At 66.8% G+C, this 113885-nt stretch carries 101 protein-coding genes and 1 tRNA gene (2 of these 102 cut by a window edge); 28 read left to right on the top strand and 74 right to left on the bottom strand.

The window, feature by feature from the left end; all coding sequences use genetic code 11:
- The 4 genes from ACV22V_RS03420 to ACV22V_RS03405 all read right to left on the bottom strand — a co-directional run.
- Positions 1–134, bottom strand: the start of a protein-coding gene (locus ACV22V_RS03420) for a glycosyltransferase family 4 protein (protein ID WP_448012980.1). The gene continues 2332 nt to the left of window position 1, outside the view; only the first 134 of its 2466 coding nucleotides appear in the window; its start codon is at positions 132–134; the stop codon falls past the left edge of the window.
- Positions 131–1597 (bottom strand): flippase, encoded by a 1467-nt coding sequence (locus ACV22V_RS03415; protein WP_448012979.1) that lies wholly within the window; start codon positions 1595–1597, stop codon positions 131–133. Before ACV22V_RS03415 ends, ACV22V_RS03420 begins: the two co-directional genes overlap by 4 nt.
- 43 nt (positions 1598–1640) lie before the next feature.
- A complete protein-coding gene (locus ACV22V_RS03410) occupies positions 1641–3833 on the bottom strand; it encodes a hypothetical protein (protein WP_448013020.1) in 2193 nt (730 codons plus the stop codon).
- A 104-nt stretch (positions 3834–3937) separates the two neighbouring features.
- Positions 3938–4141, bottom strand: coding sequence for a hypothetical protein (locus ACV22V_RS03405; protein ID WP_448012977.1), 204 nt, complete (start codon positions 4139–4141; stop codon positions 3938–3940).
- A gap of 185 nt (positions 4142–4326) precedes the next feature.
- On the opposite strand from ACV22V_RS03405, the gene ACV22V_RS03400 reads away from it, so the two are divergent.
- From ACV22V_RS03400 to ACV22V_RS03390, 3 genes are read left to right on the top strand one after another with little or no spacing between them, the layout of a single operon-like run.
- A complete protein-coding gene (locus ACV22V_RS03400) occupies positions 4327–5391 on the top strand; it encodes an acyltransferase family protein (RefSeq protein ID WP_448012976.1) in 1065 nt (354 codons plus the stop codon).
- 35 nt (positions 5392–5426) lie between these two features.
- Positions 5427–6473, top strand: coding sequence for a GDP-mannose 4,6-dehydratase (gene gmd / locus ACV22V_RS03395; protein WP_059524769.1), 1047 nt, complete (start codon positions 5427–5429; stop codon positions 6471–6473).
- Positions 6460–7434 (top strand): NAD-dependent epimerase/dehydratase family protein, encoded by a 975-nt coding sequence (locus tag ACV22V_RS03390; protein WP_448012974.1) that lies wholly within the window; start codon positions 6460–6462, stop codon positions 7432–7434. Before gmd ends, ACV22V_RS03390 begins: the two co-directional genes overlap by 14 nt.
- Before the next feature lie 96 nt (positions 7435–7530).
- Here the strand turns inward: ACV22V_RS03390 and ACV22V_RS03385 are convergent, their stop codons facing one another.
- The 18 genes from ACV22V_RS03385 to leuC form a co-directional block, all read right to left on the bottom strand.
- Positions 7531–8721 (bottom strand): O-succinylhomoserine sulfhydrylase, encoded by a 1191-nt coding sequence (locus ACV22V_RS03385; protein ID WP_059525647.1) that lies wholly within the window; start codon positions 8719–8721, stop codon positions 7531–7533.
- Between the two features lie 258 nt (positions 8722–8979).
- Positions 8980–10512 (bottom strand): amidophosphoribosyltransferase, encoded by a 1533-nt coding sequence (gene purF / locus ACV22V_RS03380; protein ID WP_059524765.1) that lies wholly within the window; start codon positions 10510–10512, stop codon positions 8980–8982.
- 51 nt (positions 10513–10563) lie between these two features.
- Positions 10564–11058, bottom strand: coding sequence for a CvpA family protein (locus ACV22V_RS03375; protein WP_059524763.1), 495 nt, complete (start codon positions 11056–11058; stop codon positions 10564–10566).
- A gap of 6 nt (positions 11059–11064) precedes the next feature.
- Positions 11065–11901 (bottom strand): SPOR domain-containing protein, encoded by an 837-nt coding sequence (locus tag ACV22V_RS03370; RefSeq protein WP_448012971.1) that lies wholly within the window; start codon positions 11899–11901, stop codon positions 11065–11067.
- 29 nt (positions 11902–11930) lie between these two features.
- The gene (folC, locus tag ACV22V_RS03365) at positions 11931–13241 is read right to left on the bottom strand and encodes a bifunctional tetrahydrofolate synthase/dihydrofolate synthase (protein WP_175915662.1); all 1311 of its coding nucleotides are present in this window, start codon (positions 13239–13241) and stop codon (positions 11931–11933) included.
- A gap of 100 nt (positions 13242–13341) precedes the next feature.
- On the bottom strand, positions 13342–14214 hold the full coding sequence (gene accD, locus ACV22V_RS03360; protein WP_044843820.1) for an acetyl-CoA carboxylase, carboxyltransferase subunit beta: 873 nt from the start codon (positions 14212–14214) through the stop codon (positions 13342–13344).
- A gap of 64 nt (positions 14215–14278) precedes the next feature.
- Positions 14279–15097 (bottom strand): tryptophan synthase subunit alpha, encoded by an 819-nt coding sequence (gene trpA, locus ACV22V_RS03355; protein ID WP_059524757.1) that lies wholly within the window; start codon positions 15095–15097, stop codon positions 14279–14281.
- A gap of 41 nt (positions 15098–15138) precedes the next feature.
- The gene (locus tag ACV22V_RS03350) at positions 15139–15990 is read right to left on the bottom strand and encodes a DNA-methyltransferase (protein WP_448012970.1); all 852 of its coding nucleotides are present in this window, start codon (positions 15988–15990) and stop codon (positions 15139–15141) included.
- Positions 15991–15999: 9 nt separating this feature from the next.
- Positions 16000–17193, bottom strand: a complete 1194-nt coding sequence (gene trpB / locus ACV22V_RS03345) for a tryptophan synthase subunit beta (protein WP_059524753.1) — start codon at positions 17191–17193, stop codon at positions 16000–16002.
- A 55-nt stretch (positions 17194–17248) separates the two neighbouring features.
- Positions 17249–17950 (bottom strand): phosphoribosylanthranilate isomerase, encoded by a 702-nt coding sequence (locus ACV22V_RS03340; protein ID WP_448013018.1) that lies wholly within the window; start codon positions 17948–17950, stop codon positions 17249–17251.
- Positions 17947–18759 carry a tRNA pseudouridine(38-40) synthase TruA gene (gene truA / locus ACV22V_RS03335; RefSeq protein ID WP_448012968.1) on the bottom strand — a complete coding sequence of 271 codons (813 nt, stop codon included), beginning with the start codon at positions 18757–18759 and terminating at the stop codon, positions 17947–17949. Before truA ends, ACV22V_RS03340 begins: the two co-directional genes overlap by 4 nt.
- The gene (locus ACV22V_RS03330; protein WP_448012967.1) at positions 18759–20771 is read right to left on the bottom strand and encodes a FimV/HubP family polar landmark protein; all 2013 of its coding nucleotides are present in this window, start codon (positions 20769–20771) and stop codon (positions 18759–18761) included. The genes truA and ACV22V_RS03330 overlap by 1 nt, the downstream gene beginning before the upstream one ends.
- A gap of 509 nt (positions 20772–21280) precedes the next feature.
- Positions 21281–22402, bottom strand: a complete 1122-nt coding sequence (asd, locus tag ACV22V_RS03325; RefSeq protein ID WP_059466419.1) for an aspartate-semialdehyde dehydrogenase — start codon at positions 22400–22402, stop codon at positions 21281–21283.
- A gap of 82 nt (positions 22403–22484) precedes the next feature.
- Complete coding sequence (locus ACV22V_RS03320) at positions 22485–22604, bottom strand: hypothetical protein (protein ID WP_039319027.1); 120 nt, start codon at positions 22602–22604, stop codon at positions 22485–22487.
- Positions 22605–22722: 118 nt separating this feature from the next.
- On the bottom strand, positions 22723–23790 hold the full coding sequence (gene leuB, locus ACV22V_RS03315; RefSeq protein ID WP_059524744.1) for a 3-isopropylmalate dehydrogenase: 1068 nt from the start codon (positions 23788–23790) through the stop codon (positions 22723–22725).
- Positions 23791–23865: 75 nt separating this feature from the next.
- Entirely contained in the window at positions 23866–24516 is a 651-nt protein-coding gene (leuD, locus tag ACV22V_RS03310) for a 3-isopropylmalate dehydratase small subunit (RefSeq protein WP_059524742.1), read from the bottom strand.
- 65 nt (positions 24517–24581) lie between these two features.
- Positions 24582–24728, bottom strand: a complete 147-nt coding sequence (locus ACV22V_RS03305) for an entericidin A/B family lipoprotein (protein WP_059450800.1) — start codon at positions 24726–24728, stop codon at positions 24582–24584.
- Positions 24729–24731: 3 nt separating this feature from the next.
- Positions 24732–26141: a 3-isopropylmalate dehydratase large subunit gene (gene leuC / locus ACV22V_RS03300; RefSeq protein ID WP_057923944.1), complete on the bottom strand. Its 1410-nt coding sequence runs from the start codon at positions 26139–26141 to the stop codon at positions 24732–24734.
- Positions 26142–26415: 274 nt separating this feature from the next.
- Here leuC and ACV22V_RS03295 point away from each other — a divergent pair, with 274 nt between their 5' ends.
- Both ACV22V_RS03295 and ACV22V_RS03290 read left to right on the top strand, forming a co-directional pair.
- Complete coding sequence (locus ACV22V_RS03295; RefSeq protein ID WP_448012964.1) at positions 26416–26748, top strand: cupin domain-containing protein; 333 nt, start codon at positions 26416–26418, stop codon at positions 26746–26748.
- A gap of 115 nt (positions 26749–26863) precedes the next feature.
- Positions 26864–27589 (top strand): glutathione S-transferase, encoded by a 726-nt coding sequence (locus ACV22V_RS03290; RefSeq protein ID WP_059700569.1) that lies wholly within the window; start codon positions 26864–26866, stop codon positions 27587–27589.
- A 14-nt stretch (positions 27590–27603) separates the two neighbouring features.
- On the opposite strand, the gene ACV22V_RS03285 is transcribed toward ACV22V_RS03290, so the two are convergent.
- The 5 genes from ACV22V_RS03285 to ACV22V_RS03265 all read right to left on the bottom strand — a co-directional run bounded on the left by ACV22V_RS03285 (position 27604) and on the right by ACV22V_RS03265 (position 33094).
- On the bottom strand, positions 27604–29301 hold the full coding sequence (locus ACV22V_RS03285) for a flavin monoamine oxidase family protein (RefSeq protein WP_448012963.1): 1698 nt from the start codon (positions 29299–29301) through the stop codon (positions 27604–27606).
- A 39-nt stretch (positions 29302–29340) separates the two neighbouring features.
- Positions 29341–29823 carry an aromatic-ring-hydroxylating dioxygenase subunit beta gene (locus tag ACV22V_RS03280; protein WP_448012962.1) on the bottom strand — a complete coding sequence of 161 codons (483 nt, stop codon included), beginning with the start codon at positions 29821–29823 and terminating at the stop codon, positions 29341–29343.
- Positions 29801–31147: an aromatic ring-hydroxylating dioxygenase subunit alpha gene (locus ACV22V_RS03275; RefSeq protein ID WP_448012961.1), complete on the bottom strand. Its 1347-nt coding sequence runs from the start codon at positions 31145–31147 to the stop codon at positions 29801–29803. The genes ACV22V_RS03280 and ACV22V_RS03275 overlap by 23 nt, the downstream gene beginning before the upstream one ends.
- Before the next feature lie 157 nt (positions 31148–31304).
- Positions 31305–31703, bottom strand: a complete 399-nt coding sequence (locus ACV22V_RS03270; protein WP_059699925.1) for a hypothetical protein — start codon at positions 31701–31703, stop codon at positions 31305–31307.
- Between the two features lie 8 nt (positions 31704–31711).
- Positions 31712–33094 (bottom strand): MFS transporter, encoded by a 1383-nt coding sequence (locus ACV22V_RS03265; protein ID WP_448012960.1) that lies wholly within the window; start codon positions 33092–33094, stop codon positions 31712–31714.
- 138 nt (positions 33095–33232) lie between these two features.
- Between ACV22V_RS03265 and ACV22V_RS03260 the strand changes: the two genes are divergently transcribed.
- Positions 33233–34138, top strand: coding sequence for a LysR family transcriptional regulator (locus tag ACV22V_RS03260; protein WP_124628505.1), 906 nt, complete (start codon positions 33233–33235; stop codon positions 34136–34138).
- A gap of 32 nt (positions 34139–34170) precedes the next feature.
- Here the strand turns inward: ACV22V_RS03260 and iaaH are convergent, their stop codons facing one another.
- From iaaH to ACV22V_RS03230, 6 genes are all read right to left on the bottom strand, one after another.
- On the bottom strand, positions 34171–35592 hold the full coding sequence (gene iaaH / locus ACV22V_RS03255; protein ID WP_448012959.1) for an indoleacetamide hydrolase: 1422 nt from the start codon (positions 35590–35592) through the stop codon (positions 34171–34173).
- Positions 35593–35699: 107 nt separating this feature from the next.
- A complete protein-coding gene (locus ACV22V_RS03250) occupies positions 35700–37232 on the bottom strand; it encodes an amino acid permease (RefSeq protein ID WP_448012958.1) in 1533 nt (510 codons plus the stop codon).
- Between the two features lie 139 nt (positions 37233–37371).
- Positions 37372–37836, bottom strand: a complete 465-nt coding sequence (locus ACV22V_RS03245) for an Lrp/AsnC family transcriptional regulator (RefSeq protein WP_059524722.1) — start codon at positions 37834–37836, stop codon at positions 37372–37374.
- A 101-nt stretch (positions 37837–37937) separates the two neighbouring features.
- Positions 37938–38696 (bottom strand): dimethylarginine dimethylaminohydrolase family protein, encoded by a 759-nt coding sequence (locus ACV22V_RS03240; RefSeq protein WP_448012957.1) that lies wholly within the window; start codon positions 38694–38696, stop codon positions 37938–37940.
- 231 nt (positions 38697–38927) lie between these two features.
- Positions 38928–40181, bottom strand: a complete 1254-nt coding sequence (locus ACV22V_RS03235) for a DUF1479 domain-containing protein (protein WP_448012956.1) — start codon at positions 40179–40181, stop codon at positions 38928–38930.
- A gap of 112 nt (positions 40182–40293) precedes the next feature.
- A complete protein-coding gene (locus ACV22V_RS03230; protein ID WP_448012955.1) occupies positions 40294–40683 on the bottom strand; it encodes a VOC family protein in 390 nt (129 codons plus the stop codon).
- 71 nt (positions 40684–40754) lie between these two features.
- Between ACV22V_RS03230 and ACV22V_RS03225 the strand changes: the two genes are divergently transcribed.
- Positions 40755–41723, top strand: a complete 969-nt coding sequence (locus ACV22V_RS03225) for a helix-turn-helix domain-containing protein (RefSeq protein WP_059525641.1) — start codon at positions 40755–40757, stop codon at positions 41721–41723.
- Between the two features lie 90 nt (positions 41724–41813).
- Here ACV22V_RS03225 and gltA read toward each other — a convergent pair whose 3' ends face one another.
- From gltA to ACV22V_RS03190, 7 genes are all read right to left on the bottom strand, one after another.
- Positions 41814–43115, bottom strand: coding sequence for a citrate synthase (gene gltA, locus ACV22V_RS03220; protein ID WP_011881720.1), 1302 nt, complete (start codon positions 43113–43115; stop codon positions 41814–41816).
- Between the two features lie 53 nt (positions 43116–43168).
- Entirely contained in the window at positions 43169–43441 is a 273-nt protein-coding gene (locus tag ACV22V_RS03215; RefSeq protein WP_059450790.1) for an FAD assembly factor SdhE, read from the bottom strand.
- Positions 43442–43449: 8 nt separating this feature from the next.
- On the bottom strand, positions 43450–44151 hold the full coding sequence (locus ACV22V_RS03210; RefSeq protein WP_059524716.1) for a succinate dehydrogenase iron-sulfur subunit: 702 nt from the start codon (positions 44149–44151) through the stop codon (positions 43450–43452).
- A gap of 21 nt (positions 44152–44172) precedes the next feature.
- Positions 44173–45948 (bottom strand): succinate dehydrogenase flavoprotein subunit, encoded by a 1776-nt coding sequence (sdhA, locus tag ACV22V_RS03205; protein ID WP_059524714.1) that lies wholly within the window; start codon positions 45946–45948, stop codon positions 44173–44175.
- Positions 45949–45951: 3 nt separating this feature from the next.
- Positions 45952–46320: a succinate dehydrogenase, hydrophobic membrane anchor protein gene (gene sdhD, locus ACV22V_RS03200; protein WP_006399546.1), complete on the bottom strand. Its 369-nt coding sequence runs from the start codon at positions 46318–46320 to the stop codon at positions 45952–45954.
- A 4-nt stretch (positions 46321–46324) separates the two neighbouring features.
- Positions 46325–46741, bottom strand: a complete 417-nt coding sequence (sdhC, locus tag ACV22V_RS03195) for a succinate dehydrogenase, cytochrome b556 subunit (protein ID WP_059601793.1) — start codon at positions 46739–46741, stop codon at positions 46325–46327.
- A gap of 170 nt (positions 46742–46911) precedes the next feature.
- Entirely contained in the window at positions 46912–47736 is an 825-nt protein-coding gene (locus ACV22V_RS03190; protein WP_082721900.1) for a GntR family transcriptional regulator, read from the bottom strand.
- Between the two features lie 288 nt (positions 47737–48024).
- Here ACV22V_RS03190 and ACV22V_RS03185 point away from each other — a divergent pair, with 288 nt between their 5' ends.
- The 5 genes from ACV22V_RS03185 (at position 48025) to acnA (ending at position 55180) form a co-directional block, all read left to right on the top strand.
- Complete coding sequence (locus tag ACV22V_RS03185; protein WP_044843799.1) at positions 48025–49011, top strand: malate dehydrogenase; 987 nt, start codon at positions 48025–48027, stop codon at positions 49009–49011.
- 184 nt (positions 49012–49195) lie between these two features.
- Positions 49196–50200: an HpcH/HpaI aldolase/citrate lyase family protein gene (locus ACV22V_RS03180; RefSeq protein ID WP_059689669.1), complete on the top strand. Its 1005-nt coding sequence runs from the start codon at positions 49196–49198 to the stop codon at positions 50198–50200.
- Between the two features lie 223 nt (positions 50201–50423).
- On the top strand, positions 50424–50933 hold the full coding sequence (locus ACV22V_RS03175; protein WP_059524708.1) for a hypothetical protein: 510 nt from the start codon (positions 50424–50426) through the stop codon (positions 50931–50933).
- A gap of 32 nt (positions 50934–50965) precedes the next feature.
- Positions 50966–52417, top strand: coding sequence for a bifunctional 2-methylcitrate dehydratase/aconitate hydratase (locus ACV22V_RS03170; RefSeq protein WP_448012954.1), 1452 nt, complete (start codon positions 50966–50968; stop codon positions 52415–52417).
- A 45-nt stretch (positions 52418–52462) separates the two neighbouring features.
- Positions 52463–55180 (top strand): aconitate hydratase AcnA, encoded by a 2718-nt coding sequence (gene acnA / locus ACV22V_RS03165; RefSeq protein ID WP_448012953.1) that lies wholly within the window; start codon positions 52463–52465, stop codon positions 55178–55180.
- 119 nt (positions 55181–55299) lie between these two features.
- Here the strand turns inward: acnA and ACV22V_RS03160 are convergent, their stop codons facing one another.
- Genes ACV22V_RS03160 through ACV22V_RS03150 form a run of 3 tightly spaced genes read right to left on the bottom strand, consistent with a single transcriptional unit; the run spans position 55300 to position 56476 of the window.
- On the bottom strand, positions 55300–55728 hold the full coding sequence (locus ACV22V_RS03160) for a DUF1801 domain-containing protein (RefSeq protein ID WP_223961859.1): 429 nt from the start codon (positions 55726–55728) through the stop codon (positions 55300–55302).
- The gene (locus ACV22V_RS03155; RefSeq protein WP_059524700.1) at positions 55725–56156 is read right to left on the bottom strand and encodes an SRPBCC family protein; all 432 of its coding nucleotides are present in this window, start codon (positions 56154–56156) and stop codon (positions 55725–55727) included. Before ACV22V_RS03155 ends, ACV22V_RS03160 begins: the two co-directional genes overlap by 4 nt.
- Positions 56153–56476 (bottom strand): ArsR/SmtB family transcription factor, encoded by a 324-nt coding sequence (locus ACV22V_RS03150; RefSeq protein ID WP_059524698.1) that lies wholly within the window; start codon positions 56474–56476, stop codon positions 56153–56155. Before ACV22V_RS03150 ends, ACV22V_RS03155 begins: the two co-directional genes overlap by 4 nt.
- Positions 56477–57176: 700 nt before the next feature.
- Between ACV22V_RS03150 and ACV22V_RS03145 the strand changes: the two genes are divergently transcribed.
- Complete coding sequence (locus ACV22V_RS03145) at positions 57177–58916, top strand: S53 family peptidase (RefSeq protein WP_059689662.1); 1740 nt, start codon at positions 57177–57179, stop codon at positions 58914–58916.
- Between the two features lie 82 nt (positions 58917–58998).
- Here ACV22V_RS03145 and ACV22V_RS03140 read toward each other — a convergent pair whose 3' ends face one another.
- The 5 genes from ACV22V_RS03140 to ACV22V_RS03120 all read right to left on the bottom strand — a co-directional run bounded on the left by ACV22V_RS03140 (position 58999) and on the right by ACV22V_RS03120 (position 65117).
- A complete protein-coding gene (locus tag ACV22V_RS03140) occupies positions 58999–60426 on the bottom strand; it encodes an MFS transporter (RefSeq protein WP_063888579.1) in 1428 nt (475 codons plus the stop codon).
- A 241-nt stretch (positions 60427–60667) separates the two neighbouring features.
- On the bottom strand, positions 60668–61504 hold the full coding sequence (locus tag ACV22V_RS03135) for an ABC transporter permease (RefSeq protein WP_059525632.1): 837 nt from the start codon (positions 61502–61504) through the stop codon (positions 60668–60670).
- 37 nt (positions 61505–61541) lie between these two features.
- Positions 61542–62798: an ABC transporter permease gene (locus ACV22V_RS03130; RefSeq protein WP_448013017.1), complete on the bottom strand. Its 1257-nt coding sequence runs from the start codon at positions 62796–62798 to the stop codon at positions 61542–61544.
- Between the two features lie 102 nt (positions 62799–62900).
- Positions 62901–63947 carry an ABC transporter substrate-binding protein gene (locus ACV22V_RS03125; RefSeq protein ID WP_059689660.1) on the bottom strand — a complete coding sequence of 349 codons (1047 nt, stop codon included), beginning with the start codon at positions 63945–63947 and terminating at the stop codon, positions 62901–62903.
- A 78-nt stretch (positions 63948–64025) separates the two neighbouring features.
- The gene (locus ACV22V_RS03120; protein ID WP_059524691.1) at positions 64026–65117 is read right to left on the bottom strand and encodes an ABC transporter ATP-binding protein; all 1092 of its coding nucleotides are present in this window, start codon (positions 65115–65117) and stop codon (positions 64026–64028) included.
- 107 nt (positions 65118–65224) lie between these two features.
- Here ACV22V_RS03120 and pdxR point away from each other — a divergent pair, with 107 nt between their 5' ends.
- Positions 65225–66748: a MocR-like pyridoxine biosynthesis transcription factor PdxR gene (pdxR, locus tag ACV22V_RS03115; RefSeq protein WP_448012952.1), complete on the top strand. Its 1524-nt coding sequence runs from the start codon at positions 65225–65227 to the stop codon at positions 66746–66748.
- A gap of 9 nt (positions 66749–66757) precedes the next feature.
- Here the strand turns inward: pdxR and ACV22V_RS03110 are convergent, their stop codons facing one another.
- From ACV22V_RS03110 to ACV22V_RS03090, 5 genes are all read right to left on the bottom strand, one after another.
- Positions 66758–67792, bottom strand: a complete 1035-nt coding sequence (locus tag ACV22V_RS03110) for a lipase secretion chaperone (protein ID WP_448012951.1) — start codon at positions 67790–67792, stop codon at positions 66758–66760.
- A gap of 3 nt (positions 67793–67795) precedes the next feature.
- A complete protein-coding gene (locus ACV22V_RS03105) occupies positions 67796–68890 on the bottom strand; it encodes a triacylglycerol lipase (RefSeq protein ID WP_059524686.1) in 1095 nt (364 codons plus the stop codon).
- A 236-nt stretch (positions 68891–69126) separates the two neighbouring features.
- Complete coding sequence (locus tag ACV22V_RS03100) at positions 69127–71259, bottom strand: TonB-dependent copper receptor (RefSeq protein WP_448012950.1); 2133 nt, start codon at positions 71257–71259, stop codon at positions 69127–69129.
- 83 nt (positions 71260–71342) lie between these two features.
- Positions 71343–71711: a DUF2946 domain-containing protein gene (locus ACV22V_RS03095; RefSeq protein ID WP_059689652.1), complete on the bottom strand. Its 369-nt coding sequence runs from the start codon at positions 71709–71711 to the stop codon at positions 71343–71345.
- Positions 71712–71867: 156 nt separating this feature from the next.
- Entirely contained in the window at positions 71868–72404 is a 537-nt protein-coding gene (locus tag ACV22V_RS03090) for a cytochrome b (RefSeq protein WP_059689650.1), read from the bottom strand.
- A 234-nt stretch (positions 72405–72638) separates the two neighbouring features.
- On the opposite strand from ACV22V_RS03090, the gene ACV22V_RS03085 reads away from it, so the two are divergent.
- Complete coding sequence (locus tag ACV22V_RS03085) at positions 72639–73277, top strand: Pr6Pr family membrane protein (protein ID WP_059525630.1); 639 nt, start codon at positions 72639–72641, stop codon at positions 73275–73277.
- A gap of 48 nt (positions 73278–73325) precedes the next feature.
- Here ACV22V_RS03085 and ACV22V_RS03080 read toward each other — a convergent pair whose 3' ends face one another.
- Positions 73326–74060 (bottom strand): peptidoglycan DD-metalloendopeptidase family protein, encoded by a 735-nt coding sequence (locus tag ACV22V_RS03080; protein ID WP_059524678.1) that lies wholly within the window; start codon positions 74058–74060, stop codon positions 73326–73328.
- Positions 74061–74487: 427 nt separating this feature from the next.
- On the opposite strand from ACV22V_RS03080, the gene ACV22V_RS03075 reads away from it, so the two are divergent.
- Positions 74488–74808 (top strand): hypothetical protein, encoded by a 321-nt coding sequence (locus ACV22V_RS03075; protein ID WP_006760526.1) that lies wholly within the window; start codon positions 74488–74490, stop codon positions 74806–74808.
- Between the two features lie 115 nt (positions 74809–74923).
- Here the strand turns inward: ACV22V_RS03075 and ACV22V_RS03070 are convergent, their stop codons facing one another.
- From ACV22V_RS03070 to ACV22V_RS03055, 4 genes are all read right to left on the bottom strand, one after another.
- Entirely contained in the window at positions 74924–75268 is a 345-nt protein-coding gene (locus ACV22V_RS03070; RefSeq protein WP_059699901.1) for a DUF4148 domain-containing protein, read from the bottom strand.
- A gap of 200 nt (positions 75269–75468) precedes the next feature.
- A complete protein-coding gene (gene gndA, locus ACV22V_RS03065) occupies positions 75469–76881 on the bottom strand; it encodes an NADP-dependent phosphogluconate dehydrogenase (protein ID WP_059524672.1) in 1413 nt (470 codons plus the stop codon).
- 97 nt (positions 76882–76978) lie between these two features.
- Positions 76979–77620 (bottom strand): DUF938 domain-containing protein, encoded by a 642-nt coding sequence (locus tag ACV22V_RS03060; protein ID WP_448012949.1) that lies wholly within the window; start codon positions 77618–77620, stop codon positions 76979–76981.
- Complete coding sequence (locus ACV22V_RS03055) at positions 77617–78513, bottom strand: NAD-dependent protein deacetylase (RefSeq protein ID WP_059699897.1); 897 nt, start codon at positions 78511–78513, stop codon at positions 77617–77619. The genes ACV22V_RS03060 and ACV22V_RS03055 overlap by 4 nt, the downstream gene beginning before the upstream one ends.
- Before the next feature lie 1156 nt (positions 78514–79669).
- Here ACV22V_RS03055 and ACV22V_RS03050 point away from each other — a divergent pair.
- Together ACV22V_RS03050 and ACV22V_RS03045 are read left to right on the top strand one after the other, a co-directional pair.
- The gene (locus ACV22V_RS03050; protein ID WP_448012948.1) at positions 79670–80629 is read left to right on the top strand and encodes an LLM class oxidoreductase; all 960 of its coding nucleotides are present in this window, start codon (positions 79670–79672) and stop codon (positions 80627–80629) included.
- Positions 80630–80917: 288 nt separating this feature from the next.
- Complete coding sequence (locus tag ACV22V_RS03045; RefSeq protein WP_448012947.1) at positions 80918–83365, top strand: mechanosensitive ion channel family protein; 2448 nt, start codon at positions 80918–80920, stop codon at positions 83363–83365.
- 341 nt (positions 83366–83706) lie between these two features.
- Here ACV22V_RS03045 and ACV22V_RS03040 read toward each other — a convergent pair whose 3' ends face one another.
- Positions 83707–83868, bottom strand: a complete 162-nt coding sequence (locus ACV22V_RS03040) for a hypothetical protein (protein WP_156437121.1) — start codon at positions 83866–83868, stop codon at positions 83707–83709.
- 327 nt (positions 83869–84195) lie between these two features.
- On the opposite strand from ACV22V_RS03040, the gene ACV22V_RS03035 reads away from it, so the two are divergent.
- Positions 84196–86031: a S53 family peptidase gene (locus ACV22V_RS03035; protein ID WP_448012946.1), complete on the top strand. Its 1836-nt coding sequence runs from the start codon at positions 84196–84198 to the stop codon at positions 86029–86031.
- A 142-nt stretch (positions 86032–86173) separates the two neighbouring features.
- Here ACV22V_RS03035 and ACV22V_RS03030 read toward each other — a convergent pair whose 3' ends face one another.
- Positions 86174–87724, bottom strand: a complete 1551-nt coding sequence (locus ACV22V_RS03030) for a phospholipase D family protein (protein WP_059689634.1) — start codon at positions 87722–87724, stop codon at positions 86174–86176.
- Between ACV22V_RS03030 and ACV22V_RS03025 the strand changes: the two genes are divergently transcribed.
- On the top strand, positions 87717–87863 hold the full coding sequence (locus ACV22V_RS03025) for a hypothetical protein (RefSeq protein WP_448012945.1): 147 nt from the start codon (positions 87717–87719) through the stop codon (positions 87861–87863). The genes ACV22V_RS03030 and ACV22V_RS03025 overlap by 8 nt on opposite strands.
- Before the next feature lie 173 nt (positions 87864–88036).
- Here ACV22V_RS03025 and ACV22V_RS03020 read toward each other — a convergent pair.
- The 6 genes from ACV22V_RS03020 to ACV22V_RS02995 all read right to left on the bottom strand — a co-directional run bounded on the left by ACV22V_RS03020 (position 88037) and on the right by ACV22V_RS02995 (position 94881).
- Positions 88037–88115, bottom strand: a tRNA-Ile gene (locus ACV22V_RS03020).
- Positions 88116–88253: 138 nt separating this feature from the next.
- Positions 88254–90671 (bottom strand): RNA polymerase sigma factor RpoD, encoded by a 2418-nt coding sequence (gene rpoD, locus ACV22V_RS03015; RefSeq protein ID WP_082721897.1) that lies wholly within the window; start codon positions 90669–90671, stop codon positions 88254–88256.
- Positions 90672–90759: 88 nt separating this feature from the next.
- Positions 90760–92637: a DNA primase gene (dnaG, locus tag ACV22V_RS03010; RefSeq protein ID WP_059689632.1), complete on the bottom strand. Its 1878-nt coding sequence runs from the start codon at positions 92635–92637 to the stop codon at positions 90760–90762.
- A 72-nt stretch (positions 92638–92709) separates the two neighbouring features.
- Entirely contained in the window at positions 92710–93156 is a 447-nt protein-coding gene (locus ACV22V_RS03005) for a GatB/YqeY domain-containing protein (RefSeq protein ID WP_059524656.1), read from the bottom strand.
- A 185-nt stretch (positions 93157–93341) separates the two neighbouring features.
- Positions 93342–93554 (bottom strand): 30S ribosomal protein S21, encoded by a 213-nt coding sequence (gene rpsU / locus ACV22V_RS03000; protein WP_006479415.1) that lies wholly within the window; start codon positions 93552–93554, stop codon positions 93342–93344.
- Between the two features lie 106 nt (positions 93555–93660).
- Positions 93661–94881, bottom strand: coding sequence for a BaiN/RdsA family NAD(P)/FAD-dependent oxidoreductase (locus ACV22V_RS02995; RefSeq protein WP_175906500.1), 1221 nt, complete (start codon positions 94879–94881; stop codon positions 93661–93663).
- Positions 94882–95011: 130 nt separating this feature from the next.
- Between ACV22V_RS02995 and tsaD the strand changes: the two genes are divergently transcribed.
- Complete coding sequence (gene tsaD, locus ACV22V_RS02990) at positions 95012–96052, top strand: tRNA (adenosine(37)-N6)-threonylcarbamoyltransferase complex transferase subunit TsaD (RefSeq protein ID WP_448012944.1); 1041 nt, start codon at positions 95012–95014, stop codon at positions 96050–96052.
- A 108-nt stretch (positions 96053–96160) separates the two neighbouring features.
- Here tsaD and folE2 read toward each other — a convergent pair whose 3' ends face one another.
- The 4 genes from folE2 to ACV22V_RS02970 all read right to left on the bottom strand — a co-directional run bounded on the left by folE2 (position 96161) and on the right by ACV22V_RS02970 (position 100284).
- Complete coding sequence (gene folE2 / locus ACV22V_RS02985) at positions 96161–96970, bottom strand: GTP cyclohydrolase FolE2 (protein ID WP_059819618.1); 810 nt, start codon at positions 96968–96970, stop codon at positions 96161–96163.
- 154 nt (positions 96971–97124) lie between these two features.
- Positions 97125–99029 carry a 1-deoxy-D-xylulose-5-phosphate synthase gene (dxs, locus tag ACV22V_RS02980; RefSeq protein WP_059531480.1) on the bottom strand — a complete coding sequence of 635 codons (1905 nt, stop codon included), beginning with the start codon at positions 99027–99029 and terminating at the stop codon, positions 97125–97127.
- Between the two features lie 80 nt (positions 99030–99109).
- The gene (locus ACV22V_RS02975; RefSeq protein ID WP_448012943.1) at positions 99110–99994 is read right to left on the bottom strand and encodes a polyprenyl synthetase family protein; all 885 of its coding nucleotides are present in this window, start codon (positions 99992–99994) and stop codon (positions 99110–99112) included.
- On the bottom strand, positions 99991–100284 hold the full coding sequence (locus ACV22V_RS02970; RefSeq protein WP_006479428.1) for an exodeoxyribonuclease VII small subunit: 294 nt from the start codon (positions 100282–100284) through the stop codon (positions 99991–99993). The genes ACV22V_RS02975 and ACV22V_RS02970 overlap by 4 nt, the downstream gene beginning before the upstream one ends.
- A 271-nt stretch (positions 100285–100555) precedes the next feature.
- Between ACV22V_RS02970 and ACV22V_RS02965 the strand changes: the two genes are divergently transcribed.
- Positions 100556–101662 carry an aromatic ring-hydroxylating oxygenase subunit alpha gene (locus tag ACV22V_RS02965; protein ID WP_448012942.1) on the top strand — a complete coding sequence of 369 codons (1107 nt, stop codon included), beginning with the start codon at positions 100556–100558 and terminating at the stop codon, positions 101660–101662.
- Between the two features lie 115 nt (positions 101663–101777).
- Positions 101778–102647, top strand: a complete 870-nt coding sequence (locus ACV22V_RS02960; RefSeq protein WP_059531487.1) for a sulfurtransferase — start codon at positions 101778–101780, stop codon at positions 102645–102647.
- Between the two features lie 52 nt (positions 102648–102699).
- Here ACV22V_RS02960 and ACV22V_RS02955 read toward each other — a convergent pair whose 3' ends face one another.
- From ACV22V_RS02955 to polA, 3 genes are all read right to left on the bottom strand, one after another.
- Positions 102700–103575 (bottom strand): dienelactone hydrolase family protein, encoded by an 876-nt coding sequence (locus ACV22V_RS02955; RefSeq protein ID WP_059699882.1) that lies wholly within the window; start codon positions 103573–103575, stop codon positions 102700–102702.
- 413 nt (positions 103576–103988) lie between these two features.
- Positions 103989–105323 carry an NAD(P)/FAD-dependent oxidoreductase gene (locus tag ACV22V_RS02950; protein WP_059531493.1) on the bottom strand — a complete coding sequence of 445 codons (1335 nt, stop codon included), beginning with the start codon at positions 105321–105323 and terminating at the stop codon, positions 103989–103991.
- 279 nt (positions 105324–105602) lie between these two features.
- Positions 105603–108356, bottom strand: a complete 2754-nt coding sequence (gene polA, locus ACV22V_RS02945) for a DNA polymerase I (protein ID WP_059699880.1) — start codon at positions 108354–108356, stop codon at positions 105603–105605.
- Between the two features lies 1 nt (position 108357).
- On the opposite strand from polA, the gene ACV22V_RS02940 reads away from it, so the two are divergent.
- Both ACV22V_RS02940 and ACV22V_RS02935 read left to right on the top strand, forming a co-directional pair.
- Complete coding sequence (locus tag ACV22V_RS02940; RefSeq protein WP_059531499.1) at positions 108358–109116, top strand: LOG family protein; 759 nt, start codon at positions 108358–108360, stop codon at positions 109114–109116.
- A 389-nt stretch (positions 109117–109505) separates the two neighbouring features.
- A complete protein-coding gene (locus ACV22V_RS02935; RefSeq protein WP_059531502.1) occupies positions 109506–109796 on the top strand; it encodes a hypothetical protein in 291 nt (96 codons plus the stop codon).
- A gap of 119 nt (positions 109797–109915) precedes the next feature.
- Here ACV22V_RS02935 and ACV22V_RS02930 read toward each other — a convergent pair whose 3' ends face one another.
- A complete protein-coding gene (locus tag ACV22V_RS02930; protein ID WP_448012941.1) occupies positions 109916–111442 on the bottom strand; it encodes an AMP nucleosidase in 1527 nt (508 codons plus the stop codon).
- Between the two features lie 140 nt (positions 111443–111582).
- Here ACV22V_RS02930 and ACV22V_RS02925 point away from each other — a divergent pair, with 140 nt between their 5' ends.
- From ACV22V_RS02925 to ACV22V_RS02915, 3 genes are all read left to right on the top strand, one after another.
- Positions 111583–111981: a hypothetical protein gene (locus ACV22V_RS02925; protein WP_059699878.1), complete on the top strand. Its 399-nt coding sequence runs from the start codon at positions 111583–111585 to the stop codon at positions 111979–111981.
- Positions 111982–112088: 107 nt separating this feature from the next.
- Positions 112089–113087, top strand: a complete 999-nt coding sequence (locus ACV22V_RS02920) for a homoserine kinase (RefSeq protein ID WP_059531505.1) — start codon at positions 112089–112091, stop codon at positions 113085–113087.
- Positions 113078–113885, top strand: the 5' portion of a protein-coding gene (locus tag ACV22V_RS02915) for a BPSS1780 family membrane protein (protein WP_059531507.1). The gene runs 2 nt beyond the window's last position; the window shows 808 of its 810 coding nt (coding positions 1–808); it begins with the start codon at positions 113078–113080; its stop codon straddles the right edge of the window (only 1 of its three bases is visible, at position 113885). Before ACV22V_RS02920 ends, ACV22V_RS02915 begins: the two co-directional genes overlap by 10 nt.

The following is a 113885-nucleotide window of genomic DNA, read 5'->3' as shown; positions in this document are numbered from 1 at the left end:
CGCGACGCATCGCGTGCGCCCGCCTGCCCGGCCGGTTCGGTCCGGCGCAGCGCGGCGGTGTCGCCGGCTTCGGCCACGGCGGCATCGGCCGTGGCGAGGTTCAGGATGGCGTGTTCCGCCAGATCGCGATTCATACGGTTTTCCTCGCATTGAGACGGACGAACAGGTCGCGCACCAGCGCGCGCAGGGCCGGCGTCATCGTGAGCGACCACGCAAGGTTCAGCACCAGCACGACCGCGCAGAGGCCGATCGACTCGCCGAGCCCCGACCACGCCTGCGCGAGAAACAGGCTCGCGAGCAGGAAGGCGAGATGCGCGAGCATGTCGAGCACGATCGCGCGCATCCGGATCGCCGACAGGTAAAGCAGCACGCCGTAATCGACCAGCGCGCGGGTCGCAACGACCACCGCCGCGCCGATCAGCCCGAAGTGATGAATGCCGAACCACAGGCCGCCGACGAAGAACGGCATCTCGACGAGCCCGGCGAACGCCGCCCGGGCCGGATTGACCTGCGACTGGATCAGGATCCGCGTGACGCTCGCCTGGCCGACGAGCCAGACGCTGATCACCAGCACGCGCCCGACCGGCGCCGAATGCGCGGCGAGATCGGCGCCGACCCACAATGTGAGGAACGGTGCGAGCGCGAAGATCGCGACGATGCCGACCGGCGTGAACACGCCGTTCAGGAATTCGAGCGACTGGCGCGCGAGCGTGTCGGCATGGTCGCGGCCGACCGCCGACAGGCGCGGAAACAGCGTGCGCACCAGCGCGTTCGGCAGCATGTTCAGCCGCGTGACGAGGTTCTGCGGAACCGTGTAATAGGTGACGAACTTCGCGCCCATGCCGGCGCCGAGCATCACGCGGTCGAGCGTGTCGGCGACCATGCTCGTCGTGCTCGCGATCAGCATCCAGCCGCCGAAGTTGAACAGCCCTTTCGCGGTGCCCCACTGCGGCGGGTCGATGCGCCGGATCCCGAGCACCTTGATGCTTGCGTGACCGAGCATCACCGCCGCGATGAGCCGCGCGAGGACGGCCGCGGCCAGCACCGTCTGCAGGTTCGGCGCGATCCACCATGCGGCGCCGAGCGGCAGCAGCTGGAACAGGAACGTGCCGATCGTCTGGTTCGTGTTGAACACGCCGAACCGTTCGGCCCCGTTGATCGCGCCGGCAAATACCCACGACACGTTCGCGAGCGGAATCGCGAGCGCGAGCCACGGCAACGCGAGATACACCTCGTGCTGCATCGCCGCCGACACCTTCGTGAAATACGCGGTGTAGACGAACGCGCCGAAATAGATCAGCAGGCCGCCGACGATGCCGGTGCCGAGGTTCAGCCAGAACGCGCTCCAGAAGACCCGCGCGCTTTCGTCCGCGTTGCCGCTCGCAAGCGCCTTCGAGATGTGGTTCTGCGCGGCCATGCTCATCCCGAGATCGAGGATCCCGAAATAACCGATCAGCGTCCACACGAGGCTGACGACGCCGTAGCGTTCGACGCCCAGCGCGTGGATGTACGCGGGCACCGTCACCAGCGACACGAAGGTCGGCAGGATCAGCCCGATGAAGTTGATCGAAACGTTCTTGAGTATGCCTTTGTCCATGCTTCTGCCTTGTGTGACGCCAACGACGACGGCGCGCCGCCCGTCACGGTTTCCAGCGATACATCAGCACCTTGCCGCGCGCGTCTTCCTCGACGAACACCAGGTATTCGCCGTTCTCGCGCCGGAACGCGCTGATGCCGAACGGCACGTCGACCCAGCCCGACGCCTTGCCGACCTCCGCGCCCGGGCTCATCACGCCGACCTCCTTGCCGGTTTCCTTGTCGTACACGTGGATCTTGCCGACCGGCTCCACCGTGAAGATGTAGCGGCCTTCGACCGTGATGCCGATCAGGTCGAGGATCGGCTTCGCGTCGAGCTGCCACGGCAGCGCGACCGTGTAGCGCACCACCGGCGAGCCGGTCGACCACTTGTCGAAGCGCACCAGCACGCGGCCGACCTCCTTGTTGATGCCCGGCTGCGGCGGCGCATCGGCCGTGTAGCCCGTCACGTACAGCGTGTCCGTCTGCGGCTCGTAGATCGCGCGGCGCAGCTGCGTGAACGGCTGCGGCATCGGATAGGTCGTGACCTTGTCGTACGAGTAGATCGGGTTGCCAGCCTTGTCGACGCCGCCGTAGGCGAAGCGATGAATCCCGCGCACGTCGCTCGTGCGCCAGATGTCGCCCTTCGTGTCGACCCACCAGCCCCAGCCGCCCGCCTTTGCCTTGCCGGTCGTGTTGGTCGTGAATTCGTCCTCGTCGAGCCGGCCGTTGCCGTTCGCGTCGCGCCAGATCCAGTCGCCGCCCGGCGGCTTGTTCGGCACCTTGTCGACCGGCCGCGCGCGACCCGCGATCAGGCCCGACGGAATCGCGACCTCGCCGTCGCGCTTCGCGTCGAAGCGGTAGATCTTCAGGTGGTCGGCGTACATGTCGGTCAGGTACAGGAACGTGCGGCCGTCGACGCGCCGCGCGAACGGCATGCCGGGATACTGGTCCGTGTGGAACACGGGATCGTCGGGATACTTGAAGCGGTTCGACAGGAAGCCGGCGTATTTCCAGTCCTGGCCGGGCGGCTTCGACAAATCGAGCTCGAAGCGCTTGTTGCCCGTATAGACACTGTTCGGCCGCGCCGGGTCGAGCCACGCGCCGTCGACGAACAGCAGCCCCTGCACCTGCCAGCGCAGCTTGCCGTCCGGCGTATAGCTCTCGAGCACCGCGCCGAGCCCCGCGCCGATCGTGTCGTGACGCGGTCCGATGCCGTTCATCGACACGTACACGTTGCCCGCGCGATCGACGCCCACGCCCGTCAGCCCGTTGAAGCGCTGCGGCCCCGGACGGCCCGGCACCGGGCCCGCGAAGATTCCGCCGCGCTCGCCGAGCGTGCCCGACGGCGCATAGCCCTTGCCGCCTTTCGAGAAGATCAGCACCTGCTGCCGAGGCCCGTTGTCCGCGACCAGCACGCGCCCTTTCGCGTCGACCGCCACGTCCACCGCCTCGGTGCCGTCGGGCAGCGCGGGCGCGTCGTCGAGCTTGCGGCCGTCCGCGCGCACGTGCGCGAGGCGCGCGGGCCCGCCGATCGTATCGGTGAGCAGCCACAGCGTGCCGTCGCCGGCGAGCGCGATGCGGCCCGGCTCGTGCGCGCTCCAGGTGGCTTTCTTCTGCATCGTCTCGGCGTCGTACACGTCCACCGCGTCATGCGACGGATTCGTCGAGAACAGCGTCTTGTCGTCGGCCGCGAGGCCGCCGACTTCCGCCTTCGCCTCGCCCACTTCGGACCGGGCCGGGGCCGGCACCTCGTTGACCATCATGAAGCTGGCGGCCATGCGCGCGCGGCCGGCATCGGCGCGCCCGCCCGGCGCGACCTGCGGCGCGGCGCGGAACGGCGCCGGCTGCTTCATGTCGCCGATCGTGCGGCGCGAAATGCCGAACCACTGCTTACCCTTGTCCGGCCAGATGCCGGGCGACTGCAGATGGCCGCGCTCGTTGCCGACGCCGATCGCGACGTACGCATACTTGCCGTTCACCGCGACCGCGTTGCCGCCGAGGTTGCCCCAGCCGTGCGTGCCGCCGGCGAAGCCGAGCATCTTCCCGTCCTGGTAGACGCTCGCCTCGGCGCCGCTCTCGTCCCACGGCGCGTTCGTATACACCTTGCCGTCGGGCGTCACCGCGATCGCGCGGATGTCGATCTGCGTCCAGCTGCCGTCGCCATAGCCGAACGTGTTGCCGATCCACGACGTGGTCGCGGGCAACACGGTTTCAGCCGATGCGGCGCTCGCGGACAGCGCCGCGCATACCGTCATGCCAACCAGAATCAGACGTCGCAATGCGCTCTCCAGACTCGATGCGGAAGCGACCGGCGGCGCGGCATGCTGCCTGCACGCGATGCCCTGTCGCTAAATAGGTTTCAAACGTCGCGATGCAGGTTACAAGCAAAAATAATCACAAGAAATTTGGAAATATTTGGGGATGTTTCCACCTGAAATATCGAGCCGGAACAGCGAGAAATTGGCCCGGCAAAGCGGAAATATCGACCGCCTTTCATGCCGCGATCCGTAGAAAATGCCGTTCCGGCCCGCCCGCCGGGGCGCGCAGCCTGCAAACCTTTCATGTCGCGATTGAAACGACCGGCATTCGAATCTTTTCAGCCGGATAAATGACATGCGTTTTTTTGCCGATTTCTTTTCCCTAGAATCGATTTCGATTCAATATTTCATTTAAACGCATGCATTACGTTCACGCATCGGATGCGCGGCGCGCCACGGCATCGGCCGCGCGTCGCGAAGGAGCGGCGCGATGACGGGCATCTCGCGCACCGCCGACCTCGCCCCGCCGCAACACGGCCGCATCGTGCAGCTCGACGGGCTGCGCGCGATCGCCGTCGGCGCCGTGTTCCTGCAACATGCGCTGAAGGCGCCGCTATGGATGGGCGTCGACCTGTTCTTCGTGCTGAGCGGCCTGCTGATCACCGGCATCCTGCTCGATCGCAAGGCGCGCGGACAGTCGTACTTCAGCCACTTCTACGCGCGCCGCGTGCGCCGGATCCTGCCGCCGTACGTGCTGCTGCTGGTCGTGTCGACGCTGCTGTTCGGTGCGAGCTGGCTGCCGCACTGGCCGTGGTTCGCGTTCTTCTCGACCAACATCGGGCTGTCGCTCGGCAGCATCGGTCACGACAGCCTGAACGTGCTGTGGTCGCTCGCCGTCGAGGAGCAGTTCTACATCTTCTGGCCGTTCGTCGTGCTGTGGTGTTCGGAGCGTGCGCTGCTGTGGATCGCCGCCGCGCTGATCGTCGCGGCGCCCGTGCTGCGCGCGATCGCGACGCCGTGGTTCGATTCGTTCTGGCCGATCTATTACCTGACGCCGTTCCGGATGGACCTGCTCGCCGCGGGTGCGCTGCTCGCGATCGTGCTGCGCCGCGACCGGCGCGCGCTGGAGCCGTTCTATCCGCTCGCGATCCTCGGCGCGCTCGTGTCGCTCGCGATCCTCGGCTGGCTGCACCTGTCGTTCCCGCGTTTCCGCGCGGCGAACACGCCGCTGTCGAACGCCGCGCTCTACAGCGTCTCGCTGCTGCTGTGCACGTCGATCGTCGTGATCGCGCTGCGCGGACGCGGCCTCGTCCAGCGCGTGCTGACGAACCCGCTGCTCGTGTACGTCGGCACCGTCAGCTACACCGTCTACCTGATTCACCTGAGCGTGCTGTACGCGCTGTGGCCGCTGCACCTGAACCGCTTCGTCACGGCCGCGCTCGCCCTCGCCATCACGCTCGCGTACGCCACCGTGAGCTGGTACGGCTTCGAGCGGCGCCTGACGCGCGGCCCCGCACGCGCCACGGTGCCCGCCGCCGCGCGCACGACCGCCTGAATTTCTCAATCCATCGATTCGACCAGGACATTGCCATGAGCCAAACTCGCAAGAAGGCCATCATCACGGGGATCACCGGGCAGGACGGCGCCTACCTGACCAAGCTGCTGCTCGACAAGGGCTACGAGGTCACGGGCACCTACCGCCGCACCAGCTCGGTGAACTTCTGGCGCATCGCCGAGCTCGGCGTCGACACGCACCCGAACCTGTCGCTCGTCGAGCACGACCTGACGGATGCCGGCTCCAGCCTGCGGCTGCTCGAACGCACGCAGCCCGACGAGCTGTACAACCTGGCCGCGCAGAGCTTCGTCGGCGTGTCGTTCGATCAGCCGGCCACGACCGCCGAGGTCACCGGCATCGGCCCGCTGAACCTGCTCGAGGCAATCCGCGTGGTGAGCCCGAAGACGCGCTTCTACCAGGCATCGACGTCCGAGATGTTCGGCAAGGTGCAGGCGATTCCGCAGACGGAAACGACCGCGTTCTACCCGCGCAGCCCGTACGGCGTCGCGAAGCTGTACGCGCACTGGATGACCGTGAACTACCGCGAGTCCTACGACCTGTTCGGCTGCAGCGGCATCCTGTTCAACCACGAATCGCCGCTGCGCGGCCGCGAGTTCGTCACGCGCAAGATCACCGACACCGTCGCGAAGATCAAGCTCGGCAAGGCGACCAAACTCGAACTCGGCAACCTCGACGCCAAGCGCGACTGGGGCTTCGCGCTCGAATACGTCGAAGGGATGTGGCGGATGCTGCAGGTCGACGAGCCCGACACCTACGTGCTCGCGACCAACCGCACCGAGACCGTGCGCGACTTCGTGCAGATGGCGTTCGCGGCCGCCGGCTATCAGATCGAATGGACCGGCAAGGGCGAACAGGAACGCGGTCTCGACGCATCGAACGGCAACGTGCTCGTCGAAGTGAATCCGAAGTTCTACCGCCCTGCCGAAGTCGACCTGCTGATCGGCTGCGCGGACAAGGCCAAATCCAAGCTCGGCTGGGCGCCGGAAACGACGCTCGAGCAGCTTTGCCAGATGATGGTGGAAGCGGACCTGACGCGGAATCGTCACCATGACACGTACTGATGCCGGACGCGCGTCGCGCCGTGCGTTCGTCACGGGCCTGACGGGCTTCACCGGCCGCTACATGGCACAGCGCCTCGAGGCGGCCGGCTACGACGTGTGGGGCACCGTGGCGCCCGGCGCGGCGCGGCCGGACGACCCGGCATTCGCGAACTGCACGCTGCTGCCGGTCGACCTGCTCGACGCGCAAGCGATGCGCGCGGCGGCCGCCGATGCGCGGCCCGATGCGGTCGTGCATCTGGCTGCGCGTGCGCACGTCGCGCAGGACGAGCCGTCGCAGACTTACGCGGTCAACATCGTCGGCACGCGCAACCTGCTGGCCGCGCTCGCGGGCCTCGACCGCCGTCCGTCGGCGGTGCTGCTCGCCAGCAGCGCGAACATCTACGGCAATTCGACGGCCGGCGTGCTCGACGAAACCGTCGCCCCCGCCCCTGCAAACGACTATGCGGTCAGCAAGCTCGCGATGGAATACGCGGCGAAGCTATGGGCCGACCGCCTGCCGATCGTGATCGCGCGGCCGTTCAACTACACCGGCGTCGGCCAGGACGAGGCGTATCTGCTGCCGAAACTCGTGTCGCACTATGCGCGCAATGCGCCGCGCATCTCGCTCGGCAATCTCGACGTGAGCCGCGATTTCTCCGACGTGCGCGACGTGACAGCCGCCTATCTGAAGCTGCTCGAAGCCGCGCCGGCCGGCGAGACGTTCAACGTCTGCTCGGAGCGCGCGTATTCGCTGAAGGAAGTGCTGGCGATGCTGTCGCGGATCGCCGGCTACGTGATCGACGTGACGATCGATCCGCGTTTCGTGCGGCACAACGAGGTGAAACGACTGAGCGGGTCGCGCGACAAGCTGCGGCGCGCGGTGGGCGAGCTGCCCGTGACGCCGCTCGACGACACGCTGCGCTGGATGATGGAAGCGATGCGCGACGTGCCGCGGCCCGCGCAGGCCGGGCACGCCGGCTGATTCCGTCAGCGCGCGCGACGCAGGCCAAAAGAAAATGGGCCGCTCGATCCGATCGAGCGGCCCATCTCATGTCGGCCCTGAAACCTGCCGCCGCGCTCAGCCCTCGAGGCCGCGCGCGAGATCGTTGCGCAGATCGCCCGCGTTTTCCAGACCGACCGCGAGGCGGATCAGCCCTTCGGTGATCCCCGCGGCCGCACGCGCTTCCGGCGTGACGCGAGCATGCGTCGTCGTCGCCGGATGCGTGATCGTCGTGCGCGTGTCGCCGAGGTTGCCGGTGATCGAGATCAGCTTCGTGCCGTCGATCACGCGCCATGCATTCGCGCGCTGCTGCTCCGGCGTGTCGCCCTTCAGCTCGAACGACACGATCGCGCCGCCCGCCTTCTGCTGGCGCTTCGCGAGTTCGTGCTGCGGATGCGATTCGAGCCCCGGATAGAACACGCGCGCGACGGCCGGATGCGAATCGAGCCAGCGCGCGATTTCGAGCGCGTTCGCCGACTGCTTCTCGACGCGCAACGACAGCGTCTCCATCCCCTTCAGCAGCACCCACGCGTTGAACGCCGACAGCGTCGGCCCCGCGCTGCGCACGAACGGGAACACCTTGCCCATGATGAATTCCTTCGAGCCGACCAGCGCGCCGCCGAGCACGCGGCCCTGCCCGTCGAGGAACTTCGTCGCCGAGTGCATCACGACGTCCGCGCCGAGCTTCAGCGGCTGCTGCAGCACCGGGCTGCAGAAACAGTTATCGACGACGAACAGCGCGTTCGCGGCCTTCGCGATCTTGCCGATCGCCTCGATGTCGGCGAGTTCGGTCAGCGGGTTCGACGGCGTTTCGAGGAAGAACATCTTCGTCTCGGGCCGCACCGCTTCCTGCCATGCGTTCAGGTCGGTGGGATCGACGAAGGTCGTCGTGATGCCGAACTTGCTGAAGATCTGCGAGAACATCCCGAGCGTCGAGCCGAACAGGCTGCGCGAGCTGACGAGGTGATCGCCCGCCTGCAGCGCGGACATCACGACCGACATGATCGCGGCCATGCCCGACGCCGTCGCGATGCAGGCCTCGCCGCCTTCGAGCGCGGCGAGACGATCCTGGAACATGGTGACGGTCGGGTTCGTGAAGCGCGAATAAGTGAAATAGTCTTCCGAATTCGCGAAGCGCTCGGCCGCCTCGGCCGCGCTCGTGAAGCAGAAGCTCGACGTGAGGAACAGCGCTTCCGAATGCTCGTTGAAGTTGCTGCGCAGCGTGCCCGCGCGCACGGCGAGCGTGTCGAAGTTGAGGGAGTCGTCCATGTTCCGTTTTCCGTATTCGAGGGTCGCGCCGCGGGTCATGCATCGGGCGCGCACCCAGCCACAAAATCAGGCCAAAACAAAAAGCCCGCTATGCGTCGGCATCAGCGGGCTTCGGTGCGGTACGACAGCGATCGACTCGGGCCGGCTGCCGCCGGCCTTCGCTTTAGCTGTTTTGGGAAGTCGCCCCGCGTCCGCAAGCTGAATCAAATCGACGCAAGGCCACATCCTATCACGCTTCGTCGGAAGCGCGCGCCGGCATCACTCGACCGACAGTTGCAGGTTCATCTGCGAACGCGCGGTATCGCCGGCCGTGTCGCGATCGGCCTGCGACGCCGGTGCGAGACGCGCGCGCTCGATCGCATCGAGATACTCGGGCGTCACGGCGCCGGTGATGTAGTTGCCGTCGAAGCACGACGCCTCGAAGCGCTCGAGCTTCGGGTTGATGTCGCGCACCGCGCGGCGCAGGTCGTCGACGTCCTGATAGATCAGGTAGTCGGCGCCGATGATCTTCGCGACTTCATCGTCGGTGCGGCCGTGGGCGACCAGCTCGCCGCGCGTCGGCATGTCGATGCCGTACACGTTCGGGAACTTCACGGGCGGTGCCGCCGACGCGAAGATCACCGACTTCGCGCCCGCATCGCGCGCCATCTGCACGATCTCGTGCGAGGTCGTGCCGCGCACGATCGAATCGTCGACGATCAGCACGTTCTTGTCCTTGAACTCGATGCTCATCGCATTGAGCTTCTGGCGCACCGACTTCTTGCGCACGGCCTGGCCCGGCATGATGAAGGTGCGGCCGACGTAGCGGTTCTTGAAGAAGCCTTCGCGATACTCGACGCCGAGCTTCGCGGCGACCTGCATCGCGGCCGGACGCGACGAATCGGGAATCGGCATCACGACGTCGATCGGCACGTTCGGCAGCTCGCGCTTGATCTTCTCGGCGAGGTAATCGCCCATGCGCAGGCGCACGTTGTAGACGGGCACGCCGTCGAGGCACGAATCCGGACGCGCGAGATACACGTATTCGAACATGCACGGATTCAGCGTCGGGTGCTCCGCGCACTGCTGGCTGTGGAAGTTGCCGGCCTTGTCGATGAAGATCGCTTCGCCCGGCTGCACGTCGCGCACGAATTCGAAGCCGATGCCTTCGACCGCCACCGACTCCGACGCGACCATCCACTCGGTGCCGTGTTCGGTCTCGAGCTTGCCGATGCAGAGCGGGCGGATGCCGAACGGATCGCGGAACGCGAGCAGGCCGTAGCCGGCGATCAGCGACACGATCGCGTACGAGCCCTGCAGGCGGCGATGCACGCCCGCGACCGCCTTGAACACCGCGGCCGGATCGAGCTCGAGGCCCGTCGTCGACAGCTGCAGCTCGTGCGCGAACACGTTGAGCAGCACTTCGCTGTCGGAATTGGTGTTGATGTGCCGGCGGTCGATCCGGAACATCTCGTCCTTCAGCTGTTCCCAGTTCGTCAGGTTGCCGTTGTGCGCGAGGATGATCCCGAACGGCGCGTTCACGTAGAACGGCTGCGCCTCGGCTTCGCTCGACGCCGAGCCGGCCGTCGGATAACGGACCTGGCCGATGCCGAAGGTGCCGGGCAGGCTGCGCATGTTGCGCGTGCGGAACACGTCGCGCACCATGCCGTTCGCCTTGTACATGTGGAAATTGCTGCCGTCCGCCGTCGCGATGCCCGCTGCGTCCTGACCGCGATGCTGCAGCAGCAGCAGGCTGTCATAGATCAGCTGATTGACCGGGGATTGGGAGATAACACCTACGATGCCGCACATGGCATGTCCTTCAAGATGACAAAATCGGTTCCGTCCTGCCCAGCCGCGTCGTCACACGCGCACATACTGGGCCATGCCGTCGGGCAGGAGCTGCTTCAGCTCGTGCACGCCCTGTTCGGCGAAAGGACGCAATAGCGCATTGCGCCAGAAATCCTGTTTGGGCAATTCGGTCAGCCCGGCCGCCGCGACCAGCAGCACCACCAGCACGCAGCCGCGGACGAGCCCGAACATCATGCCCAGCGAGCGATCGACTCCGCCGAGGCCCGTCGCCTGCGCGATCCGCGACAACAGCGCGTTCGCGACACCCGCGACGAACACCACGCCGATCACGATCAGCGCGAACGCCAGCACCCACTGTGTCAGCGCGCCGCCCGGCCAGTTCGCCGGGATATACGGCACGACCAGTCCGACATAGCGGGCCGCGATCGCAATCGCCGCGATCCAGCCGATCAGCCCGAAAATCTCCGAGACGAAACCGCGCCATGCGCCACGCAGCGCAGACAACGCGATCACCGCCAATACAGCGTAGTCGAAAGCCGTCAGCATCGCACGTTACTGCGTGAGTCCGGCTTCGCGCACCTTCGCGATCGCGGCGGACGCCGCCGCGCGATCCGCGAACGGGCCGGCACGCAGCAGTGTAGCCGTGCTGCCATCCGCCTGCTTGCGATGTTCGACATATGCGGGCACACCCGCCGATTTCAACTTGGTGGCCCACGAACGGGCCGTTGCGTCGTCCTTGAACGAACCGAGCTGCACCGCGAAGCGCGCACCGGCCGGCGATGCCGGCGACGATGCGTCGCCGCTGTCGGCCGCGGCATCCGCGTTCGCGACCGTCGCGGGCGCCGGTTTCGGCGCGGCCGGCTTCGGTGCGGGTGCGGCCGTGGCCGGCTTCGCAGCGGGCTTCGGCGGCGTCACGCTCGCCGTGGTCGTCGGGGTCGTGGTATCGGGCTTCGCGGCCGGCTTGGCCGCGGGCGCGGGCACGGCCGCCACGGCGACATCGGATGCCGGCGGTTCGTCGTGCGCGACGCCCGCCTGCACGTCGGACGCGTCGTCGTCGCGCGGTGCCACCGCCTGATGCGCGGGCCGGTTCGGGATGTCGATCGCGATGTCGTCCGTCACCGGCTTCGGGTGCGAATCGAGCACCATCGGCAGCACGATCACCGCGGCGACGACGAGCGCGATCGCGCCGACGAGCCGCCGGCGGGCGCGTTGCTTTTCTGGAAGGGTCGGATCGAGGAGCAGTGCGTCCGATTCCGGACGCTCGGTGCGGCGCGTGCGTCGCTCGACGCGTTCAGTGCGCTCCGTGCGCACGTTCCGGGAGGCCCCGGTACGACCGCCGCGCCGCGGGGGCGCGTCGTCGTCTTTCTTGCCGAACGAGAAAATTCCCATGAATGGCTGAGTCCGAAACTGCCCGTCAGTCAGTGTTGCTGCGATTTCCGGTAGGCCATCACACCTGCCACCGTATGGAAACTGCCGAAAACCACGATTCTATCATTCTCGGATGCTCTTTTTAGTGCATCGCGAAACGCTTCGGCGGGCGACGCGAACCGCGTCACGCTCGAATCGGCCCCCTCCTCCACGCCGGCCTTGCGCAGCGCGGCTTCGAGCTGCTCCGCGCTCGCCGCGCGCGGCAGCGGCAGGTCGGTCACGCACCAGTGGTCGATCTCGCCCTTCAGATGCTGCAACACGCCGTCGATGTCCTTGTCGTGCATCGCGCCGAACACCGCGTAGGTGTACGGGAAGAAGCCCATGTTGCCGAGATTCTGCTCGAGCACGGCCGCCGCATGCGGGTTGTGCGCGACGTCCAGCACGATCGCCGGCTTGCCGGGCAGCACCTGGAAGCGTCCCGGCAGTTCGACGTTGGCGAGCCCGAGCCGGATGTCCTGCGCGGACACCGGCAGCACCGGGCGCAGCGCCTCGAGCGCGGCCAGCGCGGCCGATGCATTGATCAGCTGATTCGCACCGCGCAGCGCCGGATACGCGAGCGCCGGATAGCGTTTCTCGCGACCGAGGTAGCTCCATTGCTGGCGCTCGGCGCCCGGCTGCGCTTCGTAGCGGAAATCGCGACCGACCAGCCACAGGTCGGCGCCGATCGCTTCGGCATGCTCGACCAGCGTGTTCGGCACCGCGGGATCGCCGCAGATCGCCGGCTTGCCCGCGCGGAAGATCCCCGCTTTCTCGAATGCGATCTTCTCGCGCGTGTCGCCGAGGTATTCGGTGTGGTCGATGTCGATGCTCGTGACGATCGCGCAATCGGTATCGATGATGTTGACCGCATCGAGCCGACCGCCGAGGCCGACTTCGAGGATCACCGCGTCGAGCCCGCGCGACGCGAACAGGTGCAGGATCGCGAGCGTCGTGAATTCGAAGTACGTGAGCGACACCGGCTCGGGCAGCGACGTGCGCGCCGCCTCGACGGCTTCGAAGTGCGGCAGCAGCTCGGCGTCGCTCACCTGCTGGCCGTTCACGCGCGCGCGCTCGCCGAATTCGAGCAGGTGCGGCGACGTGTGGCAACCGACCTTGTAGCCCGCATGAACGAGGATCGCCTCGAGGAACGCGCAGGTCGAACCCTTGCCGTTCGTGCCGCCGACCGTGATCACGGGGCACGCGAATTCGAGCTGCAACGCCGCCTTGACCTGCCCGATGCGGGTGAGGCCCATGTCGATGCCGACCGGGTGCGCGCGTTCGAGATGCGAAAGCCACGCGTCGAGAGTGGGAAAAGTGCTCATCGGATCAAATCTGAATCGGTACCGCCACTACGCCAAAAAACGAAACGCGCCGCCCGGCGGTTCAGCCGGGCGACGCGCGCAGTTCACAACGCCGCGCCAATCAGGCCAGCGCGTCGGCCGGCTGTCGCTGCAGCAGCGCGAGCAATTGCGCGATCTCGTCGCGCATCTTGCGGCGGTCGACGATCATGTCGATCGCGCCCGTCTTCAGCAGGAATTCCGCGCGCTGGAAGCCTTCCGGCAGTTTCTCGCGAACCGTCTGCTCGATCACGCGCGGGCCGGCGAAGCCGATCAGCGCCTTCGGCTCGGCGATCACGACGTCGCCGAGGAACGCGAAGCTCGCCGATACGCCGCCCATCGTCGGGTCGGTCAGCACCGAGATGAACGGCAGCTTGGCTTCGGCCAGCTTGGTCAGCATCGCGGTGGTCTTGGCCATCTGCATCAGCGACAGCAGGCTTTCCTGCATCCGCGCGCCGCCCGACGCCGTGAAGCAGATGAACGGCACCTGCTGCTCCAGCGCATTCTGCGCGCCGCGTGCGAAGCGCTCGCCCACGACCGAGCCCATCGAGCCGCCCATGAACGAGAATTCGAAGCAGGCCGCGACGACGGGCAGCGTGTGGATCGCGCCGCCCATCACGACCATCGCGTCGGTCTCGCCCGTTTCGTCCATCGCTTCCTTCAGACGATCGGGATACTTGCGGCTGTCCTTGAACTTCAGCGAGTCGACCGGCACGATTTCCTGGCCGATTTCATAGCGGCCTTCCGGATCGAGCAGCCCGTCGAGACGCTCGCGCGCACCGATGCGCATGTGGTGATCGCACTTCGGGCACACGTGCAGGTTCGCGTCCACGTCGTTGCGGTACAGCACGGCCTCGCAGGACGGGCACTTGACCCACAGGCCTTCCGGAATGCCCTTGCGGCTTTTCGGGTCGGTCTGCTTGATCTTCGGCGGCAACAGTTTGTCGAGCCAGCTCATCGTATGGTTTCCTGTTCCGTGGCGGGGCGGGCCGACCGGCCCGTTCCCGCTTCCTGTGTTGTGTTTATCGCGCCGTCTTGCCGGCGCCGTCCAGGGCGGCGCGCAGCTCGGCGATGAAAGTCTTCAGCGCGGCGGCGGCGCCTTCCGGCGCGGCGCTCTCGAGCAGCTGCACCAGGCGGCTGCCGATCACGACGGCGTCCGACACTTCGGCCACCGCGCGCGCCGTTTCGGCGTCGCGGATGCCGAAGCCGACGCCCACCGGAACCGGCACGCGCGACTTGATGGCCGGGATTTTACCCGCAATGCTCGAAACATCCAGATTTCCGGCGCCGGTCACGCCCTTGAGCGACACGTAGTACACGTAGCCGCTCGCGATCTTGCCCACGTCGGCGATGCGTTCGTCGGTCGACGTCGGCGCGAGCAGGAAGATCGGATCGATCTGCACGGCACGCATTTTCTCGGCGAACACGCCCGCTTCCTCGGGCGGATAGTCGACGACGAGCACGCCGTCGACGCCGGCCGCCTGCGCTTCGGTCGCGAACGTGTCGACGCCCATCCGCTCGATCGGGTTCGCATAACCCATCAGCACGACGGGGGTTTTCCGGTCGGTCTCGCGGAAGCGCTTCACGTCGGCGAGCACGCTCTTCAGCGTGACGCCGCGCGCGAGCGCGCGCTCCGACGAGCGCTGGATCACCGGGCCGTCGGCCATCGGGTCCGAGAACGGCACGCCGAGCTCGATGACGTCGGCGCCCCCTTCGGCGAGCGCGTGCATGAATTCGACGGTCTTCGCGGGATCGGGATCGCCGGCCGTGATGAACGGGATCAGGCCCTTGCGGCCTTGTTCGGCGAGTGCGGCGAAGGTCTGCTGGATACGGGAGGACATGGCAATTTTCCTTGATGCGATCGGCACTGCGGCGGCGCGACTCACGCGCACGCCGGCGTGGCGAGCGCGTTCACGCGCTCGTGCGCGATCGCGCAATAACTTTCGTTGATCTCGTAGCCGACGAAGTCGCGCCCCTGCCGTGCGCAGGCCACCGCGGTCGTGCCGCTGCCCATGAACGGATCGAGCACGCGGCCGCCCGGCGGGCAGCTTGCGAGCACCATCCGCTCGATGATTTCCAGCGGCTTCTGGGTCGGATGATCGACGCGCTCCGCGTGCTGCCGGTGCAGGCGCGAGACCGACCAGACGTCCTTCGGGTTGTAGCCCATCTCCAGCCACTTGCTGCCTTCGAACAGCTTGCGCGAGCGGGCCTTCTTCGTGTCGGCGTCGTACGGGATGCGGACCGGATCGAGATCGAAGTAATACGCCTTGGAAACCGCGAAAAAGCCGATGTTGTCGTGCACCGACGTGAAACGGCGCGTCGTGCCGCCCATGCTCGGCACGCGCCGGTCCCAGATGATCTCGTTGACCATCGTGAGCTTCGTCTTCAGGAAGCTGAAGATTTCCGGCGCGTACTGCCACGTGCAGAAGATGTACATCGACCCGCTCGGCTTGAGCTTCGGGATCGCGAGCTCGAGCCACTCGCGCGTCCACGCGAGAAAGTCGTCGCCCGAGCGCTTGTCCGAGTCGTTGCCGTAGTCCTTGCCGAGCCCGTACGGCGGATCGGCGACGATCAGATCGATCGACGCATCCGGCAGGCGCGCGGCTTCGGACATGAAATCGCGGTTGTGCAGCTCGATCCCGGACGGCAGCGCGCACGGCATGGCGACGGCGGACTGCACCGCCTCCGCTTCGCTCGCGGCACCGCCGCCCGGTTGTTCGATCAGGTCACGCATCGGTCGGGGTCAGAGCGCGATGCCCGATCGCTCGGCGACCGTGTGCATGTCCTTGTCGCCGCGGCCCGACAGGTTGACGAGCAGGATCTTGTCCTTCGGCAACGTCGGCGCGAGCTTCACGCCATACGCGATCGCGTGGCTCGACTCGAGCGCGGGAATGATCCCCTCGATCCGGCAGCAGTCGTGGAACGCTTTCAGCGCCTCTTCGTCGGTGATCGGCACGTACTGCGCGCGGCCGCTGTCCTTCAGCCATGCGTGCTCGGGACCGACGCCCGGGTAGTCGAGCCCGGCCGACACCGAATGCGTCTCGATGATCTGACCGTTGTCGTCCTGCAGCAGGTACGTGCGGTTGCCGTGCAGCACGCCGGGGCTGCCGGCGATCAGCGACGCCGCGTGACGGCCGGTGTCGAGGCCGTCGCCGGCCGCTTCGACGCCGATCAGCTGCACCGACGTGTCGTCGATGTACGGATAGAAGATGCCCATCGCGTTCGAGCCGCCGCCGACGCACGCAATCACCGCGTCCGGCTGCCGGCCGGCGAGTTCCGGCATCTGCACCTTGCACTCGTCGCCGATCACGCGCTGGAAGTCGCGCACCATCGCCGGATACGGGTGCGGGCCCGCGACCGTGCCGATGATGTAGAACGTGCTTTCGATGTTCGTGACCCAGTCGCGCATCGCTTCGTTCAGCGCGTCCTTCAACGTGCGCGAACCCGATTCGACCGGCACGACCGTCGCGCCGAGCAGCTTCATCCGGTAGACGTTCGCGGCCTGGCGGCGCACGTCCTCGGCGCCCATGTAGACGATGCACTCCATCCCGAAACGCGCGCAGATCGTCGCCGTCGCGACGCCGTGCTGGCCGGCGCCGGTTTCGGCGATCACGCGCTTCTTGCCCATCCGCTTCGCGAGCAGCGCCTGGCCGATGACGTTGTTGATCTTGTGCGCGCCGGTGTGGTTCAGGTCCTCGCGCTTCAGGTAGATCTGCGCGCCGCCGAGCATCTCGCTCCAGCGCTGCGCGTGATAGATCGGCGACGGACGACCGACGAAATACTTCAGTTCGCGCTCGTATTCGGCGACGAAATCGGGGTCATTGCGGAATTTTTCGTACGCCGTGCGCAGTTCGTCCAGCGCGTGAATCAGCGTTTCGGCGACGAACACGCCGCCATACGGGCCGAAGTGGCCGTGATCATCAGGAAGGTTGTACATGGTGTCACTCTCGATCGGTCGGCGCGCCCCGCTGTCGGGGCCGCACCGGCTTGCATCACCCGGCGTCCGCTTCGCGCACCGCGCGTACGAACGCCGCCATCCGGGCGTGATCCTTCACGCCCTTCGCGCCATCCACTTCGATGCCGCTCGAGACATCGACAGCAAACGGGCGCAACTGGCGGATCGCATCACCGACGTTTTGCGCGTTCAAGCCACCACTCAAAACGGCCCGATGCGCGAGCTCTGCGGGAATAAGTGACCAATCGAAGACCTTGCCGCTACCGCCGTAATCCGGCACCAGGGTGTCGAACAGGAGGCCGCGCGCTTTCGAATAATGAAGAGCCGATTCTACCAAATCGGCCGGCTGCGTCGAGGGGCCGACGCGCACCGCGCGCAACCACGGCAGACGTGCCGCGCGGCCGAGGGCGTCGCACTGCTCGGGCGTCTCGTCGCCGTGGAATTGCAGCACCGTGAGCGGCACGTCGCGCACGACCGCCTCGATCTCGGCTTCGGTCGCGTTCACGAACAGCCCGACCACCGACACGAACGGCGGCGCGAGGCGTGCAAGCTCGGCCGCCTGCGCGATCGACACCGCGCGCGGGCTCTTCGGATAGAACACGAGGCCGATCGCGTCGGCGCCGAGCGCGGCGGCGTGCAGCACGTCCTCGGGGCGCGACAGACCGCACAGCTTGATGCGCGTGCGCGGCGCGAGGCCGGCCGCGGCGGGAGTCGGAGAAGTCACGGCGTGATCCGTCATGGTTGTGGGTCCAGGTCGGCCCAGACGCTGCTCCACGGCACGCTGCCGAGCTGCGCGGGCGGGACGGCGAATTCCGCCGGGTAGCCGACATGGGCGAGGTACAGCCCGGCGGCCATGAACGTGGGCGCGGCGAGATTGCGGTCGCGCCCGGCCAGCACGTCGGCGAGCCAGTCCGCCGGATAGCGGCCGCGTCCGACCGCGACGAGGCAGCCCATCAGGTTGCGCACCATGTGGTGAAGGAACGCGTTCGCGCGGAAGCGGAAATGAATGAAGTGGCCCGCACGCCGCACGTCGATCTGGTACAGGTGTTTGACCGGCGTCTTCGACTGGCATTCCGACGACCGGAACGACGAGAAGTCGTGCTCGCCGATCAGGTGCGCGGCGGCGACGCGCATTGCGTCGTCGTCGAGCGGCGTGTGGATCCAGCCGGCCCGACCGGCCAGCATCGGCGAGCGCACGGGGTGCACGTACAGCGCGTAGTAGTAGGTGCGTTCGAACGCCGAGAAACGCGCATGGAACGTGTCCGGCATCGGCTTCGCCCACTGCACGGAAACGGTCGGCGGCAGGAACGCGTTGGTGCCGCGCACCCACGAGAAATCCGCGCGATCGAGGTCCGTGTCGAAGTGCACGACCTGCCCGAGCCCGTGCACGCCCGTGTCGGTCCGTCCCGCGACCGTCGTGTGCAGCGGCACGCACGCGAATTCGCCGAGCGCGCGCTCGAGCGCGTCCTGCACGGTCTTGCCGTGCGGCTGCGCCTGCCAGCCGCAAAACGCGGCGCCGTCGTACTGAATCCCCAGCGCGATCCGCATCACGCCTCTTCCGCCAGTTTCGCGAGCAGCGCGCGCGCATCGTCGCGCGTCGCGGCGTCGTTCGCGTCGACGACTTCCTGCAGCAGCGTGCGCGCGCCGGACAGGTCGCCCAGCTCGACGTACTCGGACGCGAGATCCAGCTTGTTGCGTGCGATGCGCGCGAGCTCTTCCGGTGTCAGCGCGGGCAGCACGGCGCCCGGCGCGGACGGCAGGTCGAGATCGAAATCCAGCTTCAACGCGCCGAACTGCGCGCCGCCGAGCGGCGGCAGCGACGACGGCGCAGATGCGCCACCCGCGTGCGGCGCGGGCGTTGCCGCATCCGGATCCCAGTCGAACTCGTCGTCCTGGTCGGCCGGGTGCTCCGGCAACAGATCGTTCGCACCAACGGGCGGGTGTGACGCGGACTGACCGTTAGTTGCGACTTGCTCGCTTTCGGCTTGCCCTTCCCGAACGGCCGGCTCTTCCGCCGTACGCGGCGGCAGCGGCATGTCGAGGCTGTTCAGCGCGCTGATCGCGTTCTGCATCAGCGCCGCGTACTGATCGTCGTTCGTCGCCGGCGCGGCGGGCTTCGCGTCGTGCGGTGCCGGCTCTGCGGCGGGCGTGGCCGGCGCTTCCTTTTGATCGTCTTGCGACGGCGTTGCCGCTTCCGGCGACGAAGGCACGTCGAGATCGCGCGTTTCAGCCACCTCCGCCGCTACCGCAGCGGCCGAAACGAGATCCACATCGGCGGCTGCGTCGCGTGCGACCGGTGTCTCTGGAAGAATCGGCGGCACGGGTTCGACGGGCGACGATGATGCGCCGGCATCCGAAGCAGCCGCCCCGCCGGATTCCGCGGCGACCGCCTCGGCGCGCCGCGCTTTCCGGCGCTTGCGCCATGCGAAGCCGGCTGCGAGAACGACCACCGCCGCGCCAGCCGCTGCGGCCGGGCGCCAGTCGATCTGTTCGGAATCGCGCGCGGGCGGCGTAGCCGTCACGGGCGCGGCCGGCTGCACGGGCGCCGATGCCGGCTGCGCCGCACTGGCGGCCACGCCGGACGCCGCCTCGCTCGCGGCGGGCGACGACGCGGCGGCAGATGCGCCGTCATTCGTGGCGGGACGCGGGGCAGCAGGCGCCGGCGCGGGTGCAACGTTGTTCGTCGCGGCCGGTTTGCCGATTCCGTGTTTCTGCAGCTCCATCAGCACGCGATTCTTCAGCGCGAGCAGTTGCTGCAGGCTCGACGGCCGCGGCTGCGACGCGCCCGCGACGGGTGCCGCCGCGGATGGTTCGTGCATGCCTTGAGCCTGGCCGCCTTGCGCGGGCTGGGTGGCGGCTTCGCTCGCGGACGACGGAGTCGCGGACTGAATCGCGCCACTCCACACGTGCGGGCCGCTTGCACCGGCCGCAGGCGCGGCCGGCTGAACGGGCTCGACCGTCGATGCGCCATGCGCGGCGGACGCGCCGGTCGAAGCCGATGCCCCTGCCGCGACTGCCGCGGCCACGACACTTGCGCCGCTGACGGGTGCCGCATGTGCAGCCGGCGCCGTTTGCACGGCCGACCCCGGATGCGGCGCGGACGCGCCATGCTGCGTAGCCACAGCCACAGCCGCGGCCGCACCCGACGCGGCGGCCACCGCGGACGCGGCCGATGCACCTGACGCACCTGACGCACCGGCCGCCGCGAGCGCCGCGCCCGTCGCGTCGAGCGCCGGCACCGTCAGCGTCGCGCCGACTTTCAGGCGGCTCGGATCGCGCTTCATGAATGCCTGCGGGTTGGCGTCGAACAGCGCGCGTCCGGCACGCGCGAGCACGCCCGGATCGTGCGACTGCGTGGCCGCCTTCGCGAGATCGTTCAGCGACTGGCCGGGCTGAACCGTCACGGTGAGCGGCGCGGGGCCGCCTGCGGCGGAAGCCGGCAGTTCGACGGTGCCGGCCGCCCAGGCCGACGCGGCCGCGCCGAGTGCCAGGATCGCCAGCGCGCCGCGTACGGCGCGCGACAGACGGGACTGACGCGGAAACAAGGAAATTCGGGACATCGTAGGCTCTATCGCCGCGCGCGGGCGCGGCTCGGATTCGCGTAGGGAAGCGTCAATAAAGTCGCCGCAGAAATGCAAAAGCGTCGCGCAGAACGCGACGCTTTCGGCGACTCTGCGCGTCGTAACCGCATAGTTTACTTCACGCGATCAGGTTCCGGCCGAATTCGTCGCCGGCGGATGCGGCCGTCCATGCCGATGCATCGGCGCAACCGCTATTCGCACCGCACCGCCGGCGCGCGGATCGCGCGCCCGCCATGCCGATCCTCACCATCAATCGTGCACGGCAGTTTTATCAAAAATGGGGCATCAATCGATGACGATTGTTGCGGCCGCATCGCTCCGGGAATGAATTCATGCCCGTATCGTTCGCGTCGCGCCCCTCTCGCAAGCATCTCGGGTTTTCGCCCGCATGCCGCCGCGCCAACCAATAAAAAACGCCTGCCGCCCCGCGAAGGGCAGGCAGGCGTTTCGCGTCGCGCGCCGACGGGGCGCGCAGCGCGGCCCGATCCTTACTTGTCGAGCAGGATGCGCAGCATGCGGCGCAGCGGCTCGGCCGCGCCCCACAGCAACTGATCGCCGACCGTGAACGCCGACAGGTATTCGCCGCCCATCGCGAGCTTGCGCAGGCGACCGACCGGCACCGTCAGCGTGCCGGTGATCTTCGCCGGCGACAGGTCGCGCATCGAGGCTTCGCGCTCGTTCGGCACGACCTTCACCCAGTCGTTCGCCGACGCGAGGATACCGTTGATTTCGTCCAGCGGGACGTCCTTCTTCAGCTTGATCGTCAGCGCCTGCGAATGGCAGCGCATCGCGCCGATCCGCACGCACAGCCCGTCGACCGGGATCGAACCCGGCTCGCCCATGGCCGGCTTGCCGAGGATCTTGTTGGTTTCCGCGCCGCCCTTCCACTCTTCCTTCGACATCCCGTTGCCGAGATCCTTGTCGATCCACGGAATCAGCGAACCCGCGAGCGGCACGCCGAACTGGCTCGTCGGCATTGCATCGCTGTTCATCGTCGCGAGCACGCGGCGGTCGATGTCGAGAATCGCGGAAGCCGGATCGGCGAGCTGTTCCTGCACCGAACCGTGCAGCGCGCCCATCTGCGACAGCAGTTCACGCATGTTCTGCGCGCCCGCGCCCGATGCGGCCTGGTAGGTCATCGCCGTCATCCAGTCGACGAGGTTCTCGCGGAACAGGCCGCCGAGCGCCATCAGCATCAGGCTGACCGTGCAGTTGCCGCCGACGAAGTTCTTCGTGCCCTTGACGAGCGCGTCCTTGATCACGTCGAGGTTGACCGGATCGAGGATGATGACCGCGTCGTCCTGCATCCGCAGCGACGAGGCCGCGTCGATCCAGTAGCCGTTCCAGCCGGCCGCGCGCAGCTTCGGAAACACGTCGTTCGTGTAGTCGCCGCCCTGGCACGTGATGATCACGTCGCACTTCTTCAGCTCGTCGACGTTGGTCGCGTCCTTGAGCGTAGTCTCGTTTTTCGCGAACGACGGCGCCTTGCCGCCCGTGTTGCTGGTGCTGAAAAACACCGGTTCGATCAGGTCGAAATCACCTTCTTCCTGCATGCGTTGCATCAGCACGCTGCCGACCATGCCGCGCCAACCTACGAGACCTACGTTCATGACTAACCCTTTGAATGGAGCTTCCCCGCCATTTCCGCCCCCGGCGTGACCGCGCGGGGAAACAGGCGGGCACGACGGACGATCAGCGTTTAATGATCGTTTTCGTGGTAATGGTTTTCGTGATGACGATGGCGCGCGTACCCGCACGGGCAGTGTTGCCGTGGAGTTTCAGGACCGGGGAGATCAGGGAAATCAGCGCCATCGTTCGAGTCTACACAAAGCCGGTTGGCCGCACAACGGCCAACCACGCGCGAACCGGCCGATTTCGCGGCCCGCTCGCGCCCTTTCTACAATTCACTGCTGCTGCGTTGCGGTGCGCGTTACAGCGCGGCGACCACCGCGTCGCCCATCGCCGCCGTGCCGACCTGCTTGCAGCCCGGCGTCGCGATGTCGCCCGTGCGATAGCCTTGTTCGAGCACCGTTTTCACCGCGCGCTCGATGCGATCGGCCTGCTCCGCGCGATTCAGCGAGTAGCGCAGCAGCATCGCGGCCGACAGGATCGTCGCCAGCGGGTTCGCGATGCCCTTGCCCGCGATGTCCGGCGCCGAACCGTGCGACGGCTCGTACAGGCCCTTGTTGTTCTTGTCGAGCGACGCCGACGGCAGCATGCCGATCGAGCCCGTCAGCATCGACGCTTCATCCGACAGGATGTCGCCGAACATGTTGCCGGTCACGATCACGTCGAACTGCTTCGGCGCCTTCGCGAGCTGCATCGCCGCGTTGTCGACGTACATGTGCGACAACTCGACGTCCGCGTATTCCTTCGACACGTCGATCATGATGTCGCGCCAGAATTGCGACGTTTCGAGCACGTTCGACTTGTCGACCGACAGTAGCTTCTTCGCACGCTTGCGCGCAGCCTGGAACGCGACGTGCGCGATGCGGCGCACTTCCGGTTCCGAATAGCGCATCGTGTCGAAACCCTCGCGCTCGCCGGCGAACGGGCCGTCGGGAGCGGCACGCACGCCGCGCGGCTGGCCGAAGTAGATGTCGCCGTTCAGCTCGCGCACGATCAGGATGTCGAGGCCCGCGACCAGCTCCGGCTTCAGCGGCGACGCGTCGACGAGTTGCGGATAGCAGATCGCCGGGCGGAAGTTCGCGAACAATTCGAGATGCTTGCGCAGCCCGAGGATCGCCTGCTCGGGGCGCAGCGCGCGCTCGAGCGAGTCGTACTTCCAGTCGCCGACCGCGCCGAACAGGATCGCGTCGGCTTCCTTCGCGAGTTTCAGCGTCGCGTCCGGCAGCGGATGACCGCTCGCCTCGTAGCCCGCGCCGCCAACCGGCGCCTGTTCGAGTTCGAACTTCTCGTCGAGGGCGTTCAGCACCTTGACCGCTTCGTTGACGATTTCCGGACCGATGCCGTCGCCGGGCAGCACTGCAATCTTCATGCGTTATTCCTGACTGGGTAGGTATGAGTGGCAGGTCGGCGAGCGCGCGTCATGCGCGCCCGCCCGGAGGCGATCTCAGCCGACCAGCTTGTTGTTGAGCCACGGCTGCTTCGCGAGCCGCTCGGCTTCGAACTGGCGGATCTTGTCCGCGTGACGCAGCGTCAGGCCGATGTCGTCGAAACCGTTCAGCAGGCAGTACTTGCGGAACGCGGTGATGTCGAACGCATACTCGCGGCCGTCGCCCGTGCGCACGACCTGCGCGTCGAGGTCGATCGTCAGCTGATAGCCGTTGAACGCGTACGTGTCGTTGAACAGGTGATCGACCTGCTGCTCGGTCAGCACGATCGGCAGCAGCCCGTTCTTGTAGCAGTTGTTGAAGAAGATGTCGGCGAAGCTCGGCGCGATGATCGCGCGGAAGCCGTACTGCTGCAGCGCCCACGGCGCGTGCTCGCGCGAGCTGCCGCAGCCGAAGTTCTTGCGTGCGAGCAGCACCGATGCGCCCTGGTAGCGCGGCTGGTTCAGCACGAAGTCCGGGTTCAGCGGGCGCTTCGAGTTGTCCTGGCCCGGCTCGCCGTGATCGAGGTAACGCCATTCGTCGAACGCGTTCGGACCGAAGCCCGTGCGCTTGATCGACTTCAGGAACTGCTTCGGGATGATCGCGTCGGTGTCGACGTTCTCGCGATCGAGCGGCGCCACGACGCCGGTATGCACATTGAATTTTTCCATGATCCGTCTATCCGGTTGAAGGGCCGGCATTCAGCCGGCGCACATCGACAAATTCTCGGCGGATGTCACTCCGCGGCGCGCTGCAGCGCGTTGCCGGCGGCATTGACGTCCTGGCCGAAGCCTCGGACGGTATTGCAGCCCGCAAGGCCGAAGCCCAGCCCCGCGAGCGCCAGCGCGGCAACCAGCCGCGCGATGAGCTTCGATGCCGTCACGCGTTACCCCAGCTTGCGAATGTCGACGAAATGGCCTTCGATCGCCGCCGCCGCCGCCATCGCGGGGCTCACCAGGTGCGTGCGACCGCCCGCGCCCTGCCGGCCCTCGAAGTTGCGGTTCGACGTCGATGCGCAGCGCTCGCCCGGATCGAGCCGGTCGGCGTTCATCGCGAGGCACATCGAGCAGCCCGGCTCGCGCCATTCGAAGCCCGCGTCCGTGAACACCTTGTCGAGGCCTTCGCGCTCGGCCTGCGCCTTCACGAGGCCCGAGCCCGGCACGACCATGGCGAGGCGCACGTTCGATGCGATGCGGCGATTCAGCTTCTTCACGACGTACGCGGCCGCGCGGATGTCCTCGATGCGCGCGTTCGTGCACGAACCGATGAAGATCTTGTCGACCTTGATCGACTCGATCGGCGTGTTCGGCTCGAGCGCCATGTAGGCCAGCGCGCGTTCCATCGCGTCGCGCTTGACCGGATCCTTCTCGCGCTCGGGATCGGGCACGCGACCGTCGATCGACGTGACCATTTCCGGCGACGTGCCCCACGTGACCTGCGGGACGATTTCGGCCGCGTTCAGCTCGACGACGCGGTCGAACTGCGCGCCTTCGTCGGACTTGAATTCGCGCCAGTATTCGACGGCCTGGTCCCATTCCGCGCCGGTCGGCACGAACGGACGGCCCTTCAGGTAATCGATCGTCGTGTCGTCGACGGCGACCATGCCCGCGCGCGCGCCGGCTTCGATCGCCATGTTGCAGACGGTCATCCGGCCTTCCATCGTCAGCGCGCGGATCGTCGAGCCGCCGAATTCGATCGCGTAGCCCGTGCCGCCGGCCGTGCCGATCTTGCCGATGATCGCGAGCACGATGTCCTTCGCGGTACAGCCGCGCGGCAGGGCACCCTCGACCTTCACGAGCATGTTCTTGCTCTTTTTCTGCAGCAAGGTTTGCGTCGCGAGCACGTGCTCGACTTCCGACGTGCCGATGCCGTGCGCGAGCGCGCCGAACGCGCCGTGCGTCGACGTATGCGAATCGCCGCAGACGATCGTCATGCCCGGCAGCGTCGCGCCCTGCTCCGGCCCGATGATGTGCACGATGCCCTGGCGCACGTCGTTCATCTTGAACTGCGTGATGCCGAACGCGTCGCAGTTCGCGTCGAGCGTGTCGACCTGCAGCTTCGAGACCGGATCGGCAATGCCGTGGCTGCGATCCGTGGTCGGGACGTTGTGGTCCGACACGGCCAGGTTCGCGCTGATGCGCCACACCGGGCGGTGCGCGACGTTCAGCCCTTCGAATGCCTGCGGGCTCGTGACTTCGTGCAGCAGCTGACGGTCGATGTAGAGCAATGCCGTGCCGTCGTCCTCGGTGTGGACGACGTGGGTATTCCACAGTTTGTCGTAGAGAGTCTGTGCCATGGGTATGCGGGGTCGTTGTGACTACAAGCCTTGCGGATGCGGTCGATTATGCCACGCAGAACGCGCCACGGCGCAGGCCCGGCGCGAAAAAACCCATTAAAAACAGTGGTTTGGCTGGTAGTGCCAATACCTGTATCGGCATTACCAGCCAAACGGCAGCATCGGACACCGCGACGCCCCGCGCTCGCGATGTTCGCCTCGAGGCGGATTCCGGCATACGATGGGACGACGTACGTCTGCCTGTCCCCACGGTCCGGAACCGGAGCCCACGACGATGAAGCTCGGCATCAACGAATCGCTCGCCCGCCTCGACGATGAAGGCACGCCGTTCACGACGTTGTTTCGCCACGGCACGCTCGACGTCGAGCTGTACCGGCCGCGCGGCGAGGACCTGCAGACGCCGCATACGCGCGACGAGGTCTACGTGATCGCCACCGGCACGTCCCGTTTCGTCGTCGACGGACGCGAATGCAGCGTCGCGGCGGGCGACGTGGTGTTCGTCCCCGCATTCGCGTCGCACCGTTTCGTCGGCTTCTCCGACGACTTCTCAACCTGGGTGTTCTTCTACGGCCCCGAAGGCGGCGAGCGCGACGCACGCGATGCATGACGCGCGCCAAGCACCGCGCGTCCCGCACGATCTCCTAGACTGTCTATTCGCAACGGGCGGCGCGGCCGCCCTCCCCGCCATCGCGATGCGCGCATCGACCGGACAGGAGCACGGCATGCGTTACGAACTCTATTACTGGCCCGAGATCCAGGGCCGCGGCGAATACGTGCGGCTCGCGCTCGAGGCGGCCGAGGCCGACTATGTCGACGTCGCGCGCGAATCGGGGCGCGGCATGGGCGTATCGGCAATGATGCGGCTGATGGACAGCACGAAGACCGAATGCGTGCCGTTCGCACCGCCGTTCCTGAAGGCCGGCGACGTGCTCGTCGGACAGACCGCGAACATCCTGCTGTTTCTCGGCGCGCGGCTCGGGCTCGCGCCCGCCGACGAAGCCGGACGGCTTTGGGTGCATCAGCTCCAGCTGACCGTCGCCGATTTCGTCACCGAGATCCACGACACGCATCACCCGATCGGCAGCGGCCTGTACTACGAGGACCAGAAGGCCGAGGCCGCCGAGCGCGCGGCCGATTTCCTCGCGCACCGCCTGCCGAAGTTCCTCGGCTACTTCGATCGCGTGCTGGAGCAGAATCCGCACAAAGGCGGCTATATCGCCGGCGGCGCGCTCAGTTATGCGGACCTGTCGATGTTTCAGTTGATCGAAGGGCTGCGCTACGCGTTCCCGAAGGCGATGAAGCGCGCGGAGCGCAAGGTCGCGGGGCTCGTCGGCCTGCATGACCGCGTTGCACGGCATCCGCCCGTCGCGCGCTATCTGGAGTCGGCGCGCCGCATCCCGTTCAACGACATGGGGATCTTCCGGCACTATCCGGAGCTGGACAAGTAGCGCCGCACGCGGCGTCAGTCGCCGTAGCGATAGCGGCTGCGCATCGCGTCGAGCGGATTGCCGTCGGCGAGCGTCCCGCCGAGACTGCGGATCACCGCGCTCGCCGCGTTGATCGCGGTCTGCACCGCGCCCTCGATCCAGCCGCCCGTGAACGAGCAGCAGCAGCCGGCCAGATAGATGCCACGATCCGACGACGGATCGGCGGCCGTCTGGAACTGATAGAACAACGCCTGCGAGTGAATGTCCTCGCCCGGATAGTTCAGCTTGAATGCACCGAGCGCGTAGCGGTCCGACAACCAGTCGTGGCTCGTGACGTTGCGCGCGTAATCGTCGTCGAGCGGACGCAGGTGCGCGGCGAACGCCGGCGACACGATGCCGATCTCGGCCACGAGACGCTTGAACCGCTCGACCTTGTCGGTGAGCGACAGGATCTTGTGCGAATCGTCCTCCCACGTGTAGCTGATCAGCACGACGCCGTGTGCGTCGGGATCGTCGGGCGCGTAGTCGAGGCAGTAGATGCCGCGCGCCAGCGTGTCCGTCTGGATGTTGTGCGGCAGCCCGTGCTTGAGCCAGAACTTGTCGCGGGTCAGCACGAACAGCTTCGACGAGCTGACCATGTGCGTCTCGTTGATCGCGCGAACGACGTTCGGCGCGAACAGGTTCGCGATGCCGGTGATGCCCATCCCGACCTGCATCGCGCGCGTCGTGGTCGCGACGATCACGCGGTCGAATATCTGCGTCGACCCGTCGTCGAGCGTGAGCGCAAAGGTCTCGTCCGGCTGCTTCGCCACGTGCCGCACGGCTGCGTGGACGATGCAATCGCGCACTCGCGCACCGTCCCCGCCATCGTCGAGCAGCCCCTGCGCGAGCGCGAAGATGCCGGCCGGGATCAACCGCTGGTCGACTTCGAGCTCGTTGACCACGATCCGCAGGATTTCGAGGAACGAGGCGCGATAGACCGGCTGGAAGCCGCCCGAGCCGATGCCGAGCGTGCCGAACAGGCGCAGGTCCTCGCCCTTGCGCCAGCGCGCGCCGCCCGGCGGCGTCGCGCCCGTGAAGATCTTGACGATCGCCGAGTAGAACGACTCGTCGCCGAAGCGGTCGATGTACTGCTGCCAGCCATGTCGCGCATCGTCGTAGCGGTGCGCGCGCAGCAGCGCCGTCAGTTCGGCCGGGGCGGGCAGCTGCGTGCCGTCGTCGAGCCGCACGCCGTCGCGAATGAACGCGCGCCAGCCGCGGTCGACGCGGTCGAACAGCGCGGGAGGCGCATCGCCCGCGGGCCAGCGGTACGCATGGCCCTGGTAGTGGATTTCGGTGTCGACGATGCCCGGATCGGGAAACGCGGATGCGCTGTCGACGCCGAACCGCTCGAGATAGTGGTAAAGCGCGGCCTGCGACGGCGGGAAACGCATCGCGCCCATTTCGGCGAGCAGGTGCGGATGGTCCGGATTGATCGACTGCGACAGCAGGCGCCCGCCCACGCGCGCGCGGTTCGCCTCGAACACGACGACCTGCCGCGCCCCCGCGCGCAGCAGCTCGCAGGCGGCGACCAGGCCGCCGACGCCCGCGCCGACGATCGCGATCCGCGCGTCGCGTGCGCGCTGCGCCGGCAGCGTGCCGAGATGCCCGCCGGTGCGGGACAGGAAGGCGCCGTAGTCGTACAGCGTGTCGATGTACGGCAACGTGCGCGGCAGGAATTCAGGAGCGTTCATGTGGTCGGGAACGAAAAGGGACGTGCTGGCCGCACGCGATCAGACAGGCAGATGGATGCTGCCGAGCGGCGCATCGGCGTTGACGAGATCGACACGCTTCACGCGGATGCGCAACGTGTCGTCGCATACCGCGAGTTCATGCGTGTACCAGCCGGCGAACAGCGCCTGCTCGTCGCGTCGCGTTTCGACGTAATGAAACGGCGTGCGCAGCACATAGGCGCCGCGTTCGTGGTCGGCCCGATCGACGTGCGGCTGCTGGAGCAGATGATGACCGCGACTCGCCGGCTGCTGCGAGAACGTCCGGCGCCCGGCCAGCCGCTCGATGCGGATGCGCAGCAGGAGCCGATCCTCGTCCATCAGAGCGCCGTGCAGCCCGGTGTCGGGCTGGTCCGGCGACAGCGGCATCCAGTAGCGCGCGTCGTCCGCATAGAGCGCGAGCCATTCCTCGTAGCGCCGCTCGTCGAGCAGGCGCGCCTCGCGATAGACGAACGCGACGAGCTCATCGTGCGGAAATACGCGCATCGGCGGCCTCCTGCGTCGATACCGGCGCGATGTACTGGAGCCATGCGCGGAACTGGTTGCGGATCTGCTGTTCGCTGGTGCCGTTCGTCTCCGACGTCGGCTGCGCGAACTCCTCGGGCTCGAACAGCCGCCCGACATGCACCCAGTCGCGCGCCTGCGTGGCGAGGCCGCGCTGCGCGCGTTCGTACATTTCGAGATCGTCGTGCGCGACGATCGACGTCGGCGCGTTGATGAGGCGGTTGTAGGCAAGCGTGCGCTCGAACAGCGAATCGGGCGCGCCGACGAGACGAAACGACCACGACTCCACCAGCGTGCGGTCGACCGCCAGCGGCTTGAACACGCGCAGGATCTGGATCGGCCCTTTCACCATCGCATTCGGAAACAGCACGGTGTTGTGACGCACCTCGCCGAGAATCCGCGCGGCGCGCGCTTCGCCGTAGGCCGCGGTCATCTTCTCGTGATAGCCGGGAATCGGCGTGTAGCGCGCGTGAATCGAATCGGCGGTGCCGGTATGACCATGTCCGTTGGGCCACACGCGCAACCCCATCTGCTCGAAGAACGCGTGCGGCTGGATGAACGGCTCCAGCAGCTCGACCGCCATCGGCTTCGCCTGCTGCGTGCCGTCGCGCTCCCACACGCGCACGGCCGTGCCGGCCGACGACTCGTGCGCGACCATCGGATGGCAGGTGTCGGTCTGATTCTCGACCAGCATCTTCCAGTTGCAGCCGTGCACGTAGCGGAACACGCCGCCCGCGACTTCCACGCGCCCTTCCGGCGAACGATCGACGAGGTTGTCGAGCGACGACAGCGCATCGCCGAAGTACGCATGGAAATCGACACCGGACTGACTGAGGCGGCAGAACACGAAACCGCGATGCTCATGGGTCGCGCCGACCGCCTGCATGCCCTTGCTCGCCTCGCACGTCTCGAAGCCCGTGTTTTCGTAGCCGCGCCGCAGCGGAATCGCGTAGAGGCTGCCGTCGGTCCGGTACGACCAGGCGTGGTACGGGCAGCGGAAGAATGTGCCCGTGTTGCCGGCGGCATCCGTCACCAGCTGCGTGCCCTTGTGCGAACAGCGGTTGTGCAGCACCCGCACCGAACCGTCGACGTGGCGCACCATCACGACCGGCTCGGCGCCGATCGTCGTCGTCACGTAGTCGCCCGTGGCCGGAATCTGGCTGACATGGCCGACATAGACCCACGTGTTCCAGAACAGATGGCGCATCTCCAGCTCGAAGATGCGCGGCGACAGATAGAGGTCCTTGTGCACCTCGGTATCGCGCACGAGCGAAGCCACCGCATCGGTGAACGATGGCGCCGTCATGCGCGCCCCCGACTGCGGACGCGATGCGGCCGCGCGTCCTCGCGACGCGCGATGTCGATTGCTTTTATTGTCATCTCTCAGGTTTCTGGTTGGTATGCCGCTCGGAGGAGCATGTGCCTGCCGCCGCGCGGCGGCGTCAGGCGTTGCGGGGTAACGGTCAGCCCGTCACCGGCGTCTCGTGCAGCCGCAGCCAGCCGATGCGGCCATCCGCGTCGCGCTCGAACACGACGGTCGAACGGCGCACGGTTCGCCGCCCTGCCGCGTCGGTCTGCGTCTCGCGATAGGCGATCGTCGAGCCGCCCTGCCACGTGCTCACTTCGTGCAGTTCGTCGATCGCGATCCGCAGGCCGGGCCGCGCGCCGAAGCCGCGCGAGAACAGGATGTCGATATCCGCGTAGTCGAGCGCATGCCCGTGCAGCGAGATCATCGAGAAGTCCCGCGAAAAGCGCGCGAGCAGCGGCGCGAGCCCGTCGCGCGCCGCGCTGCCGGACAACCATTGCTCGATGTCGACGTGTGCGTCGACCACTTCCTGGAAAAACGGGTTTGACGAATTCATCTCGAAACTCACGAACGTTGAGAAGCCGCACGCCCGGCGGGCGCACGGTGCGCGGCGAGGCGCACGACGAACGGCAGCGGCAGCAGCGTCGCCAGCGCCGCCAGGCCGAAACATTGCTGGTACGGCAGCCGCCCGTCGTCCCCGTGCATCGACAACAGGAAGTTCAACGCGCTGCCCAGCACCGCGACGCCGAGACAGAAGCTCAGTTGCCGGTTGATGTTCCACAGCGCGCTCGCGTCGCCCATTCGCGTGGCGGGGACATCGAGAAACGCCGCGCTTTGCGACGTGCTCGTGCACATGCTGGCGCCGAGCCCCATCGCGACGAACGCGAGCACGCGCCCGGCCTCGAAACCGGCAAGCGGGGTCGCGAGCAATACGATCCCGAACGCGTCGATCGCGATCCCGCTCATGAACAGCGGCTTCGGCCCCCACTTCGGGAAACAGCGGCGCGTCGTCGCGATCGCGGCGAACGACGCGATCGCCCACGGCACCATCAGCGCGCCCGTATGCGTCGCACTGAGCCCGAGCGCGTTCTGCAGATACAGCGCGGCGACGAGGTTCACGCCGGTGAACACGCCCGGCACGCACAGGTAGACGATCAGCCCGATCCGCAGCAGCGGCTGCGCAACCAGGCGCAGGTCGAGCAGCGGCGCGGCAGTCCGGCGCGCGTGCGCGACATACGCACCACCGGCGACGAGCGCGATCGCGAGCGGAACGAACGCGTCGCGGCCCGCGCCCGGCTGTCCCGCGAACGTCAGGCCGAGCAGCAGCGCAACGAGCGCCGCGGCGCTCAGCCCGAGGCCGCGCACGTCGAGCGCCGGCGGGCTGCCGTCCGGTTCGTCGGCCGGCAGCCACGCGAACGCGAGCACGCTCGTGACCGCGGCGAGCGGCAGCATTCCGAAGAAGATCGCCCGCCACGACACGCGATCCACGACCACGCCGCCCAGCGCCGGCGACAGCGCCGGCACGAGCAGCGCGACCATCATCACGATCGACGTCAGATGCGCCCGCGCATCGGGCGGATACGCACGATAGGCCATCGTCTGCCCGACCGGGATCAGCAATCCGCCGCCGAGCCCCTGGACCAGCCGCCATGCCAGCAGTGCGCCGATCGACGCCGACAGGCCGACGCCGAGGCTGCCGAGCGCGAACAGCAGCAGCGACGCGATCAGCAGCCGGCGCTCGCCGAAGCGGCGCGCGAGCCACGTACCGAGCGGGATCACGACCGTCAGCCCGAGCACGTACGCGTTGCCGATCCACGCCAACTGCGCGACCGACGCGTGCAGCTCGCGCTGGATCGTCGGATAGGCGGCGTTGATGACGAACATGTTGGCGAGGTCGATCGCGAACCCGAGCAGGTAGACGGCGGCGATTTTCGAGCGATCGGTCATGGCGGCGGAAGACGAACGAAACGCCGCAGTGTAAGGTTCGCCGCGCACGTCGATAAGCCCGGCCGGACGGCAGGACTGGTCGAAAAATTTTGACAATCAGGGCACCATGTCGGTTTTCCGTCTCGGATCCGACACGCCATGGTGAGTCTCGATCGTTTCGCCGTCTTCCGCGCCGTCGTGGAAGCAGGGTCGTTTACGGCCGCCGCCGCCCAGCTGAACCAGGCCCGGGCCGCGGTGAGCTTCAACATCAAGCAGCTGGAAGCCGAGCTCGGCGTCACCCTGCTCACGCGCACCACGCGGCGCGTCGAGCTGACCGACGCGGGCGAGCGCTTCCATGCGCGCTGCCTGCGCGTGCTGGAGGAAGCCGAAAGCGCGATCGAGGACGCGCGCAGCGAGCATGGCGGGATGCACGGCGTGCTGCGCGTGACGTCGACCGTCGAGTACGGGACGATGGTCGTCGCCCCCGCGCTGCACACGTTCATGCAGCGGCATCCCGCGCTGCGCGTGCGGCTCGAAACGCACGCGTCGCAGGTCGATCTGGTGCGCGAGCGCGTCGACGTGGCGATCCGGCTCGGCCGCCTCGAGCAGTTCCAGGATCTGCCGTACCGCGGCGCGTGCCTCGCGACGTACGAAGTGCGGCCCGTGATCGCGCCGTCACTGCTCGCCGCGGCCGGCCTGTCGCACATCGAGTCGCCGGACACGCTCGCCCGGCTGCCGCAGCTCGGCCATACGCGGCTCGAGCGCATCGCCACGTGGCCGCTCGCCGATCGCGACGGCAACCCGCACGCGTTCCGGCCCGGTGCCAAGCCGCGCGTCGTGGTCGACAACGCGTCGGTCCTGCGCGTGCTCGCGCGGCAAGGCAGCGGCGTCGCACTGCTGCCCGAATGGCTCGTGCGCGACGATCTCGCGAGCGGCGCGCTGGTCGATGCGCTCCCCGGCTACCGGTTTCCGCCGCAGGCCGTCTATGCGCTGTACCCGTCGACCCCGCACGTGCCGCAGAAAGTACGTGCATGGGTCGACTTCATGAAGGCATATCTCGCCTGAACCCGGCGTGATCGCGCCAGGCGCGCGGCGACTCACGCGCGCGCCGCATCGTCCCGCAGCAGCGCGTCGATCCGCCGGGCGATCGCGAGCAGACGGCGATCGCCGCCCCATGGCCCTTCCAGCATCAGCCCGACCGGCAGCGCCGTTTGCGGGGAACGTCCGGCCGGGATCGAGACGGACGGCACGCCGGCGAGCGTCGCCGGCGAAGTCTGGCGTGCGACGCGCGCGAACAGCGCGGCATCCTGCGCGGCGGTCATCGCGGCCGTGTCGTCGAGCGACGGCGGCTCGCCCGGCACCGTGGGCATCGCGATACAGTCGACCGGCGTACCGAACGCGTCGTCGTACCAGCGCACGAGACGCCGACGGCACGCGATCGCGTCCGCATACGCCTGCGCATCGACCGGCGCGGACACGAACGACCGGAAGATCGCGCGCACGTCGTCGCTCGCGATCCGCTCGACGAACGTGTCGAACGGGATGCCGAGCCGTTCCGCCGCGAAGCGGCGCCAGTATTGGTTCGCCTCGTATCCGACGAGCGGAAAGCCGCATGCTTCGCTGGCCTCGTGCAGCGGCATCGCCGGCAACGGCACGAGCGTCGCGCCTGCCGCCGCGAACGACGCGAGCGCACGCTCGATGCGGGTAGCGACACCCGGATCGAGCGCGTCGAAGTACGGTGCGCCCGGCACGCCGATGCGCAACTCCGGCCATTCGGGCGCGGACGCGATGCTGTCGTCGCGCGTCAGCACCGCGTCGAGCAGCAGCAGATCGTCGATGCCATGTCCGATCGGCCCCACCGTGTCGCGCGTGGGCGACAGCGACAGCACGCCGTGCGCCGAATAGCGCTGCGCGGACGGCCGCAATCCGTAGACACCGCAGAATGCGGCCGGAATCCGCACCGAGCCGCCCGTATCGGTACCGAGACCGAACGGGATACCGGCCGCGACGGCCGCCGCCGTGCCGCCGCTCGACCCGCCGGCGATACGCCGCGGATCCTGCGGATTGCCGACCGCGCCGAAGTGCCGGTTGCCGCTCGTGATGCCGAACGCAAGCTCGTGCATGTTCGCCTTGCCGAGCGGCACCGCGCCGGCGTCAAGCAGGCGCCGCACGGTCAGCGCGTCCGAGGCCGCCCGATAGCCGCTCACCGCCGGGCTCGCGCCGAGCGTCGGCATTCCGGCGGTATCGAGGTTGTCCTTGATCACGAACGGCACGCCGGCAAGCGGTAACACGTCGCCCTGGGCGACGCGCGCATCGACGTGCTCGGCCGTGCGGCGCGCGAGTTCGCCATCGACGTGCACCATCGCATTGAGCGGCGCGATCGCCACGAGACGCGCGAGCGCGTCGTCGGCCAGATCGACAGCGCGGCGTTCGGCCGTGCGCACGGCATCGGCAAGCTCGCGCACGCTGGCGGCGGAAACGAATGAAGAGGAAGAAACGCGGTTCGGCTGTATTGTCATGTTGTGTGCTGGACGCGGAATCGATCGGGAAACGCGCGACGTGCCGGAGGCCCTGTCCGGCACGTTACGCGAAGGCGATGGTATCCCGGCCCGCGGCCGCATGCACGCTACGCGCCGCGCGACGACCGCTCGCGCGTTTCCCCCGCGTCGCCGACCGGGCGCGTCAGCCACGGCCCGATCTCCATCTCCTCGTACCGCACGAGCCGGCTCTTGCGCGCGCGACGATACGCCCACCAGATCGCGACGAACAGCGGAATCCACACATAGATCGACAGCAATTCCATCCAGTCGATGCGAGCGGCGAAGAACGCCTGGTAATCCTGCCCGAGCGAGATCACGATGCAGACCGCGATCGCGAACAACGGCCCGAACGGGAACCACTTCGCGCGATACGGCAGCTGATCGAGCCGGTAGCCCTGCTTCAGAAAGCCCTTGCGGAACCGGTAGTGGCAGACCGCGATGCCGAGCCACGCGATGAAGCCGGTGATGCCGACCGTATTGAGCAGCCACAGATAGATGCGCTGGTTGTTGGTCAGCGACGTGAGGAAGCACAGCCCGCCCACCGCCATCGTCGCGTAAAGCGCGTTGCGCGGCACGCCGCCCGGCGACAGCGTCGCGAACATCGCGGGCGCACGGCCCTCCGCCGCGAGGTTGTATAGCATCCGCGTGGCCGCATACGTGCCGGAGTTGCCGGCCGACAACACGGCCGTCAGGATCACGAGGTTCATCGCGCCCGCGGCGAGCGGAAAGCCCGCATGGCTGAACACGAGCGTAAACGGGCTCACGCCGATGTCGGTCACGTCGCTCTTCAGCAGGTTCGGGTCGGTGTACGGCACCAGCAGGCCGATCACGAAGATCGCGAGCACGTAGAACAGCATGATCCGCCAGAAGATCTGCTTCACCGCGCGCGGGATCGTCTTGCGCGGGTTTTCCGATTCGCCGGCCGTGATCCCGACCAGCTCGGTGCCGAGAAACGAGAAGCCCGCGATCAGCGCGACGCTCATCATCGCGTGCACGCCGCCGACGAACGGTGCGTCGCCGGTCCTGAAGTTGCGCCAGCCGACCGGATGCCCGTTGCCGAGCAGGCCCGCCGCGATGAGCAACCCCGCCGCGATGAACGCGATCACGGTGACGACCTTGATCAGCGAGAACCAGTATTCGGATTCGCCGAAGCCGCGCACCGACAGCGTGTTCAGCAGGAAGATCAGCACCAGGAAGCCCGCGCCCCACCACACGCCCGGCACTGCTGGAAACCAGTAGCGCATCACGATCTGTCCGGCGACGAGTTCGATCGCGATCGTCACCGCCCAGCTGTACCAGTAGGTCCAGCCGAGCGCGACGCCGAAGCCTTCGTCGACGTACTTCTCGCCGTAGATCGCGAACGAGCCCGACACCGGCATCAGCGCGGCCATCTCGCCGAGCCCGGTGACGACGAAGTAGACCATCAGCCCGATCGCGATATACGCGGCGATCGCGCCGCCCGGCCCCGCCTGCGCGACCGATGCGCCCGACGCGACGAACAGCCCGGTGCCGATCGAGCCGCCGATCGCGATCATCGCGATGTGGCGGCTCTGCAGCCGGCGCTTCAGCGCCGTTCCGGACGGCGCGGCCGTCTCCACTGCCGCTTGCAAAGCATCCATAGTGTTCACCCTGATTGGATTCGGGCCGATCCAATTGATTCGGAATACCAATCGATTGGCCCGGTTATTCGCGTCGAAGAACGGTCCTGTTCGCCGGGCCGCGCGTCCGATGCCGGCGGCCCGGACGCGCACGGCCGCGTCAGACGACGCTGCGCTTGATCGCCTGCAGCTCGGCCGTCGTCACGATCTTCTCGATCCGGAACCGCTGACTTTCAAGCCACATGTTCGCGATCCGCCGGTATTCGTCGAGATCCTCGCACGCGAGCCGCACGAGAAAATCGAACGTGCCGCTGACGAGCCAGCAGTCGAGCACCGCCGGGTTGTTCCGCATCTCGTCCTCGAACGGCGCCTGCGAACGGCCGTGGTCGGCCAGCACGATCTGCGCGATCACGACGATCGGCTTGGTCGCGCGCGGCGCCTTGATCACCGCGCGATAGCCTTCGATCACGCCGAGCGCCTCGAGCCGCTCCACGCGTGCCTGACATGGGCGCGGCGTGAGGTTCACGAGCTCCGACAGCTTCCGGTACGAAATGCGTCCGTCGGTGCGCAGGATGTCGAGGATCCGGAGGTCGATCTTGTCGAGCTGCATCTTCTTGTCGGTCATCCGCGTTCGCTCCGGTCGGGTGGTGGCTGGCGCGCGGAGCGTCTGCTCCAGTTCCGCGCGGGGGCCACATTATCCGGCCGAAGCGGCCGCGCGCCAATCGGCTAGAAGCGCAGCGACAGGCAGGTCAGGCCGCCGTCCATCTTGCGGAACTCGCTCGTGTCGATCACGTGCAGCGGCAGCCCGAGCGCGCCGATCGCGTCGTGCACGCGCGGATAGCCGGCCGGTGTGATCAGCGTGCCGTTCACGCGCAGCGTGTTGCCTGCATATTCATCGGCGGCCGAGATGGCGATCCGGCGATAGTCGGCGAACGCCGGATGCGCGGCCAGCGCCTCGGTCACGAGCAGCGTGTCGTCGCCGAGCGCGTTGACCACCGATTTCAGATGCAGGCCGGCGCCCACCGCCACCGCGACGACCGAATAGCCGTAGCGCGACACCAGCGACTCGAACGCGGCGATGCCCTCTGCATCGGTACGGCTCGTCAGGCCGATGTAGAAGCGCTTGCCGACGAGCATCACGTCGCCGCCGTCGAGGCGGCCTGCCTGCATCGGCAGCAGGTCGCGATGCGCACCGAGCGCCGCTTCGATGTGCGCCGTCTCGCCGCGCCGCGCGGGTGCGCCGGGGCGCGTGATCACCGCGAATTCGGGCGTGACGACCGCGACGTCCTCGACGAAGTGCGAATCGGGAAACGCGTCCAGCGGCGGCAGTTCGGTCAGTTCGACACCGAGGCCGCGCAGCGCGTCGCAGTATGCGTGGAACTGCGTGAGCGTCTTGTCGTAGTCGGGCGCGCCGAGCGCGGCGGTGGTGAGACCCGCGCCGCAGGACGGCGCGGGACGGCGAACGATCGCTTGCGTGAATTGCATCGACTCCTCCATGGTCACGCTGCCCCGTGCGGCGCGCGGGGCAGCTGCGTTGTGTCCGGACCATTATCGGAAGCCAAATTGCGCAATTCGCGTCGAATTCGGGCGCGCCCGCAGCCGATCGCGTCGAATTGCGTGCGTGACGCAGCGGATTCGGCAGACGGCCGGCGTGCGCGGCGCAAACGCGCCGTACGCGGGTGCCGGAGCGGCCGACGCGTCCGTGCGCTGCATCCGTCATGCGGCGACAGGCGCGAACCCCATTTGCGCACGCCCCAGCGCCGTCAGATCGCCCTCGCCGCCGCGTCCGGCGAAATCGACCTCGAAATGATCGGCCGGGAAATCGGGCGGGCTGTCGCCGCGCAGGAACGCGAGCCGCTGGCGCCGGAGGTACGCATCGTTCTTCGCGCAACCGGGCGCGGCCGCGATGTACATCACGTTGCTGTCGCCGCTGCCGCGATGCGCATCCTCGACCGCATGCACGACGTCGCCATGCCAGAACACCGCATCGCCCGGCTCCATGTGCGGGATCGGCACCAGCGCGTCGAGCAGCAGCGCATGCCATTCGGGCAGGATCGACAGCGCGCGACCCGGACGCGCGCCGCACAGGTCGTCGTCGGCGACGTCGTCCTGCAGCGCACGCAGCACGACGTACGCCATCGCGTTCGCGACCGGGATCAGTTGCAGCGTGCCGTCGCCGGGCCCTTGCGGCGTCAGCGCGGTCCAGCCCTGGAACGTGCGGAACATCGAGCACACGGCCGGCGACGGAATCTCCTCGACGTCGGGGCGGAACGCCGCGTCGAACGGATCGTAATCGCGCCAGTGGCCGGCCAGCACGTGGCGGTAGACCTGCCGGAAATTCGCGCCGAGCCAGCGTTCGACCGAGCCGCCGTCGACGTGCGGCGACAGCCCGAGCGACGTCGAGCCCGGTGGCCGGCGGCGGATCCGGTCCGCGTAGGCCGGCACCTGGTCGGGATCGAAATGCGTGCGCGCGCCGTCCGCATGACGCCACAGCCGGTTCAGGAACACGCGTGCCCGCGTGAGGGCCGGAGACTGGCGCGCGGCCACCTGCGGCTTCGACCAGTAGACGCCGTAGATCTGCGGCTTGCCCGACGCGAGGTTGCCGAAGTAACGGTCCTCGGCGCGCGCATGCAGCCGCTCGGCGAAGCGGTTCGCGTCCAGATAGGCGCCGATCTCGTCGTTCCAGTCGCGCGCCTGCTGCGCGTCGAACACACCGCGGATCACCGCCGCGCCATGCGCACGGATCGCGGCGATCGCCCGCGGATCGACGGTGTCGTTCGCGATATCCGCGAATCGCAGCACCGGAATCACGTCGCGGCCTTGCGCGTGCGCGCGGCGGATCGCGTCGACCTGCCGCGCGATATCGCCCTCCAGCTCGCGGAACGTGGCCGCGTAACCGGGCAGATCGGCGCGCAGCGCCCGTTTCGCCGTGCGGATCGCGGCCGGCAGATCGTCAATCGTCAGGTGCATCGTCGTCTCCTCGCTGAATCGTGTGTCGTGTCGAGCATTCAGCGTACGGCCGGCGCGGTGCCGTCATCGACACGATCCGGTCAACTATCGATACAATCCTGACAACCACCCGCTACTCGGGACGATGGCAGACCACGCACAGCTTGTTGCCGTCCGGGTCGCGGAAATACGCACCGTAGTAGTCGGCGTGATAGTGCGGCCGCAGCCCCGGCGGCCCGTCGCAGGTGCCGCCGTGCTGCAGCGCGAGCGCATGACAGCGGTCGACCCGCGCGCGCGTCGGCACGTCGAACGCGATCGTGTGGCCGTTGCCCGGTTCGGGCGCGCGGCCGTCGAGGGGCCGGCCGAAGAAGAACAGCGGCCGGTCGGCATCGGCCGGCATCCAGCCCGACCAGCCGTCCGGCTCGCGGACCTTCAGACGCAGCCCGAGTTCCGCGAACAGCGGCGCGTAGAAGTCGTACGCGCGCGCGGTATCGCTGACGCCTACGCAAACATGTGAAAACATGGCATCGCTCCGTCGTGACGATCGATCACGATCATGCCACGGCGCGCTGCCCCGCTCGACCGGAGGTCGCGATGAAGCCGCAATACGAGCATGTGACGTTCGCCCCCGGCTGTTCGATTCGCGTGTATCACCGTCAGCTCGCGCACATTCCGTTCGAATGGCATCGACATCCCGAGTACGAACTGACGCTGACGCTGAACAGCCGAGGCCGACGCTTCGTCGGCGATCATGTCGCCCGTTACGGGGACGACGACCTCGTGCTCGTCCCGCCCAACCTGCCGCACACGTGGTCGTCGAATGCGCGCATCGATCGTGATGCGCCGGAAGTCGCGCTCGTCGTCTGGTTCGACGGCGACTGGGCACGTCGAATGGCCGACTGCTGCCCCGAGTACGCGCCGCTGCGCTCGCTGCTGCGTCGCGCGGCGCCCGGTCTCGCGTTCGACGCCGAGACGGCCCGCGCGATGCGCGCACGCTTGCCGCAGTTGCTCGACTCATCGCCGCGCGTTCGCCTCGCGGCCGCACTCGACACGCTCGCCGATCTCGCTGAAGCCGGCGGCGAACCGCTCGCCACCGCCCAGGCCTACGGCCGGCCCGACGCCGCCGCGTCATCGGCCGACTCGGCCGCGCCCGAAGCCGAACGCCTCGACCGCGTGCTCGACGCGATCGACCGGCGCTTCCACGAGCCGCTGCGCATCGACGCGCTCGCCGCCGTCGCGCACATGTCCGAACGCACGCTGCAGCGGCTGTTCGTGCGGCACCTCGGCGAAAGTGTCGGCCGCTACGTGCAGCGGCTGCGGCTCGCGCATGCGTGCCGCCACCTGGTCGGCACCGACTGGCCGATCGCGACGGTCGCCGCGCGCTGCGGCATTCCGAATGCCGCGAACTTCAACCGCCAGTTCCTCGCCGCGCGCGGGATGACGCCCGGCGCATACCGGCAGTTCTTCGCGCGGCATGGCCACGCGCCCGACGCCGGCGCGCCGCCACCGCTCGACACGCGGCCGCCGTCGCTGGAACGCCATGCCGTTCGGCCGCGCAAATGAAAACACCCCGGCGGGATGACCCACCGGGGTGTCGGGGCATTGCGATTGCCGGACGCGAGCGGCCTTGCGGCCGTTCGCGCCGCGCACGACTCAACGTGCGTTGAGCGGCTTCGCTTCGCGCGGCGTGTCGCCGATGAACAGCTGACGCGGACGGCCGATCTTCTGTTCCGGATCCGCGATCATTTCGTTCCACTGTGCGATCCAGCCGACCGTGCGTGCCATCGCGAAGATACACGTGAACATCGACGTCGGGATGCCCAGCGCGCGCTGAACGATACCCGAGTAGAAGTCGACGTTCGGGTACAGCTTGCGCGACACGAAGTATTCGTCTTCCAGCGCGATCTTCTCGAGCTGCATCGCGAGCTTGAACAGCGGGTCGTCGTGCAGGCCGAGTTCGTTCAGCACTTCGTAGCACGTTTCGCGCATCAGCTTCGCACGCGGGTCGTAGTTCTTGTACACGCGGTGACCGAAGCCCATCAGCTTCACGCCCGAATTCTTGTCCTTCACCTGCTTGATGAATTCGGGGATGTTGTCCGGCGAACCGATCTGCTCGAGCATGTTCAGCGCGGCTTCGTTCGCACCGCCGTGCGCCGGGCCCCACAGACATGCGATACCGGCTGCGATACACGCGAACGGGTTCGCGCCCGACGAGCCGGCCAGACGGACCGTCGACGTCGAAGCGTTCTGTTCGTGGTCGGCGTGCAGGATCAGGATACGGTCGAGTGCGCGGACGAGCACGTCGTTGACCTTGTACTCTTCGCACGGGTTCGAGAACATCATGTGCATGAAGTTCGCGCTGTACGACAGCGAGTTCTTCGGATACACGAACGGCTGACCGATGCTGTACTTGTATGCCATCGCGACGAGCGTCGGCAGCTTCGCGATCATGCGGATCGCCGACACTTCGCGGTGACGCGGGTCGTTGATGTCGAGCGAGTCGTGGTAGAACGCGGACAGCGCGCCGACTGCGGCGACCAGGATCGCCATCGGGTGCGCGTCGCGGCGGAAGCCACGGAAGAAGAAGTGCATCTGCTCGTGCACCATCGTGTGCTTCGTGACGGTGTCGACGAATTCCTTCTTCTGCGCCGCGTTCGGCAGTTCGCCCTTCAGCAGCAGGTAGCAGGACTCGAGGAAGTCGGCGTTCTGCGCGAGGTTGTCGATCGGATAACCGCGGTACAGGAGTTCGCCCTTGTCGCCGTCGATGTACGTAATCGCCGAATTACACGAAGCCGTCGACATGAAGCCCGGGTCGTAAGTGAACTTGCCGGTCTGGCCGTACAGCTTGCGGATGTCGATCACGTCCGGGCCCATCGTACCCTTGTAGATCGGCATTTCGACGCTCGGCGAGTTGTCGCTGAACGATAGCGTGGCTTTAACATCAGACGGAGTCATGGCACATCCTCAATCGAAATAAAGAAACGGGATTCGATAACGGGCGTAACGCGTTACACGTTGCGCAGCATCTCCAACAGCCGGTGAACGTCCGGGCTGTCTAGGTCGCCCTCTGGTTCCTTGCGCGCGAGGAGCAAGTCCATCAGGTCGTTGTCGCTCAGATCGAGCAGGCGCGACAACGCGCCTACGTCTGCATCGGTGAGGTCATGCTCGTATCTGCTGAAGAAACGCTCGAATACGATGTCGTTTTCCAGCAGACCCCGCCGCGCGCGCCAGCGGAGGCGCGCGCGACGGTGCGGGTCGGATTGATGCGAATCGTCGCTCATCACTAACTTCAAACCGCGCGACGAACCATCAGTTCCTTGATCTTGCCGATCGCCTTCGTCGGGTTAAGGCCCTTCGGGCAAACGTCGACGCAGTTCATGATCGTGTGGCAACGGAACAGACGGTACGGGTCTTCCAGGTTGTCGAGACGCTCGCCGGTGGCGGTGTCGCGGCTATCGGCGATGAAGCGGTAAGCCTGCAGCAGGCCGGCCGGGCCGACGAACTTGTCCGGGTTCCACCAGAAGCTCGGGCACGACGTCGAGCAGCTCGCGCACAGAATGCACTCGTACACGCCGTCGAGCTCGTCGCGTTCTTCCGGCGACTGGAGACGTTCCTTCTCCGGCGGCGGCGCGTCGTTGATCAGGTACGGCTTGATCGAGTGATACTGGTTGAAGAAGTGCGTCATGTCGACGATCAGGTCGCGCACGACGGGCAGGCCCGGCAGCGGGCGCAGCACGATCTTCTGCGGCAGCTCGTTCAGGTTCGTCAGGCACGCCAGACCGTTCTTGCCGTTGATGTTCATCGCGTCGGAACCGCACACGCCTTCACGGCACGAGCGGCGGAACGACAGCGTCTCGTCCACGGCCTTCAGCTTGACCAGTGCGTCGAGCAGCATGCGCTCATGCTGGATCTCGAGCTCGTACGTCTGCATGCGCGGCGCCGCGTCCTTGTCCGGATCGTAGCGGTAGACTTCAAAAATGCGTTTTGCCATTTCGGATTCCTTTGACTCGGCTTAGAACGTGCGCGGCTTCGGCGGCACGGAGTCGACCGTCAGCGGCTTCATTTGAACCGGCTTGTAGTCGAGGCGATCGCCTTCGCTGTACCACAGCGTATGGCGCAGCCAGTTGTCGTCGTCGCGATGTTCGTAATCGCTGTGTGCGTGCGCGCCGCGGCTTTCCTTGCGCGCTTCCGCCGACACCATCGTCGCGCGGGCGACTTCGATCAGGTTCTCCAGCTCGAGCGCTTCGACGCGCGCGGTGTTGAACACCTTCGACTTGTCCTTCAGGTGGATGTTTTCCACGCGTGCCTTCAGGCCGGCCATCTGGTCGACGCCTTCCTTCAGCAGTGCCGACGTGCGGAACACGCCTGCGTGCTTCTGCATCGTCGCGCGGATGTCGTTGGCGACGTCCTGCGTGTACTCGCCCGAGGTCGACTTGTCGAGCTTGTTCAGACGTGCCAGCGAGAATTCGCCTGCATCGGCCGGCAGCGGCTTGTGTTCCTTCTGGTTCTTCACGTGCTCGACGATGTGGTTGCCGGCCGCACGGCCGAACACCACGAGGTCCAGCAGCGAGTTCGTGCCGAGGCGGTTCGCGCCGTGCACGGACACGCACGAGCACTCGCCCACTGCGTAGAAGCCGTTGACCGGATCCTTGTGGCCGCGCGACGTGCCGACGACCTGACCATGGATGTTGGTCGGGATGCCGCCCATCTGGTAGTGAATCGTCGGGACGACCGGGATCGGCTCCTTGATCGCATCGACGTTCGCGAACTTCAGCGCGATTTCGCGGATCGACGGCAGACGCTTCATGATCGTCTCGGCGCCGATGTGCGACAGGTCGAGCAGCACGTGGTCCTTGTTCGGACCGACGCCGCGGCCTTCCTTGATTTCCTGGTCCATCGAACGCGACACGAAGTCACGCGGCGCCAGATCCTTCAGCGTCGGTGCGTAGCGTTCCATGAAGCGCTCGCCGTTCGCGTTGCGCAGGATGCCGCCTTCGCCGCGCACGCCTTCGGTGATCAGCACGCCCGCGCCGGCCACGCCGGTCGGGTGGAACTGCCAGAACTCCATGTCCTGCAGCGCGATGCCCGAGCGCGCAGCCATGCCGAGGCCGTCGCCGGTGTTGATGAACGCGTTGGTCGACGCCGCGAAGATCCGGCCTGCGCCGCCCGTCGCGAACAGCGTCGTCTTGCCTTCCATGATGTAGACGTCGCCGGTCTCCATCTCGAGGGCCGTCACGCCGAGCACGTCGCCGTCCGCGTCGCGGATCAGGTCGAGCGCCATCCATTCGACGAAGAATTGCGTCTTCGCTTCGACGTTCTGCTGGTACAGCGTGTGCAGCAGCGCGTGACCGGTACGGTCCGCGGCCGCGCAAGCGCGCTGGACCGGCTTCTCGCCATAGTTCGCGGTATGGCCGCCGAACGGACGCTGGTAGATCGTGCCGTCCGCGTTACGGTCGAACGGCATGCCGAAGTGTTCCAGTTCGTACACGACGTTCGGTGCTTCGCGGCACATGAACTCGATCGCGTCCTGGTCGCCGAGCCAGTCGGAACCCTTGATCGTGTCGTAGAAGTGGAAGTGCCAGTTGTCTTCGCTCATGTTGCCGAGCGACGCGCCGATGCCGCCCTGTGCGGCCACCGTGTGCGAACGGGTCGGGAACACCTTCGACAGCACGCCGACCGACAGGCCCGCGCGCGACAGTTGCAGCGCTGCGCGCAAGCCCGAGCCGCCCGCGCCGACGATCACCACGTCGAACTTGCGGCGCGGCAGGGAAGTTTTGATTGCAGCCATTCTTTACACTCTCCAGAGAATCTGCGCGGCGTAGCCCGCACATGCGAGCAGCCAGACGATGGTCAGCGATTGCAGCAGCAGGCGCACACCGACGGGCTTCACGTAGTCCATCCAGATGTCGCGCACGCCGACCCATGCGTGGTAGAAGAGGGAAAGCAGCGTCACGAAGGTCGCGAGCTTCATCCATTGTGCGGAGAAGATCGATGCCCAGCCTTCGTACGAGAAGTCGTGCGCGCCGAAGAACAGGACGAGCAGAATGACCGTGTAGACCGCCATGATCGTGGCGGTGACGCGCTGCGCGAGCCAGTCGCGCAGGCCGTAGTGAGCGCCGACGACGAGGCGCTTCGAGCCGATTCGGTTATTAGCTGCCATTTTCTTAGAATGCTCCGAACAGTTTGAGTGCCATGGCGATCGTCAGGGCGATCGAGACGACAAAGACGACGACGGCCGTCCGCTTGCCGCCTTCCTTCGAGACGGCGTCGTGATTGACGTCCATCAGCAGGTGGCGAATGCCGGCGCAGAAATGGTGGAGGAACGCCCAGGACAACGCGAGGACGATCAGCTTGACGACGATGTTGGAGAGGAAAGCCTTGAAGACTTCGAAGCTGAGCTCGGAGGTGAGGCTCTGATCGAAGAGGAACAGCAGGAACGGCAGGAACAGGAACAGCAGCGCGCCGCTGACTCGATGGAGGATCGACAATATCGCCGCCAAGGGCATGCGATATTTCATCGTGATATCGCCGAATCCGATGTTCCGGTATTCCGGCCTCGGCTTTCTTACTGCGTCAGTCATGCTAGACCCCTACTATGTTGTCACACTAATCCGCGATTTTAGCGCCTTTTTATATCGCGCTGCAGCGAAAGTCTGCTCTGGATCATTACGCGAACGGGAATAAAGGCGGCCCGAAACGTGCTACGCGAACATGGGAAGCGCGCGCGCACGCTGCTTGTGCCGATACGTCGTCAGCTCAAGTCATTCTGATAGTAATACCCGGTTGTGACATACCAGCCGCGTCGCACTTCCACCGGCCGGTCTCCGTATGTATAGGACACACGCTCCACCGACAGCAAAGGAAAACCCGCCGGCACGTGCAGCAGGTCGGCCACCGCCGGCTCCGCCGCCACCGCGCGGATCTTCTCCGTCGCGCGGATCATCCGCGTGCCGAATTCCGTCTCGAACATCGCGTAGAGCGGCCCCTTGTACTCGCTCAGCCGCTCGAACGTGAGCCCGCGGAACATCGCGCCCGGCAGCCAGATCTCGTCCAGCACCGTCACTTCGTTCTCGAACTCCAGCAGGCGGCGCACCTGCACGACCGGGTCGGCCGGCTTCAGGTCGAGCTGCCGCGCGATCTCGGCCGGCGCGCGCAGGCGCCGGCATTCGAGCAGGCGGCTCACGTGCGGATGCTCGGCACCGTCGTCGGCCAGCAGACGCAGAAAGCGGAACTGCGCGCGATCTTCGTTGTGCGTCGCAACAAAAGTGCCCTTGCCCTGCCGCCGGACCACCAGGTTTTCGGCGGCCAGTTCGTCGATCGCCTTGCGAACGGTGCCCTGGCTGACCTTGTAACGGGCCGCGAGCTCCACTTCGCTCGGAATGATCTCGCCCGGCTTCCACTCGCCGGATTCCAGGCTTTGCGTGATCAATGACTTGATCTGCTGGTATAACGGACTGAAGGTCGGCGACGGCGAAGCGGCAGGCGCCGGCACGGAATCGGCCGCGCCCGGCTGCCCTGGGCCGCCTGCGCCGGTCGGATTCGCGTTGTTCGCCTGGTTCGATGTCATGGCGCGCATTTCATCACAAACCGCGCTTTTCCGTCCACTCAAATTCCGCAAAACATCTGTCTTATATAAGACATATGATACCGTTTGACTTTGGGCCCGCCGGCTCCTACACTCCGGGGCGAGCAAGGGTTCGCGGGTGCAAAACGCGTCCCCGGCTACGTGCCACGGCCGTCTCCAGGTTCACCGCGTCTGCCTTTCGCGAGTCCTCCGCCCTGCTTCAATGCAACGCTACGCGTAACGCGCATAGAATGGCGTTTTGCCTAGCGTCCACCGCTTCACCCGTCCTGGAGATTTTCAATGGCTAAGCCCGCAAAGCGCGTTGCCGTCACCGGCGCCGCAGGTCAAATCGCTTACTCCCTGCTGTTCCGCATCGCGAACGGCGACCTGCTCGGCAAGGACCAGCCGGTCATCCTGCAACTGCTCGACCTCCCGCAAGCCCAAGCCGCCGTCAAAGGCGTCGTGATGGAACTCGACGATTGCGCGTTCCCGCTGCTCGCGGGCGTCGTGATCACCGACGATCCGAAGGTTGCATTCAAGGATGCGGACGTCGCGCTGCTGGTCGGTGCACGTCCGCGCTCGAAGGGCATGGAGCGCAAGGACCTGCTGTCGGCGAACGCCGAGATCTTCACGGTCCAGGGCGCCGCGCTGAACGAAGTCGCGAGCCGCGACGTGAAGGTGCTGGTCGTCGGCAACCCGGCGAACACCAACGCGTACATCGCGATGAAGTCGGCGCCGGATCTGCCGAAGAAGAACTTCACGGCAATGCTGCGCCTCGACCACAACCGCGCGCTGTCGCAGCTCGCGGCGAAGTCGGGCAAGCCGGTCGCATCGATCGAGAAGCTCGCCGTGTGGGGCAACCACTCGCCGACGATGTACCCCGACTTCCGCTTCGCGACCGTCGAAGGCGAGTCGCTGCTGAAGCTGATCAACGACGACGTGTGGAACCGCGACACGTTCATCCCGACCGTCGGCAAGCGCGGCGCGGCGATCATCGAAGCGCGCGGCCTGTCGTCGGCAGCGTCGGCGGCGAACGCGGCGATCGACCACGTGCGTGACTGGGTCCTCGGCACGAACGGCAAGTGGGTCACGATGGGCATCCCGTCGGACGGCTCGTACGGCATCCCCGAAGACATCATCTACGGCGTGCCCGTCACGTGCGAAAACGGCGAGTACAAGCGCGTCGAAGGCCTCGAAATCGACGCATTCTCGCGCGAGAAGATGGACGGCACGCTGGCCGAACTGCTCGAAGAGCGCGACGGCGTCGCTCACCTGCTGAAGAACTAAGCAGACTGCACGGCCGGGCCGCCTCCGGGCGGTCCGGTCACGGCACGGGCGGCGGGCCGGCAGCCGGCCCCGCCGCCCGATCCGATCCGGGCACGTTTTGCCGCTCCAGGCGCCCCGCGCGCCGGCCCAGAACGCGCCCGAATCCGATTTTCTCCACGTTGCCCGCCTCCTTGACGTAGAAGAGATGTCCGCGCTCACTCCTGCACAAGTGCTGTACGACGGGGCGTCCCCGCCCGCGATCCTGCCCTGCTGCGATCACTACGCGGGCAGCGAGAAGCTGATGCGCAAGTCGCTCGCGCTCCAGGCCGAACTCGGCCCCGTGTTCGACATCACGCTCGACTGCGAGGACGGCGCGGCCGTCGGCCAGGAAGCCGCGCACGCGCAGCTCGTCGCCGAATTTCTCGGCAGCGCCGAAAACCGCTTCGGGCGTGTCGGCGTCCGCATCCACGACTTTTCCCATCCCCACTGGCGCGACGACGTGCGCATCGTGCTGCGCGCCGCGCGCGCGCCGGCCTACGTCACGCTGCCGAAGATCGCGAGCGCCGCGGACGCGGCCGAGATGGTCGCGTTCATCGAAGGCACGCGCCGCGAGCTGGGCCTCGCGCAGCCGATCCCGGTCGACGTGCTGGTCGAGACGCACGGCGCGCTCGCGCAGGCGGCCGCCCTCGCCGCGCTGCCGCTGGTCGGCACGCTCAGCTTCGGGCTGATGGACTTCGTGTCCGCGCATCACGGCGCGATTCCCGATGCGGCGATGCGCTCGCCCGGCCAGTTCGACCACCCGCTCGTGCGCCGCGCGAAGCTGGAAATCGCCGCCGCCTGCCACGCGCACGGCAAGACGCCGTCGCACAACGTGACGACGGAGGTGCGCGACATGGCCGTCGTCGCCGGCGACGCGCGTCGCGCGCGCGACGAGTTCGCGTTCACGCGGATGTGGAGCATCCATCCCGCGCAGATCCGCCCGATCGTCGACGCATTCGCGCCGCGCACCGATGAAGTCGCGCTGGCCGCCGAAATCCTGCTGGCCGCGCAGGCCGCCGACTGGGGCCCGACGCGCCACGGCGATACACTGCACGACCGCGCGAGCTACCGCTATTACTGGTCGGTGCTGCGCCGCGCACGGGCGACCGGCCAGCCGGTGCCGGCCGAGGCCGCGCCGCTGTTCGGCCCGGCCGCCGGAGACGCGCGGTGAGCGCGCGCCGACACACGCATTTCATCGAATCACCGGAGCGTGAACCCGAGACAGGTTTGCGAAACGACAAAAAACGTAACGGAGCCCGAAAACCTGAAATATGCGCGGCCAAATAGGTGAAAATAGCGGCCGCTGCGCGCTTCCGGGGCGCGTGCAGTTTCAAACCGGCCGACGGTGTCTGCCGCCGGCCCTTGTCAACTGATTATCGAAAGGTTCTGACTCCATGAAGAAACTCCTGATCGCTACCGCCATCGGCGCGTTGTCCGCCACGATGCTGGTGTCGGCTCCGAGCGCGTTCGCCCAGGATACGGCGACGACCGCGAAGAAGACGGCCAAGCGCCCGGCGCCGGCCAAGCGCATCGTTCCGCGCAGCAAGAAGGCGCAGGCACGTGCCGCGGCCAAGGTCGATCCGGTACCGGACGGCGCAGCCAAGTGGGCGTGCAAGGACGGCCTGTCGTTCGACCTCGCCGGCGACATGAAGCGTGACCAGGTCGTCACGGTTCACTGGGCGAAGAAGAACTACAAGCTGCCGCGTCAGGCCACGACGACGGGCGCCGACACGTTCTACGATCCGGCCGCGGGCTTCAAGCTGGTCGTGATCCCGAGCAAGGCGATGCTGTTCAGCGACGCCAATGGCGGCGAGCGTCTCGCCGACGAATGCGTGACGCCGGAAATGGCGCAAGGCACGCCGGCTCCGACGCAATCGAACGAACTGAAGCCGGCAACGAACTAAGCGCCCGCGTCTTCACGCTCCCAGGCCCCTCGATGTCCGCCTCGGTCTCCAACGTCCGCCCCGCTCCGGATACGGTACTCGTCGATATCGTCGACTACGTGCTGAACACCGGAATCGACAGCGCGCTCGCGCTGGAGACGGCGCGTCATTGCCTGATCGACACGCTCGGATGCGGACTCGAGGCGCTGTCCTACCCGGCCTGCACCAAGCTGCTCGGCCCCGTCGTGCCCGGCACGATCGTGCCGAACGGTGCGAAGGTGCCCGGCACGTCCTTCCAGCTCGATCCCGTCCAGGCCGCTTTCGACATCGGCGCGATGATCCGCTGGCTGGACTTCAACGACACCTGGCTCGCCGCCGAATGGGGTCATCCGTCCGACAATCTCGGCGGAATCCTGGCGACGGCCGACTGGCTGTCCCGCACGGCCGTCGCGGCCGGCAGGAAGCCGCTTTGCATGCGCGACGTGCTCGTCGCGATGATCCAGGCCCACGAGATCCAGGGCTGCCTCGCACTCGAGAATTCGTTCAACGCGGTCGGGCTCGACCACGTGCTGCTCGTCAAGGTCGCGTCGACGGCCGTCGTCGGCCGCCTGCTCGGCCTCACGCGCGACGAGCTGATCAACGCGGTATCCAACGCATTCGTCGACGGCCAGGCGCTGCGCACGTACCGCCACGCGCCGAACACCGGTTCGCGCAAGTCGTGGGCGGCCGGCGACGCGACATCGCGCGCGGTGCGCCTCGCGCTGATCGCGAAAACGGGTGAAATGGGCTACCCGTCGGCGCTCACCGCGAAAACCTGGGGCTTCTACGACGTGCTGTTCGGCGGGCAGCCGTTCCGCTTCCAGCGCCCGTACGGCACGTACGTGATGGAGAACGTGCTGTTCAAGATCGCGTTCCCCGCCGAATTCCACGCGCAGACGGCCGCCGAGGCCGCGCTGCAACTGCACGCGCAGCTCGCCGCGGTGGGCCGCACGACCGACGAGATCAGCCGGATCACGATCCGCACGCACGCGGCCGCGATCCGCATCATCGACAAGCAGGGGCCGCTCGCCAATCCGGCCGACCGCGATCACTGCATCCAGTACATGGTTGCCGTGCCGCTGCTGTTCGGCCGGCTGACCGCGGCCGATTACGAAGACGCGGTCGCCGCCGATCCGCGCATCGACGCGCTGCGCGCGAAAACCGTGTGCGTCGAGGATCCGCAGTTCACGAAGGATTACCATGACCCGGCCAAACGATCGATCGCGAATGCGCTGACGATCGAATTCGCGGACGGGTCGAAGCTTGCCGAAGTGGCGGTCGAATACCCGATCGGCCATCAGCGACGCCGTGCGGACGGCATCCCGCTCCTGGTCGAGAAGTTCAGGACCAACCTCGCCCGTCGCTTCCCGGCAAAGCAGCAACAAGCGATTCTCGACGTGTCGCTGGACCAGGCAAAGCTCGAAGCGATGCCGGTCGATGAGTACGTCGACTTGTATGTGATTTAGCACCAGGACTCTTTGTTTCCTAGCCTTAAACCCAGGAAAATCACCATGGCCCACAATCTCCACAAGACCCTCAAGGAATTCGACAGCGGTTCCGGCAAAGGCAAGTTCTACTCGCTGCCGCAGCTCGGCAAGGAACTGAAGACGAAGATCGAACGCCTCCCGGTGTCGATCCGTATCGTGCTCGAATCCGTGCTGCGCAACTACGACGGCAAGAAGATCACCGAAGAACACATCGAGCAGCTCGCGAACTGGAAGCCGACCGCGAAGCGCGTCGACGAGATTCCGTTCGTGGTGTCGCGCGTCGTGCTGCAGGACTTCACGGGCGTGCCGCTGCTCGCCGACATCGCGGCCATGCGTGGTGTGGCGGAGCGCTCGGGCAAGAACCCGAAGAAGATCGAGCCGCTGGTGCCGGTGGATCTCGTCGTCGACCACTCGGTCCAGATCGACTACTTCCGCCAGAAGGACGCGCTCGACCTGAACATGAAGCTGGAATTCCAGCGCAACAACGAGCGCTACCAGTTCATGAAGTGGGGCATGCAGGCGTTCGACACGTTCAAGGTCGTGCCGCCGGGCGTCGGCATCGTCCACCAGGTGAACCTCGAGTATCTCGCGCGCGGCGTCCACAAGAAGGCGGACGGCGGCGACACCGTGTACTACCCGGACACGCTCGTCGGCACGGACAGCCACACGACGATGATCAACGGCATCGGCGTGGTCGGCTGGGGCGTGGGCGGCATCGAGGCGGAAGCCGGCATGCTCGGCCAGCCGGTGTACTTCCTGACGCCGGACGTCGTCGGCGTCGAGCTGAAGGGCAAGCTGCGCGAAGGCGTGACGGCCACCGACCTGGTGCTGACGATCACCGAAATGCTGCGCAAGGAGAAGGTCGTCGGCAAGTTCGTCGAGTTCTTCGGCGAAGGCACGAAGTCGCTGTCGCTGCCGGACCGCGCGACGATCGGCAACATGGCGCCGGAATACGGCGCGACGATGGGCTTCTTCCCGGTCGACGAAAAGACGATCGACTACTTCGAAGGTACGGGCCGCACGAAGGCGGAAATCGCCGCGTTCGAAAACTACTTCAAGGCCCAGAAGCTGTTCGGCATTCCGAAGGCCGGCGACATCGACTACACGAAGACGGTGACGCTCGACCTGGCAACGGTCGCCCCGTCGCTGGCCGGCCCGAAGCGCCCGCAGGACCGCATCGAGATCGGCAACGTCAAGTCGACGTTCACCGACCTGTTCTCGAAGCCGGTCGCGGAAAACGGCTTCGCGAAGAAGGCGGACGACCTGAACGCGCAATACACGACGAGCAACGGCGTCGACGTGAAGAACGGCGACGTGCTGATCGCCGCGATCACGTCGTGCACGAACACGTCGAACCCGAGCGTGCTGCTGGCCGCCGGCCTGCTCGCGAAGAAGGCCGTCGAAGCCGGCCTGACCGTCGCGCCGCACATCAAGACGTCGCTCGCGCCGGGATCGCGCATCGTCACCGAATACCTGACGAAGACGGGCCTGCTGCCCTACCTCGCGAAGCTCGGCTTCGAAGTCGCCGCCTACGGCTGCACGACCTGTATCGGCAACGCGGGCGACCTGACGCCGGAACTGAACGAAGCGATCACGAAGAACGACATCGTCGCGGCTGCGGTGCTGTCGGGCAACCGTAACTTCGAAGCGCGCATCCACCCGAACATCCGCGCGAACTTCCTCGCGTCGCCGCCGCTGGTCGTCGCCTACGCGATCGCCGGCAACATCACGCGCGACCTGATGACCGAGCCGGTCGGCAAGGGCAAGGACGGCTACGACATCTACCTCGGTGACATCTGGCCGACCAGCGAAGAAATCCACGCGCTGCTCAAGTTCGCGCTCGACCCGAAGAAGTTCGAGGACAACTACTCGAAGCTGACCAAGAAGGGCGACCTCTGGAGCAAGATCGAGGGCGAAACGGGCCAGGTCTACGACTGGCCGAAGTCGACCTACATCGCCGAGCCGCCGTTCTTCGGCAACGACTTCTCGATGGAGCCGGCCGCGTCGATCCCGACGGTCAAGGGCGCGCGCGCACTGGGCATCTTCGGTGACTCGGTCACGACCGATCACATCAGCCCGGCAGGCTCGATCAAGGAAGACTCGCCGGCCGGCAAGTGGCTGAAGGAGAACGGCGTGCAGAAGGCCGACTTCAACAGCTACGGCTCGCGCCGCGGCAACCACGACGTGATGATGCGCGGCACGTTCGCGAACGTGCGGATCAAGAACCTGATGATCCCGGCGAAGGCGGACGGCACGCGCGTCGAAGGCGGCCTGACGATCCACCAGCCGAGCGGCGAACAGCAGTCGATCTACGACGCGGCCATGCAGTACGTCGCGGCCGACACGCCGACCGTCGTGTTCGCAGGCGAAGAGTACGGCACGGGCTCGTCGCGCGACTGGGCCGCGAAGGGCACGCAACTGCTCGGCGTGAAGGCCGTGATCGCACGCAGCTTCGAGCGGATCCACCGTTCGAACCTGGTCGGCATGGGCGTGCTGCCGCTGCAGTTCAAGGGCGCGGACAGCGTCCAGTCGCTCGGCATCACCGGTGAAGAGACGTACGACATCGAAGGCCTCGGCGACGATTTCAAGCCGCAGCAGGACGTCACGCTCGTGATCCACCGCAAGAACGGCGAAGCGACCCGCGTGCCGGTGCTGCTGCGCATCGATACGCCGATCGAAGTCGACTACTACAAGCACGGCGGTATCCTGCCGTTCGTGCTGCGCTCGCTGCTCGCAGCGTAAGCGTCCTGCTTTTGCAGGTGCCGCAGCCGCCTCGCGGCGGTTGCGGCCGATTTGAATGCCCGACCTCGTGTCGGGCTTTTTTTATGCGCGCGCGACGGGAGCGCAATGTCGGCGGTACGTCATGCGGCCTTGTCGCCGCGTGCCTTGGCCCCCGCCCGCACGTTCTTCTTCAGGTGCGCGCGGTTGTAGTCGATCGCCGCGCGAACGAGGCGCTTCAGCGCGCGCTTGTCGAGCGTGTCGCCTTCGAGGAAATCGATCGCGCGCCGCGCATTGCCGTCGAGGCCGGCATTGAACAGCCCGTCGGGATCGGGCAGGTGCGCGCCGTGCATGAACGTGAGCTTCACCTTGCCCTTGTGCGCGTTCGCGACCGCGATCATCCCGTCGCACGACCACACCGGGCTGCCCATCCATTTCCATTCCTCGACGATGCCGTCCTCGGCGGCAAGGATCGTCTCGCGCAGTTCGGCGAAGGTCTTGCCTCGCCAGTCGGCGATTCCCGCGATCAGCGCGTCGATGCGTGCCGACGGCTCCAGGTCCGGCGCGCTCATGCCCCGGCCTCCGGTTCTCCATCGGGCCGCGCCAGCACCTGTTCGAGCGACTCGAAGAATCGCACCCACCCGTGCTGCGCCCCGCGATACGCCTGTTCCTGATCCGCGCGGAAGCCGGCCTGCTCCATGCGCAGCAGCGTGCCGCCCGGCGTCGGCGTGAGCGTCCACGTGACGACACTTTCCAGGCCATACGCGGCCCATGTATAGGACAGCACGCGCTGCGGCTCGATCGTCAGCACCGTGCAGTCGACCGAACCCCAGTCCGCGCGGAAGCTGAACGCACGGCCCGCGACGGGCTCGAAGTCGCTCTGCATCAGCCACGCCTCGATCAGGTGCGGTTGCGTGAGCGCACGCCAGATCCTCTCCGGCGGATGCGACAGTTCCCGTTCGACGACGACGGTACGCGTTTCGGTAGTGGCCTGGTTCATTGATCCATCCTTTTGAGCAGATCTTCGAGAGCGTCGAACCGGTTCTGCCAGAAGCCGGCCATCTGGCTGGTCCAGTCGATCAACGGCGTCAGCGCCTGCGGCTGCGCGCTGTAGTGCGTCTGCCGGCCTTCGTGACGATCGCTCACGAGCCCGGCCTGCTTCAGTACGCCCAGATGCTTCGATACTGCCGGCTGCGACACGCCTGCATGGGCCGTGAGCGCGGCGACCGTCAACTCGCCCTCCTCGCACAGCCGCTCGAAGAGCGCGCGGCGCGTCGGATCGGCCAGTGTTCTGAAAAGCAGGTCGTGAGCGTCGTGCATGTTCGAATCAATAACTCGATGGTTATGGATTGAAGCATAGCCGGCGAACGATACGCGTCAAGGAGGAATTTCGCGCGTGACGTCGTTCGATCCCGCAGTGTGCTCGTTCGCCGGCGCGGGCCGAGCGGCAACGGAACCGCTGGCGACGGACATCCGGCGCGCGCCGAATCGGCGCCATCGTTCGCATTCGAGCATTTCCTCTAATCCGCTCGCCCGACCCGCGAACCGAAAGCACGCTGCAAGACTCGGCATCGCGCTGTTCCACAGTTCGGGAAACGCTCGCGATCGACCGGCCCCGTTTCTGTGCATCCGCGCATCGCGGCGTCGTCGCGTTGGCGTCATGGCGACGCTTGACCACATAGTGCAACGCGCGGCGCGCCGACGCCCCATCACGCGCAATGCGCTTTCGCGGCGATTCGCTCCGCAATCGCGCGCATTCCGATACCGCAACGAACGAGTCGTGCGTGCAAACGTCGTCGACCGCAGCGCGATCGCGTCGCGAACCGGTTCCCTTCGGCGGCACCGTTGCCGCGTGCGTCGACGCCGCCGCGCATGCGCGCGAACCCGCCGATGTCAGAACTGACAGCTATGGAAACTGGCAGCTACCTGAACGGCACCGACGCCCTACGCTCGTCACCGCTCGCGGCCCCACAAGGGCCGGGGGCTCCAGCAACGTCGTCTCTCCTAAAAAGGACTCCCGATGAAAAGGAACGCCTGGTTTGCCCTCCCCCTTCCGTCGCCCCGCCGCCTCGCGTGCGCGTGGCCGCTCGTGCTCGCCGCCGGCGCGGCGCATGCGACGACGGACTGGGTCGACACCCACACAAAGGCCTTTCTGACCGGCCCGCAACTGATGGCGCGCAGCGCGGCGCCGTCGCTCGAACTCGCGGCCGGCGAGACGACCGACGTCGTCGTCAGCCTGAAGCTGCGCAACGCCGCGCAGCTCAAGCAGCTCGCGCACGACGTGAACCGGCCCGGCAACGCGCATTACCGCCAGTACCTGACGCACGAGCAGTTCCTCGCCAGCTACGCGCCGACCGACGCGCAGGTGAAGTCGGTCGTCGACTATCTGCGCAAGAGCGGCTTCGTGAACATCGAAGTGGCGCCGAACCGGCTGCTGGTGTCCGCACGCGGCACGGCCGGCACGGTGAAGACCGCATTCAACACGTCGCTCGTGCATTTCCAGTACGCGGGCCGCTCGGGCTTCGCGAACGCGTCGACCGCGCAGGTGCCGCGCGCGCTCGGCGACGTCGTCGGCTCGGTGCTCGGGCTGCAGAACGTCGCGCGCGCACGGCCGATGCTGCGCATCGGCAACGTCGCGAAGCCGCAGGCACTCGCGGCCGGCACGGCCACCGGCCACTATCCGAAGGAATTCCCCGGCCTCTACAACGCGACCGGCGTGCCGACCGCGGCCGGCGTGACCGTCGGCATCATCACGATCGGCGGCGTGTCGCAGACGCTGCAGGACCTGAAGCAGTTCACGTCGAGCAACGGTTACGGCACGGTCACGACCCAGACCGTCAAGACCAACGGCACCGGCACGAGCGGCAGCTACAGCGACGACCAGGACGGCCAGGGCGAGTGGGATCTCGACAGCCAGTCGATCGTCGGCTCGGCCGGCGGTCAAGTCGGCAAGCTGGTGTTCTACATGGCGGACCTGAACGCCGCCGGCAACACGGGGCTCACGCAGGCATTCAACCGCGCGGTGTCGGACAACACCGCGAAGGTGATCAACGTGTCGCTCGGCTGGTGCGAAACCGACGCGAACGCGGACGGCACGATCGACGCCGAGGAACAGATCTTCACGACGGCTGCCGCGCAGGGCCAGACGTTCTCGGTATCGTCGGGCGACGAAGGCGTCTACGAGTGCAACAACCGCGGCTATCCGGACGGCGCGAACTACACGGTGTCGTGGCCGGCCGCGTCGCCGCACGTGCTCGCGATCGGCGGCACGACGTTGTACACCACGTCGGCGGGCGCATTCTCGAACGAAACGGTGTGGAACGAAGGTCTCGACGGGAACGGCAAGCTGTGGGCCACGGGCGGCGGCGTCAGCACGGTCCTGCCGGCGCCGGCGTGGCAGTCGGGCAGCAATCGTCAGTTGCCCGATGTATCGTTCGACGCCGCGCAAAGCACGGGCGCGTACATCTACAACTACGGCCAGCTGCAGCAGATCGGCGGCACGAGCCTCGCCGCGCCGATCTTCACCGGTTTCTGGGCGCGTCTGCTCGCGGCGAACGGCACGGGTCTCGGCTTCCCGGCCGGCAAGTTCTATGCGGACGTTCCGTCGAATCCGTCGCTCGTGCGCTATGACGTCGTGTCGGGGAACAACGGCTATCAGGGGTACGGCTACCAGGCAGGCACCGGCTGGGATCTGACGACCGGCTTCGGCAGCCTGAACATCGCGAACCTCAACAAGCTGATCCAGACGGGCGGCTTCTGAGCGTGATGCGAAGGCCGGCGCGCGGCGGTCGTTCGCCGCGCGCCGGCCGTGAAACTCGCGGGCAGCGGGCGCGTACGGAACGCTACTCCGTCGCCGGCTCCTTCGCCGGCGTCGCCGCGACCGATGCGACCGGCGCGCCGGCCCGATGCGACGGTGCGAAGAGCCGCAGCCCGCTCGCGACGCTCGCGGCGCCGGCAAAGCCCGCACCGAGCATCAGCGCGAGCGTCGGCCCGTGACGCCCGGCGATTCCGAACGACAGCGCGACGAGCGCCGCGCCGGTCGCCTGCCCGATCAGCCGCGCGGTCGCGATGATGCCGCTCGCGCCGCCGCTGCGCTCGGGCGGCGCGCTCGACATCAACGCCTTCAGGTTCGGCGACTGGAAGAAACCGAAGCCCGCGCCGCACAGCATCATCCGCCAGCCGATGTCGACGACGTTCGGCGCCGCCGGCAGCGCGGCAAGCGACACCATCCCCGCGCTCAGCAGCGCGAGCCCGATCGCCCCGAGCAATCCGGGCGGATAGCGATCCGAAAGCCGGCCCGCGATCGGCGCGGCGAGCGCGACGATCGCCGACCATGGCGTCATCAGGAAGCCCGTCTCCACCGCGTCGCGATGCAGGACGGTTTCGAAGTAGAACGGCAGCGACACGAACGCGAGCCCCTGCGCGGCGAACGCGCATACGGCCGTCAGCGCGGACAGCGTGAACACCGGCCGGCGGAACAGGTCGACCGGCAACATCGGCGCCGGATGCCCGGCCTGGCGGCGGATCAACAGCGCCCCGAACGCGAGCGCGACCGCGGCAGCCGCGAACACGACGGACAGCGGCCCGCGCTGCGCGAATTCGCCGAGCGCGAAGATCAGCGATGCGAACGTGATCACGTTGAACAGCGCGGCGAGCGGATCGAACGCATGCTTGCCGCGCGCCGTCTGCGGCAGCGACGGAATCGCCACGGCAAGCGCGAGCACGCCGAGCGGCACGTTCACCGCGAACAGCCACGGCCAGGCGGCCACCGACAGGATCAGCGACGCGATCGTCGGCCCCACGGCGAACGACACGCCGACGACCAGTGCGTTGAAGCCGACGCCGCGCCCGAGCCGGTGCGCGGGAAACAGGTTGCGGATCAGCGCGACGTTCACGCTCATGATCGCGCTCGCGCCGAAGCCCTGCACGATCCGCGCCGCCGTCAGCTGCGGCAGCGTCGCCGCGAGCGAGCAGCCGAGCGACGCGAGCGTGAACACCGCGAGGCCCGCGACATACACGCGCTTGTGACCGACGATGTCGCCGAGCGACGCGAACGGCAGCAGCGTCGCGACCATCGCGAGCTGGTAGGCGTTGATGATCCACACCGACGCGGCCGGCGACGCGTGCAGGTCGGTTGCGATCGCGGGCAGCGCGGTGTTCGCGATTGCCGTGTCGAGCGTCGCGAGCGCGACGGCCAGCAGCACGGCGGACATCGCGCGCCAGTTGACGGCCGGCTCCCGGGCGCCGGCAGGGGATGCGAATTCGGACAAGATGAGGCTCGGCTGACGAGCGACGCGCGGCGTCGCGGATTGAGCGGCGCGGCACCGCGCGTCCCTGCTGCACGAACGGAACGCGCGGCACCGCGAGCCGTATTGTTGCAGAGCCGCATCGAACGTGCAGGCGACCGCGTCGTCAGTCAGCGAAACGAAAGCTTCGGTGCACCGCGTCGAGTGCGCGGCATCGTTGAAAACGCAACGATCGACGGCGCGCCGGACGCTGCGCTTCCGGCCGTCACGACACCGCGCGTCGCGCGTTGCGTCCGCGCAGCCATTCGAGCGCGAGCAGCAGGCTCGTCGAGAAGATGATCAGGATCGTCGCGAGCGCGGCGATCGTCGGGCTGATGTTCTCGCGAATGCCGGTGAACATCTGGCGCGGCAGCGTCGTCTGATCCGCGCCCGCGAGGAACAGCGTGACGACGACTTCGTCGAACGACGTCGCGAACGCGAACAGCGCACCCGACATCACGCCCGGCGCGATCACCGGCAGCGTCACGCGGAAGAACGTCGTGACGGGATTCGCGCCGAGCGACAGGCTCGCGCGCACCAGGTTCTGGTTGAAGCCCTGCAGCGTCGCGGCCACCGTCGTCACGACGAACGGCACGCCGAGCGCCGCGTGCGCGGCGATCAGCCCCGTGTAGGTATTCGCGAGCCCGAGCGGCGCGAAGAACAGATACATGCCGACGCCGACCACGACCACGGGCACGATCATCGGCGACAGCAGCACGGCCATCAGGAGCCCCTTGCCGCGGAAGTCCGCCTTCGTGAGGCCGATCGCGGCGAGCGTGCCGAGCACGGTCGCGACGACGGTCGCCGACGGCGCGACGATGAAGCTGTTCTTCGCGGCCATCCGCCACTCGTCCGACGCGATCAGGTTCTCGTACCAGCGCATCGAGAAGCCCGGGATCGGATAGACGAGGAACGTGCTCGACGAAAACGACAGCGGCACGATGGCGAGCACCGGCAGGATCAGGTACAGCAGCGTCAGCACGACGAGCACGCGCAGCGCGACGTACCACGCGCGCTCGACGAACGACATGTGCGGCGCGAACAGCGGCCTGGCGAGTTTCATGGTCGGCATCCCCTTCCCGTTTCGTTGTGCGCGGCGCTCAGCCGAGGCTCACGTTGGTGCGCGTGAAGCGCCCATATACCGCATACAGCACCAGCGTCGCCGCGAGCAGCAGCCCGCCGAGCGCGCACGCCATGCCCCAGTTGATCGTCACGTTCGTGAAGTACGCGACGTAGTAGCTGACCATCTGGTCGTTCGGCCCGCCGAGCAGCGCGGGCGTGATGTAGTAGCCGATCGCCAGGATGAACACGAGCAGCGCGCCGGCGCCGACGCCCGGATAGGTCTGCGGCACATATACACGCCAGAACGCGGCGAACGGATGGCTGCCGAGCGACACGGCCGCGCGCTGGTAGGTCGGCGGGATCGACTTCATCACGCTGTAGAGCGGCAGGATCATGAACGGCAGCAGGATGTGCGTCATCGAGATGTACACGCCGACGCGGTTGAACAGCAGCGTCAGCGGATGCGAGATCAGCCCGCTGCCGATCAGCGCCGTGTTGATGAGCCCTTCGCTCTGCAGCAGCACGATCCACGCGGCGACGCGCACGAGCACCGAGGTCCAGAACGGAATCAGCACGAGGATCATCACGAGGTTCGCGCGGCGCTCCGACAGCGTCGAGATCCAGTATGCGAGCGGATAGCCGAGCAGCAGCGCGAACAGCGTGACCGCGACGCCGATCACGAACGTGCGGCCGAAGATCGCGAGATAGATCGACTGATCGGGATCGGCCTGCACGATCCGGCCGAAGCCGTCCTGCTTGTGGTCGAGCGCGGCGAGCAGGTAGAACGGCGACATCTGGCTGCCGTTCTTCGCGATCGACTGCCAGTACGCGACGTCGCCCCAGCGCGAATCGAGATCGATCAGTTTCGCGCGCGTTTGTGCGGGCGTCAGCGCCGCGTCGTTGTCGCCTTTCAGCGGCATCGCGCGCGCCGTCTTCGCGACGAGCGAGCGGTAGCCGGGAATCTCGGTGTTCAGGCGCCGCGCGAGTGCGCCCATCGCCTCGCTGTCGGCGACCTTCGTCATGTCGGCCGCGAGCGCGGCATACGCGGCGTCGGCCGGTGGCACCTTGCGGTCCCAGCCCGACAGCGCGGCGATCGTGTTCGGCAGCGCGGTCGCGATCTCGGGGTTCTGCACCGCGCGCGTGAGCAGCGTGCCGATCGGCACGACGAAGATGAGCAGCAGGAAGATCGCGAGCGGCGCGATCAGCAGCAGCGCCATCGTGCGCTTGCGGGCCTCGGCGGCCTTCAGCTCGCGCTTGAGCGCGGCCGTCGACGGCGAGGAAGGAGCGATCGTCATCGTGTTCAACGGTTCTCTCCGGCCGGGCTCGATCCGGCGGAATGCCGCGCGACGCAGTCGATGCGCCGCGCGGCAGGTTGCATCAGGACACCTGAGTAGCGGTTACTTCGTCGCCCACGCGGCGAAGCGCTGCTCGAGCTCGTCGCTGTGGTCGGTCCAGAAGCCGATGTCCTCCAGCACCGCGTTCTTGCCGTTGGCCGGCGAGTTCGGCAGGTTCGCGAGCGTCTTCGCGTCGAGCGACTTGATCGCCGCGATGTTCGTCGGGCCGTACGCGATGTGCTGCGCATACCCTTGCTGCGGCTTCGGCGTCAGCGTGTACGCGATGTACTGCTCGGCCAGCGCCTTGTTCGGCGAGCCCTTCGGAATCGCCCAGTAGTCGAGGTCGTAGATGCTGCCGTTCCACACGACCTTCAGGTTCTTGCCTTCCTTCTGCGCGGCATCGATACGGCCGTTGTACGCGGTCGACATCACGACGTCGCCGGCCACCAGGAACTGCGGCGGCTGCGCGCCCGCTTCCCACCACTGGATGTACGGCTTCAGCTCGTCGAGCTTCTTGAACGCGCGGTCCTGGCCGGCCTTCGTGCCGAGCACCTTGTACACGTCCTTCGTCGCGACGCCGTCGGCCATCAGCGCGAACTCGAGGTTGTAGCGCGCGCCCTTGCGCATGCCGCGCTTGCCCGGGAATTTCTTCACGTTCCAGAAATCGGCCCAGCCGGTCGGCGCGGTCTTCAGCTTGTCCGCGTTGTACGACAGCGCGGTCGACCACACGAAGAAGCCGACGCCGCACACCTGCGGCGATTCGGGAATCAGGTCGGACTTCTTCGCGATCTTCGACCAGTCGAGCTTTTCGTACAGCCCTTCGTCGCAGCCGCGGTTCAGGTCGCCCGATTCGACTTCGACCACGTCCCAGTTGACGTGCTTCGCCTCGACCATCGCCTTCACTTTCGCCTGCTCGCCGTTGTACTCGACGGCCGTGACCTTGTTGCCGGTCGCCTTCTCGAACGGCTGGTTGAATGCGGCCTTCTGTGCGTCGCCGTTCGCGCCGCCGAAGTTGACGACCGTGAGTTCGGCCGCCGTGGCCGATGCGCCGACGACGGCGAGCGCCAGTGCGAGCGCGGTGCGACGCGCGGTAGTGCTTGCTCCGTTCATGATGGTTCCTCTCCTCTCGTGGTGGAAGTGGGCAGTTGTTGTTGACGACGTGCTGCGATAAAGCGGGAAAACCCTGCGTCAGGCGAATACGCGCAGATGCTCGGGCGCGAATGCGAGCGATACCGGCGCGCCGGGCGAGAACGCGTCGAGCGCGCCCGTGCCGAGCGGCACCTTCACGAAGCATTCGTCCTGGCCCGGCAGCGCGCAGCGCATGCGCACGTGATCGCCGAAATAGATGAGACTGCGCGCCTCGCCGGTCACGCGGTTGGCGGTGCCGTTCGCGTGGCCGTTCGCGAGGCTCATGCGTTCGGGCCGGATGCATGCGACGGCCGGCGCGCCTTCGGCCGCGTCGCCGATGCGGCGACCGACGAGCTGCGTGCCGTCGTCGAGGCGGAATTCGCAGAATTCGCCGTCAACGCGCGCGATGGTGCCGCGCAGCCGGTTGCTGTCGCCGATGAAGTTCGCGACGAATTCGTTGCACGGCGATTCGTACAGGCGGTCGACGGTATCGAGCTGCTGCACGATGCCCTTGTCGAACACCGCGACGCGATCGGACATCGTCAGCGCCTCGCCCTGGTCGTGCGTCACGTAGACGAAAGTCACGCCGAGCTTCTCGTGCAGCGCCTTCAGTTCGTACTGCATGTGTTCGCGCAACTGCTTGTCGAGCGCGCCGAGCGGCTCGTCCATCAGCACGAGCTTGGGCTCGAACACGAGCGCCCGCGCGAGCGCGATGCGCTGCTGCTGGCCGCCCGACAACTGCGCTGGATAGCGTTTCGCGAAACGCTCCATCTGCACCATCTTCAGCGCATGCGCGACGCGCTCCGCGCGCTCGGCCGGCGGCAGCTTGCGCACCGACAGCGGATACGCGACGTTCTGCTCGACCGTCAGGTGCGGAAACAGCGCGTAGTTCTGGAACACCATGCCGATGTTGCGCTTGTGCGGCGGCACGGTGTTCAGCAGTTCGCCGTCGAGGCGGATCTCGCCGCCCGTCGGAAACTCGAAGCCCGCCAGCATCATCAGGCAGGTGGTCTTGCCCGAGCCGGACGGCCCGAGCAGCGTCAGGAATTCCCCTCGGTGGATGTCGAGGTCGAGCGATTTGACGACCAGCGTCTCGCCGTCGTAGGTCTTCCGCACGCCGCGAAAGCTGACGATCACATCATCGGACTTCATCGTGGCTGTCCCCTTGCTGCGCGACAAACGTTTTTGAGATGAACCCACTATACGGTGCGTACGGTTCTACAATAGGGAACCATTTCAATATTCCTAGTAGGACCACTTTGGATACCGTGATCCTGGCCGACTGGCTCTCCGCCCGTCTCGACCGCAGCTCGTCCGAGCCGATGTATCGGCAGTTGCTGCAACTGATGCAGCAAGCGATTCTTACCGGGGAATTAGGGCCAGGGACGAAGCTGCCCAGTTCGCGCACCCTCGCGGCAGACCTGTCGATCGCGCGCAATACCGTGCTGCACGTGTACGACCAGTTGACGGCCGAAGGCTATGTGCTGACGACGACCGGGAGCGGCACCTATGTGGCCGACACGCGCCCGGACGCGGCCGCGATCCGCGTGCCGGGCGCCGCGCCGCCGCCGTCCGACGCCGGTGCGGCGGCGCAGCAGGACGCACAAGGCGACCTGTCGATGCGCGGACGGCAGTTGATCGAGCATGCGGGCGTGTCGCGGCGCCAGTGGGGCGCGTTCATGCCGGGCGTGCCGGATGTGTCGGAATTCCCGAGCCGGACATGGAGCCGCCTGCAGGCACGCCTGTGGAAAGAAGCGAATCCCGAATTGCTGACCTATTCGCCGGGCGGCGGCTACCGGCCGCTGCGCCGTGCGCTCGCCGACTACCTGCGCGTCGCGCGCTCGGTCAAATGCTCGCCGGACCAGGTGATCATCACGACCGGCATTCACCAGTCGATCGACCTTGCGGTGCGGTTGCTGTCCGACATCGGCGATCGCGCGTGGGTCGAGGAGCCGTGCTACTGGGGTGTGCGCAGCGTGCTGCAGGCGACCGGCCTCGCGCTCACGCCGGTGCCGGTCGACCAGGAAGGCATCGATCCGAGCGCGAGCGACATGCAGCATCCGCCGCGGCTCGTGCTCGTCACGCCGTCGCACCAGTATCCGCTCGGTATGGTGATGAGTCTCGCACGGCGCCGGATGCTGCTCGAGTACGCGCGCCAGCACCGCTGCTGGATCATCGAGGACGACTACGACAGCGAATTCCGCTACGGCAGCCGCCCGCTCGCGTCGCTGCAGGGCCTCGACGACGGCGGCCGCGTGATCTACGTCGGCAGCCTCGGCAAGATGCTGTTCCCGGGCCTGCGGATGGGCTACATGGTCGTGCCGGAGCATCTTGTCGACACGTTCCGCACCGGGTTGTCGGAACTGTATCGCGAGGGCCAGCTGATGCAGCAGGCCGTGCTCGCCGAATTCATCATGGACGGGCACCTGACTTCACACGTCAGGCGAATGCGCACGCTGTACGGCGAGCGCCGGCAATTGCTGATCGATGCGATCCATGCGCGCTTCGGCGACGCGCTGCCCGTGATGGGCGACGAGGCCGGCCTGCATCTGGTGCTCGGCCTGCCCGACACGTGCGACGATCGCGCGGTCACGCAAAGCGCATTCGACGCAGGTGTGATCGTGCGTCCGCTGACCAGCTACTACAGCAGCCTGGACACAGCGCGGCGCGGACTGCTGCTCGGCTATGCGTGCGTCGCGCACGAAGGCATCGGCCCCGCGTTCGATACGCTCGCGGCAACCATCGAACAGCATCTGCCGCGGCACGTCACGCGCGCGGCATGACCGTGTGCGTCACTGCGCGGCGGCCGCGCCGCGGTCGAGCGACGCCGCGCGCATCGCTTCGCCGGGCTTCGTGAACATGCGCTGCCGCAGCGCGGCGATCTGCGCGTCGCGATCCTGCGGCGACAATCCGGCCGTGCCGATCTGCGCGCGCTGCGCCGCATAGTCGGCGTAGCGGCTCTGCCACGATGCGTCGTCCTCCTGCATCTGCGCGACGCGCGCGGCGGCTTCCGGGCCAAGTGTCTGCGTCAATTGCGCGCGCATTGCGTCCGGCGTCGCCCCGCTCTTCTGCAACTGCGCGATCTGCTCGATCGCGGCCTGCTGCCGGTCGGCCTTCTGCCGTGCCGCGCGTTCGTCGGCGGGCATCTGCTGCGCGAGCGCTGCGAGCCGCTCCGCCTTCTGTGCATCCGTCAGCGTGCGGTCCTGCGCAATCTTCAGCCGCGCGAGATCGTATCGCTGCCGCCACTGCTCCGAGCCGAAGAACGGCTGGCTCCAGTCGCCGAGCGCGCGCGACGCGATCGACGCACGCTGATCGAGCGCGAGCTGCAGCGCACCGAGATCGGACTTGTCGACCGCGCCCGCCTCCGGCAGCTTCGCCAGCGCGTCGAGATACGCGCGATAACGATGCCAGACGTCGAGCGCCTCGGGTTGCGCCGCCGTGCCGTCGAGCTGTGCGGCGATCTCGCGCACGACGAGTGCGTCGAGCGCGGCCGCGTTCAGGTCGCTGCGCGCGGTCAGGCAGTAGTCGAAGAAATCGCGCACCGCGCGCGACTTCGCGAGATGGCCGCCGGCATCGAGCGGCAGCCTCGGCGCATTGGAACCGGCGAGCGGCGGCGGCAGGCCCGCGCTCGCGGGCAATGCGGCCTGCGGCGGTGCGGCGCGCGTACCGCCGAGCACTGCCGCATCGGCCGCCGCATGCGTCGCGTCGGCGCCGCGATGCGATGCCGTGCCGCTCCAGATCGCGACGCCGGCGATCGCCACCAGCCCCATCGCGCCATAGACCGCTACGCACCGCGCCAGCGGCGCGCGTCCTTCACGTGCCGTCATCGATCATGCGCCCGCGAGCTTCAGCCGGTTCGCATGCGTGCGGATCACCGCGACCGGATCTTCCGCATTCGCGCCGCGTACGCCGAGCAACTGGTTGATCTCGTCGAGATGGTTCCACTTGTAGCTCGTGCTCAGCACCTTCCCGTAAAGCGCACTGCACTTCGACACGAGCCCGTCGTTCTGGCCCGAGGCGCGATTGATCATCACCGTGCCCGTGCCGAACAACGCAAGCGTCGACAGGTCCAGCGCGTTCGCCGGGTCGATCAACGGAATCGTGCTGGTGTCCGTCGCGCCCGTCACGCCGAACGCGGAGACGGTCGGCTGGATCGCCGTGCCGGCCCACGAATACAGCAGGTGCGTATTGCCACCGACGGTTTCCGTCGGCGCACCCGTCTGGCAGCTGCCCGGCGCGCCGAGGCCCGCGCTCGGGTAATTCTGGTTGTACGTGGCGGCCTGGGAAGTCGTCAGCGTCTTCAGTGAGGCGAGCGCGTCCTGGTTGGCGTTGTTGCTGCTGCTCGTCAGGATACCGAACACATTGGCGAACGCCGCGATCACCGACGACGACAATCCGGTCGGATCGTAGGCAAGCACGCCCTGCACGAAGTCGGCGAACTCCGAGCCGCGATGCGGCGTGCCGATCGTCGTCACCGACGCGACGAGATCGGGCGCGACGGCCGCGACGTAGCGCGACGTGAGGCCGCCCTGGCTGTGACCGACCAGGTTCACCTTGGTCGCACCGGTCGCCGCGAGCACCGTCTTTACGTAAGCGAGCAGTTGTTCGCCGCGCCCGTTCGGCCCGTCGTCGCTCTGGAACCCCGACAGGTTCGCGACGTAGACGGTCGCGCCATGCTGCTGCAGGTCCTCCTGGATGCCGTACCAGTACTCGAGCACGCCCGCGTACTTGTCGGTGCCGGTGAGCCCGTGCACGAGGATGATCGGATAACGCGTCGCCGCGTAGTCGTCCGCCGGCGCGGTTGCCGCCATCGCCGCGTGCGTCGTCGCGAGCGTCATCAGCGCGGTCGTCCCCGCGAACGGCGCGACGCTCATCGCGCAAGCCACTGCCCCTGCCACCACCCTGGAACGCATCGATCTGGCCATGTATGTTCTCCTGATTATTGTGCTGCCGGTGCGAATGAGATCGGATCGACGCGCACGGCGGGTCGCGAACGGGACGGTCGCGGGCAACGTGTGCGTCGAGTACAGGAGTGAATCACGAGTCGCGAACGTTTGCGCCCTGACTAGATACGGTTCTCTAATCGGTTGACGCGCCCCGCCCATTCGGGCGGGGCTGCGTTCACGCGTGCGCATGCTGCATCGCACACGCGCGCCGCGCGTTACAGCTTCGCGCTCACACGCACCCATGCCGTGCGCCCCGGCTCCATCACCGGCGCGTTCGCCGGATAGCCGAAGCCCGCATTGCCGGCGAGGTTCAGATGCTCGGTGTAGGCCTTGTTCAGTACGTTGTCGATGCCCACCGAGATCTGCACCTTCTTGCTGACGTTGTACTGCGCATGCAACGACAGCACGCCAAAGCCGGCGCTCGGACCGAAGTCCTTGCCGACCACGTTGCCTTCGTTCACGGCATAGCGATGCTGCGGCGCAACGACCCGCCACAGGCCGCCGGCCGACCATGCGCCGCGCGTGTATTCGAGCCCGAAGCGGGCCTCGAGCGGCGGCATCTGCGGCAGCGGATCGCCGCTCGTCGCGTTGCGCCCCCACGCATACGCGAGCGACGTCTCGACGCGCAGCGGTGCGACCGGCCGCCACGACACGCCGGCTTCGCCGCCCATGATCTGCGCGTTGACGTTGGTCGCCTGCGTGGTCGGCCCCATCATCCCGGTCGCGTAGTTGAACAGGATGTAGTCCTGCACATATCCTGCGTAGGCCGACACCCACGCATCGAACCGGTCGCTCTTGTACTGCGCACCGATGTCGAGCTGCGTGGTCTTCTCCGGCTGCACCGCCGAGAACGCGTTGATCGAACCGGCCGGCCCGCGCTTCGCGGAGAACAGCTCCCAGTAGTCCGGATAGCGTTCCGCGTGACCGATCCCCGCGTACCACGTGACCGGCAGCGCGGCGAGATCGCGCTCGTACCGCACGAAACCGCTCGGCAGCACGCGCGCGCGATCGTCGTCGAAGGTCGGGTTCGGCTTGCTCGACATCATCCCGCGCGTCGTCGCACGCTTGTCGCGCGCGCTCGCGTAGTCGACCCGCGCGCCGCCGATCACGCGCGACGCATCGCTCGCATACCACGTCAGCTCGCCGAACGCGCCGGCATTCCACATCGTCGCCTGCGCATCCCACGGCTGGTCGCCGTAGTTCTGTCGCCCCATCGCCGAGCGCGAATCGAGCCGGTTCGACTGCGCATCGACGCCGGTCACGAGCTTGAAGTCGTCGCCGAATCGGAACGTCGCGGCCGCCCGCGCACCAAGCGTGCGGCGCCGCACCTCGGATGCCATTCGCATCGGCATGCTGCTGGTCGGGTCGGGTTGCCGCAGCGTGTAGTTGTCCATCACGTGGTCGGCTTCGTTGTAGTACACGCGCGCTTCGATCCGGTCGAGCACGTCGCCGAGATGCCGCTTGTCGAACGACAGGCCGAACGTCTCGCGACGGAAATGCGCGCCGTCCATCCCGCGCCCCGCGTAGCGCGCATAACCGTCACCGGTGCCCGCCGTCAGTTCGACGCGCGTGTGATCGTCGGGCGTCCAGCCCAGCGCCGCGTCCGCGTTCCACTTGTCCCATTGCGACGGCACGGTGTTGCCGTTGCCGTCCTCGTAGTCCTGCGCATGCGCATGGTTCGCGATCACGCGGCCGTAGACGTCCGGCGTGCCGGCCGTCACGTCGACGTTCTGATCGTTGCGGCCGAACGATCCGCCGACCACGCTGCCGTCGAAGCGCATGCCGGGGCGCTCGAAGCGCGGCGTCACGCGTTCGAACAGCACGGTGCCGGCCGATGCGCCGGGGCCGTACAGCACCGTCTGCGGGCCCTTCACGACGGTGACCTTGTCATAGCTTTCCGGCGCGATATACGAGGTCGGCGCATCCATCCGGTTCGGGCACGCGCCGAGCGTCGGCATCCCGTTCGCGAGGATGTTCAACCGCGACCCGAACATCCCGCGCAGCACGGGGTCGCCGTTGGTCCCGCCGCTACGGATCGACGTGAAGCCGGGAATCGTCTTCAGGTAGTCCGCACCGTCGCTCGCCGGCAGCGGCTGGCGCGGCGTCTTCGGATCCGTGACGACGACGAGCGGCGTCGTCAACGGCGACGCCACGACTTCGACGGGCGGCAGCAGCACGGCCGCGTCGTCCGTCGGCGCACCGGCGGCCTGCGCGGATTCGGTCGCGGCCGCGGCGGCGGTCATCGCGCCGACGGCCAGCGCGGGAACGGTGAGTTTCAGCATGCGCGGCACGCGCCGCGCACGGGAATGGCGCGCCGCCCTCGGCGCGCGCAAGGAAAGAATGGTCATGATCGAAAGCCCGAGTGACGCCCTCCACGCGGCCTCGACGGACCGCACGGATATCGGCGATGAATGGAACGGAAGACAGCGCGTCAGGCGCGCTCGGGCGGTGCGCGTGGGTACGCGCGCGGATAGCGGTCGGCGCGTGCCGCGACCGCATGCGGCGCGGCGGCGGAAACGGCATCAGGGGGGACGAAGGCGAACGATGCGGCGGCCGCGCCGCCGATCGCGGGACTGTGCGCGAAGAAGCCGCAATAGCCGCACGCATCGAGATGCAGTGCATGGTCGTGCGCGCGGCCCGCATCGGGCGCGCGGTGTGCGCCATGCTCTGCACTGCAGACGATTGAGTCAGGAGTGGCCGCCTGCGCGATGCGCCACTGCGACACCAGCGGCGCCGCGATCGCGAGCCAGATCGCGAACACGCCGAGCCAGGCGGTCAGGTGACGATGTCGGTGCAGCATGCGCGGCGATGCGTAAGCGGAATGTAAAAGCAGCCGAGATGTTACAGAATGTTCGCCGCGATGGCCAGTCGCGCATCGCGGTAAACGGACCGGGGGCGCATGGTTGTCGATACAACCATGCGCCCCCGGCTGCTGCGCGGCTTCAGCGCGCGGCCATCACGGTGCCATGCGTCGCAGCACGTCGTCGCGCCGGATGAAGTGATGATAAAGCGCGGCCAGCGCATGCAGGCCGATCACGAAGTAGAACGCGTTACCGATCAGTTCGTGCGCTTCCTTGATCGTCGGCCGCAGCGCCTTGTCCGGTCCGAACAGCGTGAACGACACGCCGATCCAGTCGAGCGACACGGGCTTGCCGCCCATGTTGATCAGCATGATGCCGAGCAGCGGCTGCGCGATGATGAATACATACAGCGCGAAATGCGCGAGCTTCGACAGCCACTTGAGCAGCGTCGTCTGCGGAATGGCGTCCGGCACGCGGCTGATCATGCGCCACAGCACGCGCAGCACCGACAGCACGAGCACGAAGGTACCGGCCAGCAAGTGCACGTTCATCCAGAACACGCGACTGTCGCTGCCTTTCGGGCCGCGAATCTCGATGGCCAGGTAGGCCAGTGCCACCAGCAGGAAGATGGCCCAGTGGAAGAAGATCGCGGGTGAGCTGTAACGCGTCTGTTTCGCGAGGATGTTTTTCATGCTGTGTCTCGTAATTTCTCGTGTGGTATGCGGGGCCGCCACATGCCGCGGTTGACGGCAGCCCCCGGCGGCTGCCCCGATTGTAGCCTCACGCGCGACCGGCGTTGTCCGGCCGGATCAAATATCCGAGGAATTCGCTCGGCCCGTCCACTGGCCCGCCATATGGAAAGTCCGAATCGCGCGCGCCAGCGGCTGTGGCACGATGAAGCTTTGGTGCGACGTTGCGCGGGCATCATGAGCAAAGCGTTCTTCGTTGCGGCCTACCGGCTGATCGCCGCGTTGCTCGCGGTGTCGACCACGCTGCACAGCGTCGCCGGCTACTGGGGCATGCCTGCCTTCCATCTCGGCAACTACTTCAGCTACTTCACGCAACTGAGCAGCCTCTATGCCGCGGCCATGCTGGTCGTGGGGCTGTCGCGTGTCACGCGTCCCGGCTCGGCGCGCTACGAATCGATGCGCGGCGCCGCCGTGCTCTACGTGCTGATCACCGCGATCGTCTACGAACTGCTGCTCGCGCGGCTCGATGCGTTGCGCCACGTCACGCCGGCCCTCAACAACTGGGTCCTGCACCGGATCGTGCCGCTCGTGGTGCTGTGCGACTGGCTGTACGTGGAACCGCGCTCGCCGATCGCGTGGCGCAGCGCGCTCGCGTGGCTCGGCTTTCCGGTCGTCTATCTCGGCTATACGCTCGTGCGCGGCGCGCTGGAGAACTGGTATCCCTATCCGTTCGTCGATCCGCGACCGCACGGGTACGTGCCGGTCGCGATCCAGTGTTCGCTCATCGCGCTCGGCGCGGCGGGACTCGCGCTGGGCATTCGCTGGCTCGGCAATCATGCGAGGCAGTCCGGCACCGCGGAGCTCAAGGAAGGGTGAAGACGGGAACGTGTGCGCCGCGCGGCGCACACGCCGTGACGCAGCGCGTCAGCCGCCGTTGCGCGGCAGGAAGTTCATCGGATCGACGACCTTGCCGTTCTGCCGGACTTCGAAGTCGAACGTCGCGCGACCGCTCGCGTCGGTGCCCATCTCGGCGACCGGCTGGCCCGCGCGCACCGCGTCGCCTTCGTTGACGAGCAGCTTGCCGTTGTGCCCGTAGGCCGTGATGAGGCCGTTGTCGTGCTTCAGGATCACCAGCGGGCCGTATGCCTTGACGCCGGACCCGGCGTAGACCACGCGCCCGTTTGCCGCCGCCCGCACCGAACGGTCGGGCCCGGTCGCGGCGATCACGATGCCGCGCGTCTTGCCGGCCAGGAATGGCGCGGCGACCATGCCCGTGGCCGGCCAGGCCAGCGAGCCCGGTTGCGCGGCCGCGGCGGGCGCCTGCCCGAGCGAGGTCGCGGCAGGCGGCGGCGCGACGCGCAGCACCTGGCCGGGCGATACGGCGTCATTCGGCGACATGTGGTTCCAGCTGGCCACGTCCTGCACGCGCTGCCCGTAGGCGGCGGCGACGCCGGCAAGCGTATCGCCCGGGTTCACGCGGTAATAGCCGGCGATCACGCCCGGCGTGGCGACCGACGCCGGCGTCGACGGTCGTACCGGCTGCCAGCTGTCGGTCCACGGCGTCATCGTACAGCCCGTCAGCGCGGCAGCCGCGGCGACGAGCGCCGCCTGCGGCAACCAGCGCGCCAGCGCATCGTGGATCGGAATCGTTTTTCTCAAGGGTCCTCCCGGATTTGCGTCGTTGCGCCGCCCACCGCCCTCCGGCGTGCGACGCACGATGTCCGGCCAGAGGCCGGACCAACCAGTATCCGACCGCTCTCGCGGCCGTCAGTTTCCACAGCGGGACGTCGGCGCGAACGGGCTCACCGGCCCCTTTTTCGCGCCATTTTCGCGTTGTCCCGGCCGTCAAAGATACCATCTGTCGTGGTCAGGACCGCGACAGGCGCCCGATCCGGCAACAATCTTGCGGTCTCGCAGACACGTGTCGGCGGGCCGCGAGCCGCATCCCGCAGGGCGTCCGAAGCGGCGTCAGGCCGCCGTTCCGCAACCGACGGCCGTGTCTCGCCCACAACCTCCACCCCGCCTCCGGCCGCCTCCTATACTCGGAGGTGCACCGCACGACCCCGCGATAACGAGGAGAAAAACCATGAACAATGCGACGTTTCTGTCCGTGCAGCTCAACGCCGAGGATTTCGCCGGTTCCAGCGGCCTCGTCGAATTGCTCAACCGGCACCTGCTGTTCGCGACGGACGTCGCCGAAGCGGCGGACGCACTCGTCCAGCTGGCGAGCGTCGCACACCTGAGCGGCGCCACGCGGCACAGCGTCGAGCTGCCGGTACTTGCGATCGAGCGGCTGCGCGACGCGCTCGACACGCTGAGCGGCTACGACGAGGCCTGGCTGCAGGCGCTGGAACCGGCCGACGCGCTGTTCCGGGACATCGGCCGCGGGCCGCGGCCGCTGCATTGACACGGCGGGCGCCCCCAATGAAAACAGCCCGTCGTTCCGTGATGCGGAACGACGGGCTGCGGATACTGCGTGGGGTCATATCAAGCCGCACATGCGGCCCGGCGATCGATGCCGATTAACGACCCTTGTAGACCGGTGCGCCATCCGACACGCGCTTGACCTGCCAGCCGGTCTTGGCGGCCGCCGGAGCGCCCGATTCCTGCTGGGCGGCCGGTTGCGCACCATAGCCGCTCGTATCGGCAGCGGCCACGTTTTGTTGCGGGTTCACGCGGGCTTCGGCTGCCTGGATGCCTGCCGGGTAGTCGGTACGGTCGCTGCCCAGCTTGTAGCCGGCCTGTTGCAGCTGGGCCAGTTCGGCCTTCACCTGCGCACGGGTGACGGGGGCGTTCTGTTGGGCGAACGAGACGGCGGGAACGGCGAGGACAGCAGCAGCAGCGAACGTTGCGATCAGCGATTTCATGATTACCTCCGGGATTTTTTTGCTCCGCCGCACACACCATGTCTGCAGCGATGGAACAAAGTTTAGTCCCGAGATCACCTAGGGAAAACCATGAAAGAACGAAAACACTGTTTCCTCGAAGCCAACAATTCCGGCATCCGGGAACGAAAAACCCTACTCAAAGAATAGAATTTCGCAACAATGCCATCCTCGCCCGCCGGTTACGACCAGTTCGCGTGGAAGCTGCCCGGCTTGTCGGTACGCTCGAACGTATGCGCGCCGAAGAAGTCGCGCTGCGCCTGCACAAGGTTCGCCGGCAGCCGCTCGGAACGGTAGCTGTCGAAGTACGCGACCGCCGACGCGAACGCCGGCACCGGCACGCCTGCCTTCACCGCGGCCACCACGACGTCGCGCAGCGCCGTCTGGTAATTCGCGGCGATGTCCTTGAAGTACGGGTCGAGCAGCAGGTTCGCGAGCGCGGGATCCTTCGCGTACGCGTCCGTGATCTTCTGCAGGAAGCGCGCGCGGATGATGCAGCCCGCGCGGAAGATCTTCGCGATCGTCCCGAGATCGAGGTTCCAGCCATACTCTTCGGACGCCGTGCGCAGTTGCGCGAAGCCCTGCGCGTACGAGATCACCTTGCTCAGGTACAGCGCGCGGCGCACCGCTTCGACGAACGCGGCGCGATCGCCGTCGAACGGCGCGGCGGCCGGGCCCGACAGGATCTTGCTGGCCGCGACGCGCTCGGTCTTCAGCGACGACAGCACGCGCGCGAACACCGACTCGGTGATCAGCGGCAGCGGCACACCCAGATCCAGCGCGTTCTGGCTCGTCCACTTGCCGGTGCCCTTCTGCGCAGCGCGATCGAGGATCACGTCGACGAGGTGCTTGCCGGTTTCTTCGTCCTTCTTGCCGAAGATCTTCGACGTGATCTCGATCAGGTAGCTGTCGAGCTCGCCCTGGTTCCACTCGGTGTACACCGCGCCGAGTTCGTCGTTGGTCAGGCCCGCGACGTCCTTCAGCACGGCGTAGCTTTCGGCGATCAGCTGCATGTCGCCGTATTCGATGCCGTTGTGGACCATCTTCACGTAGTGGCCCGCACCGTCCGGCCCCATGTATGCGACACACGGCTCGCCGTCCGACGGCGCCTTCGCGGCGATCTGCTTGAGGATCGGCTCGACCAGGTCGTACGCGTCGCGCTGGCCGCCGGGCATGATCGACGGGCCGCGCAGCGCGCCCTCTTCGCCGCCCGACACGCCGGTGCCGATGAAATGCAGGCCCGATTGCGCGAGTTCCTGGTTGCGGCGGATCGTGTCCGTGAAATGCGTATTCCCGCCGTCGATCAGCACGTCGCCCTTCTCGAGCAGCGGCTTGAGCGATGCGATCGTCGCATCGGTCGCTTCGCCGGCCTTCACCATCATCAGGATCCGGCGCGGCGTTTCGAGCGACGCGACGAACTCTTCGAGCGTATAGGTCGGTACCAGATTACGGCCGGGGAATTCGGCGATCAGTTCGTCGGTTTTCTCGCGGCTGCGGTTGTACACCGACACCGCGTAACCGCGGCTCTCGATATTGAGTGCGAGATTGCGGCCCATCACCGCGAGCCCGATCACACCGATTGCTTGTTTGCCCATTAGTCAATTCTCCGGAAAAAACAGGGCGCGACCCGAACCGGGCCGCGCGCACAGGCGAAAGGATAGTGGAAACCCGGCTGCGATGCGCGCTTGCGTGTCATTGCTCCGCGTGCGGCAGACGCCGGAACACGACGCTCAGATTGTTCGCCGGCATCTCGACGACCTCGATGCAGTCGAGCCCGCGGTCGAGGCCGACCGCGACGACCGCCTCGAGATCGCGCACGCCCCACGACGGGTCGCGGCTGCGCAACTGCTGGTCGAACGCTTCGTTGGACGGCGCGGTGTGCCGGCCTTCGCGACGATACGGGCCGTACAGGAACAGCACGCCGCCCGGACGCAGCACGCGCGACGCGCCGGCGAACAGTGCGTCGGTGCAGGCCCACGGCGAGATGTGGACCATGTTGATGCAGACGATCGCGTCGAACGCCGCGGCCGGCCACGATGCGTCGCGCACGTCGAACGCCAGCGGCTCGGCCAGGTTCGCGAGGCCGGCATGGGCGACCCACGCGGCGATCGAGCGGCGCGCGTGCGCGTCGGGATCGCTCGGCTGCCAGCGCAGCGCCGGCAGCGCCCGCGCGAAATGGACCGCATGCTGCCCGGTGCCGCTCGCGATCTCGAGCACGTCGCCGCTGGCCGGCAGCACGCGACGCAGCACCTCGAGGATCGGCTCGCGATTGCGCTCGGCCGCCGGCGCCGACAGCCGCGCGGACGGATCGGGCGAGGACGTCGGCCCGGTCACGATGCGTGCTCCGGCGCATCGCCGGCGACGCCCAGCCGCGCGTTCAGCGCGTCGAGCGCGGGCGCGCAACGCGCCTCGACCTTCAGCGTCAGCATCGGATCGGCGCGCGTATGGCCGAGGTTCAGCGCGGCAACGGGCTTGTTCTGCGCCTGGGCCCACACGCAGAACCGGTAGCCGGAATACACCATCAGCGACGAGCCGACGACGAGCAGCGCATCGGCCGCATCGAGCGCCTGCGACGCCAGCGCGACGCGTTCGCGCGGCACGTTCTCGCCGAAGAACACCACCGCCGGCTTCAGCAACCCGCCGCAGGCCGGGCAGGCCGGAATGCGGAACGTGTCGAGCGCGGCCCATTCGAGGTGCGCGTCACCGTCGGCGGCGGGTTCCGCCTGCGCACCGAGCAGTTCGGGGTTGTCCGTTTCGAGCAAGGTCTGGATCGTCGCGCGCGCGTGATGCGCGCCGCAATCGAGGCATGTGACGCCGTTGATGCCGCCGTGCAGTTCGATCACGTCGCCGCTGCCGGCACGCTGGTGCAGCCCGTCGACGTTCTGCGTGACGAGGCGCTCGATCCGGCCGGTGCCGCCGAGCCGCGCGAGCGCGACGTGCGAGCGGTTCGGCTGCGCACGGCCCACCACGGGCCAGCCGATCATGCTGCGCGCCCAGTAGCGGCGGCGCGCGGTGTCGGAACCGAGGAATTCGTGGAGCTGGATCGGCGGCGAGCGCATCCATTGACCGTTGCGGTCGCGATAGCCGGGAATGCCGGAATCCGTGCTGATGCCCGCACCGGTCAGCACGAGCAGCCGCGGATGGCGCTCGACGAACGCGTGCAGCGCATCGAGCGCGGCCGGATCGATGCTGGCGGACGAGGGGGTGGGCAAGGCGATGTCGTTCATGTTGGCGGCGCGTGATCGGGCGCGGTGGCAAGCCGTGCGGCCAGCGCGCCAGCACATGATACAGAACGCCGCGCGATCGGGCCGGCGATCCGCGCGACACCGGCGCGGCAAAAAAAGACGCCCATCGACCACATGGCGATGGGCGCTCCAACAATTGATCCATCGGGGTAGTGGATCAACTGACAGCACAATGTCGTCAGATCCACCGCGGCGCGGCCGGCGGACCTTTCCCCTGGACTACACCTTCGATTTCCTGATGTCGGGCGGATCGCCGCGCGGCACCGCGTGCGGGAGGCACACGCATGCGTCGCGCTCGGCACGCATGCGTTTCGCGCGCCGGCATAACGATCCGGAACTCATGATTGCCCATCTGCGTGCACGGGCGGTTCATCCCCGACGGCCGACCGGCACCGGTCGGCCTCGTGCGTCATGCATGCACGTCGTCGTTCGGAACGAACCCGAATCGTTCGGATGGAACGAAAGGCCGCACGCTCATGTCACCGCGATCAGCGGCGAAGCGAATTCACGGGCAGGTCGGCGATTCATGTTTGCAACACGACACGTTGCGATTCGGTCTGTTCTCATTCTCTTGTCCCCGTCTTCGATGCGTCCGACCCACTGAAGCGATGGCCGGCCCTCTACCGCGCCGGCGATCGCGCTCACGGCGCACACAGACATGCAAGGAGCGCACCATGCTTCGCGGCGCAAGGCCGCGCGGCCGGTGAAGTGACCCCGATGCAGATCGTGCGGCGACAGAAATACGTGAACGTTTCGAAAGTGAAACGACGGGAAGCTGCGTGCGCGACGGGCGGATGGACGCGACGCCGATGTTGCAGGAATGTGACGTGTGCGCCGGCGAGGCGTCTGCACGCGAGCGACGCCGACGATCTGCTTACAATCGCCCGCTGCCGACCGCGCATGCGTGATCGAACGCGCAGGTCGGACATGCGTGCGTCCCGGCTGCCGACGCGCCCCGAGCGTCGTCCGTAGTGCGTCCGTGCAGATTGACTGCCGGTTGACCGAAGGCGCCGATCATGCCGGAACCGCCGATGCCGCCGTGTATTGCTCGCGGCGCGTCGCAAGCGTCGCGCAAACACGTTAGCATGCGAACACCGTACGGCGCGCGCCCGCTTCGCCCCGTCTTCAAGGAATGGACATGCCCCTGCCCGCCTCCGGCCGCGCCGACGTCGCGCAACGCGTCTTCTCGCCCGAGCGGCTGTCGATCGGCCTGACGCTGCCGCTGCTGCGCGGCGGCCGGACCGTCGCCGATTTCAACGAGCAGCTCGAACTCGCGGCGCTGGCCGATTCGCTCGGCTTTCGCGCACTGTGGATTCGCGACGTTCCGCTGAACAGCGCCGACTATCCCGACCCGGTCGGGCACCTCGATCCGTGGGCGCTGCTCGGCGCGCTCGCGTCGCGCACGCGCCGGATCGTGCTCGCCAGCGGCGCGATCGTGCTGCCGCTGCGTCATCCGCTGCATATCGCGAAGGGCGCGCTGTCGGTCGCGACGCTGTCCGGCGGACGCTTCGTCCTCGGCCTCGGTTCCGGCGACCGGCCGCCCGAATATGCGGCGTTCGGCGTCGATGCGGAAACGCGGCGCGACCGGTATCGCCGGCATTGGGACATCGTCGCGGCCGCGCTCGGCGTGCCGTCCCGCGTGCTGCCCGACGAAACACCGCCCGACGCGCCCGACTTCACGCTGCTGCCGCGCGGCGACGACGCGGTGCCGATGCTCGCGGTCGGCTCGGGCGGACAGAGCGTCGACTGGATCGCACGGAACGCGATCGGCTGGATGACGTACCACCGCGATCCGGACACGCAGCGTTCTCGTTATTCGATGTGGCGCGCGGCCGTCGACCGGCTCGCGCAGCCTGGTTTTCGCGCGTTCGGCGTGTCGATGCGGCTCGATCTCGATGCGAATCGCGATGCGCCGGCCCGCGCGCTGCCGCTCGGCTACGCGACCGGAGGGAACGCGTTGGTCGGCATCTTGCGGGACATGCGCGCAGCCGGCACGCACCACGTCACGCTGAATCCCGGCTCCGACCGGCCCGTGCGCGAGGTCATCGAGGAAATCGCCGAGCACGTGCTGCCGATCTTTCACGACGAGCAGGGTTGATTCATCAGGATTCCCGAGTTCGCTGCAGGTAGCCGCACTCGTGGATTGCACCGAATCGATGTGCCAGGGAGCACGTTTCGTTCCTGGCCTGATCGTCACAAGAGTCGACGTGCGCGAACAAGGGCTCGCGAACACCTCCGGCACGCGAAAACAAGCCGCGCCGCCTGCCGCATGCCCGATTCGAATAATCGTCGACGGAACTATTCGGGTCCGTTCGCGATCATGTTAACTTCCGTCCATCGTCCAGACCGGCGGGCCACATTTCGATGTGCGCCCGCATGCCAACCCATGCGACATTTCCTGCTCGGCTGGCTGCTCGCCGCCGTCGTATCGATCGCTCACGCGGCTACCCCTGCACCAGCCGTCGCGTCGGCCGCCTCCGGCGCGGCGCCGACACTGACGCCGCAACAGGCGCAGCGCGCCCTCTCCGTCCTGCAAAATCCGCGCGAGCGCGAACAGGTCGAAACGACGTTGCGCGCGATCGCGGCCGTCGGCGTGCTGAGCACGCCCGTGCTTCCGGCGAGCGCCGCGGCACCGGCCAGCGCGGCATCGGCCGCCACCGCCGCGCTCACGACGAACGGGCTCGCGTCCATGCTCGTCCGGCAGGGAGCACGCTGGGCCGGCGAAATCGCCGGCGCGCTGAACGAATCGCTGCGCTCGCTGCTCGATGTCGGCTCCGTCGGCAACTGGTGGCACGAGCGGCTGGTGCGCGCCGACGAACGCGCGGACCTCACGCGCGCGATCCTGGTCATCCTCGCCGTGCTCGTGCCCGCGTTCGTCGTCGAATGGTTCGCGAAGCGGCTGCTGCGGCGCGCGCTGGCCGCCCTGGGCACGCGTCGGGCCGAATCGTCGCGTCGGGCCGAGCCCGAACCCGCCGAGGCGGACGATTCCAGGGCGTCAGTGCCGGCCAATGCCAGCGCCAGCGCCGAAGGCACCACCGCGCCCGATACGTCGTCGCAAGGCCGCGGCCATGCACGGCGCCACACCACGCTGCTGCGCCGGATGCCGCGCGCGCTGGTCAGCCTCGCGCTGCGCGTGGTGCCGCTGCTGGTGTTCGTCGGCGTCGCGAGCCTGACGATGTCGGTGCTCGACGGCGCCGGCACGCCAACCGAAACCGCACTCGAATCGTTGATCGACATCTATGTGATCTGCCGTCTCGTGACGATTGTCAGCCGGCTGTTCTTCCAGCCCGATGCGCGGCAGTTGCGGCTACTGCACGTCAGCGACGCATGGGCCGCGATCGCGCAGCGCTCGATCGCGCGGATCGTGATCGTCGTCGGCGTCTGCACGGCCGCGGTCGAGATCGCCGCGAGCTTCGGCCTCAGCGACGCCGGTCACGTCGCGCTCCTGAAAGCCGTCGCGCTCGTCGGCCACTTGATGATCTCGGCGCTGATTCTCCGGTGCCGCCAGCCGGTCGCCGCCCGCATCCGCGCGGCCGGCGACGATCGGCCGGCCTTCGCGATGATCGGCAACGCGCTCGCCGACGCGTGGGCGCCCGTGTCGGTGTTCGTCGTGATGGCGCTGTGGTTCGTGTGGGCGCTCGACGTCCACAACGGCTACCGCGTGCTGATCGCGCTCGGCGGCCGCTCGATCGCCGCGATGATCGGCATGCGGATCGTGTCGATCGTCGTGTTCGGTGCGCTCGCGCGACTGTTCCAGCGCCGCGACGACGATCGCACGCTGGTCCACGTGCACGCATACCGCTACTACCCGCTGGTGCGCCAGATCGTGTCGGCGGCGATCGCCGTCGTGACCGTCGTGCTGCTGCTGCAGATCTGGGGCGTGCCGATCTTCCACGCGTTCCAGACCGGCACGATCGGCCATCGCCTCGCGTCGGCGCTGATCACGATCGCAATCGCGGCCGTCGTCGCGCTGATCGTGTGGGAAGCCGCGAACATCGCGATCGAGCGCCGCCTGCAGCAGTGGACGCGCGAGGGCAACCTCGTGCGCGCGGCGCGGTTGCGCACACTGCTGCCGATGCTGCGTTCGCTGTTGTTCATCATGATCGCGCTCGTCGTCGTGCTGACGGGCCTCAGCGAAATCGGCGTGAACATCGGGCCGCTGCTCGCCGGCGCCAGCATCTTCGGCGTCGCGCTCGGCTTCGGCTCGCAGAAGCTCGTGCAGGATTTCATCACCGGGATCTTCCTGCTGATGGAGAACGCGATGCAGGTGGGCGACTGGGTCACGCTCGCCGGCGTGTCCGGCACGGTCGAATACCTGTCGATCCGCACGGTGCGACTGCGCGCGGGCGACGGGTCGCTGTATACGATCCCGTTCAGCTCGGTGACGACCGTCAACAACACGAATCGCGGGCTCGGCAACGCAGCCGTCAAGGTCAGCATCGCATACGGCCAGGACATCGATCGGGCGATCGCGACGCTGAAGGAAATCGGCGCCGCGTTGCGCGACGATCCGAATTACAAGGACGGCATCCTGTCGGATTTCAGCTACTGGGGCATCGACCAGGTCGACGGCGCGACGATTGCGCTGGCCGGACAGATCCAGTGCAAGGACTCGGCACGCTGGGGCGTGCAGCGCGAATTCAACCGGCGTATCGCGGTGCTGTTCCACGAACGCGGAATCCGGATCGCGAATCCGCAGCGCAGCCTCGTCGCGTATGACGACGGTTCGCGGTCCGTGGCGCCCGAGAACGATGAGAATGACGCCCCTACCGCCGGCACGCCGGCCGCCGAGCAACCGCCACCGCCCGCTTCACCAGACCGCAAGCCGGACTGATCGTGCGGATGCCGCGGGCCCGGCCACCGCGTGTCGTGCCGTGCCGGTGCCATCGAACGACCGATGGGGGCGCTCAACGCGCTTCGCCGCGTTCGCCAGCGCCGCCCACTTCGCGTCGGCCGCCCGCTCACCAACTTCACGGTCACAACTATCCCAATCGGAGACGGGCGCGGGAGATTCGAATGATTTCTCGAATACCGTTCGTTCATTACGAATCGAATCGCGAATTATTCTGCATAAAGATCTGAAATTGCATCCTGTTTCGGGTTCGAAAATTACAAAATACCCCGTTACTTTTCAAAAGCATTTCAGCCTAACCCATTTAACTTTGTTTCATATCATCAGAAAAAGTTTGACACCGAACTTTCGTTCTTGATACCGTCCGATGCAAGCAATCCGACGAATTGCAAACCACGCAATCGTTCCCGCTCGACGCATCTCGTTTCCGCCGCACCGAAGTTCTCGCCGCCGACCGTCGCTTCTTCCGTTGGCGCATGCAACATCCCGATGCACTCATTGGGCAGCCGCCATCCGGCAGCAGTCCGAAGGACCGAACAAGATGAGCAGGACACCGAAGCTGTTGCTCTAGCCACCCCGCCTGCATCAGGCCTGCTGGCGCGGCCGGTCCTCATCGCGGCCCAGCGCCTTCGTTACCGAGCTTTCCAGCATTTCGCCCCCGGAGGATCACCACCCGTCCGGGTCGGGCGAAAGGCCCCGTCGCGTCCGCGCCATCCGCGCAAGCGCGGCGGATATCGGCGGCGCACGATCCGCGCCGCTGTCGACCGTTGTTGTTCGTGCAGTTCGATGTTCAACCGGAGGGGTAATTCAAAATGAATCAGGTTGCAAACAAGAAACAAAAGCACATCCGCATCGTCAAGCTCGCCTTCGCCGCCGCAGCAGCCGCTTCGTTCGGCATGACGGCCGTCCATGCCGCACCGGCCGCCGGCTGGACGGAAACGCGCACCAAGGGATTCCTGCCGCTCGTCCAGCAAGGTGAAAGCAGCAGTACCGCCGGTGCGCCGGCGGCCAGCACCGCCGCCGCTGCCGCGGCTGCCACCGAGATGGCGCCCGGCGAATCGGTCGACATCGTGCTCGGGCTGAACCTGCGCAACGAGGCGCAACTCGACCAATACCTGCACGACCTGCATACGCCCGGCTCGCCGCACTACAAGCAGTTCCTCACGTCGGCACAGTTCGCCGCGCAATACGCGCCGACCGACCAGCAGGTCGCCGCCGTCGTCGCGCACCTGCGCCAGGCCGGCTTCGTCAACATCGTGGTCGCGCCGAACCGCCTGCTCGTGTCCGCATCGGGCACCGCGGCAACGGTCAAATCGGCGTTCCGCACGACACTCAAGCGCTTCACGCGCAACGGCCGCAACGTCTACGCGAACACCGATGCCGCGCAGGTGCCGAACGCAATCTCCGGCATCGTCGGCGCCGTGCTGGGCCTGCAGAACGTCGAGCTCATGCATACCGGCGCGGGCAGCAAGCCGCAAGGCAACACCAGCAACCTGACGATTCCGGCAGGCGCATCCGCGGTGCCGCACTACCCGACGGAATTCTCGTCGCTCTACGGCGGCGACGGCACGCCGACGGCCTCGCAAACCACCGTCGGCATCATCTCCGAAGGCGATCTGTCGCAGACGGTCAGCGACCTCAACACGTTCGCCGCCAACAACGGCCTCGGCACGATCAGCAGCAGCGTCGTGCAGACGGGCCCGTCAGGCAGTTCGTACACCGATACATCCGGCACCGTCGAATGGAACCTCGACAGCCAGTCGGTCGTCGGCGCGGCCGGCGGCAGCGTGAAGCAGGTCGTGTTCTACGTGGCGCCGTCGATGACGCTCACCGCGATCACCGCTGCATACAACAAGGCGGTGAGCGACAACGTCGCGAAGGTCATCAACGTGTCGCTCGGCGTGTGCGAATCGTCCGCGTACAGCACCGGCTCGCAGGCGACCGACGACACCATCTTCAAGCAGGCCGTCGCGCAAGGTCAGACCTTCTCCGTATCGGCCGGCGACCACGGCGCGTACGAATGCGCGAGCGGCACGCCGTCGCGCTCGACCTACACGGTGAGCGAGCCCGCGACGTCGCCGTACGTGATCGCGGTGGGCGGCACGACGCTGTTCACCAACACGTCGACCAACGCATACAACAGCGAAATCGTGTGGAACGATCCGAGCTGGCAGCCGGGCACCGTATGGTCGACGGGCGGCGGCTACAGCAAGTACGAAGCCGCGCCGTCGTGGCAATCGTCGAGCCTCACCGGGTCGACCAAGCGCGCACTGCCGGACGTCGGCTTCGACGCCGACCTGCGCACCGGCGCGATCCTCGTCGTGAACGGCCAGACGTCCGACACGCTGTGGGGCTCGGGCTACCTGAACAACGAAGGCGGCACGAGCCTTGCCGCGCCGATCTTCACCGGCATCTGGGCGCGGCTGCAATCGGCCAACAACAACGCGCTCGGCTTCCCGGCGTCGAGCATCTACAAATACTTCCCGAGCAATGCGGCGCTGGTGCACGATGTGACGTCCGGCAACAACGGCAGCGGCACATACGGCTACAAGGCGAAGGCTGGCTGGGACGCGACGACGGGCTTCGGCAGCGTGAACATCTCGAAGCTGAACACGTTCATCCAGAGCACGTCGGATTTCGCGCGCTGATCGATCGTGCAATGAGCGGTGCGGTTCCGGGTGCGGGTCGTTTTGCGCGCCTGGAGCCGTATCTGCGCCGCTGCGCGCGGCGCCTCCAGATCGACGCTGCACGTCGGCACACGCCGCCCGCGGTCGTCGCGGGCCAGCGAAATCACAGCTGCGATTCGATCGGAAACAAGCCGAGAAACCACACTTCCATGCGCCGCGCCGCCGACACTTCCGGTTCGTGATCGAGCTCGGTCACCGTCCCGTCCGCGTCGGTCTGAATCCACTTGAGCCGCTCCTTCCCGGCCGGATCGGTCCGCGATTCGACTCGCCATGCGATTCGATCGAGCCGCGGCTCCAGGTCCGTCGCGACCTCCGACGCAATTGCCGGGCTCTCGCAGTAAACGCCGATCTCGGTATTGAGGTTCAGCGAGCGCGGATCGAGATTCATCGAACCGATGAAGATGCTCTTGCGATCGAACACATAGGTCTTGGCATGCAGCGAAGCACGCGACGAGCCGATGATGACCTGCTTCGCGATGCTCTTGTCGCCGGACGGCCGCCGTTCGTAAAGCCGCACGCCGGCTTCCAGCAGCGCACTCCGATAGCGCCGGTAGCCGGCATGCACGGCCGCGACGTCGGTCGATGCGAGCGAGTTGGTCAGGATCGTCACGCGCACGCCGCGTGCCGTGAGCGCGTGCAGCCGTTCGATCATGTCCTTGCCCGGCACGAAGTACGGCGACACGATCAGCAGTTCCTGCTCCGGCCGCAACGCGAGTGCGCGCAGTTGCGGCATCAGGTGGCCGTCGCTGTCCTTCGGCGAGCGTGAGATCTTCGCCGGATCGTCGTACAGGACCGTCGCCTGCCCCCAGGACAACTCGGTGCCCTGCCCGTGCACGATCTGGTCGAGCCTGTGTCGCGCCTCGAGCACGTACGGATTGTCCTCCATCGCGCGCAAGTAATCGCGCAACCGTTCGCGCTCCCGGTCGAGACCGCCCGGCGCCGCGTCGTGTCCGACCAGCGCATCGATCGGATACGCATACGGCGAATTCCAGAACGTATCGAATTCGGTCGAGATGTCGTTCACGACGGGGCCGTGCACGACCACATCGAGATCGCCGAACTCCAGCATCGACGACGCGCCGAAATACTCGTCGCCGATGTTGCGGCCGCCGACAATCGCCGCCTGGTTGTCCGCGATCATCGCCTTGTTGTGCATGCGCCGGTTGACGCGCGAGAACTCGAGCACCGTGCCGATCTTCTTGAAGTGGCGTGTGGCGACCGGATTGAAGAGCCGGATCTCGATGTTCGGATGCGAACTGATCTCGAGCAGCTTGCGATCGTCCGCGTTCGTCCCGAGATCGTCGAGCAGCGCACGCACGCGAACCCCGCGATCGGCCGCACGGATGATCGCGTCCGCGAGTTCGTGTCCGGTCAGGTCGTCGTGCCAGATGTAGTACTGAAGGTCCAGCGAGCGGTCCGCGCGATCGGCGAGCAGCACGCGCGCATCGAGCGCATCGACGGGATCGCGCAACAGGTGAAACGCGTCCTGCCCCGGATGGGCGGCGGCCTGCTGGCGGAACGCGATGCCGAGGCGCGTGGTTTCGGTATCGGTGAATGCGTGCGTTGGCGCGCGACCGGCTTGCGGCGGCAGGCTGGCGCACGCGGCAAGCATCAGCAACGACAGAATCGCACTCCACGAACGCAACATGATCATGATGGCCGCCCCCACTGTCGGGCGAAGTCTGTTTGTGTTTGTTCTGGCCGCCGGGCGGAACGCAGCGCTGGCCTGCGGTTCGCGCGCGCGACGATTCTCGATCGTGCGCGCCGACCGCGCTACAGCATACTTCGATTGATATCGGGACGGCACGCTCCGCGCGTTTCCCCGGTGGCGGCTATGCGACACGCGGCCCGGCGTGAACGCATTCAACACGCTCGACACATTCAGGCAGCGCGCAAAAGAAAAACCCGCGAGGCCTTGCGGCGTCGCGGGTTTCGAGACTTCCCCGGATAACCAGGGAAGCGAATCTGGTGGGCCCCCCGGGAGTCGAACCCGGCACCAACGAATTATGAGTTCGCTGCTCTAACCAAGCATGAGCTAGGGGCCCAGACGAGAAGCAACGTGTGCTACACGCCACGCCGGCAACGAAGCCGGGCCGGCATTGTAACAACAAAGACGCCAAAGAGGACAAACGCCACCGGCATCACGCGGATGCCGGCGGCGTTCGCAAGTAAGACGCTGGAAATCAGTTCCCTTCGAGGAACGACTTCAGCTTGTCGGAACGGCTCGGGTGGCGCAGCTTGCGCAGCGCCTTGGCCTCGATCTGACGGATCCGCTCGCGGGTGACGTCGAACTGCTTGCCGACTTCCTCGAGCGTGTGATCGGTGCTCATCTCGATACCGAAACGCATCCGCAGCACCTTCGCCTCACGCGGCGTCAGCGAATCGAGCACGTCCTTCACGACGTCGCGCATGCTTGCATGCAGCGCGGCATCCGCCGGCGCGACCGTGTTGTTGTCCTCGATGAAGTCGCCGAGATGGGAATCGTCGTCGTCGCCGATCGGCGTTTCCATCGAGATCGGCTCCTTCGCGATCTTCATGATCTTGCGGATCTTGTCTTCCGGCATCTCCATCTTCTCGGCGAGCGTTGCCGGATCCGGCTCGAGACCGGTTTCCTGCAGGATCTGCCGCGAGATGCGGTTCATCTTGTTGATCGTTTCGATCATGTGAACCGGAATACGGATCGTGCGCGCCTGGTCCGCGATCGAACGCGTGATGGCCTGGCGGATCCACCACGTCGCGTAGGTCGAGAACTTGTAGCCGCGACGGTATTCGAACTTGTCCACCGCCTTCATCAGGCCGATGTTGCCTTCCTGGATCAGGTCGAGGAACTGCAGGCCGCGGTTCGTGTACTTCTTCGCGATCGAGATCACGAGACGCAGGTTCGCCTCGGTCATTTCACGCTTCGCCTGACGCGCCTTCAGTTCGCCGGCCGCCATCTGGCGGTTGGTTTCCTTCAGGTCCTTCAGCGGCAGCACGACGCGCGCCTGCAGGTCGATCAGACGCTGCTGCTGTTCGCGGATCGCCGGAACGTTACGCGACAGGACCGCGCTGTACGGATGGCCTTCGGCCGTGATCTTCTCGGCCCAGTCGAGATCCGTCTCGCTGCCCGGGAAGCGCGCGATGAATTCCGAACGCGGCATGCCGCACTTGTCGACGACGATGTGCAGGATCTGACGCTCGACCTGACGCACTTCGTCCACTTGCGCACGCAGCGTGTCGCACAGACGCTCGACGGTACGCGCGGTGAAGCGGATCGTCATCAGTTCGGTCTGGATCGTTTCCTGCGCCTTCAGGTAGGACTTCGACTTGTAGCCTTCCTTCTCGAACGCGCGGCGCATCTTGTCGAACCACTCGCTGATCTGCGAGAACTTGTCGAGCGATGCACGCTTGAGGGCTTCGAGTTGAGCGGCGTTGGCCGACGCCTGAGCGGCACCGTCATCCTCCTCCTCTTCCTCTTCTTCCTCTTCCTCTTCGGCTTCCTCGTCCTCGTTCTCGATGGCTTCGGCTTCCTTCGCGGAGAAACCGTCCGTATCGGCGGAGTCCGAAGCATTCGGATCGAGCAGGCCGTCGACGAGTTCGTCGACGCGGATCTCTTCGTTCGCGACGCGCTCGGCCATCGCGAGGATGTCGGCGATCGTCGTCGGGCACGCGGAAATCGCCATCACCATGTGGCGCAGGCCGTCCTCGATCCGCTTCGCGATCTCGATTTCGCCTTCGCGCGTGAGCAGCTCGACCGTGCCCATCTCGCGCATGTACATCCGGACCGGATCGGTCGTGCGACCGAATTCCGAATCGACGGTCGACAGCGCGACTTCCGCTTCTTCCTCGACTTCATCGTCCGACGATGCGGCCGGCGCGTTGTCGTTCAGGAGCAGCGTTTCCGCGTCCGGAGCCTGCTCGTAAACCGCCACGCCCATGTCGTTGAACGTGCCGATGATGCCTTCGAGGGCTTCAGTTTCGGTGAAGTTGTCCGGCAGGTGGTCGTTGATTTCGGCATACGTGAGGAAGCCGCGCTCCTTGCCGAGCTTGATCAGCGCGCGCAGCTTCACGCGGCGCTCTTCGAGCTCCTCGGCCGTGCCGGGCGTGCTCGTCGCGAACGCTTCCTTCAGCAGCGCCTTTTCCTTGGCGCGACGATCGCGCACCTTGGATTTGCCCGGGGCAGCCGCGGCTGCGGGCTGCTCGTCGCTCTGATTTGCGTCGTCATCGACGGATACTTCGTTCAGCTTTTTGGTCATGGAGTTCGCCGTACCGGCTATATCGACTCGCGGCTGCTGGACGACAGCCGGTTGAACCGTGGGTGCATGAGTAGTACGTACTGCCGTTTCGTCCGCGGCGGCAGTCGTGTCCCTTGCGCTTTTCGCACTTGCCCGCTTCGCCGCCGGCTTGGCCGGCCCGGAGTCGGGTCTGGCGGCAGCCCGTGTTCTGGCTGCCGGCGCCGGCGCAGCCTGAGCAGTGCCGGCCGCGGTTTTCTTTCCCGCAGGGGCTGACGTGGCTGAAGACGTTGTCCTGGTGGAAGAAGCAGACTTGGCCGCTGTGACCTTCGTGGTCGGCTCCGTCGAGCCCTTGCCTGTTGCTTTCTTTCCGCCTGTCGTCTTTGCCATCGCGATTCTCGCCTCTGCTTGGAAAACAAACCGCTGGAAACCTTATATTATAGCACGCTGGGGCGCCCTCTCTTGGCGCCCCGGCCGCCTACAGCCCGAGCCGACGCTTCATGTCGGTTCGCTGCTGGTTCAATTCCGTCAATTCCGCCAGTTCCTCGGGTGTGAAGGTGGACTGCCGCGCAAGCCGGTCGAGCCGGTCGCAGCAGGCGTCATAGCGCATCTTGAGCACCGCGGCCTGCAGTTCCTCCCCCGCGATCCGTTCCTGTTCACGCTGCCGCTCGGGCACCGTCTCGTCTTCCGGATTCTGTAACAGCAAATCGCGGACGTTTTCATCATAGTCCAGAATTTCGCGGAAGATTTCCTCGTAAGTCGCGCCGTTCGAGGACGTCCGCAGGACATCCGACAGCAGCCGGAACTCCGCGCCGTCGCCCAGCGCGCGCGCATGCTCGACGACTTCGGCGAACAGCTCGCCGATCCGCGGCAGCGCGCGCAGGGTCGCAAGCTGTTCGTCGTCGAGCTGCGACGCGATCCGCGGATGCATCACGAGCGTACGCAACGCACGCTTTTCGCTGTCGGTCACACGCCGCCGTTCGCTGCGCGCGGGCGCCTGGCGCGCCGGCGCCGCGATGCGCGCATCGACGTCCGACAGCCCCGCGACTTCCTCGAACGGGATATCGAGCCGGTCGGCGAACATGTGCATGATCTGCGCGCGCAACGCGTTCGCCGGCAGCGCCTGCAGCAGCGGCTTCGCGTCGAACAGCGCCTTCGCTCGACCTTCCGGCTGATCGAGCGCCTTGCCGGCAATTGCTTCGTTCAACAGAAATTGTGACAGCGGCATCGCGCGCTCGACCTGCTCGGAAAACGCTTCCGCGCCGAATTCGCGTACGTAGCTGTCCGGATCGTGCTCGGACGGCAGGAAAAGGAATCGGATCGTCCGGTTGTCCGCCGCATGCGGCAGGCACGCCTCGAGCGCGCGGCGCGCCGCACGCCGGCCGGCCGAGTCGCCGTCGAAGCTGAAAATGACCGTGTCGGTCTGGCGCAGCAACTTCTGCACGTGAATCGGCGTGCATGCCGTGCCGAGCGTCGCGACCGCGTTCGGGAAGCCGAGCTGCGCGAGCGCGACGACGTCCATGTAGCCTTCGACAACCAGCACGTACTTGCGCTCGCGGATCGCGAGACGCGCCTCGAACAGCCCGTACAGTTCACTGCCCTTGTTGAACAGCGGCGTTTCGGGCGAATTCAGATACTTCGGCTCGCCGCTGCCGAGCACGCGGCCGCCGAACCCGATCACCTGCCCCTTCACGTTGCGGATCGGGAACATGATTCGCTCGCGGAACCGGTCGTAGCGGCGCGCGACGCCCTGTGCATCGGTTTTCTCGCTGACGATCACGAGGCCCGATTCGACGAGCGAGTCGTCGCGGTAGTCCGGGAACGCGGTTTCGAGGTTTTGCCAGCCGTCCGGCGCATAACCGAGCCCGAAGCGCGCGGCGATCTCGCCGGTCAGGCCCCGGTTCTTCAGATACTGGATCGCGACCGTCGCGCCGCGCAACTGCTTGCGGTAGTAGTCGCACGCGGCGGACATCACGTCGGACAGCGCGGTCGCGACCGATTTCGACACGGGCGCCGGATAGTCGCCGCCACCCGCACCGCCCCCGCCCCCCCCGCGCATCGACGGTTCGTGCGGCACGGTCAGCCCGACCGATTGCGCGAGCTCCTGCACGGCTTCCGGGAACGTGAGCCCCGCGTGCTCCATCAGGAAACCGATCGCCGTGCCGTGCGCGCCGCAGCCGAAGCAATGATAGAACTGCTTGGTCGGGCTGACGGTAAACGACGGGCTCTTCTCGTTGTGGAACGGGCACAACCCCATGAAGTTGGCGCCGCCCTTCTTGAGCTGCACGTACCGGCCCACCACGTCGACGATATCGACGCGGTTCAGCAAATCCTGCAGGAACGAATGCGGAATCACCGTGGGATCGAGCGAAAAAAAGACAATACGACGCCCCGGCGCACGCGAGTGCAGCGCGCCGGGAAGCGGGTTTTACTTCGACAGCGCGGCCTTGACCTGCGCGGAAACGGCCGTCATGTCGGCGCGGCCGGCGAGCTTGCCCTTCAGCACGCCCATCACCTTGCCCATGTCCTGCGGGCCAGCCGCACCCGTTGCCGCGACCGCGGCCTGGACTTCGGCAGCCACTTCGGCGTCCGACAGCTGCGCGGGCATGTATGCGCCCAGCACGGTCAGTTCGGCCTGTTCCTTCGCGACGAGATCGTCGCGGCCGGCGGCTTCGAACTGGCTGATCGAGTCCTTGCGCTGCTTGATCATCTTGTCGATCACCGCGGTGATGCCCGCGTCGTCGAGGGTGACCCGATCGTCGACCTCGCGCTGCTTGATCGCGGCCATCAGCAGGCGAATCGTCGCCAGACGCTCGCTTTCCTTCGCGCGCATCGCGGCCTTCATGTCTTCGCTGATCTGCTCTTTCAAACTCATCTTGCACCCGGGATGGAAACGTGACTTCGACACCCGCGAACGGGCGTCAACACAAAAACCCGCTTGGGACTAAGTCTCAAGCGGGTTGCTCGAATCCGGCATCGGCGACTCGCGGCCCCGGATCGAGGCCGATCGTGCGGAGGTCGCCGGTGCGCCGCTCAGTGAATCGTGCGGCGCTCAATCGTTCAGTACAGCTTCTTCGGCAGCGTCTGGCTGCGGATTCGCTTGTAATGACGCTTCACCGCGGCAGCCTTCTTGCGCTTGCGCTCGGCGGTCGGCTTCTCGTAGAACTCCCGCGCACGAAGCTCGGTCAGCAGACCGTTCTTCTCGATCGTGCGCTTGAAGCGGCGCATGGCGACTTCGAACGGCTCGTTTTCTTTAACGCGAATGATCGTCATGATCCGACACGAATAAAGGTTTGCAGGGAAGATTTACGAGTATAGCAGAGCGCCAGGCAAAGACATAAGGGCCGGGCCCCGTCAATGGCGGGCCCGCGCAGCCGTGTCAGGCGCCCCGCGCAAACTCCGCCGCCGCCTGCCCGGCCGCCGTGCCGGATGCCCACGCCCACTGGAAGTTGTAGCCGCCGAGCCAGCCCGTCACGTCCACCGCCTCGCCGACGAAGAACAGCCCCGGCACCCGCGCGCTCATCATCGTCGCCGACGACAGTTCGCGCGTATCGACGCCGCCCTTCGTCACTTCGGCCTTCTTGTAGCCCTCGGTGCCGTTCGGCGTCAGCGTCCAGCCGGACAGCGCGTCGCCGATCTGTCGCAGCGTCTTGTCGGGCAGGTCCGCGAGCCGCGCATCGGCCGCGACACGGTGCGTGTCGAGCCAGACGTGAGCGAGGCGCGACGGCACCCAGTCCGCGAGCAGCGAGCCGATCTGGCGCTTCGACGTGCGCTTCGCGTCGAGCAGGTCGGCCACCGCGTCGCGCTGCGGCAGCAGGTCGATGCGGATCGGATCGCCGGACTGCCAGTAGCTGGAAATCTGCAGGATGCCGGGGCCCGACAGGCCTCGATGGGTCAGCAACAGGTCCTCGACGAATTCGCCGCCGCGCTTCTTGTCGCCGGTCGACACGCGCACTTCGAGCGACACGCCGGACAGCGCCGCGAACGGCTCCCAGTCCTGCTGCGCAAAGGTGAGCGGCACGAGCGCGGGCCGCGTATCGACGAGCTTGTGGCCGAACTGCTTCGCGAGCCGGTAGCCGAAGTCGGTCGCACCGATCTTCGGGATCGACAGGCCGCCGGTGGCAACGATCAGCGCGCGTGCGCGGATCGGCCCCGCCTGCTGCGTGTCGAGCGTGAAGCCATCGGCCGACGCGTGGCGCACCGCGTCGACGACCACCGGCCGGCGCCAGGCAATGCCGCCCGCGTCGCATTCGTGCTTCAGCATGTCGATGACCGCGTCGCTGCCGTGATCGCAAAAGAGCTGCCCCTTGTGCTTTTCGTGCCAGGTGACGTGATGGCGCTTGAGCAGCCCGAGGAAGTCGCGCGGCGTGTAGCGTGCAAGCGCCGAGCGCGCGAAATGCGGATTCGACGACAGATAGTTGTCGGGGCCCGCGTAGAGATTCGTGAAGTTGCAGCGGCCGCCGCCCGAGATGCGGATTTTCTCGGCGAGCCGCGGCGCGTGGTCGATCAGCACCACGCGGCGGCCGAGTTGCCCGGCGACCGCGGCGCTCATCATCCCGGCGGCGCCCGCGCCGATCACGGCGATGTCATAAGTTTCCATGGCGCGGATTGTACCTGCCCGGCCGCGCACCCGGGCCGCACCCCAGCGGCGGCAGGCCCTCGCCTGCTATAATTTGCGGTTACGTTTACCTTCCCGCGGCGCGCTCGACGCAGCTCGCCCCGCCTCTACCATGCTCGTTCTCGGCATCGAAAGCTCCTGCGACGAAACCGGCCTCGCGCTCTACGACACGCAGCGCGGCCTGCTCGCGCACGCGCTTCATTCGCAGATCGCGATGCACCGCGAATACGGCGGCGTCGTGCCCGAGCTCGCATCGCGCGACCACATCCGCCGCGCGCTGCCGCTGCTGGAGGAAGTCATGGCGCAAAGCGGCACGCACCGCGAGGACATCGACGCGATCGCATTCACGCAAGGCCCCGGCCTCGCCGGCGCGCTGCTGGTCGGCGCGAGTATCGCGAACGCGCTCGCGCTGGCATGGAACAAGCCGACCGTCGGCATCCATCACCTCGAAGGCCATCTGCTGTCCCCGCTGCTCGTCGACGAGCCGCCGCCGTTCCCGTTCATCGCGCTGCTGGTGTCGGGCGGCCACACGCAGCTGATGCGCGTGACCGATGTCGGCGTGTACGAGACGCTCGGCGAGACGCTCGACGACGCGGCCGGCGAAGCCTTCGACAAAACGGCGAAGCTGATCGGCCTCGGCTACCCGGGCGGCCCGGAAGTGTCGAAGCTCGCGGAAACGGGCACGCCCGGCGCCGTCGTGCTGCCGCGCCCGATGCTCCATTCGGGCGATCTCGACTTCAGCTTCAGCGGCCTGAAGACGGCCGTGCTCACGCAGATGAAGAAGTTCGAGGCGGCAAAACTCGAAGACGAAGCGCTCGAACGCGCGAAGGCCGATCTCGCGCGCGGCTTCGTCGACGCGGCCGTCGACGTGCTCGTCGCGAAGTCGCTCGCCGCACTCAAGAAGACGAAGCTCAAGCGCCTCGTCGTCGCGGGCGGCGTCGGCGCGAACCGCCAGTTGCGCGCGGCGCTGTCGGCCGCCGCGGCCAAGCGCGGCTTCGACGTGCACTATCCGGATCTCGCGCTCTGCACCGACAACGGTGCGATGATCGCGCTCGCCGGCGCGTTGCGGCTCGGCCGCTGGCCCGAGCAGGCGAACGCCGACTACGCGTTCACGGTGAAACCGCGCTGGGATCTCGCGTCGCTCGCACGCTGATTCGCACGACGCACCGGCACGTTTCGGAATACGCCAGCCAAAACACAAAGGCCGCTCGATCGAGCGGCCTTTTCCGTTGCAGCGGCAAAACGCCGCAGCGGCACAACGTTACGCGGCGTGCCGCTTGTCGCGCTCGATCAGCGCATACGCGCTGTGATTGTGGATCGACTCGAAGTTCTCGGCTTCGAGCACATAGGCGACCACGCGCTCGTCCGCATCGAGACGCTGCGCGACGTCGCGCACCAGATCCTCGACGAACTTCGGGTTTTCGTACGCACGCTCCGTGACGAACTTCTCGTCCGGACGCTTCAGCAAGCCCCACAGCTCGCACGACGCCTCTTCTTCCGCGATGCGGATCAGCGCCTCGACCGGCAGGTCGGCCGCGAGCTCGGCGTCGATCGTCACGTGCGAGCGCTGGTTGTGCGCGCCGTACTGCGAAATCTTCTTCGAGCACGGGCACAGGCTCGTCACCGGCACGAGCACCTTCAGGAACAGGCGCGCTTCGCCGTTGCGGCTTTCGCCCGCGAGCGTCACTTCATAGTCGAGCAGGCTCTGCACGCCCGACACCGGCGCCGTCTTGTTCACGAAGTACGGGAACGTGACCTCGATGCGGCCGGCCTCGGCTTCCAGCTTCTCGAGCATCGACGCGAGCATCGCGCGGAAGCGCTCGACCGTCAACGGCGCACGATTCTCCTCGAGCAGCGCGACGAAGCGCGACATGTGCGTGCCCTTCTGATCGGCAGGCAGGCGCACGTCGAGATTCCAGACGCCGACGGTCGGCTGCACGTCGCCGCTCTCGGTGCACACCGTCAACGGATGCCGGACCGCCTTCACGCCCACGCGCTGAATCGGAATCTGGCGGGTATCCACCGTGCTCTGCACGTCGGGCATCACGAAGGCGGGATTCATCTGGTTCATCTTGTTCAATCCTTGTAAGCCGCGCGTCCGACGACGCGCACGCCGCGTCATGCGGCAGCCGGAAAAGCAACATGGGCCCGCAGGCCCATGTTTTCCGCATCAATGTAGACCGGTTGCGCCAGTCGCACCGACGCCGCCCGCAGGCGGCGCCAGCTTATGCGACGCGCTTCGCCTGACCGGCGACATCGGCCGCCGGGCTCAGGAAGCGTTCGCGAATCGACTTCGCGATGCCCGCGCCGTCGAGGCCGCATTGCGACAGCAGCTTCGCGGGATCGCCGTGATCGATGAACTGGTCAGGGAGGCCCAATTGTATTACGGGTCGGATAACCCCACTGTCCATCAGGGCTTCGACGCAGGCCGAGCCCGCGCCGCCCATCACGCAGCCTTCCTCGACCGTGACGAGGTAGTCGTGCGTCTCGGCGAGTTCACGCACGAGCGCCGCATCGACGGGCTTCACGAAGCGCATGTTCGCGACCGTTGCATCGAGCTCCTCGCCCGCCACGAGCGACGGCGCGACCATCGTGCCGAACGCGAGAATCGCGACGCGCTTGCCTTCCGGCTGCGACGTGCGGCGACGCACTTCGCCCTTGCCGAGCGGAATTTCGGTGAATTCCTTCACCGTCGCCACACCCGTGCCCGCGCCGCGCGGATAGCGCACCGCGGTCGGGTTCGGCTGCTGAAGCGCCGTGTGCAGCATCTGGCGGCACTCGTTCTCGTCGGACGCTGCCATGATCGTCATGTTCGGAATGCAGCGCATGAACGCGAGATCGTACGCGCCCGCGTGCGTCGCACCGTCCGCGCCGACGAGGCCCGCGCGGTCGATCGCGAACACGACCGGCAGGTTCTGCAGCGCGACGTCGTGGATCAGCTGATCGTACGCACGCTGCAGGAACGTCGAGTAGATCGCGACGACGGGCTTCAGCCCTTCGGTCGCGAGGCCGCCCGCGAACGTCACCGCGTGCTGCTCGGCGATGCCGACGTCGTAATAGCGATCCTTGAAACGCTTCTCGAACTCGACCATGCCCGAGCCTTCGCGCATCGCGGGCGTGATGCCGACGACGCGCGAATCGCGCTCGGCTTCATCGCACAGCCATTCGCCGAACACCTGCGTGTACGTCTTCTTCGCGGGCGTGGTCGACGGCTTGATGCCTTCTGCCGGGTTGAACTTGCCGGGGCCGTGGTAGAGCACGGGATCGGCTTCGGCGAGCTTGTAGCCCTGGCCTTTCTTCGTCACCACGTGCAGGAATTGCGGGCCGCGCAGTTCGCGGATGTTCTGCAGCGTCGGGATCAGCGAATCGAGATCGTGACCGTCGATCGGGCCGATGTAGTTGAAGCCGAACTCTTCGAACAACGTGGCCGGCACGACCATGCCCTTCGCGTGCTCCTCGAGCTTGCGCGCGAGTTCGAGCACCGGCGGCGCGACGCTCAGCACGCGCTCGACGCCCGCGCGCGCGGCCGCGTAAAAGCGGCCCGACATCAGGCGGGCGAGATGGCGGTTCAGCGCGCCGACCGGCGGCGAAATCGACATGTCGTTGTCGTTGAGGATCACGAGCAGCTTCGCATCCTCCGACACGCCCGCGTTGTTCATCGCCTCGAACGCCATGCCGGCCGTCATCGCGCCGTCGCCGATCACCGCGATCGAGAAGCGGTCGTCGCCGTTCAGCTGGCTGCCGATCGCCATCCCGAGCGCCGCCGAGATCGACGTGCTCGAGTGCGCGGTGCCGAACGTGTCGTATTCGGACTCGCTGCGGCGCGGGAAACCCGAGATGCCGTCGTACTGGCGCAGCGAATGCATCTGGTCGCGGCGGCCCGTCAGGATCTTGTGCGGGTAGGTCTGATGACCCACGTCCCAGACGATCCGGTCGTTCGGCGTGTTGAACACGTAGTGCAACGCGATCGTCAGCTCGACCGTCCCGAGGTTGGACGACAGATGGCCGCCCGTCTTCGACACGCTGTCGAGCACGAACGCGCGCAGTTCATCCGCGAGCGGTTGGAGTTGGCGACGATCGAGGCGGCGCAGATCCGCCGGGTCGTCGATGGTTTTCAGCAAGTCGTACATCGTCGTTCCATTGTAGGAAATCAAACGCGCCCGCATTCTATTGCACGCACCGTAGCGTGTGCGCAGCGGCGGGCTTCGCGTCAGCTGACCCGGTTCACCACCAGGTCGGCAAGTTCGGCGAGACGCTGTGCGCGTGCGCCGAACGGTTTCAGCGCATCGTGCGCTTCGGCGCGCAGCTGGGCCGCGAGCTCACGCGATGCGTCGAGGCCGAGGATCGATACGTACGTCGGCTTGTCGTTCGCCGCATCCTTGCCGGCCGTCTTGCCGAGCGTCGCCGAATCGGTCGTGACGTCGAGAATGTCGTCGACGACCTGGAAGGCCAGACCCACGGCACCCGCGTAAACGTCGAGCGCGGCCATCGCTTCCGCCGACGGCGTCTCGCCTGCCAGCGCGCCCATCCGCACGGCGGCACGCAGCAGCGCGCCCGTCTTCATCCGGTGCATCGTCTCGAGCTGTTCGCGCGTCAGCTTCAGGCCGACGCTCGCCAGGTCGATCGCTTGGCCGCCGGCCATGCCGATCGAGCCGCTCGCCAGCGCCAGCTCGCGCACGAGCGCAGCCTGCTGCACCGGAGTCAGTGCCGCGGCGTCGGTCAGCGCGACGAATGCCTGCGACTGCAGCGCATCGCCGACCAGCAGCGCCGTCGGCTCGTCGTACTGCACGTGCACGGTCGGCTTGCCGCGTCGCAGCGCATCGTCGTCCATGCACGGCATGTCGTCGTGCACGAGCGAGTAAACGTGGATCATCTCCAGCGCCGCCGCCGCTGCGTTGCGCGCCGCTTCGGTCGCGCCGGTCAGTTCGCCTGCTGCATGGCACAGCAGCGGGCGAACGCGTTTGCCGCCGCCGAGGACCGCGTAGCGCATCGCTTCGTGAAGTCGCGTGGGCACTACATTATCAGCCGGCAAATAGTGGCCGAGTGCGTCCTCGACACGGTCTAGCACGGACCGCATCCATTGTTCGAATGTCATAGATCGTCGTCTTCGCCGTCCGTGGCGGCCGTTCCGGACGAAAGCGGCTTCAGCGTCGCGCCGTCGAGCACGCGAACCTGCTGCTCCACTTTCTCGAGCTGCTGTTGGCAAAACGCAACGAGGGTCGCACCGCGGCGATACGCCGCCAGTGAATCCTCGAGGCTCAACGCGCCGCCTTCCATCCGGGCAACCAGCGTCTCGAGTTCCGCGAGCGCCATCTCATAATTGTCCGGCAACGGTTCGGTGCCATTGCCGGGCGGCGTGGCGCCTGGGGATGCGGTTTTCGCCATGGACGAGGGTGTCAAATTTCAAAACAAGTCGGACATTCTACGGCAAAAGAGAATTCTCCGATCTGCCGACGTGGGCAGCCCGGCACATCTTCCGGCCCCATCTTCGACACACGGGGTGCGCACTCGGATTGCCTGCCGACAAAAAATTGACACAAATCAGGCACTTAATCCTAGCCTTGCGAGGCGAACCGGGTATAATTCCGCGTTTCCCTAAATCGATTTTTCGATGGTTGGGTTGTTCACTGCTTTCACGCTAACACCGGGAGTGGGAATGTCCAATCTGAGCGATGCGCTTCAGTTGAAGTCGGCTCACAGCCAGCTTCCAGTCACTGCATATTTCGATGAGGCGCTCCTTGAGCGCGAGATCGAAATCCTCTTCAAGAAAGGACCTCGTTACGTCGGGCACGAATTGATGGTGCCCGAGGCGGGGGATTATTTTGCGCTGCCGTCCGAGAAGGAAGGCCGCGTGCTGGTCCGCAACCCGGCGAACCAGATCGAACTGCTGTCGAACGTGTGCCGCCACCGGCAGGCGATCATGCTGAACGGGCGCGGCCACACACAGAACATCGTGTGTCCGCTGCACCGCTGGACATACGATCTGGAAGGCCAGCTGCTCGGCGCGCCGCACTTCCCCGACAAGCCGTGCCTGAACCTCGGCAAGAGCCCGCTGCAGAACTGGCAGGGGTTGCTGTTCGAGGCCGAAGGCCGCAACGTCGCGCGCGATCTCGCGAACCTCGGCACGAAGCATCACTTCGACTTCTCCGAGTATCACTTCGATCACGTCGAAGTGCACGAGTGCGACTACAACTGGAAGACGTTCATCGAGGTCTACCTCGAGGATTATCACGTCGTTCCGTTCCACCCGGGCCTCGGCAGCTTCGTGTCGTGCGACGATCTCAAATGGGAGTTCGGCGACTGGTACAGCGTGCAGACGGTCGGCGTGCACAACGCCCTCGCGAAACCGGGCAGCGCGACCTACCAGAAGTGGCACGAGCAGGTGCTCAAGTTCCGCAACGGCGTGCCGCCGGAGTTCGGCGCGATCTGGATGGTCTACTACCCTGGCCTGATGATCGAGTGGTATCCGCACGTGCTCGTCGTGTCGTGGCTGATTCCGCGCGGCCCGCAGAAGACGACCAACATCGTCGAGTTCTATTACCCCGAGGAAATCGCACTGTTCGAGCGCGAGTTCGTCGAGGCCGAGCGCGCCGCCTATATGGAGACGGCCGTCGAGGACGACGAAATCGCGATGCGGATGGACGCAGGCCGCCGCGCACTGATGGCGCGCGGCGAATCGCAGGTCGGCCCGTACCAGAGCCCGATGGAAGACGGCATGCAGCACTTCCACGAGTTCCTGCGCCGCCACCTCGGCGACATCTGACCGCGCGCGGCGCGCCGGCGCCGCATGGCATTCGGCATATGAAAAGACGGGTTTCGGCCCGTCTTTTTTTGTTTAGACTTGGAGTATCAGGCCGTTTGCACTCCAGGGAGCCGTCATGCCACATACCCACTACACCACGCTCATCTCCGCAGCCAATCTCGCCGAGCGGCTGGCCGCGGCGCCGGGCAGCGTCGCCGTGTTCGACTGCCGCTTCGATCTCGTCGATCCGGGCGCGGGCGAAGCCGCCTATGCGACCGGCCATATTCCCGGCGCGCAGTATCTCCATCTCGACCGCGACCTGTCCGGCCGCAAGACCGGCACCAACGGCCGCCATCCGCTGCCGACCCGCGACGCATTCGCGACGCTGATCGCCAGCCGCGGCGTCAAGCAGGGCCAGCAGGTCATCGCCTATGACGCACAAGGTGGCGCCTATGCGGCGCGGCTATGGTGGCTGCTGCGCTGGCTCGGGCACGATTCCGTCGCGGTGCTCGACGGCGGCCTGCAGGCATGGGAAGCGGCCGGCCAGCCGCTGACCGCCGACGTGCCGCACCCGGCCGCCGGCGACTTCCGCGCAACGACCCCGCTCGAATCGACGGTCGATGCGGCGGCCGTGCTCGCGAACGTGACGTCGGCCAAACGCGTCGTGATCGATGCGCGCGCACCGGATCGCTATCGCGGCGAAAACGAAACGATCGATCGTGTCGGCGGCCACATTCCCGGCGCACGCAACCGGTTCTTCAAGGACAACCTGGCCGCCGACGGCCGCTTCAAGACCGGTCATGAACTGCGCGAGACGTTCACCACGCTGCTCGCCGGCACCGAACCGAACAGCGTGATTCTGCAATGCGGGTCCGGCGTGACCGCATGCCACAACGCGCTCGCGCTCGAAATCGCGGGGTTGCATGGCGCGTCGCTGTATCCGGGCTCGTGGAGCGAATGGAGCGCCGATCCGTCGCGACCGATCGCGACCGGCCCTAACCCATAAGCACCTGCGTGGCGCGACGACAAGGCGGCGGCATCTGCCGCCGCTTCTTCGCTTACATCACGCCGTACTTGTGGAACCACTCGATCGCGCGCTTCCAGCCGTCCTCGGCATCGCCCTTCACGTAACTCGGCCGATAATCGGCGAAGAACGCGTGACCCGCATCCGGATACACGACGATCTCCGATTGGCGCGCGAGCTTCGAGTCGCTCGTCTGGATCGCCTTGCGCATGTCCGCGAGCGACGCCTGCGTGATGTTCGTGTCCTTCTCGCCGTACAGCCCGAGCACGGGCACCTTCAGCAACGACGCATGATCGACCGGATTGAACGGCGTCATCTCGTCGGTCGCGCCCTCGACGAACCCATACCATGCGACAGCCGCCCGCACGTGCGGATTGTGCTCCGCGTACAGCCACGCCTGGCGGCCGCCCCAGCAGAACCCCGTCACACCGAGACGCGACAGGTCGCCGCCGTTCTTGCCGGCCCATGCGACGGTCGCATCGAGATCCTCGGTGACCTGCCGGTCGGGCACCTTGCTGATGATGTTGTCGAACAGCTCCTTCATCGTCGGATACTTCGATGCATTGCCCTGGCGCGCGAACAGGTCGGGCGCGATCGCCAGATAGCCGAGCTTCGCGAAGCGACGGCAGACGTCGGCGATGTGCGCATGCACGCCGAAAATCTCGTGAATCACGATGACGACCGGCAGGTTCGTCTTGTCGACCGGCTGCGCGCGATACGCGGGGATGCTCGCGTCGCCCGAGCGGATCTCGATGGTGTCGACGTCCAGCCCGCTGCTGTCGGTCGTGATGGTCTGCGCCGACACGGGCAGCACGGCCGCCGCGAAGGTGCCGCCCAGCGCGGCCTGCATGAACTTGCGGCGCGAGAACGGAACGTGGGGAACCAGGCTGTCGACTTCGGGTTTCAACATGAATGCACTCCTCGATTGGGCGCCGCCGTCACGGCCAGGGACTCGCCCCGGCACCACGCCGGCGGACGGCGCGGATGTCGCGGCGGTGGCACCCCGCCGCAAGCGGAAACCCGGACAAGATGCCCAATAATCCGTTGTCGCGTCAACTGTCAGATGTGTAAGACTCGATTACGACGATGCGATGCCGTGGCACCCAACGGTATCGATAACCGCGGCAACCCGGCCCGGCAAGGCCATGCGCGGCACGATGCGGCGAGCGCCGGCTCGCGCGCGAATGTCCGTGGATTGAATCGAAATGACGCGCAATGAACAGGCCCGGTGCGTGAATCCGCGGTCAACCGCACCTGAAACGACAACGGGCAGGAAACACGCTCGATGCACGTTCCCTGCCCGTCGGTGCACGAACCGCGCGGTCAGTGCAGCTTGACGCGCGGCAGCGTCGTGCGGCGCAGCCAGTGCGCGAACGTATCGAGCACCATGCGCGGATAGCCGTGCAGCGCCGCGATGTGCAGGCGGTACAGCGACATATACATGAAGCGCGCGAACAGCCCTTCGATCAGCATGTTGCCGCCGATCAGCCCGCCCATCAGGTTGCCGACTGCGCTGAAGTGACCGAGCGACACGAGCGAACCGAAATCGCGATACGTGAACTCGGGCAACTGACGTCCGTCGAGCCGGCAGCCGATCGCCTTCAGCAGAAAGCTCGCCTGCTGGTGCGCGGCCTGCGCGCGCGGCGGCACGTTGCGCTCATTGCCGGGCCATACGCATGCCGCGCAATCGCCGAGTGCGAAGACGTTGTCGTCGGTGAAGGTCTGCAGCGTGCGGCGCACGTCGAGCTGGCCGAGCTTGTTGACCTGGAGGCCATCAAGATTCGACAGCACGGACGGTGCCTTGATGCCGGCCGCCCAGACCGTGAGATCCGCGCGCACCGACTTGCCGCTCGCCGTATGCACGAAACCCGGCGCGACCTCGGTCACGCGCTCGGCAAGCATCAAACGCACGCCGAGCTTTTCCAGCAGCTCGGCCGTTGCGGTCGAGACGCGCTCCTGCAGCGCAGGCAGAATCCGCGGCCCCGATTCGATCAGCACGATGCCGACGTCGTGCTGCGGGTCGAGCTTGTGCAGCCCATAGACGGACAGCACCTGCGCGGTGTTGCGCAGTTCAGCGGACAGCTCGACGCCCGTCGCACCGCCGCCGACGATCACCACCTGGATGCGCGGCTCGTCCGCCGCTCCCGGCGCGGGCTGCGCCGGCGCCTGGTGCTCGGCGCGCATGCACGCGGCGATCAGGCGCTTGCGGAAGCGCTCGGCCTCGCCGACCGTATCGAGCGCAATCGCATTTTCAGCCGCGCCCTGCACGCCGAAGAAATGCGTCGTGCTGCCGATCGCGATCACGAGCGTGTCGTATTCCAGGTCGCGCGCAGGCAGCAGTTCCGCGCCGTCGCTGTCGTTGACGGGCGACAGCGTGATGCGCTTCGCCGCGCGATCGAGCGCGGTCAGTTCGCCCTGCTGAAACTCGAAGCCATGCCAGCGCGCCTGGGCTGCGTATTCGAGTTCCTGCGTGAACGGGTCCATGCTGCCGGCCGCGACCTCGTGCAGCAATGGCTTCCAGATGTGGGTCGGATTGCGGTCGACGAGCGTGACGAGCGCACGCGCGGGACGATTGCCGCGCGCGCCGTAACGGTCGCCGAGCCGCGTCGCCAGTTCCAGGCCGCCCGCGCCTCCGCCTACGATGATGATCCGATGCATCCGATTCCCCCTTTGCGATTCGAAACTGCTGCCGCCGGACGATGCAGACGCGATGCGTTCGCGCCGCCCGTTGGATTAACCGGTTCGGACATCATCGATGTGCAGTTCGAAACACTTCGATGCGCCGACGCCGGAACGCGGGGCGCGCTGCCCCCGCGACAATGACCTGACTGACATGCATTGTCCGGGAGCTTGCGCGTTGACCACAAGCAAACCATCTCGATATTCAGCATCCCTGCAACAATATGCCGCGGGACGCGGGAATCACGCGGGGGTGCGTCAGTGTGCCTCTTCCCAGTTCGCGCCGGCACCCACTTCAGCGACCAGCGGCACCTTCAGCTTCGCCACACCGCACATCATTTCCGGCAGTTTCTCGCGCACGAGCGACAGTTCGTCGTCGGGCACCTCGAGCACCAGTTCGTCGTGCACCTGCATGATCATCCGCGATGCGAGCTGGTCGCGCGTGAGCCAGTCGTCCACCGCGATCATCGACAGCTTGATCAGGTCGGCCGCCGTGCCCTGCATCGGTGCATTGATGGCCGCACGTTCAGCGGCCTGGCGGCGCGGGCCGTTGCCGCCGTTGATCTCCGGCAGCCACAGGCGGCGGCCGAAAACGGTTTCGACGTAGCCCTTTTCCTTCGCTGCCGCGCGCGTGTCCTCCATGTACTGCGCGACGCCCGGATAGCGCGCGAAATAGCGGTCGATATACAGCTTCGCCGCATCGCGCGTGATGCCGAGGTTCGACGCGAGGCCGAACGCGCTCATCCCGTAGATCAGCCCGAAGTTGATCACCTTCGCGATCCGGCGCTGATCGGAGTTGACCTCCAGCGGCGTCACGCCGAACACCTCGGCGGCCGTTGCGCGGTGGATGTCCTCCCCCTGCGAAAACGCGCGCAGCAGCGACGCGTCGCCGGAAATGTGCGCCATGATCCGCAATTCGATCTGCGAATAGTCGGCCGACACGATGCGGTGACCCGGCGACGCGATGAACGCTTCGCGGATCCGCCGGCCCTCGGCCGTGCGCACCGGAATGTTCTGAAGATTGGGATCGTTCGACGCGAGGCGGCCCGTGACCGCGACGGCCTGCGCATAGTTCGTGTGCACGCGGCCCGTCGCCGGATTCACCATGCGCGGCAGCTTGTCGGTGTAGGTCGACTTCAGCTTCGACAGCCCGCGATGCTCGAGCAGCAGCTTCGGCAGCGGGTAATCCTCGGCCAGCTTCTGCAGCACTTCTTCGTCGGTCGACGGAGCGCCGCTCGGCGTCTTCTTCACGACCGGCAACTGCAGCTTCTCGAAGAAGATCTGCCCGATCTGCTTCGGCGAGCCGAGATTGAATTCGCCGCCGGCCAGTTCGTACGCTTGGCCCTCGAGTTCGATGAGCCGCGTCGCGATCTCGCTGCTTTGCGCCTGCAGGCGTGCGTCGTCGATCAGCACGCCGGTGCGCTCCATCTTGCGCAGCACGAGCGACACCGGCATCTCGATCTCGCGATACACGCGCTCGAGGCCCGGTTCGCGCGCAACCTGAGGATACAGCGCGTGATGAAGCTGCAGCGTGATGTCCGCATCTTCGGCGGCGTACGCCGCGGCCTGCTCGAGCGCCACTTCGTCGAAGCCGATCTGCTTCGCGCCCTTGCCGGCCACGTCTTCATACTTGATCGTCTTGACGCCCAGATGGCGCAGCGCGAGGCTGTCCATGTCGTGCGTGCGGTGCGATTCGAGCACGTACGATTCGAGCAGCGTGTCGTGCTCGATGCCGTTCAGCGCGATGTCGTAGTTCGCGAGCACCTGCGCGTCGTACTTCAGATGCTGGCCCACCTTCTTGCGGTCGGCCGATTCGAGCCACGGCTTCAGGCGCGCGAGCACGTCGTCGATCGGCAACTGCTCGGGCAGGTCGGGGCCGCGGTGCGCGACCGGAAGATACGCGGCCTTGCCCGGCTCGACCGAGAACGACAGGCCGACGAGCCGCGCGGTCATCGGATCGAGCGAGGTGGTTTCGGTATCGAATGCGGTCAGTGCGGCCGCATCGATCTTCGCGAACCATGCGTCGAACTGTTCCCAAGTCTGGATCGTGTCGTATTCGCGGACGATGTCCGCCGCGACCACTTGCGCCGGCTCGCCTTCCGGCGCATCGGCGCCGCCGCCTTCGGCGGGCGCGCTGTCGACTTCGCGCAGCCACGTCTTGAAGCCGTATCGCGCGAAGATGTCGCGCAGCAGGTCGCGCGCTTCGCCGTCGCTCTTCAGCGACGCTTCGATCGATTCGAGATGCGGTGCGAGATCGCAGGCCGTGTCGACGGTCACGAGCTTGCGGCCGAGCGGCAGGAAGTCGAGCGCGCGGCGCAGGTTGTCGCCGACCACGCCCTTGATCTCGCCCGCGTGTTCGATCACGCCGTCGAGGCTGTCGTATTGCGACAGCCATTTCACGGCCGTCTTCGGCCCGCACTTCTCGACGCCGGGCACGTTGTCGACGGTGTCGCCGATCAGCGCGAGGTAGTCGATGATCCGCTCGGGCGGCACGCCGAACTTCTCGATCACGCCGCCGCGATCGAGCGTCTCGTTGGTCATCGTGTTGACGAGCGTGACGTGATCGGTGACGAGCTGCGCGAGGTCCTTGTCGCCGGTCGACACGATCACGTTCATCCCGTGCCGCTCGGCTTCGCGCGCGAGCGTGCCGATCACGTCGTCGGCCTCGACGCCCTCGACCATCAGCAGCGGCCAGCCTAGCGCACGGACCGCGCCGTGAATCGGCTCGACCTGCAGTGCAAGATCGGGCGGCATCGACGGACGGTTTGCCTTATAGTCGGCATAAAGGTCGTCGCGGAACGTCTTGCCCTTTGCATCGAACACGCAAGCGCTATACTCTGCACTGACTTCCTTGCGCATACGGCGCAGCATGTTGATGATTCCGTAGAGCGCTCCGGTCGGCTCCCCGCCAGGGCCACGCAAATCAGGCATCGCATGGTAAGCCCGATACAGATAGCTCGAACCGTCAACCAATAGCAGGGTCTTACCTTCCAGATTTCGTTCTTCAGGCATTATGAACAAGAGAAAAGTGATTCCGAGTCTGCGTTCGCTCGCAGATCAAGAACGCGCGACGGCCAAGAAGGCGCGCGCATCGTGGCAGATGTTCACGATTATGGCAGAGTTTATCGAGGCGACCGAGTACCTGTCGGAGATCCGCCCGGCCGTCAGCATCTACGGTTCTGCCCGTCTCAAACCGGACACGCCGCACTACAAGCTGGCCGTGCAGATCGCGCGCAAGCTGTCCGACGCCGGCTTCGCGGTGATCTCCGGCGGCGGTCCCGGCATCATGGAAGCCGCGAACAAGGGTGCGCACGCCGGCAAGGCGCCGTCGGTCGGCCTGAACATCGAGTTGCCGCACGAGCAGGCGGGCAACCACTACCAGGACATCTCGCTGCGCTTCCGCCACTTCTTCACGCGCAAGGTCACGTTCGTGAAGAATTCCGACGCGGTGATCGTGATGCCGGGCGGCTTCGGCACGCTCGACGAGTTGTCCGAGGTGCTCACGCTGATCCAGACGAAGAAGTCGCGCCTCGTGCCGATCATTCTCGTGGGTAGCACGTTCTGGCAGGGGCTGCTGCAGTGGTTCCGCGACCAGCTGATTCCGATGGGCCTCATCAATCCGGAAGACATGAATCTGATGCAGGTGATCGACGATCCCGACCAGGTGCTCGACGCCGTGCTCGCGTTCTACGAGGACAGCGGCGAGGAAGAAGGCGCGGACGGCGAAGACCATCCGCCGCGGCCCGAAGAAGACCGCATGTTCTATCTGTAATTCGATCGGTACGATGGCCTGCCTCACGGCCGGCATCCCGTCTCCCGCGCGGCAGGCATGGCAATTCCGCCACCTGCCGCGCGTCATTTTGTAACGCCGTGTTAATCCCGCCGTGCAGCCGGGCGCCGCCGAATGTCAAATCCGGGCAGCCTGCATCGCGCAATGCGATCGACGCTTCCCATGCCCGGCCCGCCATTGTCAAATCGTGCAGCCCGTCATCGATCCGGCAAGCGTGCCTGACGTCAATCCACCGTAACAAACCCGTCTCGCCTTTTTCGCGCCGCGCCTGCACACTGCATCTCGTCGGCGTGGCGTCCCCCCGGTGGAACGATCCCCCTCGCGTCCATCGCGTCGCGCCGGCCTTTGACAACGACATCACGGAAAACAACATGAAACGCTCACTGATCGCCCTCGCCTTCGCCGGCCTCGGTCTTTCGCTGTCCGGCCTTGCCCATGCCGTCAACGTCGACGTCAACATCGGCACGCCCGCGCCGGTCGTCGTCGCGCCCGCGCCTGTCGTGGTCGCACCGGCGCCTGCGGTCGTGATCGGCTGGCACGGCGATCGCTACTGGGACGGCCGCCGCTACTGGGAGCGTCGTGAGTGGGAAGATCATGAGCGCCATCGCGGTCACGGCGGCTACCATTGCCCGCCGGGACACGCGAAGAAGGGCGAGTGCTGAGCGTCTAGGTGCGGGGTCGATCGGGCCCGCGCACTGCAGGACAAAGAACAAGGCCGCACGTGAACGAAAGTTCGCGTGCGGCCTTTGTCGTTACGCCCGCGGCTTGCGCGGCGTTCACCTCACTGAAACGCCACTTCCGCAAAGCTCCGCAGCTTGCGGCTATGAAGCTTGTCGAGCCCGTTCGTGCGCAGAATCTCCATCGCCTTCACGCCGATCTGCAGATGCTGGTCGACCTGGCCGCGATAGAACGTGTCGGCCATGCCCGGCAGCTTCAGCTCGCCGTGCAGCGGCTTGTCCGATACGCACAGCAGCGTGCCGTACGGCACGCGGAAACGGAAACCGTTGGCGGCGATCGTCGCGCTTTCCATGTCGAGCGCGATCGCGCGGCTCTGCGACAGCCGCTGCACGGGCTCGCGGTGATCGCGCAGTTCCCAGTTGCGGTTGTCGACGCTCGCGACCGTGCCCGTGCGCATCACGCGCTTCAGTTCGGCTCCGTCGAGACGCGTGACCTCGGCCACGCCGCGCTCGAGCGCGAGCTGCACTTCGGCGAGCGCCGGGATCGGCACCCACAGCGGCAGGTCCGCATCCAGCACGTGATCCTCGCGCACGTAACCGTGCGCGAGCACGTAGTCGCCGAGGCGCTGCGTGTTGCGCAGGCCCGCGCAGTGGCCGAGCATCACCCAGGCATGCGGACGCAGCACCGCGATGTGATCGGTGATCGTCTTCGCGTTCGACGGACCGACACCGATGTTGACCATCGTGATCCCGCTGCCGTCCGCGCGCTTCAGGTGATACGCGGGCATCTGCGGCAGCCGCGGCGGCGCGGCGCCCTCGGCCGGCTCGCTGCCGAGGTTCGCGTTGTACGTGATGACGTCGCCCGGCTCGACGAACGAACTGTACTGGCTGCGGTACGCGCGCACGTCCGGATCGGTGCTTTCCGTCATCATCGCGCGGCCGAGCTTCACGAACTCGTCGATGTAGAACTGATAGTTCGTGTAGAGCACGTAATTCTGGAAGTGCGTGGGCGACGTCGCCGTGTAGTGACGCAGCCGGTGCAGCGAAAAGTCGACGCGCGCGGCGGTGAACAGCGCGAGCGGATGCGGCTCGCCGGGTGCCGGCTCGAACGTGCCGTTGACGATGCGGTCGTCGAGGTACGACAGGTCGGGTGTGTCGAAGATATCGCGCATCGCGAGCAGGCGGTCGCGATCGAGCTCGCCTTCGAGGTGGATGCCTTCGGGAAACGCGAAGTGAACCGGAATCGGCTGCGACGACACGCCGATCTCGATCTTCACATGGTGGTTCTTCGACAGCAGGCGCAGTTGCTCGCGATAGTAGTTCGCGAACAGGTCGGGACGCGTGACGGTCGTCTCGAACACGCCGGGGCCCGCAACGAAACCGTACGAACGGCGCGAATCGACGTGCGTGTTGACGTCGGTGCGAATCCGCACGAACGGATAGCACGCGCGCACGTGCTCGGTGATCGATTCATGGCGGCGATAACGCGCGAAGGCGTCGCGCAGGAAACCCGTATTGGTGTCGTAGATGGCCGACAGCCGCGCGACGGCGGCAACGGAATCGTCGAATGCTTCGACGGGCGGGCTCTCGGGCGTCAGCACCCGATGCCGGCGGCTCAAATCGTTCTTCATTTTCATCACCTCGTCTGATCGAACGACATTACCACGGAACCCGATCACGCTCATGGCCGCCCGCTTGCACGCCGCTTGCACGCGAGGGCCGGGCCGCGCGCAGTATTTGCTAAAATCGGAAGGTTCACTGGAGACTCATCATGAAGCCGCTCATTCTCGTCGCCGCTGCCGCCGTGCTCGCTGGCACGTTTGCCGCCGCCTACGCCGCCGGCGGCACGCCCGACGCCGACGCGCAGGCCCGGGCCGAGGCCAACGAAGCCGCCGGCCTGCCCGATCTCCGCAAGATCAACCGGCCGGGCGCCGAAGTCACGTCGAAAGTCGACTTCGCCGACATTCGCCGCACGCCGAGCTTCCATGAAAAGAGCAAGAACGGCACCGAGGTCACCGAGTATCGCGATCGCGGCAAGCCGGTCGAGATCGACGTGAAGTCGAACTTCGGCACGCGCTACCAGATGAGCTCGACGCTCGACACGTCGCCGAAGCCGCACGACGCAGGCGTCCCGATCACGCGCCTGCCGTCGGTGAACCTCCGCTACTGATTTCCCCCCGCGCCGCGTCGATCCCGACGCGGCGCGCCGGCTTTCCCTTCACCTCCTGTCGCGCCGCACGCCGCGCGCGTGCCGACAACTGACCAGACGCATCTCGCATGGCCGTTTTCACCGCTGTTTCCGACTCCGATCTCGCGCAATGGATGCGCCACTACGAACTGGGCGACGTGCTGGCGTTCCGCGGCATTCCGTCCGGCATCGAAAACAGCAACTTCTTCCTGACGACGACGCGCGGCGAATACGTCCTGACGATTTTCGAAAAGCTGACGGCGGAACAGCTGCCGTTCTACCTCGATCTGATGCGCCATCTGGCCAGCCACGGCGTGCCGGTGCCGGATCCGGTCCCGCGCGACGACGGCGCGCTGTTCGGCGAACTGCACGGCAAGCCGGCCGCGATCGTCACCAAGCTCGATGGCGCCGCCGAACTCGCACCGGGGGTCGAACACTGCATCGAGGTCGGGCAGATGCTCGCGCGCCTGCACCTCGCGGGGCGCGACTATGCGCGCCACCAGCCGAACCTGCGCAGCCTGCCGTGGTGGCAGGAAAACGTGCCGGCGATCGTCCCGTTCATTTCCGACGCGCAGCGCACGCTGCTCGAGGACGAACTCGCCCATCAGGCCGCGTTCTTCTCGTCGGACGACTACGCGGCGCTGCCGAGCGGCCCGTGCCACTGCGACCTGTTCCGCGACAACGTGCTGTTCGCGCACGCGGCGCCCGGCACCGGTCATGACGTCCGGCTCGGCGGCTTCTTCGATTTCTATTTCGCGGGCTGCGACAAATGGCTATTCGACGTCGCGGTGACCGTCAACGACTGGTGCGTCGACCTCGCGACGGGCGTGCTCGACGTCGCGCGCGCGGATGCGCTGCTGCGCGCGTACCAGACGGTCCGGCCGTTCACGGCCGAGGAGCGCCGCCACTGGAGCGACATGCTGCGCGCGGGCGCGTACCGCTTCTGGGTGTCGCGCCTGTACGATTTCTACCTGCCGCGCGCGGCTGAAATGCTGAAACCGCACGACCCCGGTCATTTCGAACGCATCCTGCGTGAGCGTATCGCCCACACGCCCGCGCTTCCCGAGACCCATACCGCATGCAACTGATCGAAGTGCCCGCGAAAGCGGGCTATGTCTGGTTCCGTCAAGGCATCTGGCTGTTCCGCCGGAACCCGCTCGCGTTCATCACGCTGTTTTTCACGTACCTGCTGGCGATCACGCTGGTGTCGATGGTGCCGGTCATCGGCGCGGCGCTGCCGCTGCTGTTCATCCCCGGCATCGCAGTCGGCTTCATGGCCGCGTGCCGCGACACGGTGGCCGGCAAGCCGGTGATGCCGACGATCCTCATCGACGGCTTCCGCTCGTACGGCACCGTGACGACGCAGCGGCTGCTCGTGCTCGGCGTGGTCTACGTCGCGCTGATGGTGCTGGTGTTCGCCGCGTCGTCCGTTGTGGACGGCGGCGGGCTGCTCACCATGATGCTGGGCGCGACGAGCGAAACGAGTCCGACGCCGGAAGCGCTTGCCGCGCAAGGCACGCTCGGCGCGCTGCTGCTGGCGACGCTGCTCTACGCGCCGGTCGCGATGCTGTTCTGGTTCGCGCCGGTGCTCACCGCATGGCACGACATCCCGCCCGCCAAGGCTCTGTTCTTCAGCATCGTCAGTTGCTGGCGCAATCGCGGCGCATTCGTGGTGTACGGGCTGCTGTGGTTCGGCGTCGCGCTCGGCACGTCGTTCGGCCTGTCGCTGCTGCTGCAGGCGCTCGGCGCGGGCGCCTACGTGCTGACGATCATGATGCCGGTGACGATCATCATCGTCACGATGATGTACTGCTCGTTCTACGCGACTTATCGCGGCTGCTTCGGCGTGCAGGAACCGGGAGCCGCGACGCCCGCGTCGGGCCGCT

The sequence above is a fragment of the Burkholderia sp. AW33-5 genome, from assembly GCF_053427615.1.
Note: the sequence above shows the minus strand (reverse complement) of the source record. Positions and strands in the feature narration are given on the sequence as shown.

Coding starts and splice junctions, on each gene's coding strand:
- ACV22V_RS03290 (WP_059700569.1), top strand. CDS start 26,864: ATGCGTTACGAACTCTATTACTGGCCCGAGATCCAGGGCCGCGGCGAA.
- sdhA (WP_059524714.1), bottom strand. CDS start 45,948: ATGGCTGCAATCAAAACTTCCCTGCCGCGCCGCAAGTTCGACGTGGTG.
- ACV22V_RS03100 (WP_448012950.1), bottom strand. CDS start 71,259: ATGACCATTCTTTCCTTGCGCGCGCCGAGGGCGGCGCGCCATTCCCGT.
- ACV22V_RS03340 (WP_448013018.1), bottom strand. CDS start 17,950: ATGACGGATCACGCCGTGACTTCTCCGACTCCCGCCGCGGCCGGCCTC.
- ACV22V_RS03260 (WP_124628505.1), top strand. CDS start 33,233: ATGGTGAGTCTCGATCGTTTCGCCGTCTTCCGCGCCGTCGTGGAAGCA.
- ACV22V_RS03350 (WP_448012970.1), bottom strand. CDS start 15,990: ATGCGTGACCTGATCGAACAACCGGGCGGCGGTGCCGCGAGCGAAGCG.
- ACV22V_RS03285 (WP_448012963.1), bottom strand. CDS start 29,301: ATGAACGCTCCTGAATTCCTGCCGCGCACGTTGCCGTACATCGACACG.
- ACV22V_RS03415 (WP_448012979.1), bottom strand. CDS start 1,597: ATGGACAAAGGCATACTCAAGAACGTTTCGATCAACTTCATCGGGCTG.
- trpB (WP_059524753.1), bottom strand. CDS start 17,193: ATGTACAACCTTCCTGATGATCACGGCCACTTCGGCCCGTATGGCGGC.
- ACV22V_RS03280 (WP_448012962.1), bottom strand. CDS start 29,823: ATGCGCGTATTTCCGCACGATGAGCTCGTCGCGTTCGTCTATCGCGAG.
- ACV22V_RS02930 (WP_448012941.1), bottom strand. CDS start 111,442: ATGAAGAACGATTTGAGCCGCCGGCATCGGGTGCTGACGCCCGAGAGC.
- ACV22V_RS03040 (WP_156437121.1), bottom strand. CDS start 83,868: ATGTTGCATGCGCCAACGGAAGAAGCGACGGTCGGCGGCGAGAACTTC.
- ACV22V_RS03245 (WP_059524722.1), bottom strand. CDS start 37,836: ATGACCGACAAGAAGATGCAGCTCGACAAGATCGACCTCCGGATCCTC.
- purF (WP_059524765.1), bottom strand. CDS start 10,512: ATGTGCGGCATCGTAGGTGTTATCTCCCAATCCCCGGTCAATCAGCTG.
- ACV22V_RS03090 (WP_059689650.1), bottom strand. CDS start 72,404: ATGAAAAACATCCTCGCGAAACAGACGCGTTACAGCTCACCCGCGATC.
- ACV22V_RS03275 (WP_448012961.1), bottom strand. CDS start 31,147: ATGACGGCGCCATCGTTCACCGATGCGGTGGCTTCGCTCGTGCGCGAT.
- gltA (WP_011881720.1), bottom strand. CDS start 43,115: ATGACTCCGTCTGATGTTAAAGCCACGCTATCGTTCAGCGACAACTCG.
- ACV22V_RS02955 (WP_059699882.1), bottom strand. CDS start 103,575: ATGTTGAAACCCGAAGTCGACAGCCTGGTTCCCCACGTTCCGTTCTCG.
- ACV22V_RS03120 (WP_059524691.1), bottom strand. CDS start 65,117: ATGAAGTCCGATGATGTGATCGTCAGCTTTCGCGGCGTGCGGAAGACC.
- ACV22V_RS03225 (WP_059525641.1), top strand. CDS start 40,755: ATGAAGCCGCAATACGAGCATGTGACGTTCGCCCCCGGCTGTTCGATT.
- ACV22V_RS03075 (WP_006760526.1), top strand. CDS start 74,488: ATGAACAATGCGACGTTTCTGTCCGTGCAGCTCAACGCCGAGGATTTC.
- ACV22V_RS03095 (WP_059689652.1), bottom strand. CDS start 71,711: ATGCTGCACCGACATCGTCACCTGACCGCCTGGCTCGGCGTGTTCGCG.
- ACV22V_RS03125 (WP_059689660.1), bottom strand. CDS start 63,947: ATGAACGGAGCAAGCACTACCGCGCGTCGCACCGCGCTCGCACTGGCG.
- ACV22V_RS02935 (WP_059531502.1), top strand. CDS start 109,506: ATGAAACGCTCACTGATCGCCCTCGCCTTCGCCGGCCTCGGTCTTTCG.
- ACV22V_RS02995 (WP_175906500.1), bottom strand. CDS start 94,881: ATGGAAACTTATGACATCGCCGTGATCGGCGCGGGCGCCGCCGGGATG.
- ACV22V_RS03030 (WP_059689634.1), bottom strand. CDS start 87,724: ATGATCATGTTGCGTTCGTGGAGTGCGATTCTGTCGTTGCTGATGCTT.
- ACV22V_RS03130 (WP_448013017.1), bottom strand. CDS start 62,798: ATGACGATCGCTCCTTCCTCGCCGTCGACGGCCGCGCTCAAGCGCGAG.
- polA (WP_059699880.1), bottom strand. CDS start 108,356: ATGCCTGAAGAACGAAATCTGGAAGGTAAGACCCTGCTATTGGTTGAC.
- ACV22V_RS03135 (WP_059525632.1), bottom strand. CDS start 61,504: ATGAAACTCGCCAGGCCGCTGTTCGCGCCGCACATGTCGTTCGTCGAG.
- ACV22V_RS03320 (WP_039319027.1), bottom strand. CDS start 22,604: ATGGCGCTGATTTCCCTGATCTCCCCGGTCCTGAAACTCCACGGCAAC.
- ACV22V_RS02965 (WP_448012942.1), top strand. CDS start 100,556: ATGTCCAATCTGAGCGATGCGCTTCAGTTGAAGTCGGCTCACAGCCAG.
- ACV22V_RS03235 (WP_448012956.1), bottom strand. CDS start 40,181: ATGCACCTGACGATTGACGATCTGCCGGCCGCGATCCGCACGGCGAAA.
- ACV22V_RS03155 (WP_059524700.1), bottom strand. CDS start 56,156: ATGAACCAGGCCACTACCGAAACGCGTACCGTCGTCGTCGAACGGGAA.
- ACV22V_RS03050 (WP_448012948.1), top strand. CDS start 79,670: ATGCCCCTGCCCGCCTCCGGCCGCGCCGACGTCGCGCAACGCGTCTTC.
- ACV22V_RS03035 (WP_448012946.1), top strand. CDS start 84,196: ATGAATCAGGTTGCAAACAAGAAACAAAAGCACATCCGCATCGTCAAG.
- ACV22V_RS02970 (WP_006479428.1), bottom strand. CDS start 100,284: ATGGCGAAAACCGCATCCCCAGGCGCCACGCCGCCCGGCAATGGCACC.
- dxs (WP_059531480.1), bottom strand. CDS start 99,029: ATGTACGACTTGCTGAAAACCATCGACGACCCGGCGGATCTGCGCCGC.
- accD (WP_044843820.1), bottom strand. CDS start 14,214: ATGAGCTGGCTCGACAAACTGTTGCCGCCGAAGATCAAGCAGACCGAC.
- ACV22V_RS03045 (WP_448012947.1), top strand. CDS start 80,918: ATGCGACATTTCCTGCTCGGCTGGCTGCTCGCCGCCGTCGTATCGATC.
- iaaH (WP_448012959.1), bottom strand. CDS start 35,592: ATGACAATACAGCCGAACCGCGTTTCTTCCTCTTCATTCGTTTCCGCC.
- folC (WP_175915662.1), bottom strand. CDS start 13,241: ATGAGCACTTTTCCCACTCTCGACGCGTGGCTTTCGCATCTCGAACGC.
- rpoD (WP_082721897.1), bottom strand. CDS start 90,671: ATGGCAAAGACGACAGGCGGAAAGAAAGCAACAGGCAAGGGCTCGACG.
- sdhD (WP_006399546.1), bottom strand. CDS start 46,320: ATGGCAGCTAATAACCGAATCGGCTCGAAGCGCCTCGTCGTCGGCGCT.
- sdhC (WP_059601793.1), bottom strand. CDS start 46,741: ATGACTGACGCAGTAAGAAAGCCGAGGCCGGAATACCGGAACATCGGA.
- ACV22V_RS03330 (WP_448012967.1), bottom strand. CDS start 20,771: ATGTCCCGAATTTCCTTGTTTCCGCGTCAGTCCCGTCTGTCGCGCGCC.
- ACV22V_RS02920 (WP_059531505.1), top strand. CDS start 112,089: ATGGCCGTTTTCACCGCTGTTTCCGACTCCGATCTCGCGCAATGGATG.
- ACV22V_RS03180 (WP_059689669.1), top strand. CDS start 49,196: ATGTCCGCGCTCACTCCTGCACAAGTGCTGTACGACGGGGCGTCCCCG.
- gndA (WP_059524672.1), bottom strand. CDS start 76,881: ATGGGCAAACAAGCAATCGGTGTGATCGGGCTCGCGGTGATGGGCCGC.
- ACV22V_RS03230 (WP_448012955.1), bottom strand. CDS start 40,683: ATGTTTTCACATGTTTGCGTAGGCGTCAGCGATACCGCGCGCGCGTAC.
- leuD (WP_059524742.1), bottom strand. CDS start 24,516: ATGGAAAAATTCAATGTGCATACCGGCGTCGTGGCGCCGCTCGATCGC.
- ACV22V_RS03175 (WP_059524708.1), top strand. CDS start 50,424: ATGAAGAAACTCCTGATCGCTACCGCCATCGGCGCGTTGTCCGCCACG.
- ACV22V_RS03375 (WP_059524763.1), bottom strand. CDS start 11,058: ATGCTGACGGCTTTCGACTACGCTGTATTGGCGGTGATCGCGTTGTCT.
- ACV22V_RS03385 (WP_059525647.1), bottom strand. CDS start 8,721: ATGGACGACTCCCTCAACTTCGACACGCTCGCCGTGCGCGCGGGCACG.
- ACV22V_RS02960 (WP_059531487.1), top strand. CDS start 101,778: ATGCCACATACCCACTACACCACGCTCATCTCCGCAGCCAATCTCGCC.
- leuB (WP_059524744.1), bottom strand. CDS start 23,790: ATGAAGATTGCAGTGCTGCCCGGCGACGGCATCGGTCCGGAAATCGTC.
- ACV22V_RS03265 (WP_448012960.1), bottom strand. CDS start 33,094: ATGACCGATCGCTCGAAAATCGCCGCCGTCTACCTGCTCGGGTTCGCG.
- ACV22V_RS03250 (WP_448012958.1), bottom strand. CDS start 37,232: ATGGATGCTTTGCAAGCGGCAGTGGAGACGGCCGCGCCGTCCGGAACG.
- ACV22V_RS02925 (WP_059699878.1), top strand. CDS start 111,583: ATGAAGCCGCTCATTCTCGTCGCCGCTGCCGCCGTGCTCGCTGGCACG.
- ACV22V_RS03185 (WP_044843799.1), top strand. CDS start 48,025: ATGGCTAAGCCCGCAAAGCGCGTTGCCGTCACCGGCGCCGCAGGTCAA.
- ACV22V_RS03160 (WP_223961859.1), bottom strand. CDS start 55,728: ATGAGCGCGCCGGACCTGGAGCCGTCGGCACGCATCGACGCGCTGATC.
- ACV22V_RS03085 (WP_059525630.1), top strand. CDS start 72,639: ATGAGCAAAGCGTTCTTCGTTGCGGCCTACCGGCTGATCGCCGCGTTG.
- ACV22V_RS03110 (WP_448012951.1), bottom strand. CDS start 67,792: ATGACGGCACGTGAAGGACGCGCGCCGCTGGCGCGGTGCGTAGCGGTC.
- ACV22V_RS03210 (WP_059524716.1), bottom strand. CDS start 44,151: ATGGCAAAACGCATTTTTGAAGTCTACCGCTACGATCCGGACAAGGAC.
- ACV22V_RS03005 (WP_059524656.1), bottom strand. CDS start 93,156: ATGAGTTTGAAAGAGCAGATCAGCGAAGACATGAAGGCCGCGATGCGC.
- ACV22V_RS03025 (WP_448012945.1), top strand. CDS start 87,717: ATGATCATGATGGCCGCCCCCACTGTCGGGCGAAGTCTGTTTGTGTTT.
- ACV22V_RS03150 (WP_059524698.1), bottom strand. CDS start 56,476: ATGCACGACGCTCACGACCTGCTTTTCAGAACACTGGCCGATCCGACG.
- trpA (WP_059524757.1), bottom strand. CDS start 15,097: ATGTCCTCCCGTATCCAGCAGACCTTCGCCGCACTCGCCGAACAAGGC.
- ACV22V_RS03295 (WP_448012964.1), top strand. CDS start 26,416: ATGAAGCTCGGCATCAACGAATCGCTCGCCCGCCTCGACGATGAAGGC.
- ACV22V_RS02940 (WP_059531499.1), top strand. CDS start 108,358: ATGAACAAGAGAAAAGTGATTCCGAGTCTGCGTTCGCTCGCAGATCAA.
- ACV22V_RS03190 (WP_082721900.1), bottom strand. CDS start 47,736: ATGCGCGCCATGACATCGAACCAGGCGAACAACGCGAATCCGACCGGC.
- ACV22V_RS03055 (WP_059699897.1), bottom strand. CDS start 78,513: ATGAACGACATCGCCTTGCCCACCCCCTCGTCCGCCAGCATCGATCCG.
- ACV22V_RS03270 (WP_059699925.1), bottom strand. CDS start 31,703: ATGAATTCGTCAAACCCGTTTTTCCAGGAAGTGGTCGACGCACACGTC.
- folE2 (WP_059819618.1), bottom strand. CDS start 96,970: ATGAACCAGATGAATCCCGCCTTCGTGATGCCCGACGTGCAGAGCACG.
- ACV22V_RS02975 (WP_448012943.1), bottom strand. CDS start 99,994: ATGACATTCGAACAATGGATGCGGTCCGTGCTAGACCGTGTCGAGGAC.
- ACV22V_RS03070 (WP_059699901.1), bottom strand. CDS start 75,268: ATGAAATCGCTGATCGCAACGTTCGCTGCTGCTGCTGTCCTCGCCGTT.
- rpsU (WP_006479415.1), bottom strand. CDS start 93,554: ATGACGATCATTCGCGTTAAAGAAAACGAGCCGTTCGAAGTCGCCATG.
- acnA (WP_448012953.1), top strand. CDS start 52,463: ATGGCCCACAATCTCCACAAGACCCTCAAGGAATTCGACAGCGGTTCC.
- leuC (WP_057923944.1), bottom strand. CDS start 26,141: ATGGCACAGACTCTCTACGACAAACTGTGGAATACCCACGTCGTCCAC.
- ACV22V_RS03170 (WP_448012954.1), top strand. CDS start 50,966: ATGTCCGCCTCGGTCTCCAACGTCCGCCCCGCTCCGGATACGGTACTC.
- ACV22V_RS03405 (WP_448012977.1), bottom strand. CDS start 4,141: ATGAAAGGTTTGCAGGCTGCGCGCCCCGGCGGGCGGGCCGGAACGGCA.
- ACV22V_RS03240 (WP_448012957.1), bottom strand. CDS start 38,696: ATGCAATTCACGCAAGCGATCGTTCGCCGTCCCGCGCCGTCCTGCGGC.
- ACV22V_RS03105 (WP_059524686.1), bottom strand. CDS start 68,890: ATGGCCAGATCGATGCGTTCCAGGGTGGTGGCAGGGGCAGTGGCTTGC.
- ACV22V_RS03145 (WP_059689662.1), top strand. CDS start 57,177: ATGAAAAGGAACGCCTGGTTTGCCCTCCCCCTTCCGTCGCCCCGCCGC.
- truA (WP_448012968.1), bottom strand. CDS start 18,759: ATGCGGATCGCGCTGGGGATTCAGTACGACGGCGCCGCGTTTTGCGGC.
- ACV22V_RS03390 (WP_448012974.1), top strand. CDS start 6,460: ATGACACGTACTGATGCCGGACGCGCGTCGCGCCGTGCGTTCGTCACG.
- tsaD (WP_448012944.1), top strand. CDS start 95,012: ATGCTCGTTCTCGGCATCGAAAGCTCCTGCGACGAAACCGGCCTCGCG.
- ACV22V_RS03215 (WP_059450790.1), bottom strand. CDS start 43,441: ATGAGCGACGATTCGCATCAATCCGACCCGCACCGTCGCGCGCGCCTC.
- gmd (WP_059524769.1), top strand. CDS start 5,427: ATGAGCCAAACTCGCAAGAAGGCCATCATCACGGGGATCACCGGGCAG.
- ACV22V_RS03370 (WP_448012971.1), bottom strand. CDS start 11,901: ATGGGAATTTTCTCGTTCGGCAAGAAAGACGACGACGCGCCCCCGCGG.
- ACV22V_RS03400 (WP_448012976.1), top strand. CDS start 4,327: ATGACGGGCATCTCGCGCACCGCCGACCTCGCCCCGCCGCAACACGGC.
- ACV22V_RS02950 (WP_059531493.1), bottom strand. CDS start 105,323: ATGCATCGGATCATCATCGTAGGCGGAGGCGCGGGCGGCCTGGAACTG.
- asd (WP_059466419.1), bottom strand. CDS start 22,402: ATGAACGTAGGTCTCGTAGGTTGGCGCGGCATGGTCGGCAGCGTGCTG.
- ACV22V_RS03410 (WP_448013020.1), bottom strand. CDS start 3,833: ATGACGGTATGCGCGGCGCTGTCCGCGAGCGCCGCATCGGCTGAAACC.